This window comes from Actinomyces graevenitzii C83 (assembly GCF_000239695.1).
Lineage (GTDB): Bacteria > Actinomycetota > Actinomycetes > Actinomycetales > Actinomycetaceae > Actinomyces > Actinomyces graevenitzii.
The window spans coordinates 976,340-1,091,682 of sequence record NZ_JH470338.1; the positions used below are offsets into that span (position 1 = coordinate 976,340).

Here is a 115,343-nt window from a genome sequence, read left to right on the forward strand (position 1 = left end):
TCAGCAGCGTAAAAGTGTGCGGGTAGTAATCGTTAACTGGCGTACCCCGCTGTTAACTGAGCGTGCTGCCCGCTCCCTGTGGCCCCAGCTGCGAGCTGGTGATGAGCTGGTGGTGGTGGATAATGCCTCTGCCAGCGCCGATCCGCACGATAATTCCCTGGACCACCTGCGCCGTCTAGGGGCGCAGCTGGGTAGCGCCGGACCGGCCCGCTTTGGCCTGGTGCAAGCTAGACGCAACGGTGGTTTTGGCTATGGGGTTAACTTGGGGGCACGTAACCTGCGCCAGGACGCCTTGGTGCTGCTAAACAGTGACGCCTACGCACTGGAGGGTTTTGTTGACGCCCTGACCGCCCCGCTGGGTCACGATCTGGTGGAGGCCACTACTGCCCGCCTGCTTTTGGAGGGTAGGTGGCGTCTTGTTGACGACGGTGCCGAGCCAGCCAGCCCGCAGCCCCCTGGCGCCGTCGAGCCCGCCAGCCCACAATCTTCCAGCCCACAGTCCCCCGGCGCCGTCGGCCCTAACTCCCCCGGCGTCGAAGCGCAAACCGAGCCCACCACTGGCGCCACCCACAGCACCGGCTCAGCCCAGCTGCGGGGTCTAGATGGCGGCATCTGGGTTAGCGACCCAAGCGGCGTGGAGCTAATCAACTCCACCGGCAACGTAGTAGATGCCTGCGGTAACGGCCATGACCGCTCCTGGCTGGCCCCAGCCAAGCAGGAACATGACAGCCCTGAAGTGTTTGGTATCTGCGGCGGGGCCTGCGCGATTAGTGCCCGCGCCTGGCGTCAACTGGGTGGGATGCGTCAAGACCTGTTCATGTACTACGAGGACACCGATTTTTCCTACCGCCTACGCCGCGCCGGCTACCGCGTGCAATACGTACGCCAAGCCCAAGCCCGCCACGCCCACGCGGCTTCATCCGATTCGGCCTCAGCGGCTTTTACCACCTGGAACACCCGCAACCGTCTGCGCGTAGCCACCCGCTATGCCCCGGCCTCGGTGGCGGCTCGGGCCCTGGTTAATACCGGTGGGCGTATGCTTTTAGGCCCCCAGCGCCAGGCTCGCGCCCAGGGCTTAGTTCAGGCCCTAGCCCACGCCCCGCAAGATCTGTACGCACGTATCGGCTAGTTTTAGCTAGTTTTAGGAGAAAACCATGAGCGCGCTAGTTAGCGTGATTATGCGTACCCGCAATCGCCCCATTTTTCTCTCCCGCGCCCTGGCCAGTGTGCAGGCCCAGCAGCTGGGTGACTATGAGCTGATCATTGTTAATGACGGCGGCGAAACCCAAATTGTGCAGGCGGCCCTGGATAAAACCACCCCTGAGCTGCAAGAGCGCACCCAGGTGGTGACTAACCGGGTCTCTAACGGGCGCGAGGCTGCCCTGGAATCTGGTTTGGCCTGCGCCAGCGCCCCCTTCTTCGCCATTCACGACGACGACGACACTTGGGACCCGCAGTTTTTAAGCAAAACTGTGGCATTTTTGCAGGCTCATCCCCACCTGGGGGCGGTGGCTGCACGCACCCAGCTAGTTAGCGAAAAACTTGAATCTGACGGCACTATCACTATTCTTGAGCGGGCCGATTTGGCTTTAGAACGCCACAGTTTCAATCTGATCGATATGCTGGTGGGTAACTATATTCCCCCTATTTCCCAGCTAATTCGCCGCGCCAGCGCTGATCTGGTGGGGCATTGGGATGGGCGGCTGAGCACCCAGGCTGATTGGGACTTTAACCTGCGTCTATTGCAGGCTCAGCCGGCAGGTTTCCTAGAGGGGCCGGCGCTAGCTTTTTGGCATCAGCGCCCAGGTTTGGCTGGTGAAAGTGGCAACTCGGTGATCACTGCCGCTCTAGAGCATCAGCAAGACAACCTGGCTATTAGGGAAAGCTATCTGCGTACCGACTCCCCCAACCCGGCTTTAGGCCAGGCGCTGGTTAGCGCCGAATATTATCGCCGCTCCCAGGCCCAGCTTGAGCAGGTTTCCCAGGGTGTACATGAGGCTCTAAACCTGGTACACGCGGATTTAAACCAGCAGGTGGCCGCCTTAACTAAGCAGGTTCAGCAGTTAAGCGAGCAGGTAGCCCAATTGCAAGAACTGACCGGGCAGCTGCAAGAGAGCACTTTAAGTGCCCGTCTAAACAAGCTGCGTGGGTCAGCGAGCAGTGAGTAAAGCTGCGCTCTTTAGCGGCTCAGCCTTCTGCTCCGTCTTGGTTTTGCTCGGCTTCGCGCTCGGCTTCCTTCTGCTTGCGCAGTTCTTCAGCTAGCCGGATCTGCTCACGAGCTAGCTGATCAAACTCGGCTTTGCCACGTGGGGTGATTGAAAGCATTTCACGCTCAGGCTGCAGGTTGCCATAGCTGGCCCCCAAAATCACTATGCCGCCACTTTCCATACCCGGCCCAGGCAGCACATCAAAACGCCGCCCCCTTTGCAGGGCATCAATAATCGCGGTCATTTCCTTGTTCTGGATGGCTGCGGAGATAGTGAAAGAACCCGGTGACAGGTTCAAGGCCGGAATGTGCACCTGTAGGCTGCCACGACCGGGCTCAATATAGCGGGGCACAAATCCGGCGTCGCGCCCATGCAGGCCCCACACCCATACGCCGTCGCGACTGTCGATAGAAACCCCAAAAACAGGCTCCTCAATGCGCTCATGGGCTTCATAATCCAGTCGAATATTTACTGCCTGGCCCGGACGCACCATAGTTACCGGCGCACCGGACTCATCAAGCACTTCAATCTTGGTTATCTGTGCCTGGCCGGTACCAAAGCGAGTGCCGCCACCTTCAACCTTAATGGCCTGGTGGGCCACGTCAGAGTAAGTGTCTACCACCTGGGCGGCGTTACCCACCTCCACCAGCTTGCCGTGATCTAGCCAAGCTGCCTGGTCACAGAAGGAACGCATCTGCTCAAGGCCGTGGCTAACCACCACTACTGTGCGGCCATCTTGCTTAAGCTGGGCGAACTTCTCCATGCACTTGTTTTGGAACTCTAGGTCACCAACCGCAAGTACCTCATCAACCAGCAAAATATCGGGCTCTACATGGATAGAAACCGAAAAGCCCAGGCGCACATACATGCCTGAGGAATAGTTTTTAACCGGCTGGTCAATGAAGCGCTCCACGCCGGAAAAATCAATAATGGCGTCAAGTTTAGAGTCAATCTCTTTAGGGCTCATACCCAAAATGGCGCCGTTCAGGTAAATGTTTTCACGCCCCGACAGCTCCGGGTGGAAACCCGAACCAACCTCCAGCATGGCGGCCATACGACCGGTTGCATTAATAGAGCCAGTGTCGGGGGTAAGAATTTTGGCAATACATTTAAGCAGGGTAGATTTACCCGAACCGTTATGCCCCATCAAACCGAAAGTTTTACCGGCAGGAATATCGAAAGTAATATCCTGAAGCGCCCAAAAATCCTCATAATGGGCCCGGCGTCCCTTCAAAAATGTACCTTTAAGGGACTGGTTACGGTCTTTATAAACCCTAAAACGTTTAGAAACGTCGTTAATAGTAATTGCGTTAGTCATTACAGTTCCTCCACAATGCGTGCACTGTAGCGGCTAAAGACCCAGCGTCCTACTGCAAAAGACAGTACGGCCCAGCCTAGGCAGCCAAGCCACACACCCAGCGAAGGGTTAGCAAAATCGTATAGGCAGCTACGGTATGCCTCTAGGAACAGCTCAGCCGGGTTCATGCGGAAAGTGGTAGTCAGCGGCAGGGGGTGACCATTAATTTGCCAGCCCTGGTTAAACAGTCGGTTTTGCAGCTGATCAAGCATAGACAGCGGAAAAACCACACCCGAGGCATACATCCACACCTGGTTAAAAATCTGCCAGAGGTGAGAGATGTCGCGGAAATAGACACTAGCAATAGCCAGCATCATACCCAGACCAGTAGTAAATACGGCCGCTAAAACGGTAATAGCAATTAGCTGCGGAATAAACAGCAGCACTGTAGGACCACCGGCAATCAGCATAATTACCAGTAGCACCGTTAATTCAAAGGCAAAATCATAAACCAAAGCCAATACCGCTGAATAAACCAGGGTTTGGCGCGGGAAATACACCTTAGTTAATAGCCCAGCGTTACCCACTAGGGAATCCATGGACCGCATAACTGAGTTAGAGATAAAGTTCCAGGCAATAATGCCCACGCCGATCCACAGCGCGAAAGCATCAATTCCTGAGTTTTTACCAGGCTCTACCCCGCCACGGAAAACCAAACCGAAAATCACGGAGAAAACCGCGATAGTGGCTAGCGGGTTGATAAACGACCAGGCACGGCCCAGCGCAGTTCCCTTAAATTCTGAGGAAATAGAGCGCCGAGCCATCCTCCAGGTCAGATCAATGACCCGTTTACGCTCGTTCATTACCCTCCTTAGTGTCGATGTAGCTTACGTACAGTCGCGGCACCTTTACGAACTAAGCGATACGCGGGTTTAAGCGCATTGCCTACCTTGGGTTGGCGCAACATGATGTTGATTTTGATGCTTGCCAACACGTTGGGTATCGGACCGCCGTGAGCTTTAAGGTAGGGAACCTGATCAATAGTGAAGGGAGGTAGGAAGGATGAGACTGCGGCCAGCTTGTACTCCAAGTAGCCGTAGTAAACCTCAGCCCACTTGGGGGCTAGTACCGGGCGCACATAGAAACCTTCGCTCAGGGCAGCGTAGGCCATTAGGCGCTCTAGCACGTGGGCCAAAGAACCATCCTTATAGCCGCCCTCAACGGGGAAGTTTTCGGGCTTGAAACCGGCGTTAACCAGCTTGGCTAAGGCTTGGGGACGAGCAATGAACATGGAGCCATAAGTGGCCAGGGGCATGTCCTTATCGAAGGGGACGTTAATCCCCAGGCGCTTGGCCACAGCCTGAGCAGGCTCACGGTTAGTGAACCAGGCGTGACCCATAGTTGGGTAACCCATGTGCGGCAGCGGCGCCAGCACCATCCCCAGAGCAGGGTGAGCGGCAAATTCAGCCAAAATATTGGCCACATGCGCACGTGAATTTAGCAGGTTGTCGTACAGGTGAGTTTTAAACAGCTGGGCGGCGTTGTAGTCATCCTGCACGGATTTCTTGGAGTGAATCTTGACCACAATGTCCCACTTGCCACTGGACAGCACGTCATTGCAGTCAACCAGGAAAGCGCCAATGTCGCGGCCCCGGTTGGAGGCCACTACGCGCACTTCACCTTCAACCCCGTAGCGCTCCATGACGGCGCGAATCTGGGCCTGGTTTTCCTCATTAGAGGTGGTGGCCACCAAATAGTAGCCCTTGGGTAGCACCGATAGGCGCTGCAGGATTTCCTCAGCCATATCGGCATAGAAAATGTGGGCTACAGCCAAAACTTTCTGCTTGGCGGCAGCGGCGTAGGTTTCCTCACTGGCGCTTTGGGGCACCACCCAGGTCAGGCCAGCGTTAGTGACCAGGTCGCGGGGCTTAGAGGTGCGTGCCAGGTTAGACAGGATCAAATCCGTGTCATAGCCGGCCAAGCGGGCTTGCTCCAGCATGTCCGCGCCAATAATCGCAAAGCGGTCTAGGTGCAAAGGATTGTGGAACAGGTTGCGGCGCTTAAGGATGGGGCAACCGTCTTGCAGTAGCAAACTGGCGTTATCAAACACCGGGTTAGCTGAGGGGTAATCGTCTACGTTGTAGGCCACTTCATGGCGGTAGCCCAGGGCGTTGAAGTAGCCGGTGAAGCGGCTTTCGTGCCACTGGATAGAGTCGTTGTAGGACTCAATTGGGGGCATGTCTTCCCAGTAGGTGCGCCAGTCTTTAGTGGTGCTCAGGCTGGCACGCACCGCAATCCAGTGAGACTGGATGTGGCGGGGCATAACCAGTTTAGGTAGGAAGGGGTGGGGGCGTACTTCATCGTGTTCAGTGATGCCCCAAAAGTCGGTGTCCCACTTGTCTGTGCGCTCAAATAGGCCAGCCCAGGGGTGGATGGGGGCGAAGAAGGTGTAGTTAAACAGCACCAGCTCGTCATAGTCGCCCATATGGTCCCAGCCCAGGTGACGTAGACCGTCACGGTAGGCGCCGACGTCGTAACCGACGTTCTTGCGCTCCATAACTTCGCTAGAGACTGACTCTAGACGCTTACGGTTAGTCTCATCCAGGGGCGAGTTAGACACCACCAGCAGGTAGTCCATGTGCTGCTGGAGTGAACCCAAGCAGCCCAGGATGTAGTCGTCTACTTTGCCTTCAGGGTCATAGAACAGGAAAATACCAGCGCGTTTCACTCAGGCCTCCAGGCTCTCGCCACTTAGCGCCAGGATCTGCGCGATCTTGGTGGCGTCTCCCCACACTCCGGGAGAGTCGTAAGGACGGTCAGGGAAAGCTCCATACTGCAGGGTTAGACCCAGGTTGTTTTCGTGGATGTAGGCCTCTACCCGCTCGGCTAGGCTCATGGGCTTACCGGTGCAGACGTTGATGATGCCGTCGATCTGGTTTTGGGCTACCACTGCGGAGATCTGGCGGGCCAGCTCGGTGATGGAGATGAAGTCGTACAGGTTCTTGCCGGTAGTGAAGGGGAAGGTGGTTTTACCCTCATTAGCGGCAGCAAGCAGCTTGGAGAAAATTGAGGAGCCGTGGGCGTCGTCGCCAACAATGTAGTAAGCACGAATCCACTGCATCTGCGCACCATACTGGCTGGCTAGCAGGGAGGTGATCTGGCGTAGGGAGTTCTTGGAAATACCGTAGAGAGAAGCCGGTTTGCAGGGGGTGTCGGCGTCGATGGCGCCCTCCCAGTAGCCCACCTCGTGCATGGAACCCATAACTGCGATCTGCTTTAGACCACCCTTTAGTAGGTTTTCAATCAGGTGGTAGTGCTTGGGTAGATCATCAATATGGGCCGGGGAGTTGTGCACAAAACCGTCACGCCAAGCCAGGTGAATAACTGCGTCGGGGCGGCCAAGCTGGTCGTAAATATCCTCGCCAGCGTTGAATAGGTCTACATCCACGCGGCGAGCACGCGGATCTACTTCATCTAAGCGCAGGTCAACCACGCTTACGTCGAGCCCGCGCGCGAGTAGGGCTCGCACCACGTGGCGTCCGATATAGCCACCAGCACCAGTTACCAAGACAGTTTTCGCCATAGTTGGTAGTTTACCAATCAGCTTTAAGCACGTCAGCTTTAGTGATGTAGAGACGAGTCATGCGAGATATGGCATTATTGACATATTCCGCATGTTTTCCCAGGCATAGAAAGTGAAAGCCCATGCACGTTCTAATTACCGGCGGTGCTGGATTTATCGGCGCTAACTTTGTACACCAGACCCTGGTGCGTCACCCTGACGCCAAGATCACGGTCCTAGACAAGCTAACCTACGCCGGTAACCCGCTGTCGCTAGCGGATGTGACCGACAAGGTAACCCTAGTTAAGGGTGACATTGCTGACCGCGACACAGTTGACCCGCTAGTTGCAGACGCCGACGTGGTGGTGCACTTCGCCGCTGAGTCCCACAACGACAACTCTCTGCGTGACCCCTCCCCCTTCATCAAGACCAACCTGGTGGGTACTTTCACCCTGCTAGAGGCCGTACGCGCCCACGGCACCCGCTTCCACCACATCTCCACCGATGAGGTTTACGGTGACCTGGAGCTGGACGACCCGTCTAAGTTCACTCCTACCACTCCTTACAACCCCTCCTCCCCCTACTCCTCCTCCAAGGCCGGCTCTGACCTGCTGGTACGCGCTTGGGTGCGGTCTTTCGGGGTTGAGGCCACCATCTCTAACTGCTCCAACAACTACGGCCCCTACCAGCACATTGAGAAGTTCATTCCGCGTCAGATTACTAACCTGATCGACGGCGTGCGCCCCAAGCTCTACGGTGCCGGTCAGAACGTGCGTGACTGGATCCACGTACTAGACCACAACGACGCCGTATGGGACATCATTGAGAAGGGCCATATTGGTGAGACCTACCTCATTGGTGCTAACGGCGAGAAGAACAACAAGGAGGTTGTGGAGCTGATCTTGGAGCTCATGGGCCACGACCCCAGCGACTACGAGCACGTTGCTGACCGCCCCGGTCACGACCTGCGCTACGCCATCGACAACTCCAAGCTGGTTGAGGAGCTGGGCTGGCAGCCTAAGTTCACTGACTTCCGCTCCGGCTTGCAGGCCACCATTGACTGGTACCGCAACAACGAGGCCTGGTGGCGTCCGCTCAAGGCTGAGGTTGAGGCCAAGTACGCTGCTCAGGGCCAGTGAGCAAGGCCTAGTTAACTAGCAAAGTCCCCCGGGAGGCAGTTCATTCATGCAGAACTCTCGGGGGACTTTTTGGCGGCGCAGCCTTTAGCGGCGCAGCCCTTAGGAGCACGCCAGGCGAACCAATTCGGCGCAGCAGGGGTAAGCCGCCCCCTTACTAGCAGCGCAGCTTGTATAGGTAGGCCCCGCCTTGCTGATCTACTAGCTCCATCGTGTCGGTAGGCCAGCGCACCAGCGAGTTATCCCAGCGCAGTGGGGCGCGCCCATCTGCCAGGGGCCCGGCGCGATAGGGCCACAGGTTAGAGTGGGCGTCCTCAGTTAGGTAATGGGTTACCCCGTAGCTGCGTAGCAGCTGACACGAGCGTGAGTCTGGACCAAAGTAGAGGTAGGCCTTAAGGATTTTGGCTTCCGCTGAGGTTTGGCTGGGCTCGGCGCGGGTGGCGTACATGACGCGCACATTAGCTAGCGGCCAGGCATAGGTTTCCCCGCGCGAAGGAGCGCCAATTAGCTTATCTCCCGGCCCCATGTGAGTGGCGGAGCGTTGCAGCAGGATACGGGCGTCGTCGGACAAGATTGTGCCGTAGTCGATATGCCCGCTTAAATAGACTCCCTGCAGCTGGCGGATATGCCCGTTAGTCATGCCGACGACGCCGCCGGCCCCCAGCAGCACTAGGGCCAGCGTAGCCGCTAGGGGGCGGCGCAGAAACACTTTTTTACCCTTGGCTAGCAGCCACTCAATAGCACCGGCAATCAGTAGCAGACACAGCAGTAGCGCTAAGGGTTGTAGACGACTTTTTTGGGTGTACCAGGGGGCACCAACTAGGCGACCAATCCAGTTAGGCCCGTCGGTTAGCATAATCAGCGTCAACACTAGCGCCCAGGTGCCCAGCAGCAGTTTGCGTCGCTGCTTATAGGCCTGCCAGGCACCAATTAGCACGGCAGTTGCCACTAGCGGCGCAGCTAGCACATTGGCGTTGGCGGTAGGACCATACATGCCCCGGTCAGTTAGGCTTTGTAAAAGCCCCACAAGCCCTATGCCGCCGGGGCGCTCAAAGGCAGCCATAGCACTTAAAGTAGCGCGCATAACCCAGGCTCCCCCAGCCACCAGCGCAGCGGTTAAACCCAACAGGCTAAACACTAGTTTGCGCGGCAGTGCACGCAAAGCCAGCCAGATCCACACAGCTAAGGTGGGGGCCATTAGCACGGCCATATTGAATGCGGCCGTGCCGTGAGCCATCAGCGCCCCAAAAGTGCCTAGCAGGCAGCTAAACACTAAAGGCCACCAGGTTTTAGGCGCCTGCACTGTGCCAGCTAAAAGCCCAGGTAGTTGTAGGCGCTGGCCCAGGGCCGCTAAGGCCAACAAGGCACCGGGCAGCGTCAATAGCGATAGACCGTAGGGCCACACTGCCAGTGAGGTCATGGCTGTCCAGCCCAGACCTGTAGCCAGGCAGCCGGCTACCACCAAGGCGGCGCTAGCCCAGGGGCGTGGGCGAGTAAAGGCACTTTGCACTAACCCCAGCAGCACGCAAGGCCATAGCAGCCCTAGGCAGGCATAGACCGCAGCCAAGCTAGCCACTGAACCATTACCGGGAATCAGTGCCACTAAACAATGCCACAAGGTGGGATAATAAGCGCTTTTATCGGTGAAATAGAGAGAATTTAGGCCCCCAAATGGGGAGGTATTACCAGCGTTACGAATAGCCATTACCGCGCTTTGGTGAAACACCGAGTCAAAAGCTTGGGCGGGCGCCCCCCAATCAGGCAGGCCAAAAGCAAACAGAGCCAGCGTCGTCGTGGCTACCAGGGCCACAGCCACCAGAGCGCTTAACACTGAGGCATTAGCCACTGAAGCATTAGCCAAGCGGGTGCGGATCTTGCCCACACAAGCCCGCTTAGGGGCGAAAAGCCAGGTTCCACGTGAAACAATTGCCGCCGCCGCAGTAGCCAGGAAAATTAGCCAGTAGCCCGCTGGCAGCGCCCCCAGAACCGGCACCCTAGAGAGCCAACCCAGGCCGGTCAGCTGACTAAAGGGGCGATACCAGTGAATCCCTGCCGCCGCGCAACCCACCTGGGCCAGGCTCGCCACCCCCAGGCCCAGCGGCACAGACATAGACAGGGCGCTGGCCCCGCGCCAGCCCGTTAACCGAGCCAGCCCGAGGCCAGGGAGCATTATCAGCGCCGCGAAGCAGACCGCAGAGCCGATAACTGTCAGCATTTACTCGCCACCACCGATGGTGATGCGCGGCACGCCGACGAATAATGCCGGGTTAGTGACGCGGCGGCCGTCGAGCAGCAGGCGCACACCCGGCAGGTCAGCCGGGGTCAGCTTGCTGTACTCGGGGTGGTCAGCCTGCACAATGGCCACATCCACGTTCTCACCTAGGTGGTAGGGCTGCCAGCCGAAACCTTCCAGCTCCTCATCGGTGTACATCGGGTCCTGCACCAGCACCTGGGCGCCGGCAGCGCGCAGCGCGTCAACCGTGGGGAACACGCCAGAGAAAGCGGTTTCCTTAACCTTGCCACGGTAGGAGGCGCCCAGCACCACTACACGCAGGCCGGTCAGGTCACCTAGGATCTCCTTGGCGCGGTCTACCACGTACTGGGGCATGGTGGCGTTGAAGGAGCGGGCAGTGCGCACCACGGAAGCGTCGGGGTCAGTGGACAGGTACAGGCGCGGGTAAACCGGGATGCAGTGGCCACCTACCGCGATACCGGGGCGGTGAATGTGGGAGTAAGGCTGGGAGTTGCAAGCGTCAATTACGCGCTGCACGTCCACACCGATCTTGTCGGCGTAAACCGCGAACTGGTTAGCCAGGCCGATGTTTACATCACGGTAGGTGGTTTCAGCTAGCTTAGCCATTTCGGCGGCCTCGGCGCTGCCCATGTCCCACACGCCGTTAGGCTTGGGTAGGTCTTCACGCACGTCAAAGTCCAGCAGCTGCTGGTACAGGGCAATACCGCGACGGGTACCGTCTTCGCTTAGGCCACCGACCAGCTTGGGGTAGCGACGCAGGTCCGCAAAGACGCGGCCAGTGAGCACGCGCTCGGGAGAGAAGATCAAAGTGAAGTCGCGACCCTCTTCTAGGCCACTGATCTGCTCAATCATGGGCTTGAAGCGGCCCCGCAGGGTGCCCACAGGCAAGGTGGTCTCGTAGGAGACGATGGTGCCGGGGGTTAGGTGGGCGGCCAGGGACTTGGTGGCTTCATCCATCCAGCCAAAGTCAGGCTGCCAGGTCTCGTCGTTGACGAACAGCGGCACTACCACCACTACTGCGTCAACCCCGGGGATAGCCTCAGCGTAGTCCGTGGTGGCGCGTAGACGACCGGCGGGCACCAGCTCAGCTAGCTTCTCAGCCAGGTGCGCTTCACCTGGGAAGGGCTCTTTTCCTTCATTTACCAGCTCTACGGTGCGGGGGTTAACGTCAACCCCGATCACCTCATGACCCTTGCTAGCAAACTGTACGGCCAGGGGTAGGCCAATCTTTCCTAGAGCGACTACCGCAATGCGCATCCGGTTTTCCTCACTGTTTAGGGTTTTCAGGCTGTTATCTATTTTAAGCATGTGTGCTCGCAGCTGCGACGGCGTAAATCTCTTTGTACTTGGCAGCAAATGCGCCTAAAGCAAAACGACTCAGGCAGCTTTCGCGTCTGCGCTCGCGTCCAGCTTTATCGCGCGGCCAGGTAGAGACTTGCTTTATGGCAGCCCCCAGCTCGGTTGGGTCCGCGCTATCTACGACGACGCCGTCGCCGTCGCTAATGACCGTATTGGCACCCCAGGTGTCGGTAGCCACCAAAGCCGCCCCCGTAGCCAGAGCCTCAATTAGCACCATGCCGAAAGATTCGGTGATTGAGGGCAGTACAAATACGTCTAGCTGTTGGTTAAAGCCGGCCACATCCGTAATCATGCCCGGCAGTTCCAGTTGTTTTTCCACTCCCGCCTGGCGGGCGCATTGACGCAGACTGGCCTCAATTTCATCAGTTAGCGGGCCACCAATTATGAGCTGGGCATCTGCCCCCAGCTGGGCGGCAGCGAAGGACTTAATCACCAGCTCAGGGCGTTTAACCGGATCCAGCACCGACAAATGCCCCACCACCAGGGGCTTATGGCTGTGGTCTGATACCGTGACTGTCTCCAGCTCGGGCGGCAGTAAGTTGGGCACATAATCCCACTGACCCCCCAGGCGCTGGGCGATAAAATCGGCGTGACCGCGCGAAACCCCAATGCGTTTAGCGGCGCTGGCGGCCACCTGCTGCTCAGCGCGACGGCCTAGGCCGGTACGCACCGGCATGTGACCTAGTGAGCGGTGCTCGGTAAGCACCCAGGGCAGCCCATATTTGGCAGCCAATAGGTGGGTTAGGAAACCTGCCGGGTAAAGCGAGTGGGCGTGCAGCACATCGGGGCGCCCAAAGCGGCGTACATAGACCCTAAAAGCCTGCTCTAACTGGCTAAAGGCGGCGCGGGCATCAATCCAGCGGGCTTTAGGCAACCATGCCGGCAGATCCACGCGCACCACATTTAGGCCCTCTTCCTGACTGACACGTGGCCGCGAGCGCCGCGCGCTTAGGCCCCGGCGCCAGGCGGGCCCATAGACCGGGTGCATTTGCGGCGCCAACACGCCCATTTGCAATCCGGCGCCGGCCATGGCTTGGGCTTGTTGGCGGAAGAAAATTCCGTGTACGTCCTCTGGGCTGGCTGGATACCAGGAGGGAATTACCAGAACATGCATTACTCACCCATGATTTTGGTGATGTAACGCTCCCAGATCAGCAGCTGACTGTCGGCTGACAGCTCACGGGCGTGGGCCTGGGAGGCGGCCTTGAATTCCTGTACTTGGGTTTTGGTTAGACCTTTTAGTACCTGGGCTAGGTCGCTGGCGCTGTAGCCTGGCGCCACCACGCCTAAGCTGGCTTCTTCAACGATGCGGGCCATCTCGGGGCTGGGGCCTACCACTACGCCTAGGCGGGCCTGTACAAAGTCAAAGAGCTTATTGGGCAGGGCGTTGGCGAAGTTGAAGTTGATGGGCGGCAGTAGGTGTACCCCTAGGTCGTAGCCGTTTAGAGTTTCAATTAGCTGCGCATAGGGCACTGGCGGGTGCACGGTGATGGCACTGTTTTCCTGGGCTCGCTGTTTTAGGTGTTCTAGGTGCTCAGGGTCGTTGGGGGTTAGGTATAGGTCTAGGGTGCAGTTGCCGGCCTCGATGACGCCGTCCACGATGGCTTCAATGTTGCGTTCGCGGTGGGAGGTGCCTGAGTGCACTAGGCGGATGGGCTCAGCTACCGGGGTTGGGTTTAGCTGCCAGTAGGGGGTGGCGTTAGTGACTACCCCTACTTTGGCGCCGGTTTGTACCTCATATTCCTGCGCGATGCGCTTGGAAACGGTGGTGACTGACTGGCAGCGCGGCAGGTAGCGCTGGCATAGCCACAGGTACCAGGGGCCAATACGCTTAGCCCAGGGGGCCTGTTCTTCCTGTAGGCGCGGGAAGTATTCGTGGATGTCGGCGTGTACCCCTAGGCGTGGGCGTAGGGAGAGGGCTAGCGGCACGGTGTCGATGTCGTCAGCTAGGATGGCGTCGAATTTGAGGCCCTTGAGGGCTTTGGCGGCGTTGCGTACGTCTGGCATTAGCCAGTAGCCGGCTTTGTAGGCTTTTAGCTCTAGCAGCGCATCCCAGGTTTTGCCTGGCAAGGTGGCGTGGGTTAGCTCTAGGTGGCGTTTGACGCCTTCGGGGGCGGGGCCAAAGCCGCAGGTAGTGACCTCATATTTGGGGCTGAATAGGCGCACTTGTTTAAGTACTCGCGCGTCGCGAGCAATGGGGGAAAACGAGATAATCAGTAGTTTTTTGCTCATATCTGCTCCTTAGGCCAAGCCCGCTAGGTGTGCCTGTACGGCGAATTCGGGTTCTTTTTCTACCAGCTCATCGAAGGTGCCGCTGGCTTTGAGCTCACCGGCGCGCATGAAACAAATCATGTCGTTGTGGCGGATGGTTGATAGGCGGTGTGCCACTGAGATCACCGTGACTTGGCCGTGCAGCTGGGAGATGGCATTGGCGACGGCGTCCTCGGTTTTGGTGTCTAGCGCACTGGTGGCCTCGTCTAGCACTAGCACCAGCGGGTCGGAGTATAGGGCGCGGGCGATACCTAGACGCTGGCGTTCACCGCCGGAGAGGGCCAGGCCGCGTTCACCGATACGCTCATTGATGCCCTCTGGCCGCCCGGCGATCACCTGGGAGAGCTGGGCCATTTCAATGACTCGCTTTACGCGCTCTTCGTCATAGTCATCGCCCCAGGTCAGGGCGATGTTTTGGGCGATGGTGGCGTCAAAGAGGGTAACTTCCTGGGGGACGTAACCGACGCGTTTACGCCAGGCACCTAGCACGTCATCCATGTTTTGCTGGCCAATGAAAATCTGGCCCTGCTGGGGTACTAGTAGCCCCAAAATAATGTCTACTAGCGTGGATTTACCGCTGCCGGAGGTGCCCACAATACCTACGGAGGAGCCCATGGGGATGGTTAGGCTTAGGTCTTTAACGGCGCTGGTTTGGGCGCTGGGGTAGGTGAAGGTGATGTTTTTTAGGCGCAATGCGTCAGGTTCGCCCTGTAGCTGCTGGGTGCCTAGGTCTTCAGCGTTTTCCTGGTAGCGCTTGGCGTCGTTGATGTCGCGCAGCACCGCCTCTAGGTGGGGCAGGGAGTTGGCAGTGGTGGTCATAACTGACTGGAAGGTCACGATGGTGGGCATGATCCTGAACCCGGCCACACCAAATAGGGCGATTGCGCTAAGCGCCCCGGTGGTGCCTTGGCTCCACCATGCCACGGCCCCTACCAGCACGAATCCACCCACCATGGCGGCTTCAATTACACGCTGGGGCACGGCCCCGAGGAACTGGATGTTGGCGCGGGCCCGGGTGGAGTGTTCACGGTTTTCGTGTACTACACGTGAAACATCAGCGAATTTGTCGCGCAGGGTGATTTCTTTAAGGGAGGAGACCATTTCGGTCATGAGTTTGGTGATGCGCAGCGAGTAGCGCATGTTTACTCGTCCGGCCACCACGGCTGAGCGGGAAACCACCAGGTTCATGAACATGGCTACCAGTCCCAGGTACACCAGGGTGATGAGGGCGGTTGAGGGCTGTGCTACCAGCAACACCACCACTACCGCAATAAAGCTGACGATCTGCTGGGGTAAACTCACCGCCGGCAGCAGCACACCGGAGATAGTGTTGGCGATACCCACGTCGGCCATACGCACGATTTCCGCCGTCGAGCGCGCTAACCGCTCAGTCCAGGGGGCGCGGATGTAGGCGTTAAAAAGCTCGTCACCAACCACCATTTCGTAGCTGGCAAAGCGACGGGTGGCGAACCACTGAATCACCAAAGCCAAAATGGCTTTCAAAATCATCAGCGCACACACCACTAGCAGCAGCCAAGGATAGTTACTGGGGCCAAGCTTGCCGAGCAGTGGCATGGTCATGGCCTCACCCTTGATCATGGGGGTGAGCATCAGGGCCAGTAGACCTAAAGCAACCGTATCTAAAATCGCCAAAGCTGAGGTGGATACCATGTATATCCACAAGAACCTATTAGTACCCTCCGGCAGCAAGGGTACTAGCTGGCGAATTGCGTCTATCAGCCGTTTCATTTGTCTCCCCGGTTGAGGGTATCTAGCAATTGGTTTAGTTTACGCGCACCCCAATGGGCTACGCGGCTTTGACGGCTAAACCAGCCGCGCGCGCTAACCGGAGCCACGGTATTAGCCGGGCCGCCTTGGTTCAAGGTGGCGGCGGCTTGGCGCGCACCCAGTAGGCGAGTTTGGCGCTGATCATCGCTGACGCCCTCACCGCCAGCAATGATCAAGGCGTCAACCAGGCGCGCCTCGTTACGGCTAAGTACCTGATAGTAGCGCGGGGCTAGAATAAGCACCTTGGTTAGTAGCGTGTAGAGGTAGTCAACATCGTCCGGGCTTAGATCGTGGCTGTGTTTGGCCACTGCCGGCAGAATACTTTTACGCACCAGGCGCACGGCCAGGGCTTGGCGGGCAGCGGGTTTTAGCTGCTCAGCCCAGGTGGAGTTGGCTACGATAGCAACCCCTGCGCACTGTTGCTCAATGGTGAAGGGGGTGGAGGTGACCCGCACGCCGCCGTCGTCGGCCTCAATGTATTTAGGTTCGCTAGCTGGCAGCAGGTCGATACGCTGGGCCACCATAAATAGGCGACTGGAGTAGGCCAGGTCCTCCCCTGTGCGCAGACCTGAGCTCATGCGGATTTGGTAGCGCTTTAGTAGCTCGGTGCGTACCAGCATCAGTGGCCCGGTGCGGTAGGTGAGGCGGTCTTTAACGGGGTCTAGGCAACGACGGCGTCCCACGCGCACCGGGGGTAAGTCTAGGGTGCCGGTAGCAGCCTCTAGGGTGGGTAGGATCAAAATGTCGACGCTGGGGTTGGCTTTGAGGTATTTAGCCCAGGCTTTACCGGCACCGCTTTGGTAATAGTCGTCTGAGCCCATAGCGGTTACGTAGGGGGCACTAGCGGCCTCCAGGCCGGTATTCAGTGGGCCAGCCGGCGAAGGAATACCATCTGTGCAGGTCAGGATCTGTACGCGGGAGCCAAATTGTTCTAGGCGTTGGCGGATAGGCTGCGGATCAATATTGTGCACCACCACGATTGCGCCATTGGTGGTGTTGCCTTCAACCACACTGGCTACGGCACGTTCAATAGGACGCTCATAGCGGTGGATGGCGATCACTACCTGCACTAGGGGCTTTTTTGTCACTGCGACCCTCCTAGCACTACCTGGTCTAGCAGCGGCAAGGTCACCTGAGCGTCAAGGTTAGCTAGCGTCCACTGGCTGGCCTGCTCAGCTACCTCTGGCTTAGTTAAACCAGACTCGTTGGTGTTATCCAAGATGCGTTGCGCTGCGGCACGCGGGCTGTCCACTACCCAGTCAGCGGGGTAAATAGTTTCGGGTCCACCCAGGCTGGCCAGGCCCGGCCAGTTACGCACTACCGGCAGGCAGCCCGAAGCAGCGCCTTGCTGCACTGAAATATGTACGCCTTCAACCATAGAGGAGGACAAAATCACGGTAGCTTTACGCAAAACCTCGGGCATATCGCTGCGGTAACCCAAGCTTTGCACGCCCAGCTGCTGGCAGCGCTGGTTGAAGCTATCCCAATAGCTACCCCCAGCTGTGGGCGCCTCCCCCACTAAGGTAAGCTTCCAGGGTTTGTCAGAAAGCTGGCGCAGCTGCTCAAGCACATCTAGGGCCCAAGCGGGGTCTTTAACTAGGCGGTCATAGCCCACCAGCATGATGCTGTATGCAGCCGGCTGGAGTTTGGACAGCTTAAAAGAAGCCAAATCCATACAGTTGGGAACATAGTTAATGCGGGTGCGCTCAGCTACCCCCAATACGGTTGAGGTCAGTGCCCGCGTCACCGGCGGGGCAATGGTGATTAGGTCAGAGACGTTTTCCCAACGGGTAAGCAGCGGCATCATAGTAAATGCCTCAAATTTGTGAACCCGTACCAGTAGACGCGGGCTACCTACGCTAGTTAAATCCGTGCCGCTTAGACGCGCGGCCAGGGCACTGCCCCACTCCACATAGACTGTGTCAGCCCACTGTAGATCTTTACGTAAAAATTCTGGAACCTCAGTGTCACGGTTTTCTAGCCGGTCAGTGATGGTTTGCAGGACTGAGCAAAAATCTAGTTCTTCGTCTCCCAGCTGGCGGATACGCACCTGGGCTTTTTGCGGCCAGTAGCCAATGATTGGCTCCATAAAGTTGAAGTTTGTGTCGGTAAGCACCAGTAGATGCTCAGCGCGTGGACGCTGAGCCTGCACCACATGGGCGCTTACCACCTGGTTACCCTCTGCCTTGGCCCAAGGCAGATCCACGCCGGTGGTGGCCACCTGAGCGGGCTCCACTATGGCGCCGTCGCCGCGCAAACGCGCCACCACTGGGGAGGTAAATAGGTAATTACGCAGACGCGGGTCCATCTCAGCAATAGGCGAATGGTTAAGCCCCTGCTCAATGGTGGGGTGGAAAATCAGTTTCAGGGCCTCTAAAACCTGTGCGGCGTCGCCTTGGGCCCCGGCGCGTTCAAGCAGGACGCTAGCGTGCTCTAGCCAATTGGGGGCTAGCTCCTGGTAGGAGCCATCTGGGTCTGCCTCTAGGCGTGACAAATCCAGCAGTACCTGGGAACGCGCTTGGTCTCCCATACTTGCCCCCTTCCACAGCATCCGCGAAATGGCGCCGTGGCCCTGGTTGGCGGCCACATAACCAGCTTTAACTAGAGTGTCAGTTAATTTACTCATCGGTGTCCTATAGTTCTTGAGCACCGGGCCAGTGATCATATTTAACGCCCGGCTGGGGATCTGGGATACCGTTGGGCTCCCATTCGGGGTCTGCGGGGCTAAGAGTTTTAGCCACTACTGGGCGTTGGCCCAGGTTACATACATCAATGCGCCACAGCACGGCGGAGCCGTCAGAGGCGGCAGCTATCTTAGTGAAACCAGTCCAGGTGACCACGCCATATAGGCCGCTGCGGTACTGGGAGGTGTTGTAGCCGCTAAAACGCCGGTTTACATCCTGGTAGTAGTAGTCGATGCCGTGTTTACGCAGCAGCTGACATACCTTGGGGTCAGTGTGGATCTTGCGGAAGTTTTTAAGCAGGTAGGTGCCGTCCACGTCCTCAGCTTTAGTGCCGGCAAACACCCACACGCTACGCCGACCGGTCATAAAGGGCAGTAAGCCTGCCCCGCTTACCGGGTCACCAATTACTACCGCCTCACGTGGCAGTACGTCAGGTAGGCGGTGAATCATGGCCAGTTCAGATTCAGAAACCATGAAGTTAGAGTCTGAGGTGTTGGGGAAAAACACCTGGCGGGTATCGCCCAGCAGCAACGGTGCGCTTAGACCGGTAGCAGCCAAGAAAACCGCTCCGGCAGCAGCCAGTACTTCACGCCCATGCAGGCTAATGCGTTTAGCTACCTCCAAGAAACCCAAGGTGAGCAGCGGTATTAAAGCAATAGCTGACATGGCTTCAGTACGCAGCGGGTTGTTGTAAAACACCCCGGTCAGCTCAGTTAGCACCGGGATAGGCGCCATGGTGGCAAAAGTTAGCGGCAGGCAGCACAGCCACGCCACCACCAGGGAGCGGTACTTACAGTAGCGGAAAGCCGTGTAAATTCCCGCCAGCTGCAAGAAAGCCAGCACCCAGTGGATGGGAGTAAGTAGATTTTGACCTACCGTGCCGTAGGAAAGCAGCGGCAAAGATTGCAGTTTGGCACTTAAATAGTTCCAGTCACGCACCGTGCCCCGGTGGATGTAGTCATACCAAGGGCCGGGCACAAACACTGCCACCGCCACCGCGATAACCACACCAAAAGCTAGGGCCAACAGGGCCCCACCGCGCAGGTACTTGCCGCCAGCCACCATCCGGTAGCCTTCCAAACCGGTGCGGGCCCAGGCCAAAATCACCAGCGGCCAGCCCAAAACCACCAGGGCTGAGGGGTGAGCTACCGCCACCCCGTAAACCGCCGGCAGTGGGGTTAATAGGGCGCATAGCCCCAGCACCTTATGGCCACTGCGCCAGCTAAAACCGCAGCGGTGTACGCATTGCAGCATAAAGGCGGCCACCGCCGGGCATACCGCCACTGCTAGGCAGTAGGGCCACATGGCTTTATCAATAGTTAGCAGCCAGGGGAACGCCGGGATCAGGGCAGTTAGCCCTAAAGAAACATAGGGAGCCAGCGGATGGTCAGTGAACAGCTCACGGCTCAAATAAACAATCGAAATGCACCACAGCAGGGCCACCAAAGCAATCAGGGAGTTGGTGGTGGCCACATTAGTTTCCCAGGAAGGAGAGGCCAAAGACACAATTTGGTGCCACACCGTGGGATAGAAACTGTGGGCCTCAGTTAGCCCAAATAGACGCTGGTTAGCCGAAAACATAGAGGTGTTTTCGGTGTTAGTAATAGCCCACACCTGGTTGTAGTGGTAAAGCGCATCACCTAGCTGAATCGGCCGGTCACTGGCCCCACCATAGAAGAACGGAAAGGCGCTAAGCAGCCAGGTAACCACTGCTGCCCCAATTAGGGAGGCGTCAGCTCTAAGCTGCTCTTTCCAGCCGTCTAGCGCGCCATCTCCACGAGTAACTGAAGCTGGGTCAGTGCCAATCCAGCGCCGCAAAGCCCAGCGCAAAGACAGCATCAACAACGCACACAAAATGGTGGCGTTAATAACCGGGTTCCAGTCCCAGTGCAAATGCGCCCGGGCCGCCACCACCCCCAGCACAGAGTAGAGCGCAAAAGAGAAAGCCGGCGCCAAAGCCAGACGTCGCAAACTCCCGCGCAAACCAGCTGATACCGCCAACACCCAGCCCGTCCCAAACAAAGCCAATAGCAGGGACGGAAGGGTGGTTAAGGTAGGCAGCCAGTTAGCAATCAACGGATCACATCCACGATTACCCGTGCTACGGCATCAGCAGCCGCCCGCTGGGAGCGATTTTCCACCACCCACTTGCGTAGCTGCTGGCGCCACTTAGGAGTCTGAGGGCTTTGGGCACGTTTGAGTGCGGCCAGCATAGCCTGGGCCACGTCGTCCACACGGTAATCAACCGCCCAACCCAGATCTTGGCTACGCACCTCCTTAACTACCGGGCCTAGGCCCGCATAAATCACCGGGGTGGCGCAGGCCAAAGCCGAAAGCACCTTAGTGGGGTAAGCAAAGTCGTAACCCTGACCGGGCTTAATCGACACCAGCGCTGCCACCGCGTCACTTTGCCAAGCCGCAGCCGAGCGGGGATCTTGCGGGGGCAGCACCAAGGCGGCCGGGGTTTGGGCGGAGTAAGCGTCGTTTATCTGCTCAGCCAGCTCAGTTAGCACCGGCCAATGCGAACCTTTACCAATGAAAACCAGCTGCGCCTGGGGGACCTGGGCACGTACCTGTTTAAAAGCCTCAATGAAAATATCGGCCCCCTGCCACTCACTAGCCGTGCCAGCATAAATAAAGTAGGGGCCAGTAACGCCATGAGCCGCACCAATATGGCCAGAAACCGGGGTAAAACGGTCAGTGTCAATACCGTTATTAACCACCTCAACACGCCGGGCCCCCAGCTGACGGGCCCGGATAGCGACGCCGTCGTTAACCGCAATCACAGCCTTAGCCCCCCGCATTGCGAAAGACTCCATCAGCTGCACAGCCTTAGCCACCGCCGGGCTGACCCCGGTAGAAACCGTGGCGTCACTCCACACATCAGGGGCATACCACACGTAAGGGATACGTCGCAGCGTAGTTACCGCACGCACCACCACGCCGGTAGTAGGCGGGGGTTCTACCAGCAACACCGCCGGCTTTTTAGCCGCCAGCAAACGGCCAAACAAGGGCAGGTCAAAAGACATATAGGGCACATAGCCGCGCAGGTAGCCGGACTTATCGCGCAGCACCGGCCAGCGACTAACGCTTACGCCCTGGGGATCTTCAGGTTTAGGGCCATCAGCTGGGGGCTGGCTGGTAAGTACCCGCACCGGAATGTCTAGCCGCCGCAAAGCCCGTTCTACGCCGTCGAGCCTGAAAGAAGCCGCAGCCGCCTCCGGCAGATGAATACGGGTAGCCAGAGTTACCCCTTTAGCCTTAGCACGCGCTAACTTGTCGGCAAAAGGCTGGTGCGCCTGACTTGCCATGCCGGCTTGCTGATCACTCACGCTTTAGCCCCCTTTTGTCCTAGTTCAAAAGCTACCTGCTGGGCGCGCTGAGCCCAGGTGTTGGCCTTACCTGCAGCCTTAGCCTGCCGGTGCAGCTTGTTTACTTCCTGTGGATTAGCTTGGAGACGACTCAGTAAGGTAGGCAGCACCCCAGCCCCATAAGGAGCCACCCAGCCGGCCTCATTATCGGCTACCACCTGGGCTGCCAAGGTACCTGCAGAAGCAATCACCGGCTTACCGTGGCCTAAATATTCAAAAAGTTTAACCGGCGCCGCAAACTCACGATACGAGTCAGGCTGCACAAACAGCACGCAAGCATCAGCATTGTCATAAAGCTGTTCAAGCTCAGCCCCACTGCGGTGCACCACCTGCACCGAGCTATCCATGAGCGGCTCATACTCACCGCGCATCTGCTCCCACTGCTGCTGGTGAGTGCAAATAGTTAGATTCACGCCGGGCGTGGCCGCCACCGCTCGCACGCATTCGTGCAGCTGGTAGTGACCAGAAACCGAGCCAATATAAAGTAGGTTCAACTGCCCATTATTGGGGCTGGCGCTATCCACCAGTTCACAGCCTGGCGGCAAGGCCGCCATACGCTGGGCTGGGAAGATGGGCACATGCGCCCCCATAGCCATACTGGGCAGGTAAAGCACATCCACATAGCGCTTATACCAAGACAGGTCATAGTTGTAGACCGCGCTCATAATGGTGGCCATGGGCTCACCTACGCGCTCGCGGTAGTCACCAAATTTCCAGTAAATGTCGCGGTAAAACAGCCCCGAGGGGATCTGGTAGCGGCGCGCCAGGGCAAATAGCTCCACATCCAAAACCGGGTGCGGCGGCAGGTGGCGCGGCTCGGTGAGCATGGTGGGAATGGTGGCGGACTCAGAGTAAAGAAAATCGATTTTCTGCCCGGCTGCTAGGCGTGCTTTTAGGGCTTTAATGGCCCGACGACGTCGGCGGCCATCACCGGTAACGTCCAGCACCTCATAGCCAAGTGATTTAAACGCGTCATACATGCGCACAGGGCGAATCCCGGAGGCAGAGGTGGCCTGCCGATTTAGAGCGTAGGGGGCGTGATAAACCATAGTAGGCATAAGGCAATCTTACTGTTTAAGCACCTACACTTATATAGCCAGGTGAATAAACCCCACCGGTATCTCGGCTCAGGCGCATTATCCCCGCTAAACTGGAGTCATGCGCGTTATTTCCGTAGTCGGGGCTCGCCCCCAGTTCGTCAAGCTCGCCCCGGTCGCCCACGCTTTCGCTAAGGCTGGAATTGAGCATGTAATTGTCCACACCGGTCAGCACTATGACCCCATGCTTTCTGACGTGTTCTTTAAGGACCTAGGTATTCCTGCCCCGGATGTGCACCTAGGGGTAGGCTCAGGCTCTCACGGGGTGCAGACCGGCGCCATGCTAGCTGCTATGGATGAGGTATTTGAGCGTTACCAGCCTGACTGGGTGCTGGTTTACGGCGACACCAACTCCACCCTGGCCGGTGCGCTTAGCGCAGTTAAGCTGCACTTCCCGGTAGCCCACCTAGAGGCTGGGCTGCGTTCTTTCAACCGCTTGATGCCTGAAGAAATTAACCGCGTGCTCACTGACCACGCCGCTGACCTGCTGCTTACCCCCACCCAGGAGGGCGCTAAGCACTTGGCTGAAGAGGGCCTAGCTGACAAGACCGTGATCGTGGGCGACGTCATGACTGACGTGCTCTACCAGGTGCGTGACCAGGTTGCCGCTCAGCCCAGCCCGGTTATGAAGGAGCTGGATCTGGCTGAGGGGGCCTACTCGCTGGCTACTATTCACCGTGCGGAAAACACCGACGACGCCGCTCGCCTAACCTCCATTCTTGACTCGCTGGGGGCTGTGGACCACCCGGTGGTGCTGCTAGCTCACCCGCGCCTGGTAGCTAAGTGCTCCGAGCACGGCATTGACCTGTACGCCAAGCGTGGCAACCTGCTGGTACACCCCCCGCTGGCCTACCCTGACCTGGTAGCTTCGGCCCTGCACGCACGCGGCGTGGTTACCGACTCCGGTGGACTACAGAAGGAAGCTTTCCTGCTGCGCGTACCTTGCACCACTGTGCGTCCCCAAACTGAATGGGTGGAGACCGTGCAGCTGGGTTGGAACATCCTGGTTGAGCCCGGCAGTGCCCTAACTGAGGCCGCTAGCCGCCCGCGCCCGGCTGAGCCGGCCCCTGAGGTGGCTCACCCCTATGGCGACGGGCACGCCGCTGAGCGCGTCGCCGAGGTTTTGCTAGCTAAGTAACCCCTGCTAGCCAAGTAACTCTACTAGCCGAATAAAAGCCAGATTATGCGTATCGCCATGGTGGCCACCTGGCTACCCACCAAAGTAAATCCAGGTTCAGGTATTTTCGTGGCCAGAGATGCTGCCGCCCTGGCAGCTTTAGGCCACCAGGTGCAGCTAATCCATTTAGTGTCTCCCGCTTTAGATGATGGGCGTGAGCGCACCTATACTTTGGGTGTGCCCACGCTGCGGGTGCCCCTGAAGGTTTCTAGCCCGCTTTCACTGGCCCGCGCCCGCGCGCGCCTAGAGCAGCTAACTGCCGGCGCCGATGTGGTGCATACGCAGGCTATTTCGGCATTGTTTCCCTATATGCTGCGCCGCCCAGCCCAGCCTTGGGTGCATACCGAGCACTGGTCGGGCGCTACCTCCACTTACACCAACCCGTTTATACGTCGGGGCGTGCATACGCTACTAAATGCGCAGGCACTACCCGACACGGTGACGGCGGTTAGTAACTTTTTGGCTAACCATTTGCGCCCTTACCGCCACGGCAAACCCCTGGTGGTGGTGCCTAACCAGGTAGTGCGCCCGCAAACTTTGACCCCTCCCCCACGCTCGCTGCACCCCGACGCACCGCTAAAGCTAGTGGGCGTGGGCGGGTTAATTGAGCGTAAAGGCCCGCTGCTGGCTTTGCAGATTTTGCATCAGCTTTCTGGCCTTGGCTTAAAAGCTAAGCTGACCTGGGCTGGTAGTGGCCCACTACTGGAGCAGTGCCGTGAGCAGGCCGCCGCTTTAAGGGTGGATGCTACTTTCTTGGGCCAGGTGCCTGCCGCGCAGATCCCCCAGCTAATTAGTGACAGCGACATGTTCTTAGTACCCACCAGTGGGGAGACTTTCTTCCTGGGCGCCGCTGAAGCTATTGCCGCTGGCCGCCCGGTGGTTACCGGCAGCTATGGGGGTCACACAGATTTCCTTGATCCGGCGGTTTGTGCCCTGGTTAGTGGGCGTGACCCGCTAGCCTGGGCCCAGGCCCTGGAGCAGTTGGCTCAGCGCACAGCCGCCTGCTGCGCGCAGGAGGTGGCCGCTACCCTGCCTGATGCTTTCAGCGCCCCCCAGGTGGCTAAGCGTTATGTGCAGGTTTACCAAGACACTATTGCGGCGCGTTAATCCCTTAAATCAGGGTAAATATCGTATTTGGACACTGTCTACCCGGCTATTTTGGAGAGTAAATGAGCAAGGTAATTTTCGCTTCCCACTCGCGCTGGTGTCAGCCGGGCACTTTTAACGACGACGCCGCAGCCTCCCCCGCAGCCACCTGCGCTGCTGGCACTGGCGCGGCCCCCAGCGCGGCTGATGCCAAGTCCCCCGCCGACAGCCCTATACAGCAGTGGTGGGCTAGCGCACCCAACAGCAACCAGCCTCACGCGCCTCTGCCCACCTCCCCTGAGCAGGTGGGCCAGTGGGCCCATAAGCAGGCAGGCCAGTGGAGCGGCGTCGTCGTGACTAAGAGCGGGGCGCTACTAAGCAGCGACATGCCGCGCTCATTCCCCCTGCTATACCGCTACGTGGCGGGCACCTGGCTGGTAAGTGACGACCCCCAGATACTTATCGACGCCGCCCCCACCAGCTGGGACACCACCGGGCGTCTCCAGTTCCGCCATGGTGCCTACACCCTGGGCACACGCACCCTGCTAAAGGGGATTTACCAGCTGCCCGCCGCCTCCAGCGTGGAGCTAATCGACGGCGACCCCACCCCCCACGTACACCCCTGGAAGGCGCTGCGCTACCACCAGCGCATCACTGACGAACCCACTTTCCGCCAGCTTTTCACTCAGGCACTAGAGCAAGCGGTAGAGCGGGTAGTTAAACTCACCCAGGGTCGGCGCCTGGCGGTGCCGCTGTCGGGCGGGCTTGATTCACGCTTGATTTTGAGCCTGCTTAAGCTAGCCGGCGCCAGTGACGTAGTGGCTTTCACCTACGGCACCGCCGGTTCGCGCGAAGCCAAGATCTCCCAGCAGGTAGCGCAGTCACTGGATGTGCCCTGGTATTTCGTTGAGCTTAGCGAAGCCAAGGTGCGCCAAGCCTGGCAGGCCGAGGGCGGCGCCTTTATCCGCAACGCTTGGGCGGGGGCCTCCCTACCCCACTATCAGGACTGGTATGCGCTACGTGAGCTAACCAGCACCGGGGTGCTACCCGCCGGCACCGTGATTTTGCCGGGCCACACCATTGTGGGCAACCTGCACGGCCAGGAGCTGCTAGACCCCAAGACTCCAATGAGCCGCAAGGACTGGGTTGAGCTACTAGCCCACCAGCACCTAAACCTGCAAGGCCAGCAGGATCTGGTGGCGGCTCTAGCCCCTATCCGCAAGCCCCTGCTAGAGGCGGTTGATGAGCTGCTGACGGTAGACACCCTGGACGCGCGCCAGAGCCTCATTGAGTGGTTCAACGTCCGCGAGCGCCAAGCCAAATACATTAACCACTCTATGCGCGCCTATGAGCATTTTGGTTTAGATTGGGCTTTGCCGATGCTCGATCTTGAGGTGATTGAGGTTTGGGAGCGTGGGGGCCTGGCTTTCACTGATGAAGAGCGTATCTGGTACAAGAATTTGATTGCCCAGATTTATGCGCGGGTTAGCGGCACGCAGCCGCAGCTGTATGCGGCTGGGGTTAACGCGATTCCTGCTGCCCCTAGGCGCGCGGCAATTAAGGTTCTGTCTACCCTGCGCCTGGATAAGGCGGTTAGCTCGCTGCTTACTACCCGCGTGCAGCTGCGTCACCCTATGGCTTTCCAGGCGCTACTGCCGGCGGGTAGCGCGGCTACTTATGCCCCACAGCTACTCAAAGGCCGCAGTCTTAACGGTATTTTTGCCGACCTGTTTTTAGCTGATACTTGGGCGGCGGATTCTAATGTGTTTACGGAGGTTATTTAACCGTGCCTGCTTCCCTAGCGCGTTTTCGTTCCCTAGCGACTGCGCGCTTATACCTTTGCGTGCCCAGCGCCCTGTTTTATTTGCTGTTAGCGGTGTTTTGGGGGTGCCTATGGCGCCTGCCGCTGCTTAACGGCGATGATCGGCTTTTCGCTAACGCTTCTAATTTGCCCCATGGCCGCCAAACTTGGGCGGGTATTACCACTATGGTGGATAAGACCTGGAATACCTTTAATGGGCGCCTAGCTGATGGGCTAGGTGCGGCCTGGTTTGGTTTTGGTTTGGGCGGGGCCCGGGTGCTGATGGCGCTGGGGTACGTGCTGTTTGCGTTTTTGGTGTGGGTTTATGCCACTCGCCTGGGCCCTAAGGATGAGGGTGACTATGCGCAGCTAAGTCCCTGGCGTACCTGGGTGCGCCGTGATTTGTTGGCACAGCTTTTAGCTAGTGCGATCCCGTTTATGCTGATTGGGTTTCATTTCCATTTAAGCGGCAGCGCAGTGTTTTCGATGGCTGTGGTGTGGAATTACCTGTTTTCTTTGAACCTGGTGCTGGTGGCTTTCTATCCGCTGGCTAGGGCGGCGCGTGGGGGCTTTTCTTGGCGTTGGCAGTTGGCGGCTGCCCCGCTGATTGTGTTGGCCATGGTGATGCATGAGATGACTTCTGTGGCCGCGCTGGGTTTGGTGGCTGGTTTGTTGGCTTTTTGCCCGCGTCTGCTTACCCGAGCGATTACTTGGGTTTCGCTAGCGGCTACCAGCTACGGTTTTTATCTGAAAGTTACCGCCCCGGGGTTGTGGGAACGTATTGAGCGCAACTCTAAGCCCACCGGTTCGCCTAATGATTTGCTGCCTGAGGAGGTAAAGCTGCATTTGCGCCTGGCGGGCACGCTCGCCAATGTAGCGGTGGTGTATATCGCCTTGGTGGTGCTGGTGGCAGTGACTTTGATTTGGCTGCATGGGCGTGCTTTATTGGCGACGACGCCGTCTTGGTCGCGTTGGCAGCCCAGCCGGAGCCTGTGGGTGAGCTCGCTAGTGGCCCTGTATGCGGTTAGCGCCGCCTGTGTGGGGGCGTGGATTATGGCTGGGCGGCGTTATTTGTTAATTATCGACGACGCCTATGGGCGTGGCCGCTACCCGCTGATCACCCAAATGGATGACGCTAGTGGCGCGGTGATTGGCTGGGCTATAGCTAGTTTTGTGATGCTGGCGCTGCTGGCTTTAACCCTGCCTAGACAGTTGGTGGGGCCCCTACCCCTGGCCTTGTTTGGGGCGATTGCGGTTTCTTTGGCGGCTAATAGCTATATGGCCCGTTCGCTTTATGCCGGGGTGGGCCGTGACCACTACATTGCTTTGCTGCTGATGGGCACGCTGATCATAACTAACCTGGTGGCGCTGTCTCGCCTCAGCGGGTCAGGCCGGGCGGTTAGCGTGCTTAGCGGTGGGGTGCTGTTTGTGGCCGCCTCTACCCTGGTGCTGTGCGCTAACCAGCTGCTGGTTAACTATGGGGCTTGGCAGCAGGTGGAGGCCCAGTTTGCGGCGGCCGCTAACGGGCAAAGCACGCTGGTTGAGATCCCTAAAACCATGCCTTGTAATAACGTGATTTCGTATCAGTGGATTGATCCGCCCACTTCTAATGTGAAGCATTTGCGCATCTTCTATGGCCTAAGCTCTAAGGTGCAGATCAAGACTGTACCCCAGGAGCTAACCTGTGCCCCGGCCACAAACCGCTAGCCGCTACCGTCTGCCCACAGCCAATGCGCCGGGATGGGGCGCGGGGCGGGGCGCCGTCGAGCTTAGGGCAGACGCCGCATACGGCGACGAATTGCCACCAGCCCCCACGCCATATTCCACACGTCACGCACTTTAATGCGGGTGGCGTGGGCGCCCTGGTCGGCGGTGAGCACCACCGGCATTTCTGTGATCGGCATCTGGCCGTCGTGTTCAGCTAAAGCCACAATCTCGGTGGAGCTAAGGTAGCCGTTTTCTACCAGCAAGCTGCGGTGGGCGCGAATCCAGTCGCCGTCGATAAACAAAGTTCCCTGCGGGTCACCCACTTTAGAACCCAAAATTACCCGGCGCATCAGCCTAAACACTGCTGAAATAGCCGCACGTGCCATACCGCGATCCACCTGCGAATCAGGGTGGGCTTTAGAACCAATAGCTAGTCCAACAGTGGGGTGGGCCCACCAATAATCCAGGTCAGAGGTGCCAAAAGGCAGGTCGTCGGCGCTAAAGACCACTAGTGGCGCCGTCGAGACACTAATGCCCCGCCTATAGGCACGCCCCATCCCCTTAGCGCTAGCCACCGCCTCCACGGTGAAAATATCCACCCCGTCATAAAGGCTGGGCCCATAGGTAAGCGCTAAGCCCTCCAGCAGCTCAGCGGTGCCATCCTGGGAGGCGTTTTCAACCACAATGGCACGCATAGGCACCCGCCGCCCCCGCGACCAGGCGGCCAGACGCGCTAGAGTCCCTTCCAATACGGTCACCGAGTTGTGGGCAGGAATAATAACGTCAATAGCTCCCGGCAGCTCACGCGGCTGTGCCTGGGCTACCTGCAGGCGGCGTGGGAAGACCACATAGCGGTAAATCGGGTAGTTCCACACGGTAGTTACGGCGGTGCAAATAATCTTGCCCAGCGTAGCCGAAAGCCCCAAATGATCCACTAAAGCAATCATGGCCACAGTGGTAGCCAACCAGTTAAAGCCCACCAAAACGAAATACATGATGAGCGAATACAGGCGATTGGCGTAGCTTTTAAAAGCAAAGTTACGCTGGCCTAAATAATTAACTGCAAAGCCGCTCCAGTAGCCGGCAGCAACCGCTAAAGCCGTAGCCATCTGCGCAGCTAGCGGGGTGGTGGCCACCAACACCATGCGGGTAACTACGGTTACTAGCAGGTCCACCACGAAGGCGGTGCCACCAACACCTAGATAACGCAGTATCGATGATTTAAATAAACGCGCTAGCATCCCGTTTCCTAACTGAATCAGCGCTAATTATACAAACTGGGGCCGCACTATCGAGTGCGACCCCAATTTGATGAGATTAGTTTTAGAAGTGGACAGCCTGCCCGCTAGCAGCAGAAGCCAAGATGCCTTCCACTACCTTCAGCGCGTTTAGGCCTTCTTCCATGGAAACGTGCTCATTGCCCTTACCCAAGATGGCGTCACGGAAGTGCTCGTGCTCCACAGCCAGCGGCTCGCGCTTGGCTAGGGCGTAACGGGTTACCGTGCCTTCGCTTACGCCGCGGAAAGCAGCGATCTGATCCCACTGCAACGGCATGTCGCCGTTTTCGTAGAAGGTCAAATCACCCATAGCGGTGTCAGCTACTAGGGCACCGTGCTCACCGGTCACAATAGTGGTGCGGTCCTTGAAGGGGGTCAGCCAGTTAACCAGGTGGTTAACCAGCACACCGTTCTTGAAGGAACCAGAAGCTACCACCATGTCCTCGTGCTCGCGGCCCGAGCGGTGGGCGGTCTGGGCGTAGATTTCCTTGTATTCGCTTCCGGCAACCCAGGCGGCCAGGTCAACGTCGTGGGTGGCCAGGTCCTTGACCACGCCGACGTCGCTGATGCGGGCCGGGAAAGGCGACTGACGGCGGGTAACCACCTGGTAGACGTCACCTAGCTGGCCTTCAGCTAGACGCTTGCGCATCTCCAGCAGGGCCGGGTTGCAGCGCTCAACATAGCCCACCGCACCGATCAGGCCGGCAGACTTGAAGGCTTCAGCTACACGCTGGCCGGCCTCCACTGAGGCAGCCAGGGGCTTTTCAACCAGGGTGTGCACCCCAGCTTCAGCCAGAGCCAGGGCGGCCTCCTCATGGAAGACGGTAGGCACAGCCACAATGGCGGCGTCGATACCTACCTCAATCATGGCAGAAACGGAGTCCAGCACCGGCAAAGAACCGGCCACCCCGAAGCGGTCACCACCCGGGTCAGCTACAGCTACCAGCTCAAAGCCCTCAGTGTTGCGGGCGTTGCGCACATGGTGGCGCCCCATCGAGCCTAGGCCCAGGACACCAACGCGAAGCGAAGCACTCATCAGGCACCAGCCTTCACAACAGCAGCCACGGCCTCAACAATGCGCTCCAGGTCAGCCTGGCTCAGCGAGGGGTGTACCGGCAGCGACAGGCACTCGCGAGCAGCCTTCTCGGTGACCGGCAGTTCCAGGCCGGGAGCGTACTTGGTCAGCGAGTCCAGACGGTGGTTGGGGATCGGGTAGTACACGCCCGAGCCTACCTGCCACTGCTCACGCAGGGCCTTTTGTAGCTCGTCACGCTCGCTGGCGCTAGCACCCTCGAAACGGATGGTGTACTGGTGGTAGACGTGACGGTAGCCCTCGGGCACGAAGGGGGTGACTACACCCTCAACCCCGGCCAGGCCCTCGTTTAGGAAGGCGGCATTTTCCTGGCGCTGCTTGGTCCAGCCAGCCAGCTTGCTTAGCTGTACGCGGCCCACGGCGGCGCCGACGTCGGTCATACGGTTGTTTAGACCCACCAGCTCGTTGGCGTACTGGCGCTCCATACCCTGGTTACGCAGCAGGCGCGAGCGGTGGTATACACCCTCGTCACGGGTGGTGATCATGCCGCCCTCAAGGGAGGACATGTTCTTGGTGGGGTAGAAGGAGAAGGAACCCCAACGGCCGAAGGTACCCACCTTGGTGCCGTCGATGGAGGCGTCATGGGCCTGGGCGCAGTCTTCGTAGACGTCTAGGCCGTGGCGCTGAGCGATTTCTAGGATCGCGGGCATGTTGGCGGGCAGACCGTATAGGTGCACGACCTCAATGGCGCGAGTGTTGGGGGTGATAGCAGCTTCAACCGCAGCCGGGTCCAGGGTGAAGGTGTTTACGTCGATGTCGGCAAACACCGGGGTGGCGCCGGAGATGGCCACAGAGTTGGCGGTGGCGGCGAAGGTGAAGGAAGGCACGATTACCTCAGCGCCGGGCTCTAGCTCGCTAGCTAGGGTGGCTAGGTGCTGGGCGGAGGTACCGGAGTTTACGGCCACACAGTGGGCGCCGCTAACTACCTGCTCGGAGAATTCGTCCTCGAAGGCCTTTACCTGAGGACCCTGCACCACCATGCCGGAGGCGATAACCGCGTCCACGGCAGCGCGCTCCTCAGCACCGAAGACAGGCTTTGCCGGGGGAATGAATGCGAGTTCCATTTACTTTTCTACCTCTTTCAAAGTGGTGTTGGAGTTTGAGTCTGTGACTTCCTGATAGTGAGTCCCAGTGGCGGGGCAACGCCACACACCCGCCTGTTCGGTAGCTACCAGCGGTTCGCCGGCTTTACCAACCCAAGCAATGCGACGTGCGGGCACGCCCGCTACCAGCGCATAGTCGGGTACATCCTTGGTGACCACGGCGCCAGCTGCCACAGTAGCCCAGGCCCCGATGGTTACCGGAGCTACACATACACTGCGCGCACCAATCGCCGCGCCGGTCTTGATGGTTACCCCTACAGGCTCCCAGTCCGAAGCTGACTTAATGGTGCCGTCAGGATTAACCGCGCGCGGGAAGTGATCGTTAGTAAGGGTCACAGCCGGGCCGATGAAGACGCCGTCGTCAATCACGGCGGGCTCGTAGACCAGAGCGTAGTTTTGGACCTTACAGTTATCACCCATCTTTACGCCCTCACCGATGTAGGCACCACGGCCCACAATGCAGTTACGGCCAATCTGAGCGTGCTCTCGCACCTGTGCTAGATGCCAAATACTTGACCCGTCACCAATTTGAGCCTCGGGTGAGACATCCGCCGTATCAACGATGCGTACTGCCACGTTGGTTAGCTCCTTTACGCAAAAACTGCATGAGACAAGGTCAGTCTATCCCTAGTTTTTCTGCTAATCGAGCCCATAGGGCTACGTGAATAGGAGTTAGTTCATAGCGCAGATGTAATTTCCTGGCACAATTGCGTTTATGCAAACTTTTGACCCGGCCGAGCAGACCTGGCTCGTTGTCCCTCTTTACAATGAAGCCCAGGTAGTGGCTGAGGTTATCGCCAATGCGCGCAAAACCTTCCCTAATGTTGTTTGCGTTGACGACGGTTCACGCGACGATTCAGCTGCGCAAGCCCGCTCTGCGGGGGCGATTGTGGTCTCCCACCCGCTTAACCTAGGCCAAGGTGCTGCCCTACAAACCGGCATCACCTATGTGTTAACTCGCACTAATGCTCGCTATATAGCTACTTTTGACTCTGACGGCCAGCACTCCACTGATGATGTTATGGCCATGGTGCGCCGCGCCCATGATGAGGATCTGGCGATTGTGTTGGGATCGCGTTTCCTTGAGGGCACCGCCGATACTGGCACGCTTAAGCGCATTGTGCTGCGTACCGCCGCTTGGGTTGGTTCTAAGACTTCAGGTATGAAGCTCACTGACGCCCACAACGGCCTGCGCCTGTTGCGCCGTGACGCCGCCGAAAAGTTGGATCTGCACCAAAACCGGATGGCTCACGCTAGCGAAATTATTCGCCAGCTTGGCGCCAGTGGCCTGCCTTGGGCTGAGCAGCCGGTACACATTGAGTACACCGATTATTCGCGTTCTAAGGGCCAGTCCTTGTGGAACAGCGTTAATATCCTCGTCGATTTGATGTTCAGCTAAGGAGCTAGCTAAATGGATTCTCAGTTTTTAATTAAGAGCCTGCTAGCCCTGGGCGTGGTGCTTATGGGCGTGATGCTGCTGCGCAACTCTGGCGGAGCTAAGCACATGGCTGGGCGCCGTATTGTCACGCTGGCCTTTGTGGTTTTTGCCCTGGTCACGATTGCGGTGCCGTCCCTGACCACCTATCTGGCTCACTTTGTGGGCGTTGGCCGTGGTACTGACTTGCTGCTTTATGCGCTGGTGCTGGCCTTCTTGGCGTCTTTGCTTTCCAGCTTCCGCCGCGCCTCTATCCAGGAGCGGCGCCTGACTAAGTTGGCCCGCGCTTTTGCTTTGGCTCAGGCCCCCGACCCCAGTGCTTTGGGTCCGGTTCCCCCGGCAGATAAGGCCGACGACGCCGCCAAGTAAGTTTTTGCCCCCGACTTTGCTGCCCAGCCGGGCACCACTTAGCCAGGTGCCCCCTTGGCCGGACGCCACTTAGCCGGGCGCCGTCGGCAAAAACCCGGGGATAAAACCCAGGGACGTGAATAAGCCCCCCAAGCTCGGGGGGCTTAAGTGTGCTTAGCGCAGTGTTTAAGCACGCACAGTATCTAGGCGTACGCAGCGTTTAGGCGTGCTTGGTGCGCTGGTTGGGACGACGCACTTCCATTTCTTCACGCAGGCTCAAGCCGGCGTTAATGGCTCCACGCAGCGGGGCCTGCCACAGGTGCGGGTAGATACGCGACATGTATAGGCGCGCTGAGGCATGGTGGGCGCGGATCATGTTTTCAGGCCGGGCTTTCCAGCTGGCGCCTTGCTCATGTACTACTACCGCCCCGGGTACCTGCAGGTTTTCATAGCCTGCCTTCCCCACGCGGGCACCTAGGTCCACATCCTCAAAGAACATGAAGTAGGCGTCGTCAAAGCCACCTAGCTCCTGCCACACTTTACGCGGCAGCAGCAGGCAGGCCCCTGAGAGCCAACCCACCGGGTGGATGGTGTCTTCATTGGTGCCGTGGTAGGCCTTGGTTAGCGGGTTTGAAGGCCAAATGCGCCCTAGGAAGGCGTGGCCGGCGCCGCGTCCCAGGGTGGGCAGGGCGCGTCCGGAGGGGTAAACCGTGCCGTCGGTGTTAAGCAGGCGCGGGCCTAGCGAACCGGCGCGCTTATTGGCCAGGCCAGCGGCCACCAGCACATCTAGGGCACCGGGGCGGAACACTAGGTCAGGGTTGGCCACCACAATCCAGTCTTCACTTAGATCCTTGGCAGCAAAGTTCACTCCCCCGCCGTAACCCAAGTTGCCCGGGCCGTAGCCACGGTCAGTGTTGGGGTCGCGCACTACGGTTGCGTTGTATTTGGCGGCTAATTCATCTACTAGCTCGTGCTGGGCGCCGTTGTCGGCAATGTACACGTTCACCTTTGCGCTGGTTGCCGGCGCAATAGAAGCCAGGAAACGTTCCAGTTCACTACCGGGGTTGTAGGTAACCGTGATTAACCTAATGGTTTGCTCAGACACATCCGGCGTAGCTTGGCTCGGGCTTAGTAGCTCTTCTGCGCTAACTTCTGAGCCGCGCTCAGCGGCAGATTTATCAAGGTTTTCAGGCACGTTCTTCTACTCTTAGGCTCGATTATTCTGGCGGTAACTAGACCACACTTAGTAGTTTTATAACCTATCTGACTGAAAACATCCTCAACGTTACCTAAACTTGACCTCATGACTGCGTCTAAGCTCCCCCCGCGCCATAGTGCAAAGGAACTGGTAAACCACCGATTGCGCCGTTTTTTTTACAGTGCTCTAGCGGCGGTATTGTTTGTCACTTCCTTTGGCGCTATGGCCTGGCATGACCTGCAGTCTTCGGTTAACCAGATCGACCCTAATCAGTTCCTCATTGGTAATCGCTCCAATCGCCCTGTCACTGACTACGACGGACGTGCGGTAAACATTTTGGTAATGGGTACTGACTCGCGTCAGGGCGCCAACAACATCGACGGCGGCGCGGCCACTGAGTCTTCGGCTCGCTCTGACACCACCATGATCATGCACATTAGTGCCGACCGTAAACGTATTCAGGTGGTTTCTATCCCCCGTGACACTATGGTGGATATTCCTGAATGTAAGAGCGCTGATGGCACTATCACCGACTCGATGTATGCACAGTTCAACACGGCCTTTGCTAACGGCGCCGGGAGTGGAGATTTAAGTGCCCGCGCCTTGGCTGCCGGGGCGGCCTGCGCTATTTCCACCGTGGAGAAGCTAACCGACATCCACATTGATGACTACATGGTGGTGGACTTTGCTGGCCTTAAAAACATGGTGGATGCTCTAGACGGCGTCGGCGTGTATGTCAGTGAAGACATTGATGACCCCGAATACACCCAACTCAAGCTTGATAAGGGTTGCCACCACCTTGATGGTTCGGCAGCGGTTATGTATGCGCGTGTGCGTCACGGCGTCTCTGACGGCTCTGACCTGCACCGTATTGAGCGCCAGCAGAACCTGATGGGCGCCATGATGCGTACCGCTATGCGTAAGAACCTGCTCACTAGCGCCCCTGACCTGTACGCCTTCGCTAAGGCCGCGCTGGGCACACTAACCACTTCCCCGCATGTGGGGCAGCTAAACACTCTGGCTGGTTTAGCTATGAGTGTGCGTACTATTGGTTTTGCTGGCATTGAGTTCATCACCGCCCCTAATGAGGCTGACCCCGATGACCCCAACCGCGTGGTTTTGCGTGAAAAAGACGCCAAAGCCCTGTGGAAGTCCTTGAAGGACGACAAGCCGGCCCCCACTAACACCGTTTCTTCTACCGCTAACGGCACCCCGGCCCCGGCCGCCACTGCCACCGCCCCTGAAACTGAGGACCCGGCGCAAGAGACCGAGCCCAGTAGCGAAGAAACCACTCAGGCTCCCGCACCCAAGGCGTCGTCGCCCGCCCCGGCACCCAAGGCTTCCGCTACCCCCACTACCGACCCCGCATTACAGTGCAAGTAAGGGAGGGTAAATAGTTGACTCAGTTTCCCCCTAGTCAGCCGCCCAGGCGCCGGCGTTTAGTCACTAATGACTCCGGCGCTGACCAACCACCTACCGCAGCCGGTTCCCAGGGCGGTGCTGGCACCCCGGCGCGTCGTAATTCTGGCTCTAGCCGGGTTAACCCCAAGTCCACTAGGTCTGGCTCTGGGGCACCGGCGCAGCCAATTTCAACCCGTTCTACCTCTGATGAGGCTACCCGCGCCGCTGGTTCGGCGCAGGCACGTCCCTCTAGCCGGGTGGGTCGCTCTGGCGGCGCTGTGCCGCTTCCCGACGCCCGCCCCGGCCGCGCGCCCAGCCGCCCAGACTGCACGCCCAGCTACTCAGGCCGCCCCGGCGCCCGGGCACGCTAGTGGAGCGCAAACAGCCTTACCCCAGTCACTGTCTGGTCAAAGTGCCGCGCGCACCAGTGGGCCGCAGACGATTCCCCCACAGTCGATTCCTCCGCGCACTGGCTCAGCGCAGGCGCGTCCTTCTAGCCGGGTGGGTCGCTCTGGCGGCGCCGTACCTCTTTCCGACGACGTCGCCCCCGCACGCCCAGCCGCCCAGGCTACCCAGGTAGGACGCGGCGGGGCCCCTACGCGCACTGGCCTGCGCCCAGCCGCCCAGCCAGCAACTGTGCCCCCTAGGCGTAACTCTCGTGCATCCTCACGCCCAGTAATGCCCACACGTTTACCAATTGACGAACCACCGGCCAGCCCTAGTCGCGGCAAGCGCCGCTGGCTTAAATACACCAGCGCAGTGCTAGCCGTCATTTTGATTACCCTGTGTGGCTACACCTGGCACCTGTGGAATAAGGCCAGTGACCAGCTGCGCCGGATTGATGCACTGTCAAGCATGGCTGACACTCCCGGCGAGACCTGGCTGATTGTGGGTTCAGACTCGCGTTCCGACGGCGCCATTGCAGATACCACCACCGCCGGCCAGCGCGCCGACTCGGTGATGGTGCTGCATAAGGCTGAAAACGGCCAGACTTCACTAACCTCCCTGCCGCGTGACACCTACGTGAACATTCCCGGCTACGGTGAGGACAAGATCAACGCCTCCTACGCCTATGGCGGCGCCAAGCTGCTGGTAAAGACCGTAGAGGGCTTAACCAAGATGAAGGTCAACCACTATGTTGAAGTTGGTATGGGCGGCGTTAAAAACGTCGTCGATGCTGTAGGTGGGGTTGAAGCCTGCCTGGACTACGACGTAGATGATCACGATTCAGGTTTGATCTGGAATACCGCGCAGGGCAAATGCCAGCAGGTTAACGGCGAAAAGGCGCTAGCTTTCTCACGTATGCGTAAATCTGACCCCACTGGCGATATTGGCCGTGGCCTGCGTCAACGTGCCATTATTTCAGCGGCAGTGAAGAAGGCTATGTCTCCCTCTACCCTGCTTAACCCCTCGGCCACCAGCAAACTGGTTGACGCCGGCACTGGCTCACTGACTGTGGATAAGGATTCAGGCGTGTGGGATATTGGCCAAATGGTGCTGGCTTTCCGCTCAGCTTCAAACGATGGTCTAACCGGTGCTCCTCCCATTGAAGACCCCGACTATGAGCCGGGAGATGTGGGCTCCACCGTGTTGCTGGTAGACACCACCGCACCGATTTTCTTCGGCAAGGTACGCGACGGAAGGCTCACCGCCAGCGACTTCAACCAGGCTAAATAAGGCTCCAAATAAACAGTTAAGGCCCGTTGAGATTCACTCTCAACGGGCCTTAAGCTTTGCCAGCTCAGCGCCAGCTAGTAGTTAGAAATGTGGGCGCTTAGGGTCAGCCTGCCAAGCGGTGTAGCTGGAGGTGACAATGTCATCCAGGTTGTACTGGGCCTGCCAGCCAAGTACCTCGGTGATGCGCGTGGCGTTACCGATCAGCTTGGGCGGGTCGCCGGCGCGGCGCGGCAGCTCTTCAGGCTCCAGCTTGGAGCCAGTAGCTGCGATTACCTTGGCTACCACTTCACGCACTGAGGCACCCTGGCCCGTGCCCACGTTGAATACGTGAGCCTGCATTTGCTTGCCGTTACCCAGGTAATCCAGGGCGGCAATGTGAGCGGTGGCTAGGTCGCGCACGTGGATGTAGTCACGGATGCAGGTGCCGTCGGGGGTGTCATAGTCGGTCCCGAAGATCTTGGGGGTATCGCCCTTAACTAGGCGCTCCATAACCATCGGGATCAGGTTTAGTGTGGCCATGTCACCTAGGTCGTCCCAGCCGGCTCCGGCTACGTTGAAGTAGCGCAGACCCGCCCAGCGCAGGCCCCAGGCGCGCTCGCAGTCGGCCATCATCCATTCGCCGATTAGTTTGGTTTCGCCGTAAGGGTTGATGGGGTGGCAGGCTACTTCTTCGTCGACGACGGCGACGTCGGGCATCCCATAAACGGCTGCGGAAGAGGAGAAAATCATCTGATCCACCCCCGCCTGTTCCATGGCTGCCAGCATATTGGCTAGGCCACCAATGTTTTGCTGGTAGTACCAGGCCGGGCGAGCCACTGACTCACCTACCTGCTTGCGCGCAGCGAAGTGGATTACGCAGTCCACACCTTCTTCGCGCATTACCTGCTCTAGGCGCTCTTGGGCCTGGGCGCCAGCCACGTCAAGCTGCACTAGCTTGGCTTGACCGATGCGCTCGGGCGTGCCGTAAGACAGGTCATCTACGACAACTACTTTGTCGCCGCGCTCAAGTAGTAGACGCACAACGTGGGCGCCAATGTATCCGGCACCGCCCGCTACTAGGACGGTTCGAGGCTCGTGTTTTGTGTTCACCGCTCTATTCTAACCCTAAATTGTTCGTTTGTGTTCGATTTCGATAGTTTGTGTAGCTTCTGGGTGGTTACGCTAGAGCTTTGCAGCCTAGCTGCCGGCCAGCCCATATCAATCCAGCACCAGCTACGGTCTAGTTACCGGCCACGCGCTCAGCTAGCGCACGCCCCTTAGCCTTAGCCAGCTCACCTAGCTCCACTTGGAACTGGCGCATAGCTGCCCGCAGCTGCTGGGCCTGCTCACCCTCGCCGCTAGCCAAAATACGCACCGCTAGCAGGCCAGCGTTGCGCGCTCCGCCAATAGAAACCGTGGCCACAGGCACGCCGGCAGGCATCTGCACAATCGACAGCAGCGAATCCATGCCGTCCAGGTACTTCAGCGGCACGGGCACACCAATCACCGGCAGTTCACTAACCGCCGCCAGCATTCCCGGCAGGTGGGCGGCCCCGCCAGCGCCGGCAATGATTACACGCAAACCACGCTCGCTGGCCTGGCGGCCATACTCAATCATTTCCACCGGCATACGGTGAGCTGAAACCACCCGGGCCTCATAGCTAACACCGAACTCTTCCAGGGCCTTAGCGGCCGCTTCCATAGTGGGCCAGTCAGAATCCGACCCCATCACAATGCCTACTACAGGCTGCTTATCGCTCACGGTTTTCCTTTCAAGGTTTTTAAAGCACTAGCTAAACCACCGGGCAGCTTTACAGCTGCGGGCAGGTAAGTACATGGGCCACCTGGCGGCCAATCTCTACCGCCTGAGCGGGATCTTGCCCCTCAGCCAAACTCAAGTTCACATGCCCCAGCTTGCGTCCACGCCGAGCCTGCTTACCGTAAAGGTGAATCTTGGCTTGCGGAGCTAGCTGCAAAGCCTGGGCCAAGCGGCTAGAGGGGTCAGGTAGGAGCGCGTCAGTTTCTTGACGCCAACCAATCACGTTAACCATTACGGTGGGCGCCACCAGCTGCGCACTACCTAACGGCCAGTCCAACACGGCCCGCAGGTGCTGTTCAAACTGGCTAGTTAGAGCCCCATCCTGGCTCCAGTGACCACTGTTGTGGGGGCGCATAGCCAGCTCATTGATATACAGCTGATCGCCACCATCACCTTCAACCACAAACATTTCCACTGCCAGCACACCGGTAACCTCAAGCTCACTGGCTACGCGCTTAGCCACCTGCTGGGCTAGCGCGGCGGTAGCCGGTTTCAAACCTGGGGCTGGGGCCAGCACTGTGTCGCACATGCCCTCAACCTGCACGGTTTCCACCACCGGCCAAGCCTCCACCTGGCCACTGGGGTTACGGGCCACCAGGGCCGCAAGTTCACGGGTGAAGTTAACTGCCTGCTCTACCAGCAGGCAGCTGACCTGGGCGCCTCCTAGTGAGCCACCACCGCCCACACCGGCGCCGTCGGCCAAAGCTTTAAACCACTTTGCAGCCTCACCATTTTCAAGCTCAGCGGCGTCATTAACCAGCAGCACCCCGTGACCGTCATAGCCGCCCTGAGGGGTCTTTAACACCACCGGCCAGCCATGCTGCAAGGCAAACTCAAGCACCTCAGCGGGCTGGCTAACCGGGCTCCAAGCCGGCTGAGGCAGCTCCAAGCGCGTCATAGCGCGGCGCATTTCTAGCTTGTCGCGGGCGTAAAGCAAAGCCTGGGCGCTAGGCTGCACCGATACACCCTGGGCCGCTAACTGCTGCAACAAGGCGTGATCTTGGTGCTCGTGTTCAAAAGTTAAAACCGCTGCGTCAGCTAGATCTTGGAGCTGCTCCCCCTGTTTGGGCTGCAGCAAATCACGCACTGCCCCGGCGTCGTCGGCCCGCCCCACTGGGGCATCAGGCATTACCTGCGCCGCAGACCCGTCCGGGGCCTCCACTAAAGCACGCAGGTGCACACCTAGCGCACTCGCTTCTTCTTGCATCATGCGAGCTAACTGCCCGCCGCCAATAACTGCCACAGTTGGTGCACTCACGTTATTAGCCTACCCGCCTTAAGCGGGGCGTGCACAGAACGGCACACTTCGCAAAACCCACATAGGATATGGACGTGCAACATTCAAGTATCCCCCATCGCCTCCAGGTACTGGCAGTGTGGGCTATTGCCTCGCTGATTGGGCTGCTGATTTTTAATCTGGGCGGCCTAGACACCCCCCAGACTTATTGGAGCGCAGCTAAGCCCAGCTACCTGCAGCATGTGGCTTTTTGGGATTCTGAGTGGTACTACCGCGTGGCCACCCAGGGCTATCCCGACTCCACCAGCTTGCCGATTGGTCAAGATGGCCGCGTGGGTCAGAACACCTGGGCGTTTATGCCCATCTATGCCTATTTAAGTGGTGGCCTGGCTGGGCTACTCTCGGCTAACTATTACACCTGCGCTGTGGTGGTGGCCTGGTTGGGCTCAGCTTTGGCGGCTTTGGGTTTGGATGCCTGGATGCGTCCGCGCGTGGGTAAGGCGGCCAGTTTGCTGGGGGTGGCGATTTTCTTCACCTGCGGCCCGGCCATTATTTTGCAGCTTCCTTACGCCGAGTCTTTGGGATTGGCGCTGGTGGCGATTGGTTTCGCGGTTTTAGCTAAGCGTCGTTTTGCCTGGGCCATGGTGGTGTTTGTACTGGCTGCTTTTACCCGCCCGATCGGGGTGCCGCTGGGGGCTGCCCTGGGCCTGTGGTGGGTTTGGGAGGAGCTGCGGGCGCGCGGTCTGATTTCGACCTCCCGCTTTGATGCGTCTTTCTCTTCCGCCCGGGTTTATGCCGACGCCGACCCTTACGCCGCTAATTACGACGCCGCCACCGCTGTCCCTAATGAGGCCGCTATTGCCTCTTTTGAAACTGCACCTGACCTGACCGCGAGCGCTTCTTTTGAGGCCGCCCCGCCGGCTATTCCTGCGCCTCCTAGTGAGGCTGGCACCGTGTCCCCTAGTGAGGCTGGCGCCGTCGGCACTGAAACCACCGACTCTGCCCACGCTGGCCCGCAAGCTGGCGACTCTGAAACTAGCGGCCCTGAAGCTAGTGAGTCTGCCACTAGCGCCATTGCTTCTTTTGAGGCCACCCCCATTGCAGCAGGTGCCGAGTCCTCCCCAGGTTACGACGTCGTCGCTAATTACGAGGCCACAACCCCTAGCAACGCGCCGGCCCCTGCACCAGCCCCGCCAGCTTTACCTAGCTTTACGCCTATGGATTTAAGCCCCCTGCCGCTGAGCAGCAAAGACCGCCTGTGGCTGTTTGTTACTGCCGCAGTCACCTGCGCGGCTGCTTTGACCTGGCCGCTGCTGGCTTGGATCGCCACTGGACGCATGAGCGCATATGTGGACACGGAAACTGCTTGGCGTGGCGTGGACCTGGCCCCATTTGAGGCCTGGATTAACCGCTCTGCTAGCTTTGGTGGCGCCCACGCAGGTGTTATTGGCCTGTTTGGGGTGCTGGTGCTTAGTGCGTGCGTGCTGAGCTGGCCTCAGCTGCGTCAGTTGGGGCGGCTGACCTGGATGTGGTGCGTATGCTACTGGGTTTACCTGCTGATCTTCTTCGACCCTTCCTCCTCAGTTTTTCGCATGTTGCTGATGGTTGCCCCACTGGCCTGGGCTGTGGCAGCAAGGCTAAGTAAGCGCCCACGCGCCGCCTTGGCGGTTTTAACTGTAGGTTTGATTAGCCAGGTGTTGTGGGTAGCTTGGGTGTGGGATTACGGCTCAATTAGCATCCTGTGGGTTCCCTAAATTATTTACGGGTTTTTTCTTTAGAAACAGCTAATGGCCAAAACCTGCAGTTCAGGTCACATTTATAGACAATAGGACTATGTCAGGTTGCACAAGTTAATCGATTTGCTTTCAGTTTCAAGTTTTCATTAAGGTATTTCACTCATTTATCTACCAGTTACCTTTATTTAGGCAGTACCAAAACATCCTGACGCCCATTAGGATGCAAATATGCAGTTCCCAAACATATCCCCCAGCCGTTTCCCCCATCGGCTCCAAGTCCTGGCCGTCTGGCTACTTATAACCCTACTAAGTCTGTTGATCTTCAACCTTTCAGCCATTGACACCCCCGCAAGCCGTTGGGTGCCAGCTAACCCCAGTTACCTAGAACACGTATCCTTATGGGATTCCAAGTGGTATCACCGCATCATCACTGAGCGTTACTTCACTAAATTAACTTATGACGCTAATGGTCACGTACGCCAAAACACTTGGGCTTTCATGCCAGTTTTCCCCTTGCTGAGTGAAGCCCTGGCCACACTTACTTCTACCATCACCACAAAAAGCTATTTTGCCTGTGCAGTAGTAGTTTCCTGGATTAGCTCAGCAGCCGTAGCTCTAGGTCTTGACGCTTGGCTATGCCCGCGCGTAGGCAAGCGCGCCAGCCTGCTAGGCGTAGCTCTTTTCTTCAGCTTCGCCCCGGCTATTGTCATGCAGCTTCCCTATGCAGAGTCTTTAACCTTAGCGCTGCTGACTTTTGGTTTCATACTGCTAACTAAGCGGCGCTTTATTTGGGCTATTTTACTCTTTGGTATTGCCGAGCTCACTCGCCCTATTGGCGTCCCACTCGGGGCCGCAATCGGTTTATGGTGGTTCTGGGAAGAACTACGAGCGCGCGGCATAGTCTCCCCAACCTCGCGCTTTAATAGCTCATTCCTGCCATTTAAAAAATCAGCCGACCTCGCCGGCAACGTTAGTGACGACGTCGCCGCTACTACCCCGCAAACTGCCACCACTCCACTAGACATTAGCCCCACCCCACTCAGTAAAAAAGACCGTATCTGGCTATTTGTAACCGCCATCATTACTTGCGCTGGAGCACTTTTCTGGCCGGCATTCGCCTGGTTCATTACCGGGGTACCTAGCGCCTACACGGATACCGAAACTGCCTGGCGCGAAGATAATTTAGCCCCGTTTATGTCCTGGATTAAGCAGGCCACCATTTACGGGGGCCCTAACTCGGGTATCGTCGCCCTAATAGCAGTGCTAGTTCTAAGTATCTGCGCACTTAGCTCTAGTCAACTACGCAAGCTAGGGCGCCTAGCCTGGATGTGGTGTGTATGCTACTGGGTTTACCTACTGGTCTTCTTCGACCCCTCATCCTCGATTCTACGCATGCTACTTATGATGGCCCCGCTAGCTTGGGTGCTTGGCGCTAAACTGAGCAACCATCTACGCGCTGCGGTAGCGCTTATTGCACTAAGTGTTGTCTCCCAGGTGCTGTGGATAGCTTGGATTTGGGACGCTCACTCACTCTCACTCAGTAAGATCTACTGGATGCCTTAAGCCTTTTTAAGTATCTTTCAGAAACCAACGGAATAAATAATGCTAAGCTCATCCCTCGTCTCTCAGCGTCTGCGCGCCTGGATTGTAGAGTTCATGCAGTTCGGCGCAGTTGGCGCCTCCGCCTTCGTGATCGACGCCGGGCTATTTAACGTATTCCAGTACGCTCCCATGCCTCTAGGGTTCCTGTCTGGACACCCCAACAGCGCCAATGTTTTAGCGGCCACGATCGCCACCATCTACTCCTGGATAGCTAACCGACTGTGGACTTACCGCGGTCGCACCCAAGAAAACGTAGTACGCGAAGGCACTCTCTTCGTTATTGCAAACATTTTGGGGCTATGCGTAACCCAGGCCTGTTTGCTCTTCACCCACCACGTACTAAACATCAACACCCAGCTAGGCGACAATATTGCCGCCTATGTGGTTGGTTTCGCTCTGTCTACAGCCTGCCGGTTCCTCTTCTACCACTTTGTAGTGTTTACCGGCACCAGTCAGGGTGAAGAATCCAAGTCTTGACGACATTGGTGCCTTAGTACACACCCAACAATTAGGGCTGCTCACAGCCAGAGCCCAACCTAGGGATTTAAAGTTTGCCTTATGTTCAATCTCGCTGCTAGCGCCACGCTAGTTCAGACCTCTATCACGCCTGACTGGCTTGATGCCGGTACTTTGATCAATAAGTTTGTTGAATGGCTCGGCCCCTGGGCCATCATCGGCGTAATGCTGGTGATTTTCGCTGAAACCGGTCTGCTGGTGGGTTTCTTCCTACCTGGCGACTCACTGCTATTCACCCTAGGCATGTTTGTGGGCACCGGCGCCGTACCGGTACCGATCTGGGTGGCTGCCCCAGCGGTTTTCTTGGCTGCCATTGCCGGTAACGGCACCGGTTATCTAATCGGTAGCAAGGTTGGCCCCAAGATCTTTGACCGCCCCGATGGGCGCCTGTTTAAGCAGAAGTACGTAACCAACACCCAGGAGTTCTTTGAACGCCACGGTGGTAAGGCCGTGACCCTGGCCCAGTTTGTGCCGATTATCCGCACCTTCACCCCGGTTATGGCCGGTGTAGGCAAGATGCACTACCGCCACTTTGCCATCTTTAACATGATCGGGGCTTTCTTCTGGGCTTTTTGCATCACCCTGCTAGGTTTCTGGCTGGGTAACTTCACCTGGGTGCGCGAAAATATTGAGCACATGATCCTGGTGATCGTGTTCATCTCACTGCTACCCATGATTATCAAGGGCTTGCAGTCTTACCTGGCCTCTCGTAAGGCCCAGTCCTGATCCCATCTGGCCCAGTCAGGGCCCAGCTTTAGATCCGGCCGTTTACGCCCGGCTCGGCCATCTAAGCCGACGGCGCCGGCCACTGGCAGGTTCAGATTTTTCTGAACCTGCCTACTTTTTTTCGGTTCCGGCTTTTTCAGCCAGCACCCACTCGGTTCGCTTTAGCGACCAGGGAATAATCTCTCCCAATCCCTTGGCTTCTTGCTTGTTACAAGGGTGGATCACGTATTTACTGGCAACCTTTGAGGTTTTGATGAGCGCCGCCGTGTTTCCATCCATCCGGATTCCCCCGGGAGGGGCCATATTGACTAGGCGTGAAGCCAGGTTGACGGTAGGCCCAAATACGTCACCGGATAGGGAAACTACCTCCCCGCTTACTAGCGAGGCGCGTAGCCGAAGCTTGTGGCTGCCTCCCTGAATTTCTTCCATCAGGGCGGTAACCACATCGGCGGCGGTGGACAGATCATTGGCAATATACATAACCGCGTCACCAATGGTTTTTACGATTCGCCCACCGCGCGAAGTAACCACATCGCGGGCAGTGTCCTCAAAGTCGTGCAGCAGCCGGGTAAGTTCTTGCGGACTCAGGCGTGCAGCTAACGCCGTGAAACCCACAATGTCGATAAAACCCATTGAGCGTTTTAGGGGGAAATGGCCGTCACGACGCTGGGGCCCTTCAGCACTGATCTCACTGTTGGTGCGTTGAATTAGCGCCGCAAAATGGCGCCTCCAGGTGTACAGCAGCTGATCTTGCAGGTTTTCAGCCAGTTCATTGGCTTTCTCAATGGCCAATTCCCGAGCTTGCATGTCACTAATGTTTTTCTCAGCCGCAATCTGAGCTACCATCGCCTCAAACTGCCACAGCACCAGGCGGTCCATGGTGTATGACTGGGCGCGCAGTATGTTTTTTACCGCAGCCGGCTTCATGCCGTGTTCGTCTACCAGGGATTTGACACCGCGCGCAGCTTCAATATCGGCGTCTGTAATCACGTAGGCGTCGTCGTCGATATTTACAAAACCCAAGGCGCGCCAGTAACGACGGGCCTGCCCTATATCAACATTTAGCTCTTGCGCGGCTTGGCGCAGGGTTTTTACGGGCTGTGCGCCGAGCATCTGTACCGCTGGCGGATCGAGCGGCAATTGTGCATCGGTATCAATCACACAGGCAATGGTATCTCAGATCACATTTAGGACGCAAAGCGGGTTTTTAAAACGTCTCCGGCCTGCACTTCTACCTCTCCACTGGGGGTGGAAATAACCAATTGTGGACGAATATCTGTGGCGATGCCAGCGACGACGTCGTCCCCCTCCCCTACCTGCACCTGCTGCCCTAAGGTCAGACAACCCTGGCAAATTCGCCTGTGTAGCACCGGCGGCAGGGAAGTAACCTTGGCCGGGCCCTCACCGTTTACCCCCAGCTCACGTAGCGCAAAATCAATGGTGGTGCCTAGTTCTAGCACTAGCGCTGGGATTTTAACGTTAGCCCCAGCTAGCGCCAACGAACCGGCCCAATCAACCGGCAGTTGCTCGCGGCTTTGGGCTACATTAATGCCCACGCCAGCAATTACCGCATAGCTGCCATTAGGGTTGGCCACTAGCTCGCATAGCACCCCGCAGACTTTGCGGGCTTGACCCCAGCCGGGCACCTCCTCTAGCTCAATTCCTGAGTCTGGACGGGGCTGAATTAGCACGTCATTGGGCCATTTGGTGCCCACCTGCCACAGATTTGTGTCTAGATAGCTGGCTAGTAGTTTCGCTACCGCGTCGCCAATGATTAGCGGCAGCCAACCTAGTAGCTGCTCGTTTAGGCCGGGATAAAGCACGGTTGATACCAGTAGGGCGCCGCGTTCGGGGGTCACCCAGCTGCGTCCGCCGCGTCCGCGCCCGGCGGTTTGGCTAATGGCTCGCAGCGCCGATAGGTGAGGCCAGCGGCTGGGGGCGTCTAACCGCAGCAGCCCGCTTGGGGTGGTTAGTTGTGAGTAAAGATAGGTTTGAGTGGAATCAATTTTTTCTACGACGGTTAAACGGCTAAATCCCATGCGTCAAGCTTCCCACATCTGCGTCTTTGCGCGTTAACTAGGGATAATCTAGGCCCATGATTGTGCTTGCTTCTAAATCTTCAGGTCGTTTAGCTACCCTACGAGCTGCCGGCATTGAGCCGCAGGTGGCTGTGTCTGAGGTGGATGAGCGCGCCGTTGAGCAGCAGGTGCGTAGCGCCCAGCCTGATTGTGGGCCGCAGGTGGTGGTGCAGGCTTTGGCTTTAGCTAAGGCGCAGGCGGTGGCGCACCAGCTTGGCCGTAGTGGGCTTGCTGGCTGGCGTTATGTGGTGGGCTGCGATTCTATGCTGCTTATTGACGGCCAGTTGGTGGGTAAGCCTGCTAGTGCCGACGACGCCGTCGAGCGCTGGCGTTCTATGCGTGGCCGTAGTGCCACGCTATTTACTGGTCACGCGGTTATTGCGTTAAGCCCCACCAAGGGCTACAGCCCTGATAGCCCCCAGGCGCAGGGGGTTTCGCGTGCGGTAATTAATTTTGCCGAGGTGAGCGATAAGGAAATAGCGGCTTATGTGGCCAGCGGTGAGCCCATGTACTGTGCGGGCGCCTTCACGATTGATGGCCTGGGTGGGGCTTTTATCGAATCTATTGAAGGCGACCCGCACGGAGTAGTGGGTCTGTCACTGCCCTTGCTGCGCAGGCTATTGGCCCAGCTGGGCGTGACCTGGACTGACCTGTGGCAGAGCTAAGGGCTAGAGACCGCAGCTAAGTCCTTGACGTATGCGCCAGATCTTATCTTTGTAGATGAGATACTGTTCGTACGTTGCCGTTGACGAGGGATTTGGCGTAAATGGATGGCAAGCACTAGGTGTGGAGCCGTCTACAGCGAATGCCTCTAGTAGGTATTTACGCTGCTGAGATAAACCTGACCAGAAACTTATGCCGTTAGGGCCAGCACCACGTTCACAAATCCAGAAATTTCCCTTGACTGTGGCCATGTCACTGACCTTGAAGTCGGGTGCTTTATCAGCGTGCTCATTACACCATTTAGCCTTAGCTTCATGGTCTTCACGCGTGTCCCGATAGTACGGGTCTTGGTCACCCAGAGAGGGGTTAGCTGTTCGGGGAGCGGAAGTGCTAATATCACTGGATTTATTACCTGCTTGGGCGTTCTCTTTAGTGCTTGAACCGCACCCAGAGGTAATCACTAATACGCCAATAATCATCCAGATAATGGCTACTGGCCTGCTACCCATTTTCTAACCCTTCTAGAGAGTAATTACGCTAGATAATCGACAACTGCCAGTACGTTACCGGGATAGTACTAACGCAGCGGGGTGATTACTTCGCCAGACTTGAAAGTTAGCTTCACACCTAGCGTGGCGCTATCGAGAGGCATGGGCTCACCCTTAGCTAGGTAGCTTGGGTCTACATCCACCGTGACACTGTTGGTTTCCGCAGATAGACCTACACCTAGAACTGGGTTACCCCACAGATTATTCTCAGTGATGTAGTCACTGACCCTTTGAGCGTCAGCTTCAGTCACAGTGGTGGTCTTAACCCTGATGTGCTGGGGGTACTTTGAGGCCAGAGCTGATAGCTGCTCCATGCCCGGGCCGGCAACGTTACGCACATATACCTCTAGCACCTGCCTGTCAGAGGTTAGTGAGCTATCGATAATGTTATCGGAATGGTGTTCCCGCAATGGCGTGAAGTCCGCCAGAATTTTGTACATGACCTCGGGCTGTTCACCACGCCACACCCGGTCTCCGTTTTGGTCGGTTTCTACCACACCAACCTTCGGGCCAGCAAAATCTGGGTTCTCAATCGGCTTTGAACCGAATGTGCCCATGGCGCTAACGGTTAACACGGCTAGGCCTGCAGCTAAGCAAATGACAGCTTTACGCATGATCAGGGACTTTCAACTAGAGCAGTGAATAAGGAGGGTTAGGCTCTAACGAGCCATGTACGTGGAGAGGTTTACTAGCCACGGCTAGCCGGGTTTCGGTTTAATTATCTGCCTAATAGCGAGCGTACATAAAAAAACACGGCTAGAAGAACAAACGTTCTTCTAGCCGTTTAGCTAAGTGCACGCATTGGCAGTTGCTAGGTTTTAAACCTGACAAAGCCTTGCGTTAGTGCGCTAGTCCTGATTCTGCGGCGGCAGGGCGGCGATCATCGGGTCGTCATAGTCCTGCACCCCAGCAGCGCGGGCACCGCCGGGAGAGCCTAGGCCCTGTAGCTCAAAGAAGTCGATGTTAGCGCGGGTATAGTCGGCCCACTCTTCAGGCACATCGTCTTCATAGAAAATAGCTTCAGTCGGGCACACCGGCTCACAGGCACCGCAGTCAACGCACTCTTCAGCATTGATGTAAAGCGTGCGGGCGCCCTCATAAATGCAGTCCACGGGGCATTCGTCAACGCAGGCGCGGTCCTTAATATCCACGCAAGGTTGGGCGATGACGTATGTCATCTCTTCCTCATTTCCTTAACAGTTGTGTTACTTGTTGCGTCGCTGAGTACGGAAGCGCTCTTGGCCATTAAGAATCACCTTACGGATACGCACTGCCTCCGGGGTGACCTCTACGCATTCATCATCTGCAGCAAACTCTAGCGCCTCTTCCAAAGTTAGCTTACGCGGCGGAGTCAAGTTCTCGAAAGTCTCAGCGGTAGACGAGCGCATGTTGGTCTGCTGCTTTTCGCGCACCACGTTAACTTCCATGTCTTCGTTGCGAGGGTTCTCCCCCACTACCTGGCCCTCATAGGTTTCCTGAGTAGGCTCAACAAAGAAAGTTCCGCGATCTTGCAGGCGAATCAGGGCATAGGCAGTAACCGCACCGGAGCGGTCAGAGATCAGCGAGCCGGTGGTGCGGGTCTCAATCACGCCATGCCAAGGCTCATAGCCTTCAGCAATAGAAGAGGCGATACCGGTGCCACGAGTATCGGTTAGGAACTTAGAGCGGAAGCCAATTAGGCCACGCGCGGGTACCAAAAATTCCATACGCACCCAACCGGCACCGTGGTTGGCCATGGTTTCCATGCGTCCCTTACGGGCAGCCATCAGCTGGGTGACTACGCCTAGGTGCTCTTCGGGAACGTCAATGGTCATGCGTTCCATAGGCTCATAGGTCTTACCCTCCACCTGGCGGGTAACTACCTGGGGCTTACCCACGGTTAGTTCAAAGCCTTCGCGGCGCATCTGCTCCACCAAAATGGCTAGCGCCAGCTCACCACGACCCTGTACCTCCCAGGCGTCAGGACGCGAGGTGGGTAGTACGCGAATAGAAACGTTACCGATCAGCTCTTTATCCAGGCGGTCTTTAACCTGGCGGGCGGTAACCTTCGCGCCCTTAACGCGCCCGGCCATAGGTGAGGTGTTAATACCAACGGTCATGGAGATGGCCGGGTCGTCAACCTTAATCAGCGGCAGCGGGCGGGGATCTTCCAGATCAACCAGGGACTCACCAATTGTGATGTCTTCAATACCGGCCACGGCCACAATGTCACCGGCGTGAGCTTCCTCAGCAGGCTTACGTTCTAGACCTTCAGTAATCAGCAGCTCAGAGATACGGGCCTGCTTAATGTCACCCTCGTGGCGAGCCCAGCCCACGCTCTGACCCTTACGCAGGGTGCCGTTGTGGATACGCAGCAGGGCTAGACGGCCCAGGAAGGGCGAGGCGTCCAGGTTGGTTACGTGGGCCTGCAGTGGGGCATCCTCGTCATAGCTAGGACCAGGGATACGCTCAATAATGGTCTTAAACAGCGGCTCTAGGTTGTCGTTAGCCGGCAGCTGGCCGTCGGCGGGCTGCACAGTGTCAGCGCGGCGAGCCTTAGCGGAGGCGTAGATAACCGGCACGTCAAGCACGGCGTCGATGTCAATATCGGGGTTTTCCTCGGCCAAGTCACTGGCTAGTGACAGCAGCAGGTCGGTGCTTTCCTCCACAACCTCGTCTAGACGCGAGTCAGGGCGGTCCACCTTGTTAACCACCAAAATTACCGGCAGGTTAGCTGCTAGCGCCTTACGTAGCACGAAGCGGGTCTGGGGCAGGGGGCCTTCAGAGGCGTCCACCAGCAGTACGACGCCGTCGACCATAGACAGCCCGCGCTCGACCTCACCACCAAAGTCGGCGTGACCAGGGGTGTCAATCACGTTAATGGTGATGCCATCTTCCATGCCGGCTTCCTTAGCGGCCGGACCACGGTAGTGTACGGCAGTGTTTTTAGCCAGAATGGTGATGCCTTTTTCGCGCTCAAGCTCGCCTGAGTCCATTACGCGCTCACCGGTGGATTCTTCGGTAGCCCGCGCCCCGAAGGCACCGGCCTCCCACAACATGCCGTCAACCAGAGTGGTTTTACCGTGGTCAACGTGGGCTACGATTGCGACATTACGCAGATCCTGGCGTACCGTCATGTAAGGCTTCTTCTTTCTAGATACTTCTATATCCTCACTAGCCTAACTGCCTGGGCCGCCGGCTTACCGTAATGCAGTAGACATCACTTTTGTGCCACCGGCCACCTGCCCTCTATTGCGCTGCCTTAGTCCCCGACGGCGCCGGATATATTCCCCCGACGGCGCCGGCTATCGGCAGCCCTGACCTCGGCTATTAGCGCTCCCCTACGCGGCCACCAACTATTAACGGGCTATAGCGCGATAGCAATCACTAGGGCCAGCGCGGCCACCAGAGTGCCAATGATGGTGCCTTTACGCCACTGGTGGCTATAGGAAGGCTTGGGAGGATTGGTTTTTAGCCCTGAATGCTTTTTTTCTTCATGCAGCTGGGCTTGGTAGGCGTGCAGTAGCTCGATGGCGTTGGCGGCGTCGAGACTGGTGTACTGGGTGGCGCTGCCAGGCTCTATTAGGCGGGGGTCGACGCCGTGGTGAATGATGCGTTTGGCTTCTTTGGCGCGGTTTTCGGCGATTTGGCGGGCTCCGGCGGCGATTCCGCCTACACGCGGGGCAGCGCTGGCCTGCACGCTTGAGTTATCGCTCAGGATTAGTTCCACTCCCCAGCGCCCACTCAGGCGAGTGATTTGGCGCCAGTCGATTAGGTGGGTGCGCCAGGCGTTTCTAACTACGACGGCGTCCTGGTTAAGTTCCAGCTCCGGCAGCCACCACATCATGGTGATAGCCCAACCTAAAGCTCCCATCCAGCCAGCTGCCGCTAGTGCTGAAACGGTGGTGTCGCGCCAGGCCACAGCCCCAACAATTACGGCCACCGCGATCCAGGCGACGATAGTGGCTATACGGGCTCGACGCGAGCGAATAATGACCCTAGGCATAGCTACATTCTTGCACGTTCAAGCTGCCTTACCGGTGCTAGGCGCTAACAGCATATGCACCCGCTTGGAGCTTAAAGCCTTTAGACGGGGTTTTAAATTTGCTGACGATAAACGGAATCGGGGCTTGGCACCTCCCCAACAAAAGGTGCCAAGCCCCGACGTTTCAATTATCTGGATCAGGCGGTGAAGCCGATGTCCTCAGCGCGGTAGCTAGCCAGGCCTACTGCACCAAAGTTGGCCAGCTTCTTAGGCACAGCGGTCAGCTGCATACGCTCGTAGATCGGGAAGTTCAAGACGTTCTCCCAGATGATCTCGTCAGCCTGGTTGGTCATGGCAACACGCTTCTTGTGGTCAGCCTCAACGGCGATCTTGTCGATCAGCTCGTTGAGCTCCTTGATGCTCTGACCAGTGAAGTTGGAGTTACCCTTACCGTAGATCTGACCGATGTTCATCATCGGGTAGGGGGTGCCCTGCCAGGTGAAGGAGGTGATCTCGAAGTTCTTCTTGTTGATGTAGTCCTTGAAGTACTTGGCGGACTCGACGTCCTCCATGACAACCTCCATACCGATCTTCTTCAGCTGGCTCTGCAGCAGCTCAGACTCGGTCTTGGTGGTAGGTACGGCGGTGGGACGGGTGTACTTGATGCTCAGCTTCTTGCCGTCCTTGACGCGGATAGCACCGGGGCTGGGCTCCTTCCAACCAGCGCCATCGAGCAGCTTCTTGGCAGCCTCGACGTCGTGAGACCACTTGGTGGAGTTGTCTACGTAGCCTTCCTGACTGGGCATGAAGAAGTGGTTACCAAGCAGCACCTTGTTGGCGTCAACCGGCATACCGGCCAGCGAGGACTTGGTGATGGCAGCCCGGTCAGTGGCACGCATCAGGGCCTGACGTACGGCCTTGTCAGCCAGCACACCGGAGGAGGCGTTCAGGGTGAAGTGACGCCACTGCAGACCAAAGTTCTGACGTACCTCAGCGTCGGTACGCTGCTGGGCCTGCTTGTAGGTGTTGGCACTGATGATGTAGTCCAGGACGTCGATCTCCTTGTTAGCGAAGGAGGTCGCCTCAGCAGCACTGTCCAGCACACGGAAGGTCACCTTGTCCAGTAGCGGCTTGTCGCCCCACCACTTCTCATTGGGAACCAGGGTGACTACCTGCTGAGCCTCGTTGTAGGACTCAATCTTGAAGGGGCCGGCGTACCAGTCGTTGTTGTAGGTCTTGGCCATACCGTTGTTGAAGACCTCGGCGGTGGCCACCTGCTCCTTGGGCAGGGTACCGGAAATGACGGAGGTCCAGTCCGGGAAGGCAGACTTGAAGTAGAACTTCACCGTGGTGTCGTCAACCTTCTCTACCTTTTCGATCTGGTCGTAGCCGTCGGTAGAGGCCCACAGGTAGTTCTTATCCTGAGTGCACTTAATGGTGGCAATGAAGTCATCCGGGCTGATCTGGCGCCCGCTGTTCCACTTAGCCTTGGGGTTGAGCACCATGGTCACGGTGGTCTTGCCGTCCTTGGTTACATCCTCAACCTTGGTGACGAAGTTGGGGTTGGGCTTAGCCTCACCCTTGTCGTCATAGTCAAAGAAGCCAGGAGCAACGAAGTTGTAAATGTTCTTAAGGTCTACACCGTTACCGTCAACGGTGGAGTTGTTCCAGTTGGCAACGGGAGTGCCCATACCGAAACGCAGGGTACCACCCTGCTTTAGGCTGCCACGCTCAACCTTGTTAATAGCTTTGGCGGCAGTGGCGCCAGATTCGCTTGATCCCGAACACGCAGCCAGAGTAGCGAGCATTGCAGCAGATGCAGTGCCTGCTAAAAACATCCTCCGGTTAATCATCATTTGAACTTCTCCTTGTTGGGTTCCGGCGAGTCCCTAGGAGCGAGCGTACGAATCGCTCGCTGTGGACTCACACAGACATGGAAACATATGCACGGGAATTTATACAAGCATTTTCCAAATACTGATACATATTCGATATTTTGAATATTTTGATAGTTTCACGCATGTTTCGGATTGATTTCTAGAAGTTACACTCAAGAAAATGCTACGAAGTTTACCAGCTCAAAAGACTTCCGAGAGCGGCCTCACAACAAAGCAAAATGCCCGCTGCATGATTACTCATGCAGCGGGCATTTAAAGGTACTTAAGCCCTATCAGGCGACGAAACCTACGTCTTCACCGCGCACAGTGGCCAGACCAAAAGCACCGTAGTTGGCTAGCTTCTTGGGCACACCGCACAGGTCGGGACGCTGGTAGAGCGGGAAGTTCATGACGTTTTCCCAGATCAGAGCGTCAACCTTGTTGGTCATCTCAACACGCTTGGCGTTGTCAGTCTCAACCGCGATCTTCTTGATAGCCTCGTCGATGGCATCGACGCTGTAACCAGAGAAGTTGGACTGAGAGTCCTTGCCGTAGACCTGACCGATGTTGTTCATCGGGTACTGGGTCAGCTGCCAAGCGAAACCGGTAACCTCGAAGTTCTTCTGAGAGATGGTCTTGAAGTAGCTAGCAGACTCAACTTCCTTCATCTGCAGATCGATACCGATCTTCTTTAGCTGGTTCTGCAGTAGCTCAGACTCGTTCTTGGTGGTAACCACGCCGGTAGGACGGGTGTAGTAGATGGTCAGCTTCTTGCCGTTCTTTTCACGGATGGCACCAGCGCTGGGCTCCTTCCAGCCAGCCTCGTCAAGTAGCTTCTTAGCCTTCTCAACGTTGTAGGCCCACTGAGCACCATTATCCTTGTACTCGTTCTTCTGGGTGGGCATGAAGAAGTGGTTACCCAGCAGGAAGTCCTTAGGCTTGACCGGCAGGCCGGCTAGCAGAGCGCTAGCGATTTCCTGACGGTTGGTGCCCAGCAGGAAGGCCTGACGTACAGCTTTGTCACTGAGGATGCCGTGACTACCGTTAATGGTGACGTGGCGGTACTGCAGACCGAAGTTCTGACGCACCTCGGCGTCAGTACGAGTCTGGGCCTGCTTGAAGGTGTCGGCGGTAACGATGCTACGCAGTACGTCTACTTCCTTGTTAGCAAAGGCGCCAGCGGTAGCAGCACTGTCTAGGTAGCGGAAGGTGATCTTATCGAGCTTACCCTTATCACCCCACCACTTTTCGTTACGCTCTAGGGTAACCAGCTGCTGAGCAGCGTCGTAAGACTTGATCTTGTAGGGGCCGGCGAACCATTCGTTCTTGTACTTGGTAGCGTCCTTAACGCCATCGTTGAAGGCGGCAGGAGTGGCTACCTGAGCCTGCGGCATCACGGTGATAACAGCAGACCAGTCGGGGTAGGTGGACTTCCAAGTAATGGAGAACTTGGTGTCACTTTCCTTATCGAACTTCTCGATGTCGACTAGACCATCGGTGGAGGCCCACCCATAGTCTTTGTTGGTGGCGCTCTGCATCGTCTTGATGTAGTCATCAGCCACGATCTTCTTACCGTCGCCCCAAACGGCCTTGTCGTTCAGCTCGATGGAAACAACGGTCTTACCGTTCTTAACCTCGCCCTTGATGGACTTGAAGAACTCCGGACGCGGGGTAGCCTTACCAGCAGAGTCGTACAGGAACAGGGAAGGTGAGATGAAGGCAAAGATCTGACTCATCGCGGCGGTGTTGCCTTCAACGGTGGAGTTGTTCCAGTTGGCGATCGGGTCACTCAGAGCAAACTTAAGCTCGCCGCCGTCCTTCACCTTGTCACGTGCAACGACGTTAACAGCCTGCTTTAGGTTTTCACTGCCGCCGTCGGAGTTAGAAGATGAAGCGCAAGCCGCTAGGGCTGCCAGAACCGCAGTAGAGGCTGAACCAGCCAAGAACATACGACGGTTGATCATCATTTGATGACTCCAATTCTCATGAGATTTAGGAAAGCACGTTAGCCAAATAATGAGACAAACATGCAACGCTGAAAAGTAAATCGCACATAGGGCGCTGTGCGCAAACTATTGACCGCTATACGGACAAAATTGCCACCAAACGTAACAGTTTGGTGGCAATTTCGTTTAGTAACAGAGCCGTTTAGACCTAGAAGACGCTGGTGCGCTCCGGGTAGTGGCAGGCGGCCTCGTGGTCATCACCCATGTGCTTGAAGTCAGGCAGCTTGTCGATGCACTGCTTCTGATCAGCCTCATTAAGGGTGAGGAACTTGGGGCAGCGAGTGCGGAAGCGGCAGCCCGAAGGCGGGTTAGCCGGGCTCGGCAGGTCACCTTGCAAAATGATGCGGCTACGGGTGCGTTCCTTGGCCGGGTCCGGAATCGGAATGGCGCTTAGCAGGGCCTGGGTGTAGGGGTGAGCCGGAGCTTCGAAAATCTCATCGATGTCACCGATCTCAACGATCTTGCCCAGGTACATGACGGCCACACGGTCACCAATGTGACGCACCACAGATAGATCGTGAGCCACGAACAGGTAGCTCAGCGACAAGGTCGCGCGCAGCTCATCAAGCAGGTTAATCACACCAGCCTGAATGGATACGTCCAGGGCCGAAACCGGCTCATCCAGTACCAGCAGGCTGGGTTCTAGCGCTAGCGCACGGGCAATACCAATACGCTGACGCTGACCGCCAGAGAAGTTACGGGCGTAACGGTTGGCGTGGCTGGGCTCTAGGCCCACCAGGGTCATTAGCTCAGTAATGCGCTTATCAATGTGTTCCTTGCTGTAACCATTGTGGCGCATAGGCTCAGCGATCAGGTCATACACCGGCAGACGCGGATCCAGGGAGGCCATCGGGTCCTGGAACACGATCTGCAGGTCGCGACGAACTTCCTTACGGGCGCGGCGGTTTAGCTCAGCGGTGTCGCGGCCAAGTACCACGATCTTGCCCTGCTCGGGCTTGAGCAGGTTCAGCACCTGCATCAAGGTGGTGGTCTTACCACAACCGGACTCACCCACCAGGGCCAGAGTCTCACCACGACGCACGTCGAAGGAGATACCGTCCACGGCGTGTACCGTACCCACGCGACGCTTGAAGACGGCGCCCTTGGTTAGCGGGAAGGTCTTAACCAGGTCGTTAACTCGCAGAACCTCGGGACGATCAGCGTGGGGCAGGTTCAGGGTGTCCGGAGTCTTCAGCTCAGGAGCCGGGTAGATGTCCAGGTAGGTTAGTGATTCCTTGGCGATCTTATCGGCGTGATAGCAGGCAGACAGGTGTACTTCACCCGACTTGCCCGGCTCACCATGCTTCTTCAAGGTAGGTTCTTCGCCGTGACACTTGTCGGTTACCAGCGGGCAACGCGGTGCGAAGGGGCAGCCCTTAGGCAGGTTTAGCAGCGAAGGCGGGTTACCCTCCAGGGTTGCCAGAGCGGCATCCTTCTTAGCATCCAGACGCGGCAGGGAACCGAGCAGACCAATGGTGTAGGGCATGCGCGAGTTGTAGAAGATCTCGTCAACATCGCCAGTTTCCACAATGCGTCCGGCGTACATAACTGCTACGCGGTCGGCCATACCGGCCACCACACCCAGGTCGTGGGTAATCATGATGACGCCGGCGCCGGTTTCGCGCTGAGCCACCTTTAGGACCTCAAGGATCTGGGCCTGAATGGTTACGTCCAAAGCTGTGGTGGGCTCGTCCGCAATGATCAGGTCAGGGTTGTTAGCGATAGCAATAGCGATAACTGCACGCTGACGCATACCACCGGAGAACTCGTGAGGGTAAGCCTTGGCACGCACAGTGGGGTTAGGAATACCCACCATGTCCAGCAGCTCAACCGCACGCTTCCAGGCGGCGTCGTCGTCATACTTGTCGTTGTGGGTCTTAAGGGCCTCAACGATCTGGTCACCCACGGTGTAAACGGGGGTCAGGGCGCTTAGCGGATCCTGGAACACCATGGATAGCTGAATACCGCGCACCTTAGACATGTAGGCGTCGCTACGACCCAGCAGCTCAGTGCCGTGCAGCTTAACTGAACCAGAAATTTCCGCAGACTCATCCAGCAGCCCCATTACGGCAGTGGAGGTTACTGACTTACCAGAACCAGACTCACCTACCAGGGCTAGAGTCTCGCCACGGTTAACCTTCAGGTTCACTCCGCGTACAGCGTTTACGCGCCCATCCTCAGAGGGGAAAGATACGCACAGATCGCGCACCTCCAGCAAGGGAGCGCCAGACTTGGGATCAGGCAGATCTGCAGCGTTGAAAGACTCCTTGTGGGCCTTCTTAGCCTTTGCGTCCACTTTAGACTTCTTCACTTGAGTTTCCGGATCTTTTGTCTTGCTCATGCCTTACCTCCGGACTTGGAAGAGGGGTCGATAGCATCGCGCAAGCCGTCACCTACGAAGTTCACGCAGGTCAGCATCACGATCAGTACCACAGCAGGAGCCATGAAGATCCACTCTGCGGTGGTAGCAGAAGTCTGTCCTTCAGCGATGATGGTACCCAGTGAGGTGTTGGGCGCCTGCACACCAAAGCCGAAGTAGGACAGGGTGGTTTCACTAAGCACTGCGTAAGCCACGTTGATGGTGGCGTCAATAATCAGCAGCGAAGCGATGTTAGGAATGATGTGACGGAAAATGATGACCGGGCTGGGCACGTTCATAAATCGGGCCGCAGTCACATAGTCAAGGTTCTTAACGCTCAAGGTCATAGAGCGCACCACACGCGCGGTAAGCATCCACCCGAAACCGGCCAACAGCACGATAAACAGGGTGATGGAGCCCTTCGAGGCACCCGCCTTCTGCGACATGATAGCGATGATCAGGAAGGAGGGGACCACCAGCAGCAAGTCGGTGCACCACATGGCGATCTTTTCCCACCAGCCACCAAAGTAGGCAGCAGAGCTACCGATCAGGGCCGCAATGGAGGTCTGGATCAAGGCCACCGCGAAAGCGATCATGAGGGACTTACGCGTACCCTCCATGGTCAGGGCCAGTACGTCCTTACCGGATTGGGTTGTGCCCAGCGGGTGACTGCCGCCAGGAGGAGTTAGGAAGGCTTCGCCGTCGACGTCGAGGTAGCTCCAGCGATAAACGAAGGGACCAATGATAGCCACTGCAATCAGAATCAGCAGCCCAATTAGACCAATAACAGCAGAGCGGTTACGCAAGAAGCGACGCAGAATGAGCTGACCGTGGGTTAGGCGCTTTTCAGGCTTAACCTCTGCGGCTTCCTCTTCAATTTCAGTTTCAACGATTTCGCTCATGTTCAGCTTACCCTCACTCGCGGGTCGACAACTGCAACCAAAATGTCACTCAGGAGGGCACCGCTTAGAGTACACAGACCCGAGAAGGCAACCACCGCAGTAGTACCGTTAATGTCCATACCGCTAATGGCGTTAACCGAGTATTCACCCATACCGTGCCAGCCATAAACACGCTCAGTGATAGCAGCACCGGTGAACAAACCGGCCAGAGCAAAAGCAAAGTAAGTGGCCATAGGAATCAGCGCAGTACGCAGTGCGTGGCGGGTTACGGCACGGCGCTTGGTCAGGCCCTTAGCGCGGGCGGTACGCACATAGTCAGCACCAAGGGTGTCAAGCATCAAGTTACGCTGGTAACGCGAGTAGCTGGCGATACCGGCTAGCGACATTGACAAGGTTGGCAAAATCAAGTGGTTAAGCCGGTCTGCAAAACCTTCACCTTCACCAACGAAGGAAAGAATCTGCATACCGGTAGCGGTGTTCAGGTGTACCGCCCCCACCTGGAGTAGGGTTGCCAGAACCATGGCCGGAGTGGAGATAACCACCATAGCGATGAAAGAAATGGCGCGGTCGGACAGGCTGTACTGACGGGTAGCGGTCCAGGCACCCAGCGAAACACCGCCAACCATACCAATAAGTGCACCCAGCACCACCAGGCGCAGCGAAACGCCTACTTTAACAGCAACCAGAGCGTTAACAGATTCGCCCTTAGGGGTGAAACCCCAATCCCAGCTGCTCAGCACAGTTTGCAGCCAAGTGGTGTAACGATCCCATACCGGCAGCTCGTGGCTGATGTTGTATTTGATCAGGTTTGCGTTAATGGCGTTCCAGTTTAGGTTTGGGTTAGAACGGTCCCATAACGTAGAGGGGTCCATCGAGATGGATGCCAAGATATACGCTAGTGATGTTGCCAGGAACAGCAACACTACATAGTTGAATATCCTTCTCAGCAGGTATACAAACATTCGGTATCTCTCTCCGGTTCGATCGCGCCTGCGCGTAGCGGCTGCAATCTGCGGAACATGACCGCGCCCCGAAGTATTACTCTTGCAGGGCACCAATTAAGTAAAGAATACCCGACCGGGCGTCACAAAGTTGTAACTATGGCCGAATATTGAAACTTTCCCGCGCAAGCCCATGCGCTACCCAGCCCCTAAAAATACTTGCAAAAGTACGTCTGATCAGGGGTTTTATAAACTCTCTAGGATGCCAGTCACAGTGAGTAATTGAGTAAATTTTATTTTTGACCACTATCGCGAGACCTAGTAAATAGGCAACAAAAACGTATAGATAATCAGCTTAGGCTACGCTTACCCACAACTTGACTGCCCCTATTACCAGGCCTGAGCTAGCAGCTCATAGCTGCGCCGACGCGCGGCGGCGTCATGAATAAAAGACAGGCAGATAATGTCTTCCAGCTCCCAGCGCTGCGCCATTTCATGCAGCTGGGCGGCCACGCGCTGGGGCGTGCCCACAAAGAAGTAAGCCAGTGAGTCATCAACCATGCTAGCCCGCTCCCCGGCCAACGCACGCCAAGCCTCAGGATCGCTAGTAGGCTCATCAAGCGGCCCCGGGCGGCCAGCCACAATTCGGGCATTAGCCGCGCGCGCCGTCGTCGCCAAATACTGAGCCTCTTCATCAGTGGGCGCAACCACCACATTAAAAGCAGCAGCCGTACGCGGGTGCGAAGCCTGAGCGTAATCACTAGCCCCATTGAAAACCGAGCGGTAAGCCATAACCGCCGCCTCAGCCTGAGCCGGCGCAAAATGCGCGGCCACAGCAAAACCCAAGCCCAAACGACCAGCCACACGCGCCCCATTAACAGAAGAACCCAAAATCCACAGCGGCGGATTAGTCCCCTCCCCCGGCAAGGCGCGGGCCCTAGAGCTAGCCACCCAAGCCACATCGTGGGCGCTAGTTTGCGCGGCCACAGACCCCGGCAAAGTCTCAAAAAGCGAGTCATTAGCAGCCAGGTAATCGGCCAGCTCAGTTACTTCGTCAACAAAAGACGCCGGATCAGCCTCGCGCCGGCGCAACGCCCGGGCCGTTACCGGATCAGTGCCTGGAGCTCGCCCCAAACCCACCTCAACGCGGCCCGGATACATGGTGGCCAGGGTACCAACCGCCTCCGCCACCACTAAAGGCGCATGATTAGGGAGCATGACCCCACCAGAAGCCACCGTGATACTTTCCGTAGCCGCTAACACTTGCCCCATCAGCACTGTGGTGGCTGAAGAGAGGAAGGTAGTTGAGCCGTGGTGCTCAGCCAACCAGTAGCGGGCATAGCCAGCTCGCTCAGCGCTTTGGGCCAATAGGACCATTTCTTGCAAGGCTTGGCTGCGGCTACGACCTTGGCTTACGGGCACCAGGTCCAACACGGAAAGCGTGGGCTTAGCTTGGCTCATGCTCCCTAGTCTACTTTGCTATTTGTCAGTGACTACGACGTGCCACAGTTGCCAGGTAGGCAACTACCAGGGCGGCCTTGAGGGCGTCACCCACAATAAAGGGCGCAAGTCCTAGGCTCAGCGTGGCCAGCAGGCTCTTGCCACTGGCGATCCACAGCCAGGTAAGGCCAGGCAGGTAAATGACAGCACTAGCTGCCAAAACCCAGGTTAAAGCAGCTAGCAGGCTGCCGTTGCGGGCGGCGCGAGCAGCGTAACCACCCAGCAGCGCGGCCGGAATATAGCCCAGCACATACCCAAAGGTCAGGGTAAAGCCAGCGGTAAAACCAGCGAAAATAGGTGCACCCAGGCTACCTAGCAGCGCGAACGTAAGTGCACTGGCGCTACCGTAGCGGCGGCCCAGCAGCACGCCCACAGCAATAGCCGCGAAAGTACCTAAGCTAACGGGAACCGGGGTGAAGGGTAGGGGAATTCGTACCTGGCTAAGCACTGCTAGCGCTAGTACGCCGAAGGAAATTTTGGCAACGCCACTGGCCAGTTGGGTGGCGCTGAGCTTGCGGGCAACCGAGGGGTTTAGGGCAGTAACTGAGTTCGACATGTAACCCAGCCTAGGTCTCTTAACCCATAGTCTCCTAGCGCCTTAAGTGCCAGTTTGTCACCTGTGTTATTTGTGGAAAAGCTACAAGGTGGTGGTGGCGGGGATTTTATCGCCAGCAATTACACTCTGTGCCCAGGCCATCAGATCTGCGATTACCTCATCGCGGTTGAGCTCGTTGAGGATTTCGTGGCGGGCCTCGGGGTACAGGCGCATGGTTACCTCGCTTAAGCCGGCTTTTTGCAAGGTGCGGGCGACGGCGCGCACCCCCTTACCCTGCCCACCTACCGGATCATTGGCGCCGCTGATAAGCAGAATTGGCAGATCTTTGCGCATGCGGGCAATGCGGCGCGGCTTGGACACTGTCAGGGTCAGTCCCACCAGGGCCTTGAAGAAACCGGTGGTCATGGTGAAACCGCACAAGGGGTCACGCAGATAGGCATCCACCTGGGCGGGGTCGCGTGAAAGCCAGTCAAAGGCGGTGCGGGGGTTTTCAAAGGCCCGGTTAAAAGGCCCAAATGCCAGTTCTTGCAGGGCCCGCGAGTAGTAGTGGGTGCCGCGCCGGCTGCATTCGAGGCTGGCCACGCTATAACCCAGGCGATTAACCAGCCCAGCGCCGTCGCCGGTGCCCATGGCGATCAGGGCGTCAAGCTGATCCGGGTGGCTAATGGCAAATTCACGCGCCTCAAATGAACCCCAGGAGTGGCCCATAACGATTACCGGCAGCTGCGGGTAGGTTTCATGCAGGTAGCGGTTGACCACGAAAATGTCATCTAAAACCGTGTGCGGCTCACCAATATAGCCGCGCGGATAGATTTCACTGATGGCACTGCCGTGACCGCGCTGATCGTGTGCGGCCACAATAAACCCCTGGGACGCCGCCGCTTTAGCGAAGTAGTCGTAGCGGCGGGCGTGTTCAGCGGTGCCGTGGATGAGCTGGATGATTGCGTGTGGGGACGGGGGTTCCCATATATACAGCGGGATGTTATTGGCGTCTTGAGATTGCAGACTAAGTTGTTGCAACATGACCACCTTCGATTAAGTACAGTATTTGCCTTATTGTCATGAAAATATCAGGTTTTTGTCTGGTCCACTATTACAATTTGGTATATGTTCGCTGCTCACAACGCTTTGATACCAGCTGTTTACATCATGTTAGTGCGCCCGGGCCAGGCGGGAGCGGAAATTTTGCTGCAGCTACGCCAGGGCACGGGCTTTATGGATGAACACTGGGCTTGTGGCGTGGCCGGGCATCTTGAATATGGCGAGCAGCCCGCGCAAGGGGCGCTGCGCGAATGCCTGGAAGAGATTGGTTTGCAGCTGGAGCCCCAGGATTTGCAGCCCTTCCAGGCGGTGCATCGCATGCATTCTGACCAGCCTATTGATCAGCGTGCTGACTTCTTTTTCCTGTGCCGCCATTGGCAGGGCCAGCCGCGCCTGGCTGAGCCCGATAAGGCCGCCGCATTGGCTTGGTTCCCGCTAGCGGACCTACCCAGCCCGCTGGTGCCCCACGAGGGGGCGGTAATTGCGCGCCTGGCTGCTTTTATTAACGACGACGTCGCCCCAGCCCCCTTCGCAGTGTATCCCGCCAGCTAATGGCCTGTGCTGCACCCCAGCTAGCGGCTTGGGCTGGCGCCAGCCGACCCGGGCGCACCTTAAAACGGCCTAAGCGCTTAGGCGCCAGCCGCTCACAAGGGCCGCTGGTGCCAGCGTTAACTGACGCAAAGCAAACGCAGGGCGGGTGGGTGCCTGTTGGCACCCACCCGCCCGATTGTTTTTGCTCAGCCTAGCGTGCGCGCTTAACGCGCACGTTTAACAGCTCAGAACTGGTAGTCCGTGGAGAATCCAGTGTGGTAGTCATCGGAGAAGTCCGCGTGGAAATCGCCTAGACCGTAGTTGTTGGCTACCTGGGTGTCGCCAGTGCGGGAGAAAATCTCCGCCTTAGCGGCTTCGGTGGGCTCCACCTCAACATCGTGGTAGCGGGCCAGACCGGTACCGGCCGGGATCAGCTTACCGAGGATGACGTTCTCCTTCAGGCCCATCAGGGTGTCAGAGCGGCCGTTCATGGCGGCCTCAGTGAGCACACGAGTGGTTTCCTGGAAGGAGGCGGCAGACAGCCACGAGTCGGTAGCCAAGGAGGCCTTGGTGATACCCATCAGTTCGGTACGGCCCGAGGCGGGCTTGCCGCCCTCAGCCATAGCCTTGCGCGACTGCTCGCGGAAGGTCATCACATCCACAAAGTCACCCTGCAGCAGCTCGGTGTCACCAGGGTCAAGCACGGTTACGCGACGCAGCATCTGGCGCACAATAACCTCAATGTGCTTGGCGTGGATGTCCACACCCTGGTCGCGGTACACCTTCTGGACCTCATCCACCAGGTGACGCTGGGTGGCAGAAACCGAACGCAGACGCAGCACCTTCTTGGGGTCAATCGGACCCTCAGTCATGGGCTGACCCGGGTCAACGTGGTCGCCTTCCTTCACCAGCAGCTTGGCGCGGCGCGAAACCGGAACCACCAGGTCCTCTTCGGCGTCGTCACGCTTAATGACCAGGCGCTTACCGTCGACGTCGTCCTCAATAGCCAGGCGGCCAGCAGCCTCAGCCACCACGGCCTCACCCTTAGGCGTACGGGCTTCGAAAAGCTCCTGCACACGAGGTAGACCCTGGGTGATGTCGGCACTGGTAGCCGCACCACCGGTGTGGAAGGTACGCATGGTCAGCTGGGTACCGGGCTCACCAATGGACTGGGCGGCAATAATACCCACAGCCTCACCGATGTCCACGCGCTTACCGGTGGCCAGCGAACGGCCATAGCAGGCGGCACAGGTACCGACGGCAGAGTCACAGGTGAGCACGGAACGAATCACGATGGACTCGATGCCGGCAGCCACCAGCTTCTCAATGGCGACGTCGCCGACGTCCTCACCAGCAGCCAGTACCACGTTGCCCTCAGCGTCCACGGCGTCGCGGGCCAGGGTACGGGCGTAGGCGGTGGTCTCCACGATCTCGCCGGGAACCAGGTTGCCGGCAGCGTCGCGGTCAGCGATCTGGACGGTTAGACCCTTGCGGGTGCCACAGTCCTCTTCACGCACAATCACGTCCTGGGCCACGTCCACCAGACGACGGGTCAAGTAACCCGAGTCGGCGGTACGCAGAGCGGTGTCGGCCAGACCCTTACGGGCACCGTGGGTAGCGGTGAAGTACTCCAGAACGCTTAGACCCTCACGGTAGTTGGAGGTAATCGGGCGCTCAATCAGACGCTGCTTGGGGTCAGACACCAAACCACGCATACCCGCCAGCTGGCGGATCTGGTCCCAGTTACCACGCGAACCGGAGGAAACCATGCGGTAAACCGTGTTGCGCTCAGGGAAGTTGTCTCGCATAGCCTGGGCCACCTCGTTAGTGGCTTCAGTCCAGATCTTGATCAGCGCGTCGTAACGGTCATCCTCGGTGAGCATACCTTCAGCGAAGTCTTCTTCGATCTTGGCAGCCTGGGCTTCGTAGCCAGCCAGAATCTGGGGCTTAGAAGCGGGCGAAACCACGTCGGAGAAGGCTACGGTCACACCAGACCAGGTGGCCCAGCCGAAACCGGAGTTCTTCAAAGCATCCAGCGAGGCGGCTACCTCCACGCGGGGGTAACGCTCAGCCAGGGTGTTGATGATGTCGGAGAGCTTCTTCTTGTCAACAATCTCGTTGACGTAGGGGAAGGTACCCGGCAGGTTGATGTTGAAGATGGCGCGACCCAGGGTGGTACGCAGGGTGATGGGGTCACCCTCGGTGTAGTTCTCCGGAGCTACCCAGCCGATGGGCGGGGTGATGCCCTCTTCAAAACGAATGTCAGCTAGCGCGTTTAGGTGCAGCTTGCCGAAGTCGAAAGCCATCTTGGCCTCAGCGAAGGAGGATAAAGCGGGCACTACCGGCTCACCGTTAGCGTCTTTTTCAACCTCAACCGCCGGGTCGGGGTTGCTGGTCAGGTGGAACAGACCGGCAATCATTTCCTGGGCCGGCATGGTCACCGGGCGACCATCGGAAGGCTTAAGAATGTTGTTGGCACTGAGCATCAAAATGCGGGCCTCAGACTGGGCCTCTGCACCTAGCGGCAGGTGCACAGCCATCTGGTCGCCGTCGAAGTCAGCGTTAAAGGGGGCACATACCAGCGGGTGCAGCTGAATAGCCTTACCCTCAATCAGCTGGGGCTCGAAAGCCTGGATACCCAGACGGTGCAGGGTAGGTGCACGGTTAAGCAGCACCGGGTGCTCACGAATAACCTCAGCCAGTACGTCCCAAACCTCGGGGTTAGAACGCTCCACCATACGCTTGGCGGCCTTAACGTTCTGAGCCCGCTTCTGTTCAACCAGGCGCTTCATAACGAAGGGCTTGAACAGCTCCAGGGCCATCTGGCTGGGCAGACCACACTGGTGCAGCTTGAGCTGGGGGCCACCGACGATTACCGAACGGCCAGAGTAGTCCACACGCTTACCCAGCAGGTTCTGACGGAAACGACCCTGCTTACCCTTGAGCATGTCAGACAGGCTCTTGAGCGGGCGGTTACCGACGCCGGTAACCGGGCGGCCACGGCGACCATTGTCGAACAGCGCGTCCACAGCTTCCTGCAGCATACGCTTTTCGTGGTTAACCATGATCTCGGGGGCGTCTAGGTCCATTAGGCGCTTGAGACGGTTGTTACGGTTAATCACACGACGGTAGAGGTCGTTGAGGTCACTGGTGGCGAAGCGGCCACCATCGAGCTGCACCATGGGGCGCAGGTCCGGCGGGATTACCGGGATAACATCCAGCACCATAGCCTCGGGGCTGGTGTTGGTGGCGCGGAAAGCGTTGATCACCTTCAGGCGCTTGATGGCGCGGGTCTTGCGCTGGCCGGTGCCGTTAGCGACGATCTCGGTCAGTTCCTCAGCGGCCTTGTCTAGGTCGAAGGTACGCAGACGCTGCTGGATGGCCTCAGCACCCTTGGCACCCTTGAAGTAGATGCCGTAGTCAACCGCCATGTCACGGTAGAGAACGTCGTCGCCCTCCAGGTCACCGACCTTAAGGTTAACGAAACGATCCCAGATCTTGTCCATGTGCTCTAGGGTCTTGAGGTTACGACGACGCAGCGCACCAATGTCGCGCTCAGCGGTGCGGCGTAGCTTCTCAAGCTGATCAGCCTTGGCGCCCTCAGCGTCCAGCTGGGCCACTTCAGCTTCTAGGCGACGCTGACGCTCTTCCACGTCAGCTTCACCGCGCTCAGTGACCTGCTTCTTCTTGAGCTCAAACTCAGTGCGCAGCATGGGTAGATCATCGTGGCGAGACTTCTCGTCCACCTCGGTGATCATGTAAGCGGCGAAGTAAATGACCTTCTCTAGGTCCTTGGGGGCCAGGTTGAGCAGGTAGCCCAGGCGTGAAGGCACACCCTTGAAGTACCAGATGTGAGTTACCGGAGCGGCCAGCTTGATGTGACCCATGCGCTCACGGCGCACCTTGGAGCGAGTAACCTCAACCCCACAGCGCTCACAAATGATGCCCTTGTAACGTACACGCTTGTACTTACCGCAAGAGCACTCCCAGTCGCGGGTAGGACCGAAAATCTTCTCGCAGAAGAGACCGTCCTTCTCGGGCTTGAGGGTACGGTAGTTGATGGTTTCAGGCTTCTTAACCTCGCCGCGTGACCAGGTGCGGATGTCATCCGAGGAGGCTAGGCCCAGGTGAATGCGATCGAAGACGTTAGCGTCGAGCACAGTTCCTACTTCCGAAATGTCTGCAAAGTCTTTGTCTTATCAGTGCCTGTAACAGCTATGAAAGTGCTGCGCAGGGAAGAACGCGTGTGGGCTGCAGGCTGCTAGCAGCCCACACGCAGTTAGGATCAGATAACACTCAGGTCAGTGTTAGGGCGGCGACCCAGGTCAAAGCCCAGCTGGTCAGAGCTGCGGCGACGCGAGTCGTCATCGACGCCATCGAGGGAGATAACGTTTCCAGCCGCATCCAGAGCCTCTACGTTCAGGCACAGAGACTGCATTTCCTTCATAAGTACCTTGAAGGATTCGGGGATGCCGGGCTCAGGAATGTCCTCACCCTTAACAATGGCTTCATACACCTTTACACGACCGACAACGTCGTCAGACTTGACGGTCAGGAGTTCCTGCAGAGCATAGGCGGCGCCATAAGCCTCCAGTGCCCACACCTCCATCTCACCGAAGCGCTGACCACCGAACTGGGCCTTACCACCCAGCGGCTGCTGGGTAATCATGGAGTAAGGACCGGTGGAACGGGCGTGGATCTTGTCGTCCACCAGGTGGTGGAGCTTAAGGATGTACATGTAACCCACAGAGATGGGGTACGGGAAGGGCTCACCGGAGCGGCCATCGAACAGCTGGGCCTTACCGTCGGGACCAACTAGCTGGACGCCGTCGCGGTTAGGCAAAGTGGAGTCAAGCAGACCCATTAGCACGTCGTCGGCCACACCATCGAATACCGGGGTGGCGATCGGGCTGTGAGCCGGGGCCTTAACCGCGAACTCGGGCAGCTTGTTGGCCCACTCTTCACCGGCTTCACGCTTAGCAGTGGCATCCCAACCACGCGAAGCGATCCAACCCATGTGGATTTCCAGCACCTGACCAACATTCATACGGCTGGGCACACCCAGCGGGTTAAGAATGATGTCTACCGGAGTACCGTCAGCTAGGAAGGGCATGTCCTCGATCGGCAGGATCTTGGAGATAACACCCTTGTTGCCGTGACGGCCAGAGAGCTTGTCACCGACGGTGATCTTACGGCGCTGGGCAATGTGTACGCGCACCATGCGGTTCACGCCAGCGGGCAGCTCGTCGCTGTCGCCAGCCACGATTTCACGCACCGCAGTGACGATGCCGTATTCACCGTGGGGCACACGCAGCGAGGTGTCACGCACTTCGCGGGCCTTCTCACCGAAGATGGCGCGCAGCAGGCGCTCTTCACTGGTCAGCTCGGTTTCACCCTTCGGGGTGACCTTACCAACCAGGATGTCACCGCTGTTAACCTCAGCACCGATGCGGATAATGCCGCGCTCGTCTAGGTTAGCTAGTGCGTCTTCACCCACGTTGGGGATGTCGCGGGTGATTTCCTCGGCACCAAGCTTGGTGTCGCGAGCGTCAACCTCGTGCTCCTGAATGTGAATGGAGGTCAGCAGGTCGTCAGAGACCACGCGCTGAGACAGGATGATGGCGTCCTCATAGTTGAAACCTTCCCAGGTCATGAAGGCCACCAGCAGGTTCTGGCCCAGGGCCAGGTCGCCGCCGTCGGTAGCGGGGCCGTCAGCTAGGACGGTGCCTACCTCAACGCGCTCCCCCTCATCAGCAACCACGCGCTGGTTGTAGCAGTTGCCCTGGTTAGAACGCAGGAACTTAGCCACCTTGTATAGGGACTCGGAACCGTCGTCGTTGGCTACACGCACGAAGTCTGCGCAAACCTCAGTGACCACACCGGCCTTAGCGGCTACTACCACGTCACCAGCGTCGACGGCGGTGCGGCGCTCCATACCGGTACCCACCAGCGGGGCGTCGGGACGGATTAGCGGCACAGCCTGGCGCTGCATGTTGGCACCCATCAGAGCGCGGTTAGCGTCGTCGTGCTCCAAGAACGGAATCAGGGAGGTACCCACAGACACCATCTGGCGGGCAGACACGTCCATGAAGTCAACCGAGTCAACCGGCATCAGGGCCGGCTCACCGTCACCCAGACGGCACAGCACAGCCTCGTCAACGAAGCGACCCTCGTCGTCGAGCTTAACCGAAGCCTGAGCGATAACGTGACGCTTCTCGTCGTCGGCGGTTAGGTAGTGCACCTCGTCAGTAACCTGACCGTCACGCACCACACGGTAGGGGGTTTCGATGAAACCGAAGGGGTTGATGCGGGCGAAGGTAGCCAGCGAACCGATCAGACCAATGTTTGGGCCTTCAGGAGATTCGATGGGGCACATACGTCCGTAGTGCGAGGTGTGAACGTCACGCACCTCCATACCGGCGCGCTCACGGCTCAAACCACCGGGGCCAAGGGCCGACAGGCGGCGCTTGTGGGTCAAACCAGCCAGCGGGTTGTTCTGGTCCATGAACTGACTGAGCTGAGAAGTACCGAAGAACTCCTTGATAGCGGCAGTCACCGGACGGATGTTGATCAGGGTGTTGGGGGTGATGGCCTCAGCGTCCTGGGTGGTCATGCGCTCACGCACCTGACGCTCCATACGGCTCATACCAGTGCGCACCTGAGACTGGATGAGCTCACCGACGGCGCGGATGCGGCGGTTACCGAGGTGGTCGATGTCGTCGTACTCAACCGGGATGTCAACTTCTTCGCCGTCACGGAAGCCCTTGACTGCGTCCTGGTGCTGGTGCAGAGCCAGCAGGTACTTGATGGTGGCGTTGATGTCCTCGATGCGCAGCACAGACTCGGTCAGGTCTGCGGCGATACCCAGCTTCTTGTTGATCTTGTAGCGACCAACCTTGGCTAGGTCGTAGCGCTTGGGGTTGAAGTAGAAGTTCTCCAGCAGGGCGCGACCGGCCTCAACGCTCGGCGGCTCACCGGGGCGGATCTTGCGGTAGATGTCCAGCAGCGCCTCGTCCTGGGTGGTTACCTTGCGGTCGCCGTCCAGGGCGGAGGTTAGGGCCGGGTAGTCGGCGAATTCCTTGCGGATTTCAGACTCGTCCATACCCAAAGCCAGCAGGAACACGGTGATGTCCTGCTTGCGCTTACGGTCGATACGTACGAATACGTGGTCGTTCTTGTCTACCTCGAACTCAAGCCAGGCGCCGCGTGAGGGGATCACCTTGGCGTTGTAGATCAGCTTGTCGGTGCCCTTTTCGACGCCGCGCTCGAAGTACACGCCGGGGCTACGCACCAGCTGGGAGACAACCACACGCTCGGTACCGTTGATAATGAAGGTACCGCGCTCAGTCATGAGCGGGAAGTCACCCATGAACACGGTCTGGGACTTAATCTCACCGGTGTCGAAGTTGTCAAAGTCGGCCACCACATACAGCGGTGCGGAGTAGGTCTGACCCTTCTCTTTGCACTCGTCAGCCGTGTACTTGGGCTCTTCGAAGCGGTGGTCGTGGAAAGACAGGGACATGGTTTGTCCAAAGTCTTCAATCGGGGAAATCTCTTCGAAGATTTCCTCCAGACCGGACACCTCAGGCAGTGAACCCGGGCGAACGGCGTTGGCGGCTTCAACACGCTCGCGCCAACGCTCGTTACCGACGAGCCAGTCGAAACTCTCGGTCTGTAGGGCTAGTAGATTCGGAACCTGCATCGGCTCCGCAATGGTGGCGAAGTTAATGCGACGCGACGCAATACGCGCCGCGATGGCTTCAGCAGTAGGTGCAACAGGGGTGCGCGAAGCAGCCAAAAGGAGACCCTTCCTTAACGATCGCGGTTACACGCGCGCGGTCTAGTATTTTTTCCCGCATGTCACGCCTTGCGGCGGGGCAAAAACGACAAGCATACACAATGCACGCAAAGCGCTAGCGTACACGGATACCACAAATGTGTCTATACTAGTGCGCGCTCTCTACGCTGCGATACGCGCCACATGCGGCACATAATACAACATTTTCTAAGCCCATAGCCAGTGCCGGCCATTAGCTGGCCGGCACCAAAGCTATGCGCTAACCATTTCGGTGGGTGTTGATATATGTCTTGTATTCGTTAGTGGCTTGACGTACCAGTTTGAGGCGGGCTTGCCAGTAGTTTGGGTCACGCGCCAGGATTTGCTCTTGCCCAACCCATTGCAAGTCGTAGACCAGCTGTTCATAGCCACTTTGTTCACGGCATTTTGCATCTGCTACGGCAAGCTTAATTTCTTCTGCACTGACGTTAGTGTCAGTGGCAGTATCGTCAGCGTCAGGCTGGCCTAGCCCAAATTTTGTGGCCACCGACTGAGCCATTTGCGGCTCTTCTGGCAGATCCGCAATCCCTTGAGGGGCCATGCATTTACGCCAGCGTTGCGCGGCAGCACGCACCTTTGGAAGTTTCGAGACGTCATTGACATAGGGGGCCACATCGCCTTCTAGCTTGTCTGAAGCCTTAAAAACTCCGCTAGAGCGCAGCTTTTCGCTGCAGGCCATAAATGTTTTATCGGCAGCAGGATCTTTAAGTAATTGGTTTTTCTGCTCAACTACCTTCAGCCACTCTTCACGATGCTTACTGGGCGCACGGTGGTAGCCATAGGCTTGTGCTTTGGCCACAGTAAAGCGCCCGTTATAACCGGAAGGGCTTTCCAGCGGCGTGGCAGGATCGTTCCAATCGTAGGTTTGTACTGGATACTCATAGCCGCTTTGTTTCATGCAGTTAGCGATATATAGGTTCTCGGCGTAAGTCTGCAGCCTATCGTCTGGTAACCGATAGGGGTCTGCTGGCAAAGCTCCCTTAGTTGAGTCTTTTTTGACTAGACCGTCTTTAGACATTGTCCCATCTGCTGGGGCGCTGATTTGTGAAACTTCTTGAGCGCTTACTTCTTTGTTATTAGGAGCATCATCCGCGCATCCTGATACGCATAAAAGCAATGCGATCGCAGCCGGAAGAAAACCCCTCATCCTTGAGTGTAGGTACATGACTCCCCCTAGGTGACCATCCGTTGGTTGATTACATTTTTAGCACATAAAACAAAAAAATCTTTCTTACACACCAAAGTAGTTAAATGTTAGCCTCGTAGAGCTTGGGCCGGTTGCACAGCGGCCACGCGCCGCAAAGCAGCCAATGAACCTAGTAAGCCTGTAAGCAACCCTGCCAGCATTCCAATTGGTAAAGCCCACGGATCCATTACCGGCTGCCACCGTTGCACCACGGTTACCACCAAAATCGCTAACACAGCCACTAATGCGCCAAACAGGCCACCGATAAAGCCAATAAACATTGATTCAAGCGCAAGCAAAACTCGCAAATGGCGTTTACGGCCACCAATTGCGCGTCGCAAAGCCAGCTCTCCCTGCCTTTCATGCACCGCCCCGCTCATCGCACTAGACAAAGACAACACTGCCACCAGCACAGACACGCCGGTCAAAGTTAGTAAGACAGCCTGTAGTGAGCCCTCGATCTGGTCTCTTAAACCACGCGGGTCAGGTGGTGCATCAACACTCATAGCATCAACTTGTGTTGGATCCCAGGTTAAAGGCACTGCTTTAGCTACTTGTTGGGCAGCTCCAGGAGCTACTTTAATTTCTAAACCCAGCGATACTGGCTCACCCAACTGGCGAGCAACTCTATAGTTAAGTCCTATCCCGGCGAGCATTTCTGCACGTATACCGGCATCTTTAATAATCCCTACAACCTCATAGGGCACGCCGTTAATCCATACAGTTGGATCAGCGCTTAACGGACCTAATTCAAGTTTTTCAGCAGCGTTTTGTCCAATCAAAATCTGGTTATCTGCCAGATGCGTGAGTTTAGCGCCCACCCATTGCACAGTGAATAGGGAGCTATCAACGCCTATATCATCAAAGCCGTAGATGCGGGCTCGTTGCCCTTTTTCTCCCAGCCGCGTAGCAACCTCAATATCATCACCTTCGGTGAAGAATAGGCTAGAGTCCACTCCCGGCACGGAGTTAATTTTTTTCCAGGTTGACTGCCTCCAGCTGTTAAGCATGGGAGTAACTACCTGGGCAGAATCTTCATTATGCACAGCCACCGCCACGCGCGTATTACGGGTGGCATCAAAGGTGGAAGACACTTGCGCCCCAATCGTTTGCCCCAGCCCTAAAGTGCTAAGGGCTAGCGCCACCCCTAGTAAAACCACCCCAACCAAACGAGCTGTTCTACGCGGAGTTGAGGCAAGGTTGGCCGCTACATCCTGCAAAGCCGAACGCCACTTAACTTTAGAGGCAACCCCTAGTGCTTGCGGGATCTGCACTGGAGGTATCACCTCAGTCGCCTCGGCTACATGCACCCCCTTGTTAGGCGTTATTTCACTAACTACACCGTCTATAACGTGCAGTTGACGTGGGCATGAAGCAGCAATTGCAGGATCGTGAGTAACGATTACAACCGTGGTGCCACGCTCATGTAAGCCGCGCAGTAAAGCCACAATTTCAGCTGAAGATTTACTGTCAAGGTTACCTGTAGGCTCATCAGCAACCAGCACAGGGGCATTAGCCACAATAGCGCGCGCAATTGCTACACGCTGACGTTCACCGCCTGAAAGTTGGTCAGCAGCAAAATCTCTACGTTTACTTAAACCTACATATTCCAGTGCCTCGCGCGCTAACTGTAAAGCTTGCGCACGTACCACTCCCCTATACTGCAGGCCTAAAGCAACATTATCTAATACTGATCGTTTTTTAAGCAGGTGAAATGACTGGAAAATAAATCCAAAAGTGTTACTACGTAATTTAGCACGCGCATCCTCGTTTAGCCCAGATACATCTGTATCATCTAGTAGATAGGCTCCTGAAGTTGGGGTATCGAGAAGCGCTAAAACATTTAGTAGCGTTGATTTGCCAGCACCTGATGGCCCGGTAATAGCAACCAACTCACCTTGGTTAATTTTCAGGTTTACCCCACGCAAAGCATGTACCTGCACGGTACCTGGATATACTTTATCTACATCAACCAGTTCAATTACGGTCATTGGTCTACTCTTACCTGATCACCTGCACGTAACTGAGTAGATTTGACAGAGCATTGTCCTGCCACACAGCCCAGCTCTTCAACAGAGATTTTTTTCCAGGTTTTACCTTCAAGTTTAAGCACACTGGTGGTTCCATCAGCTGCTGCCGCAACTGCACGTTTAGGCACTATAAAGCCGCCGCGAATAGTTGGGGTGCGTTCAATGGTAATAAGTATGGTAGAGCCAATCTTTTGACTACTTAACAAGGTAGCGTCAGAGGCAGTGAAGATACCTTTTTGTACTTTAGGAGCGGCTGGGCCGGCCTGATTTGCAGAATCTTTACTGCCCTGTTTGTTGTCGCTTTCTTCTTCAATTTTACTAAGAGTTAACTGTACCTTTTTGCCACCTATGGTGGCCCAGGCGGTAGCGCCAACCTTTATTTGCGTGCTTACCTGTGCGGGAAGTTCAGTGCTAAGTTGACTGCCTTGACCGGCAACCGTTAGCTTTGCGTTTTCACTAAGCGTTGCCCCTGCCGCCGGGATATCTGTTAATACCCTGCCCTGTTCCAGTGAGGGCACAAACAAGTATTCAGACTGGTTAAGCAGCACCTGTTTTTTAGCTTTTTTATCGCTCTCGCCCTGGTTACGGTCCGTTTGCCCGGCGGCTGAGTCACTCTTATCGGCTTTATCTGCCCCAGTTTTACCCGTTCCGGTTTTATCTGTCTTTTCTGCCTGGTCAGTGTCTTTTCCGCCCTGCTCGCTATTTTCTGCGGTGGTGGTGTTAACTTCTGATCCGTTATCTTGGTACAGATTAGTTAATGCCCGCGCTGTGGCATCATCAAATTTACTGTTTGCTTCAACTTGATAGCCAATAGAAGCCAAGGCTTGCTGTAGCTGCAATACATCTGTGCCGCTATCTCCTTGGCGCAGATCACGATAGGCCGGGACTGCGCCAGAAAAAGCAAATACTGGGCGGTCATTTATCCAAAGCAGCACGCTACCTGAGGTAATTTGCTTTCCAGAAGCTAACCCGGCTTTAGTTACTACCGCATGTTTTGTGCCATCAGGCAAGGTAAGTTGATAGTCAGTGCTTGCAAGTGCACTTATAGTTGCGTTAGCAGTTACCGTATCTGTCAGCTCTCCAGTTGCAACTGTTGCACTAACTGGACGCTGTTGTGGTGGTTGAGCTGCCGCCTGACGCTGCGCAGGAGACTGCATAGTGCGCGCCAGCCACCATGTGCCCCCAATGGCCAGCGCGAAAACCGCCAGAATCACTACAGATACGAGTATTTTATGCTTACGCATACTAATCACAACACTAAATTTTTTATATTTAAAAACCTTGACTTGGAAGTGCTCACCATATAGGTGAGCACTTCCAAGTTTGGATTCAAGTCACTGAGTGTAGTTTCCGCGACTCTTCAGGAAGGCGATAGATTCAGCTTTCACCTTCGCAGACTTCTGACGTAAAACTGTCAGTTGGTTAAGATGCTTCTTTACATAATTGTAAGAGGCAGACCATTGGGCATTGTACAAAATGGTGTCATACCCACTGCTGGTTCTGCATTTAGCATCCTGAACCGCTACCTTGAGCTCGTAGTCAGTAACCGGGTGCTGGGATGGATCCTTATAATCTTCTTCATTAACAGTAGCCCCGATTTGCTGAGCAAATGAGCTTGAGGGATAACCACCTGGAGCCTTTTCAAGGTCAGCTAAGCCAAGCGGCGCCATACAGCTACGCCACTTAGCTGCCGCAGTATCTAACCCTGGCGGATTAACGTTAGAAACTACGCTTGTGGACAGGCCACCTTGGGTGTCTAACTTCTTGATAATGTCTGCCTTGTCTGCTTCGGCAAAGCAGGCATCACGCTCTTGCTTCCAGGAGGAAGGGTTCTGGTCTTGCTTACGCTCAATATCGAGGCGTGGCTGGATACTGTCCTCAGGAGGGGCTGAATAACCGTATTTTGCGGCTATCTCTTCGTTAAACAGCATATGCCCGCTACCAGTGCCTACCTGTGATTTTTCAGATGCAGCAGAGTAGGGGTAGACCTCATAGCTGAGTCCCTTTTTCGCCATGCAATCTTGAACCACTGTCTCTTTAACAGCCACATAAAGACCATTGGTGGTACCTGCATAAGCATCAGTGGGAAGCGCCCAGTGTTTTTGGTCTTTTTTAATCAAATTATCTGGAGACACTGTGGCCTCTACTGCTGAAACATCAGCTCCAGCAGTTCCAGCAGTGGATTGCGAATTAGCACTACCGCCACTCGAACACCCAGATAACACCATTGCAGCTACCGCTATGGGCGCGGCCAATAGCGTATAGCTAAATTTTTGAGTCACCAATTGACTCATCTCCTCGCACTAAATTCTCGGTTAAGGCTTAGAGTGCGATAAAGCCCCCCCGACCAACCAGCCTTGGTTGATGCAGTTCAGAGTACACCCAGGTCAGGTCACGTGCAACCAAGTTAGTAGACTTTTTTCAGATTCTATGTTTCGCATTAGAGGCAGCGAGCCCATACATCCAGTTACGAAACAGTTGTAAAAGTCTTGGTATATGTAAAAGAACTGCCCGACGTATAACGTCGGGCAGTTCTTTTAAGCAGTTTTCGCTAGCGAATTAGTTAAGCTAACGAAACAGCGATCACTTGAGGACGACGGTAGCGCCAGCGCCCTCGAGCTGAGCCTTAGCCTTCTCGGCGGTCTCCTTGTTGACGCCCTCAAGAACGGCCTTGGGAGCAGACTCAACGAGGTCCTTGGCCTCCTTCAGACCGAGGGAGGTCAGGGCGCGCACCTCCTTGATGACACCAATCTTCTTGTCGCCGATAGCCTCGAGAACGACGTCGAACTCGTCCTTCTCTTCAGCCTCTTCAGCGGCAGCGCCGGGGGCAGCAGCAACGGCAACGGCGGCCGGGGCAGCAGCGGTAACGTCGAAGGTCTCTTCGAAAGCCTTGACGAATTCGGATAGCTCGATGAGGGTTAGCTCCTTGAAAGCCTCGATGAGCTCTTCAGTGGTCAGCTTCGCCATGATGGGCGTTCCTTCCTAGGTTTTTGGGCTCCGCCTGGGTGGCGGAAAATTTGTCTGTGATGCCAGCTGCACTCAGGCAGCCTGCTCCTGCTTCTCACGCAGGGCATCAACGGTGCGGACGGCCTTAGAGGCCGGGGCCGCGAAGAGGTATGCAGCCTTAGACAGCGAAGCCTTAACGGCACCAGCGGTCTTGGCGAGCAGAACCTCGCGGGATTCGAGAGATGCAAGCTTGTCTACATCGGCGGCGGACAGCAACTTGCCATCCATGATTCCGCCCTTGATTACCAGCTGCTTGTTGTCCTTGGCGAAGTCACGCAGAGCCTTAGCAGCGTCAACTGCCTCGCCCTCAACGAAGGCGATAGCGGTGGGGCCGTGCAGCTCCTCGGCGAAAGCCTCGAAACCAGCCTCACGCGCCGCGATAGCGGCCAGGGTGTTCTTCACCACGGCGTAACGAGCGTTGCCGGCAAGCGAACGGCGCAGCGTCTTTAGCTGAGCCACACTCAACCCGCGGTACTCGGTTAGCAGCACAGCGCCCAAGCTACGGAATTGCTCCGTTAGGGCGGCAATTGCCGCTTCCTTGTCAGGCCTTGCCATGGGCCCTCCTTCCGTGGTCTTTACACAGGCCCCACAACAAAAAACCCTGCGCCGGCGGCACAGGGTGATACATCAATAATAATGTAACTACTAGGCACGCCTACGCGGGTATCCATTGAAGGATTTACTCTCCACCTGAAATAGGTTTAGAACCTGCGGTCTTTGGCAGGCTCCAGAGTATCGGAATGCCACCTACACATCAATAGCGTCAACCCTGAAAGCTGGGTGGGTCTACTCACATGTGCTCTCATCCGCAGGTAGGGGGTCAGCTCTAGCTACACACGCTAGGCTGAAACAAGTAAAGCTCGCAAGTAAAAGGCCCAGTATGACTCAAATTTCTACCGCACCCACCACAGCTAACCAAGCGGAGATACCGGCGCCTGCTGATACTGTCCCTATGCGCCGCGCTCCACGGGTGTTTTTACAGCTAATAACCACCCTGCACCGGCTAATCCCAAAGCCCCTAGGCAAGCGCGTACCGGTAACCTTCATCGGCTACGCCATCATTAACGGCTCCGGTTTCCTGCTGGATATTAGCCTGCTGTGGTTATTTAACTCATTACTTGGCTGGTACTACCCGCTATCCATCACCCTGGGCTACGCCCTGGCTGGGCTGTACTCACTAATCTTGAACCGCTGGCTTAACTTCCAGGCCCATGGACACGCCGCCGCACAAGGGGCCCGCTACGTATTTGGGCTAATCTCCCAGTACGTCATCTTCATTTTGGGTCTCTCTAGCCTGCTGCACTACGGCTTGCACATCAACCCTGAAGTGGCCCGCGTGATCTCTGCCTGCTGTGAAGGCATCTACCTGTACGTGCTAATGAAAATCTGGGTTTTCAAAGGCGTGGCAGAGCCCAAGCTCTAAGCCCAAGCTCTAAGCCCAAGCTCTAAAAGAAAACTCAACCGCATACAGCAAAAATCCCCCGGCGCAGTTCAAAATCGCACCGGGGGACTTTGTTTAGCTCAAGCTCAGGCCAGCTTGGTGGGGTCCAGCGGAATGCCCGGACCCATGGTGGTAGCCATGGTGGCCTTAAGGACGTAACGGCCCTTAGAGGTGGAGGGCTTTAGACGCAGGATCTCTTCAACTGCGGCAGCCAGGTTCTCGGCTAGAGCTTCCTCAGAGAAGGAAACCTTACCAATGATGAAGTTAAGGTTAGCGGCGCGGTCAACGCGGAACTCGATACGACCGCCCTTAATGTCCTTAACAGCCTTGGCGACATCCATGGTAACGGTGCCGGTCTTGGGGTTGGGCATGAGGCCACGGGGACCGAGCACGCGCCCTAGACGACCAACCTTACCCATCAGGTCGGGGGTGGCCACGGCGGCGTCGAAGTCGGTGTAGCCAGCGGCAACCTTAGCGATCAGGTCGTCGCCGCCAACCTCGTCAGCGCCGGCGTCGATAGCCTGCTGAGCACGCTCACCCTGGGCGAAGACCAGGACCCGGGCGGTCTTGCCGGTGCCGTGCGGGAGGCTAACGGTGCCACGCACCATCTGGTCGGCCTTACGGGGGTCAACACCCAGACGTAGGGCCACGTCCACCGTGGAGTCAAACTTGGTTACGGAAGTTTCCTTAGCCAGGCGGACAGCCTCGGCCGGCGTGTAGAGGATCCCAGACTGGATCTTCTCAGCGGCGGCGCGGTAGGCCTTGCTGCGCTTAGTCATCTGCTTTCTCCTTATGCAGTCGTGGTGTGCGAGCCGCGCATGGCTCTACCACGGTTATTTGGTCTTAAATCACTCAGCGACGGTGATGCCCATGGAGCGGGCAGTGCCGGCGATGATCTTCGCGGCGGCGTCGATGTCGTTGGCGTTCAGGTCAGGCATCTTGGTTTCGGCAATGGTGCGCACCTGGTCCTGGGTTAGCGAAGCAACCTTGACGCTGTGCGGGGTGGCCGAACCCTTGGGGACACCAGCAGCCTTCTTGATCAGCTCAGCGGCCGGCGGGGTCTTCAGGATGAAGGTGAAGGAGCGGTCTTCGTAAACCGTAATCTCCACCGGCACGACATTACCGCGCTGCGACTCGGTGGCAGCGTTGTAAGCCTTGCAGAACTCCATAATGTTCACACCGTGCTGACCGAGCGCGGGGCCGATCGGCGGTGCAGGGTTGGCAGCGCCAGCCTGGATCTGGAGCTTGATCAGGCCAGCAACCTTCTTCTTGGGGGCCATAAAATTGGGTCCTTTGATAGTGGTTGTGACACGCGTGCGAATGCACACGCACAAACGCCCATCATAGCCGGTTTAAGACTACGGCGGGCGCGTGGGTGGGAGGTTTCACAGCCGCAAACGCGGTTGCCCAGCAGCCGCTTACCCTCCCCGACGCGCCATCAGCGCGCCGCTACCGGGTCAGATTTTGGAGACCTGGGAGAAAGAGAGCTCAGCCGGAGTGTCACGGCCGAACAGGGAGATGAGCACCTGCAGCTTCTGAGTTTCGGGGGAAATCTCAGAGATAGTGGCAGGCAGAGACTCGAAGGGGCCATCGGTGACGATTACCGACTCGCCCACCTCGAAACCAACCTCGTAGACACGGCCGTTCTCCACCATGGTGGAGCCCTCGCCAGACTCGGGTTTAGCCTGGGCGGCAGACACCTGGGCGGCAATTTCGGCCTCGGTGGGGCCAAGCTGCTTAACCGCTTCTTCGAAAGTCAGCGGCACCGGGTTGTAGCGGTTACCTACGAAACCGGTAACTGCCGGAGTGTCCTTAATGGTGCGCCAGACGCGGTCCGAGGTGTCAGGGTCGTCCAGATCCAGGCGCACAAACACGTATCCGGGCAGGCGTACGCGCGTAACTTCCTTCTTCTTGTTGTTCGCCTTTACCTCGATGACAGTTTCCATGGGCACGACGGCGTCGAAAACGTAGTCCTCGATCTCAAAGTTTTCAGCGCGCGCCAAAACATCAGCGGCCACGCGGCGCTCATAGCCAGAGTAAGTGTGCAGCACGTACCACAGGCCCGGCAGGGAGGACATCTTCTTACGGAATTCCTGTACCGGATCCACCACTGCTGGCGGCTCTGCGCTTTGTGCGTCTGCCGGGGTGGCCTCCTGTACGTCTTCGGCTACCTCGACAACGTCGTTGGCGCTTTCCTCAGCCGCGAAGTCGTCGGCTTCCTGCTCGATAGACATGTTGCTCCCTAGTAGATTCTGGTTCGTAAGGTATTAGGCAAATACCCACATGACAAGCTGTTCAAACACGGCGTCAATCAAAGCCACAAACAACATGATGGCGGTAATGAACACCAGCACCACCAAGAAGTAAGTCCACAGACTGTTGCGAGTAGGCCAAACTACCTTACGTAGCTCGTCAATAACTTGCTTGATAAATAGCGTGATACGCGCAAACAGGTTACGGCGCTGTGCCTGATCACGGTCCGCTTTAGCGACTTGGCTCATGAAATCCTCGGGTTCGAATCGGCTCTTAAGCCCGTTAGGGACGAGATGGTGAACCGACGGGATCTCCCGAGCGATCCTCCGTTCTCAGCAGGGCAGGCGGGACTCGAACCCACAACCGCCGGTTTTGGAGACCGGTGCGCTACCAATTGCGCCACTGCCCTTCAGCGAGACTCAATACTGCCATACTTCTGGCGCTAATACCAATTCAATAAGTATGTGCTGCCTCACGGTAACAAATTACGGGGTAAAATCGGGGCGTGACTACCGCATCAAAGCGCCGCGTTTCGGCGCGTCTAGCTGCCATTGCCCCTTCTGCCACACTAGCCGTTGACGCTAAAGCTAAGGCCCTAAAAGCCGCCGGTGAGCCCATTATTGGTTTCGGCCCTGGTGAGCCCAACTTCCCCACCCCTGAAAATGTGGTGGAAGCCGCCGTCGCCGCCTGTAAAGACCCGCGCAACCACAAGTACACCCCTGCCGCCGGTCTGCCTGAGCTAAAGCAGGCTATTGCCGCTAAGACTCTGCGTGACAGTGGCTATGCCGTCGACCCTGCCAACATTGTGGTCACCAACGGTGGCAAGCAGGCAGTGTATGAGGGTTTCGCAGCCGTTATCAGTGAGGGCGATGAGGTTCTGCTGCCCACCCCCTATTGGACCACCTACCCTGAGGCCATCGCTTTGGCTGGCGGTATTCCGGTACGCGTTTTTGCCGACGCCGACGCCGACTATAAGGTCACCCCTGCCCAGCTGGAGGAGGCCTACACCCCGGCCACCAAGGCGCTGGTGTTCTGCTCGCCCTCTAACCCCACCGGCTCGGTTTACACCCCGGAAGAGACTGAGGCTATTGGTCGTTGGTGCCTTGAGCACGGGGTTTGGGTACTTACCGATGAAATCTATGAGCACTTGGTTTACGACGACGCCAAGTTCACCCCCATCGTTAAGGCTGTGCCCGAGCTGGCTGATACCACCGTGGTGCTTAACGGCGTGGCTAAGTCCTACGCCATGACCGGTTGGCGTCTGGGCTGGCTGATTGGCCCCACCGACATCGTCAAGGCCGTAATCACCTTGCAAAGCCACCTGACCAGCAACGTCAACAACATTGCTCAGCGCGCTGCGATTGCGGCCCTTAACGGTGACCAGAGCTCGGTTGAGCAGATGCGTCAGGCCTTTGACCGTCGCCGTCACCTAATGGTTTCCATGTTGCGCGAGGTGCCCGGCTTCGTCACCCCCGAACCCAAGGGTGCTTTCTACTGCTACTCCTCGGTTAAGGAACTGATTGGTAAGTCGCTGCGCGGCACGGTTATCGACTCCTCGGCCACGCTAGCTGACCTGGTGCTAGAGCACGCCAAGGTAGCTATCGTGCCCGGCGAGGCTTTTGGCCCCTCCGGCTTTGTGCGCCTGTCCTACTCACTGTCTGATGAGGACCTAGTTGAGGGCCTTGAGCGCCTACAGAAGCTGATGGCTGAGGTTGCCTAAGCGCTACTTTTCCTAATAAGCAGGGTTGCGCAGCTCAAGTTTGGGCTGCGCAACCCTGACTTAGCGGCAGGGCAGGCTTAAAGGCCAGGCCCCAATTAAAAGGCAACCGGCGTCTTAGACGTCGGCTGCCTTAGTTTTAGGTGATTAAAGGTTGATGTGGGTGCCGCGCCGGGCATACATCTGGCGCGCCCCCGCCAGCCAGCTCTCGGCAGCAGCCAGGCGCCCCTCGGCGTCGGCCCGCCAAGGCGCATTACCCTCACGGCGAGCCCCCGAAACTAGCGACAGCACCACGCCCGCCGCCCGCGCCCACAGCGACACTGGATCCACCTGGCGCCCAGCCTGGCGAGTCCACTCATCCAAAATCGGACGCAAACGCTTATAGGTGCCCGGCGCTAAATGGTCTAGCACGCTCATATGCCCAAGCAGGCAGGCGTAATCATCCACGCGGTGACCGGGCCCCAGCGAGTCCACATCCAGCAGCGAAGAAATCTCGGTACCCTCAGTGAAAACGTTAGCCTCATAGAAGTCGCCGTGGACCGGAACCACCGGGCCCGGATCCGAATCAGCCATAAGCTCAGCTACGCCGTCGGCAATTGCGTTAATACGCCCCGCGTAAGCCGGCAAAACCGTCGAAGCCGCATGCGCATAGTGGTGCACGCGCTCAGACCAGGCCGGATGCGTGGGCAAAGTCAGGGCCTCGCTGGGCAGCGCATCAAGCAACTCCGTGATGCGCATAAACATGTCAGAAGCGTCATTGCTACTCATGCCGCCAGCTAGAAGATTAGACAGGGGCCTACCCGGACCAACCGTCAACAGCACCAGGCCGTCAGGGTCATCGCGCAGCACCCTAGGTGAGGGCACGCCCGCCGCCGTCAACATGCGGTGACGCTCAGCTAAAGAATGAGAATGGCCGGGCCGCAAAACCTTAGCGAAAGCCCCCGAGCCGTCAGCGTAGCTGACCTTAACCACCGCGCGGCGGGTGGGGCGGTAGGCCACCATGCGGGTAGAAACCTGCTCGCCTAGTCGCGCCGACAATAGCGAAGGGGTGCAGGCCACCGCCAGCGCCGGCAGCTCCGGGTCACCAGGGTGACGCCACACATACACCGGGGTCACGCCGGTGTCCACACGCACCAGGCCAGGCGCGTCAGGGCGCTTGAGGCGGGCGGTGGTGGCACAGAGGTACTCAGTGCCGCGAATACCGGCCAGGCCGCGCACCACTGCCGTGTAGCCAACCGTGACCCCTGCGCCGGGGCGGTGATGCACAGAATGTACACGTGAGGTAACTAGCTCCAGGCCTAAAGGCGCCAATGCTGCGCCCAGGATTGAATTCACACCCGGGCCGGTCAGAAGCGCAACCTGATCGCGCTCGTTGCCTCCAAACATGTATACAAGTTTGCCATTATTAGCCCTGCTTTAGCTATTTAGCAGGGCCCAAAGCGCGATTATGCGCCATTTTTTAGGTGCCCTCAGGCTGTGGGGCGATTTCTACCGGCGCTTTGACTTTTTTGGTGGCTTTAAGCGACGGCGGCCTCTTTAGTGGCGACGGCGTGCGTGGTCTCGACGGCGCCCAGGCTGGCGACGGCGCCTGCGGTCTCGGCGGCGTCAGTGGGCTCGGTGGGGCCACCAGCTTCCCCAGCGGGGCCGGAAGTTTTTGTAGCGGGGCGAGCGGCGACGTCGTCGTTCTTGGCGGCATTAGCCTTACGCAACCGGGCCGCAGCCAGCTTAGAAGGACCCACCTCAGCCAGGAGCATACCGGTGATCATCAGTGCGCCACCTAGCAGCAGGCGGGTAGTTACCTGCTCGTCGCCAAAACCAACGGCCACGGCCGAAGCAAACACTGGCTCCAGAGCCATAATCACGGCGGCACGGGCGGCAGGCAGGCGCGACTGGGCCCAAGTCTGAGCCAGCAGCGCCAACACGCCCGAACCAATCACCAAGAACACCAAAGAAACCCAGCCCTTAGTGGTGTGCGGAACCCCAATACCACCCGGAGCGGCCACCAAAGCCAGCCAAATACCGGTAACCATCAGCTGAATAGCCGCGAGCGCCAAGGCGTCTTTAGCGGTGGCGTAACGCCCGGTGAGCACCACGTGCAGGGAGAAAACAATGGCGCAACCGATAAGCATGGCTTCGCCATAGCCCAAAGCCAGCCCGCGCAGGCCCAGCACGGCGGCGCCGGCCAGCGACAGGGCCACCGCTACCTTGGTAATGTGTGCCACTCGGGTGCGAAACATTAGCCACCCCACCAGCGGGGTTCCGGCCACGTACAGGCTCACCATAAAGCCAGAGACGGAGGCTGAAGCGTAGTTCATACCCTCAGTTTGTAGCACCTGACCAAAGGCATAGATGGAACCGATGGTGAATCCGTGAATCCACACAGTTTTGCTGGCGCGACGGTAGAAGGGGTACATGGCTACAGCCGTCACTAGTGTGCCCAAGCCGTAACGCAAACCAAGGAAGTCGATAACCGACACTTCGGCTAGTACTTCCTTGGTTAGGTAGAAGCTAGCGCCCCACACTAGCGACACGAAGATTAGTGCGAGGGTGGCTAGTAGGGACGTATCACGATTATGAAAAAACTGGCGTAGGGTCACTAGCCCATGCTAACGGCTTAGTGAGGGTAAAACAGCCCGCTGGAGGGTGACTTTAGTCCCCTCCAGCGGGCTTGTATTTTGGCTGGTTGCACGCCAGCGTCCAGTTTTCGGCCAGGGGCGGCCGGTAAGTTGGCGGGCCGCAGAGCGGTCGGCGGGCCGGCGCGCTGACGGGCTAGCATGCCTCCACGGCCAGGCGGGTGGCGGGCCAGCTGGGGGCGGGCCGGCGCGCTAACGGGCCAGCCCTGGGCTGGTTAGAAGTCCAGGCCTACACGCACCGGCTCGGGCACCAAGGTCAGTCCGTATTTGTCGCGCACGCCAGCGATGACGGTTTTGGCCAGGGCCTCAATGTCGGCGGCGCTAGCATTGCCACGGTTGGTGATGGCCAGGACGTGCACGGTTGAAAGCGAGGCGGGGGCGGCGTCGTCGAGAGCAAAACCCGGACCAAAGCCGGCGTGCTGGATCAGCCAAGCTGCCGAGGTCTTAACCAGCCCGGGCACAACCGGCGCGGGGCGGGTGCCCACAATCATGGAGTGGTCGGTGACCTCAAAGCGAGGGGCCTCGCTGGGGAGCTTGTCAGCCTGCTCCTGGGTTAGCACCGGGTTGGTGAAGAAAGAGCCTGAAGACCAGGTGTTGTGGTCGGCCGGGTCAAGCACCATGCCCTTGGAGCGGCGCAGCTCCAGCACCGCCTGGCGCAGGTCGGTGGCCTCCACCCGGTCGCCCAGCTCCACGCCCAGGTGGCCAGCTAGCTGCTTGTAGGCGATGGGGTGGCTCATGTAGGCCTGGCGCACCTGGAAGGTAACCGAGAGCACCACCCAGCGCCCGGTGGGGCCCCACAGTCGTCCGCCACCGGCCTCTACGCTACGCAGGGACTGCTTGAGTAGCGAGTCGCGGTAAGCCAGTTTCAGGTCGGTTAGGGCCAGGTAAGCCACACGGCCCTTGAGGCGGTCCCAGGCACGCACGGCAGTGACCAGCTCAGCTATTTCTGTGCCGTAGGCGCCCACGTTTTGCACCGGGGCGGCGCCGACCGTGCCCGGGATGCCTGAAAGCGGGGCGAAACCGGCCCACTCATTGGCGATAGCTTCACAAACCAGTTCATCTAGGCTCATACCAGCGGTGACGGTGAACTCCACTCCCCCGCATTGGGTATCTGAGTTGATGGAGATTTCACTGCGGGCGTCGCGTAGCACCAGGCCGTCAAAGCCGGCGTCGGAGGCGAGTAGGTTGGAGCCGCCACCTACCACCAGCAACGGGGTGCCGGCAGCGTCGGCCTGTTTGATGGCCTCAATCATTTCCTGCTCGCTGTGGGCCTCCAGGTAGCTGGCGATGGGGCCACCGATGCGGGTGGTGGTCAGCTGCGCCAGGGTGGTGGGGGCCTGCGCACCCAGCGGGTAAGCCAGGGCGGGAACGGGAGTGGGCTTGGCGATGTCGCGGTGCGGCAGGGGCAGGGAACAATCGGTAGCTTCTGTCATGGCACCAGAGTAGTCATTTGTGTGTGGGTGATGAGGAGGGTTTCATGCTGACGGCGCAGCCATGCCCCCGTCAAATACACCCAAAACCTGCATCTACACCCAAAATCATCCCTTCCCTATGAAAATACGCGTTTAAATCATAGGGAAGGGATGAAATTGCATGTGTTTGTGAGAAGGGACTTTTGGGGGTCTGTCCTGGCCCCCTGGTTGCGCCACCCTGCCTTGCCCCCTTGGCCTGTCTTGCCCCTGCCCTGGCCTGCCGCCAGTGTCTCAATTGGCGGCATCTCAGTTGGCAGCGACTACCAGCTTGTCTGCGCTGTAAATGTCACCTTGGGGGGTGATTACGACGTCGACGGCGCCCAGCTCCGGTAGCGTCACCATCTCCTTAAAGTGCCACTTCCACTTTTGCTCACGGAACAAGCCCTGCGGGATCACCAGCTCATCGACGCTTTGCACGCACAGCGACAAGGCCGCCAGCAAACTGCCGTGCACTACCAAGCTCCCATCTGGCGCCCCCACAGCCTGGGCCGCGCGAGCTGAAGAATGAATTGAGTTGGGATCCCCAATTACCCGTGACCAGCTACGCAAATGCTTAAAAGTAATCGTCACCGGGGTACTTTGGGCAGGTACCTCCAGCTCCTCATACAGCAGCGGCTCCGCCTTGGCGACGTCGGAAGTAAGCGTTCCCGGCGCCCCCACCTTGCGAGCAAAAAAGTCAGTCAGCCGCACCTGCATGTCCGGGCGGTCTAGGTGGATGCGTGAATCCCAAAACTCCCAGTTCCTAGCCCGGCGTGAACGCAGCATCAGCAGCTCCACCTGGGCCTGATCATGCACCCAAGGCAAGGGCTGGCGTATCTCTAGGGCCATGCGCCGGTGCAGCATCCCCTCCCAAGTGGGGCCAATGCCGCTGCGCACCAGCGGCCAGCCCACATTGGCGGCCACAACCAGCTCAGCTGCACGCACCGCAGCAGCATAAGGCTTGTGGGGCAGGATGAAGTTAATCAGGTTGGCTAGGGTCGTCGTCTTCGACTCAAGCCGCTCTAGCGAAACTATTTGGGCTGGTGCGGACATAAACCAATACTATAAAAACAAAACGCCCCACGCTGCTAAAAGCGTGGGGCAAAGCTGAGAAACTCTCAGACTATCTGTTTCAGCGAGTCTCGCGGTGCTCGGTGTGCTTACCGCAGCGGGCGCAGAACTTCTTCAGGGACAGACGGTCCGGGGTGTTACGACGGTTCTTCTTGGTGATGTAGTTGCGCTCCTTGCACTCCGAGCAAGCCAGAGTGATCTTGGGGCGAACGTCGGCGGACTTGCTAGCCACGTTGTACTCCTCTTGTTTGATCCTCGAGCAGCCCTTGAGTGGCGCTGCAACGAACCTTGCGTAGCGGGGGAGGGACTCGAACCCTCGACCTCACGATTATGAGTCGTGCGCTCTAACCAGCTGAGCTACCTCGCCAGGAACACTAAAGGCGGCCGGTGGGCCGCCATAGCGAGAGCCCCGAAAGGGAATCGAACCCTTGACCTTCTCCTTACCATGGAGACGCTCTGCCTACTGAGCTATCGGGGCAACGACCGAAATCTTATAAGGAACTTTTTTGCTTTCGCAAGTCCGTTCCGTGTGATCTCAATCACTACAGCGTTCTTTCGAACTTGGCTTGACACCGAAGTGCCTTACCGTGGCAGGTGAGGGATTCGAACCCCCGAAGCATACTGCGACTGATTTACAGTCAGTTCCCTTTGGCCGCTCGGGAAACCTGCCAATTGCATTCCGCCGGGCAAGCATGCCTGCCGTTTGGGTGCCGTGAAAGATTAGCAAGATTGCACCCCCAAATGCCAACTTATCTTAGTGGGAGCCTGGTCACACTGGCTATAATGGCTGTAATCATGCGGCTAAACCCGCTTTCACATAGACTTATATGCCCAGCTCAAACCTAAGAAAGGCACACCATGGCAGCAGATTCCTCGTTCGACGTCGTCTCCAAATATGACCGCCAGGAGGTTGACAACGCCGTCAACCAAGCCAGCAAAGAGATCAGCCAGCGCTATGACTTCCGTGGGGTTGACGCCTCCATCGAGCTAGCCGGCGAGACCATCACCGTCACCGCCAACTCTGCCGAGCGCGTGCTGGCCGCCCTAGATGTACTTGAATCCAAGCTGTTCAGGCGCGGGGTTTCACTAAAGGTCCTGGACCTGGGTGACAAGGAGCCCAAGGCCTCAGGCAAGCTCTACAAGCTGGTTTGCCCACTGCGTGAGGGCCTGAGCCAGGAAAACGCCAAGAAGATCACTAAGGCCATCCGCGAGTCCTTCCCCAAGGGCGTCAAGGCCCTGATCCAGGGCGATGAGGTGCGCGTGTCCTCCAAGTCCCGCGATGACCTACAGGCGGTAATCGCCATGCTTAAGGAACTGGACATCGACGCCGCCCTACAGTTCACCAACTACCGCTAAGTCCCAGCGCTAAGGCCCTAACGTTAGGGGCGACGGCGACGGCGACGGCGCGGCCATGGTCGTAAGGGTACGCAGTAAGGCCCAGCGCTAAGGCCCCGGCGTGGTTGCACCGGCAGCCGGCGCACCATAGTCGTAAGGACCATAAGGACCCACGCAGTAAGGCCCTGGCACTCTCTTAAGGAGAAGCCAGGGCCTACTTTTGGGCTGTTTACGCGGCCCAAGCACAAACGTCAGTAACCGGCCATGTGCTCTAGGCGCGCAATGCGCTTATCCATGGGCGGGTGGGTGCTCATAGCCTGCCCCAGGTTCCCAAAGGGGTTAGCGATCATCATGGCCGACAGGTTCTCCACCTGCGGCTCACGCGGCATGGGGTAGTTGGGCACGCCGCCCGAAAGCTTCTTAAGCGCGCTAGCCAAAGCCAGCGGGTCACCGGTGAGTGAGGCGCCGTCCTCGTCGGCGTCGTACTCACGTGTACGCGAAACCGCCAAGCGCACTAAACCAGCTGCCAGCGGCGCCAAAATAGCCATTACCAAGCCCATTGCGGCCGCCCCATTGTCGCGCTCATTACGGTTGCGCGAGCTAGTGCCAAAGTACATGAACATGGTGCCCACCGAGGAAATAATCCCCGCCATACCGGCGGCAATTGAGCCGGTGAGAATGTCACGGTTGTACACGTGGCTGAGCTCATGCCCCAGTACTCCACGCAGCTCACGGCGGTCAAGCAGGTTCAAAATACCCTCAGTGCAGCACACCGCCGCGTGCTGGGGGTTGCGCCCGGTAGCAAAAGCGTTAGGGCTCATGGTGGGGGCAATGTAGATGCGCGGCATGGGCTGGCCTGCAATTGAGGACAGCTCCTGCACAATCTCATACAGCTCCGGGGCCTGCTGGGGCGTCACCTCGTAGGCATCCATAGAGCGGATGGCCAGCTTGTCGCTGTTCCAGTAGCTGTAGGCAGTCTGGCCCACGGCGATCAGCGCGAACAGCGGCATAAAGATGAAATATCCCGATGCTCGCGCCAATACGTAACCGAAGGCGATCAAAATCGCCCACATCAGGCACAGCAGCCAAAAAGTTTTAATGCCGTTGTGATAGTGACGCTTCATGAAGGTAAGTCTAGGGGTTTAAGGGCCCCTAAAGTTACGCTAACAGGTGTGGTCAGGGGCCGGTTCGCGGCGGGCGTGAAGGGGGCGCGGCTCACCCTCGCCGTCAGCCTCAGCAGCTTTTAGATCCGCACGCAGGTTCTTGGGCAGCGAGAAAGCAATGTTCTCTGTGGCCGTGCGTAACTCTTCGACGTCGGTGAAGCCGTATTCTGCTAGCTTTTGCACCACTTCGCGCACCAAAATTTCGGGCACGGACGCCCCTGAGGTTAGCCCCACGCTCTGGGCCTGCTCTAGCCAGCTGGGATCGATTTCGCTGGCGTAATCCACCCGGTAGGCGGCCTTAGCGCCGGCTTCTAGGGCCACTTCCTTTAGGCGCACCGAGTTGGAGGAGTTACCTGAACCCACCACAATCACCACGTCAGCGCGCGGAGCCATCTGCTTGACGGCGGCCTGGCGGTTTTGGGTGGCGTAGCAAATGTCGTCGCTGGGCGGGTCAATCATGGCCGGGAAACGTTCACGCAGGCGGCGCACGGTTTCCATGGTTTCATCGACGCTTAGGGTGGTTTGCGAAATCCACACTACCTTTTCAGGGTTACGCACCTGCACCTGGTCTACTTCTTCAGGGCCGTTAACTACCTGAATGTGCTCGGGGGCCTCACCTTGGGTGCCTTCAACTTCTTCGTGTCCGCTGTGGCCCACCAAGATGATGTCGTAGTCGCCCTTGGCGAAACGCACCGCCTGCTTGTGCACTTTGGTTACCAGCGGGCAGGTGGCGTCAATGGTGGCCAGGTGGCGGGCGGCGGCCTGCTCATGCACTGCCGGGGACACACCGTGGGCTGAGAACACTACGCGAGCGCCCGGGGGCACCTCATCAGTTTCGTTGACAAAAATGGCTCCGCGACGACTGAGCGCCTCCACCACGTACTTGTTGTGCACAATCTCTTTGCGCACGTATATGGGGGCTCCGTAGTGGGCTAGGGCTTTCTCGACGGCGTCCACGGCGCGGTCAACGCCAGCGCAGTATCCGCGTGGGGCTGCCAGCAGAAGTTTTTTGGGCGAGGCTGTGGTCATAGGTACAGGGTACCTGGCCTGTATTCGTGGCACAGTGGTAGCCGTGACAAGTAGTAACCCGCCCCACGCCGTCGGCGTAAATTCGGGCGCCCCCAACGCAACTAGCCCGGCCATAGCTAACCAGGCCGTAACTAGCCAGGCCTCCCCCAATGGCGGCGGACGCCAACTGGCCGCCCTGGCCCGCGACACCACTGCCGAAAACCCTTGGCCGCTGCGGTTGCTGGCGCAAAAAGTGGAGTCCTACATGTCCAAGATGACGCCGGTGTGGGTCAGCGGCCAGGTGGTGCAGTTCAACCCGCGTCGGGGTGCCTCTATGGCGTTTATGACCTTGCGCGACAGTGAAACTGAGGCCTCCATGACGGTAGCTACCTACGCCAAGGTGCTGGCCGCCATGGATTCGCCGTTGGAGGAAGGCAGCCAGGTGGTGCTGCACGCTAAACCCACCTACTGGCTCAAGCGCGGCTCCTTCCAGCTGGTGGCTGACCAGATCAGGCCGGTTGGTTTAGGTCAGTTACTAGCCCAAATTGAGCGCCTGCGCCGCGCCTTGGCTGCTGAGGGTCTATTTGACCCCTCCCGTAAGCGTCCGCTGCCCTTCTTGCCGCGTGTGGTGGGGCTGGTTTGTGGGCGGCAAGCTAAAGCTAAGGACGACGTCATTAACAACGCCCGCCTGCGTTGGCCCGCCACCCGCTTTGAGATCCGTGAGGTGGCTGTGCAGGGGGCCTACGCCGTCGCAGAAGTGTCCCGAGCCATTGCTGAGCTGGACCAAATCGAGCAAGTAGATGTGATTGTTGTGGCCCGAGGCGGCGGGGCGGTCGAGGACCTGCTGCCTTTTAGCGATGAGGCCCTGGTGCGCGCCGCTGCCGCCTGCCACACCCCGCTAGTCAGCGCTATTGGTCACGAAACCGACTGCCCGCTGCTGGATCTAGTGGCTGATTTTCGCGCTTCCACCCCCACCGACGCCGCCCGGCGGATCGTGCCCGACCTGCTTGAGGAGCTAGCCAGCCTGGAGACCACCGTGGCTGCGGCGCGCACCGCCTGGCAAGCCCGCCTGGAGCGTGAGCAGCAGGGCCTAGAGCAGCTGCGTTCACGCCCGGTGCTGAGCCAGCCCGACGCCGTCATTAATTTGCGTCAAGCAGAAGACCGCGAACTGACCCAGCGTATGCGCCGGGCGGTAGACCACCAACTGGCCCTTAGCCAAGCCCAGCTACACACTGATCTAGCTAAACTGCGCGCGCTTAGCCCCCAGTCAGTGCTTGACCGTGGATACGCGGTTTTACGCCAATCTAATGGCGATGTGGTCACTGAAGTAGACCAGCTCAAACGCGGCACCCTGCTGGAAGCCATCGTGGCTCACGGCTCGCTAATCGCACAGGTGATGGGAACTAACCCCAAGCGGCTCGACTAGCCCAAAATGAGACCAGACCCACCCAAAAGCGCAACTTCATGACACAATCAGACTATGACCACACCCACATCTGCCCAACCGACCGAAGTTGACCAGCTCAGTTATGAGCAAGCCCGCGCTGAGTTAGCTCAGGTAGTACGCCAACTTGAGGCCGGCGACGCCCCTCTGGAGCAATCTTTGGCCATGTGGGAACGTGGTGAGGCTCTGGCCACGCACTGCCAAAACTGGTTAGACCAGGCCCGAGCCCGCCTAGAAGCAGCCACCCAAAGCGATCAGAGCTGATTTCAAGCACTGCAGCCACAAATTGAAGGAACCCTAATGAGCGAACCGCGCGTATTAGTCATTGGTGAGGCCCTTGTCGACGTCGTCGTCGGCTTGGACGCTACCACTAAGGAAATCCCGGGTGGGTCCCCGGCGAACGTGGCCCTAGGGCTAGCACGCCTAGGCCGCCAAGCCGAGCTGGTGTGCTGGATCGGCAAGGACGAACGCGGCGAGCTAGTCCGCAAGCACCTTGAATCTAACGGTGTTGCCCTAGTTGAGGGCTCTGACGGGGCTGAGGCCACCTCCACCGCTGTTGCCGTTATTGGCGAAGACGGCGCCGCCACCTACCGCTTTGACCTGGACTGGAACCCGCCCACGCCGGCGCCTTCTAAGAACATCCCGCTAGCGGTACACACCGGTTCTATCGGCGCCATTATGGAGCCGGGGCGCCTAACCGTGCAGGCCGTTCTGGCAGCTTACCGCCAGACCTCCACCATCACTTACGACCCCAATGTACGCCCCCAGCTGATGGGCACCCCCGGTGACGCCCGCCCGCTGGTAGAGCGTCTAATCGCCGCCTCAGACGTAGTTAAGTGCTCCGACGAAGACCTGGAGTGGCTAACTAGCGGCGCTGACCAGGAAGAAACCCTGCGTTCCTGGCTGGAGCTAGGCCCGGCCATTGCGGTGGTTACCCGTGGCCCCGAGGGCGCCCTAGCAGTAACCTCCTCAGGCCTGCGCCTGGAAGTACCCTCCCAGCCGGCTATAGTAGCAGACACGGTAGGTGCCGGCGACTCCTTCATGGGCGGCATCATCGACGGGCTGTGGACTGAAGGCCTGCTGGGCGCCGAAAACCGCGAGGCGCTACACAACATCAGCGAAGAAGCCCTGCGCCGCGTAATCGCCCACGCCATTGCAATTGCCGCCATCACCGTTTCGCGCCCGGGCGCTAACCCGCCTACCCGCGCTGAGCTAGAGGTCATTGCTAGGGCGTGCGCTTTGATCGAAGCACAACCCGCCTACCGCGCTGAGCTAGAGGCCGCCGCTGCCGCAGTGCAGGAAGAGGAAGTTGTCACTCACGAAGAGGCAGTTACCTCAGACGCGCCTAAGAGCGCAGCTGAAGAAACCGCACCTAAGAACGCAGTCGCCCCCGCCGCGCCCGAAGGCGCAGCTGAAGAGACTAAGCACGAGTGCTGCGGAAACTGCTAAGTTTCAGGCATAAACGCGATTAGGGACGTTTAGGGACCTAATCGGATTGGGGGTGGCCCACCAGCCACCCCCGCCTTATGCCCCTGGCCTGCTAAAGGCCCTGGAACTACCCACAAATTTAAGGCCAAAATTGTTTGCCCAAATCGTAATGACGCTGCTGGCCCTAGTTGACTGCGCGGCAGTGGTCTATGTCTTGTTTGCCGGTAAGCGCAGTTTTTATGACCGCATGATTTACACGCTGATCATCTTTATAGTTCCCTTTGCGGGCGCAGCTTTTGCCGCCTATAAGCACTATTACTGGCTTAAAGAGCACTAAAACTGGCTCCTGCCAGGCCCTCTAGCTACCCGGCCGGGACAGCTTTAAGCGCACCAGCTACCCGGCCATGTAAGGCGAGCTACTTACCCATGCGGCGCTCGCGGTGGGCATAGTCGCGTAGCGCGCGCAGGAAATCGATGTGCCTAAAGGCCGGCCAGTTAACCTCGCAGAAGTAGTATTCCGAGTGTACTGACTGCCACAGCAGGAAGCCCGAAAGGCGCTGCTCACCCGAGGTGCGGATAAGCAGATCCGGGTCGGGCTGGCCCTTGGTGTACAGGTGCTCAGCAATGTCGCGCACAGACAGACTGCGGGCCACTTCTTCTAGGGTGCGCCCCTGGGCGGCAGCCTCAGCTAAAGCGTCACGCACCGCCTGGGCAATTTCTTCACGCCCGCCGTAGCCCACGGCCACATTAACCTCCATGCCTTCAAAGGCACTGGTGGACTCTACTGCCGCCAGTAGCCGCTGGGCCACCGGTTGGGGTAGTAATTCCACGCTGCCCACAATGCGCAGTCGCCAACGCCTGGCACTGGCCAGGTTTTCGACGGCGCTAGCAATAATGTCCAGCAGCGGCGCTAGTTCCTGCGGGTCACGCGAGAGGTTATCGGTACTAAGCAGCCAGAGGGTAACAATTTCAACCCCGGCATTTTCGGCCCAACCTAAAAATTCAGCGATTTTATCTGCCCCGCGCCGGTGTCCGTGGGCGGCGCCTACCCCTAGGGATTTAGCCCAGCGGCGGTTGCCGTCGAGGATCACACCTACGTGTGCGGGAACTTTAGAGCGGTCAAGCTGCGCCAACAACCGGCGTTCGTAAACGTCATAGAGCAGGTTGTCGCCAGCCATTTTCAGCTCCTTGCATACAGGTACAGGCCGATCTGCTTTTACGGCCATGCTATATACGGTAGCGCCTAATCACGCCTTGTGGTGTTCGCTTTATCAAATAGCTACCTACGCGAGCGTAACTTACGGTAGCGTAGCTTTTGTTCCTAACAAGCTACTGGGAGGTTCATATGGCAGTCGCCAAAGCACTCTCGCTTTCTAGTGACTCACTCGCCTCGGCCGGTGAGGCCCTTAAATTAATCAAACCCAAGCTGCGCGGCTGGATTCACGCCATTACTGCGCCGCTGGCTTTGGCTGCCTGCATTGTGCTGACGGTTTTAGCCCCCACGACCACTTTAAAAATCGGCAGCGGAGTGTATTTGGCCTGTTCGCTGCTGCTTTTTGCCAACTCTGGGGTGTACCACATCTCTAACGGGCATTTCCCGGCTAAGGTTTCCCAGCTGCTGCGCCGCATTGACCACGCCAATATTTACCTACTAATTGCCGGCACCTACACTCCCCTGGCTTTGGCGTTAATGACCCCGGATCACCAGCGCCTAGTGCTGGGCATTATCTGGACGGGGGCCGTGATTGGCATGGTGGCTAACGTGTGTTGGATTACCGCGCCGCGTTGGCTGTTCACGATTTTGTATGTGGTGCTGGGCTGGGTGGCTGTGTGGTTCATTCCTGAGCTTTACCGCGCCGGCGGGGCGGCGATTGTCATTTTGATTGCATCTGGCGGCGTAATTTATACGCTTGGCGCAGTGGTTTATGCGCTTAAAAAACCCGATCCTTTGCCGCGCTGGTTTGGGTTTCACGAGATTTTCCACGCCTGCACTGTGGCCGCCTGGGTGTGTCAGTGTATCGCCTGCTATATGGCTGTATTGGGCTAAACTGGGCTTTTAAGGTGGCAAGTTAGGAGAAAACATGAGTGAAGACAACCGTACTTGGCTGACCCAGGAAGCTTTTGACCGTCTAAGTGAGGAGCTTGAGCGCCGTCGTACCACTGAGCGCAAGGAGATCGCTCGCCGCATTGAGCTGGCCCGCCAGGAGGGTGACCTGCGCGAGAATGCTGGCTACCACGCCGCCCGTGAGGAAGCCGCCCTTAACGAGACCCGCATTAAGGTGCTTGAGGGGATGCTGGAAAACGCTGAGGTGGGTCAGGCTAGCTCTGACGGCACTGTCACTAAGGGCGCCCTGATTACCGCCATTATTGCCGGTAAAGAGCAGGTTTTCGTGCTGGGTAACCAGGAGATTGCGGCTGATGTTCCCGACGGCGCCCGCGTCTTCTCCCCCGAGGCTCCGCTAGGTAAGGCGCTGATGGGCCACAAGGCTGGCGAAACTGTCAGCTACAAGGCCCCTAACGGCCGCGTTTTGCAGGCCGAGATCAAGTCTGTACAGCAGCTATGAGCTACGCCGCTGCAACGCGGGCAGCTGGGCCTGAGCAAAATTGGTTGCCGCTCTGCGACGGTACTTATCTCGACGACGCCAGCGCCGGTGCCTTGCCGGCCACTATCGCCGGTCACAGCCAACCATTGCTGGAGCGTCTAGAGCTTCACCCGGTTTTAGCTAGCCGCGCTGACGACCCGCTGCCTGCTGGCGCTGAGGTTATTTACCTGGCTGCCGGCTGTTTTTGGGGTGTGGAGCGTATTTTCTGGAATCAGCCCGGGGTGTTAGCCACCGCCGTGGGCTATATGGGTGGGGGCAACCACAACCCCACTTACCGTGAAGTGTGTACTGGCCAGACTGGCCACGCGGAGACTGTGGCCGTGGTTTACGACCCGGCTGTAGCGGGCGTGGGTGGGCAGAATCTACTGCGGGTTTTCTTTGAAAACCACGACTCCACCCAGGCTAACCGCCATGGTAATGATGTGGGCACCCAGTATCGCAGTGCGGTTTGGGTTACCACCCCCCAGCAGGCGCAGGCCGCAGCCGCGCTACGCGAGGCTTTCCAGGCTGAGCTAGACAAGCTTAGTGACGGGCGCGTTTGCCAAACCACTATTGGCGACGCCGCCGCGCTGGAAGCTGGCCAGGGCGGGCCGTTTTACGTGGCCGAGGAGTACCACCAGGCTTATCTACACAAGAACCCTGGCGGCTACTGCAATCACGGGCCTAATGGCATTGTCTGCCCCGTGGGCATCGCTAACCTGCCGGCCCAAACTGATGTTTTGCCGCCCGAGCTAACCTAAACGCCTGGCCCAAACCAAAAGCCGCCAAAGCCTAAAAGCAACCAAAGCCGCAAAGCAGTAAAGCTGTTGGGTTTAGCAGCCAAAACTGGGCCGAACTGGCCTAAACCAAACTAGAGGGGGGCGCCCGCCGCATGGCGGGCGCCCCCTTTTCTAAGCTGCCAGGCCACCTTGCCCAGAGCAGGCGTCATCATAGCACGAGAGCGCAAAGCAGACTATCAACCGTTAAGACGGTATTAGCCAAAGGCGTATTTGGGGAGAAATCACGATGGCCACAATCTCTAACGCAACACTAGCCTTTTATATAAGCGATGCTTTATTTGGGAGGCAATAGTATGTGGCAAGATATCGCAGTAATAATTATGGGCCCTCTCATCATTTATTCATGGTGGGTGCAGACCTACACTGATTCGTGGGTGGCAGAATTCGGGAGAAGTATTTCACGCGAGCGTCTGACCAAAAACATGGCGGCAGTAACCTATCCCTGCATGGGCATTGCGTCTACCTTAGCTGGAATCAACATGCTCTCCGACAGGTTTGGAGCCCCCGAATTCATTATGGTTTCCATCTCGTTCATTGCACTGTTCTTTCTTTTTATTGGCGTCGTATATATTCTGCCGTTTCCGTTACCTCGTCTCATTGATTCACGTTACCAGTTCATGAAACGTAACGGTCTGCTTGACGACAATGGTGATCCGCTGCCTGATGAAGAGGCGGAACGTATCCTCGCCCAACGTGAAGAAAACGAATAACTTTTGTTGCCAGGCTCCCAGGATTGGAATCTGTTACCTAGTCACAACATTGTGATTTCTTAACCTAAGCCACAGGTCGGGGTAATATCTGCCTTAGTATCTGACCCCGACGACAGCTGTAAGCCAATGATTGACCACCAGCGCCCCAGCTCCCAGCACAACGCCACCCAGGCCACTTCTCTGCGCGAAAGCAAGCTAAACACGCTTGGTAATACCCACGCTAGCTTGTATACGCCCTGGGGCTCAGCCTGGCGCGTGTCGCTGGTGACTTTCGCGGTGCTGGGTATCTTTGCCATGGTTGGGGGCATTCTTTTTTACGCCCACCGAGCCTCTGAGCAAAACCAGACGGGCGCCGTCGTCGTTACCACCACCCAAACCCAGAGCCCTGAAAGCACCCCCAGCCCTACTCCCAGCAGCACGCCACTACCTAGCACTGCGCCGCTACCCACCAGCAAGCCGCTAGGGACCGCCACACCCACACCACTGTCCTCAAGCCCAGAGCCCTCCACGGGCTTGAACCTGCCCAACTTGACCACAATCTCCCCCACTGAGGCACCCCCCACCCCTGCCGCAGACAACTCAAGTGCAAACAACTCCAGTTCAGATGTGGTTTTAACGGCCTGGCAATGCACTAGCTCGCGCAAGCTGGTATTCCGCGCCAGCAATGGCTGGGACCGCAATAGCGCTATCGAAGTTGCCCGCAGTGAAAGCTGCGCCCGCTGGGAGTAGTCCCTGGACCACGAGCGCCGGCCCAAGCGCAGACCGTGAACGCAGGCGCAGGACGCGAACATGAAGGCCCAAGCGCCGCCCGGGGCGCCAAAAAACACGAGTGCCTGGCTGCATAGAATCGCAACCAGGCACTCGCTACGCCGTCGGACTAAACCGCAGGCGGGAAAAAGCTAGCAGAAGCTATCAAGCCACCTCAACCTCAACGCCACTAACGTCAGCGGTAGCCAACTCAACCTTAGGCTCCTTGGTAACCAGCTTGTGGATACCCCAAATCGCCAAGAACACCGGCAAACCAATGTAGCTAGAAGCAATCTGGAACAGCTGGCCCCTAAACAGAGCCTCATAGTTTTGACCCACCAGCACAATCAGGCACATAGCAAAAGCCAGCATCGGGCCAAACGGGAACAGCGGAGCCTTATAAGGCAGTTTCGCCAAGTCATTGCCCTGCAGCACATAGGCCCTGCGGAAACGCAGGTGGCACCAGGAAATACCCAGCCACACAATGAAGCCTGAAAGACCAGATACGTTAAGCAGCCAAGTGTAGGCAGCGCCCTCACCCACAATAGCGGTCACGAAACCAACCGCGCCCACAGCAGCCGTAACCGCCATAGCGTAGATCGGCACGCCGCGCCGGTTAACCCGGGAGAACAGCTTGGGGGCGTGACCATCAAGGGCCATCGAGTGCAGCATACGGGTAGAGGCATACAGGCCAGAGTTACCGGCAGACAAAATCGCAGTCAAAATAACCGCATTCATCACCGCAGCCGCGCCGGCCACACCAGCCCGCTCAAACACCAAGGTGAAAGGCGAGTAAGCCACATCAGTCTCACCGTTACGCAGCAAGTTGGGGTCGGTGTAAGGAATCAGGAAACCAATCACCGCAATAGCGCCCACATAGAACAGCATGATCCGCCAGAACACGCTCTTGATAGCCCGGGGCACATCCCTGCGAGGGTTACGCGACTCGCCCGCAGCCACACCAACCAGCTCAGTACCCTGGAAAGAGAAACCAGCGATCATAAACACTGACACAATCGAGAGCCAGCCGCCGTGGAAGGGGGCCTCACCCTTAGTCCAGTTACTAAAACCAGGCGAGTTACCGCCCATAATCCCCAGGATCATGGCCACGCCGGCCACCAAAAACACCAGCACGGTAATCACCTTGATGGTGGCAAACCAGAATTCACCCTCACCATAGGCGCGTGCAGAGAGTGCATTAAGACCAGTTAGCAGCGCCAAGAACACTGCCGCCCACACCCAGTGGGGCACATCGGGCAGCCAGTAGCTCATCACAATACCGGCTGCTACCAGCTCAGCGGCCACCGTAATGGCCCAGTTAAACCAGTAGTTCCAGCCCATGGCAAAACCAAAGGAAGGGCTAACAAAACGCGTGGCGTAAGTCTGGAAAGAACCAGAAACGGGCATGTGCGCAGTCATTTCGCCCAGTGACTGCATCAGCAACAGCACCATTAAACCAATTACCGAATAGGCCACCAGGGCGCCGCCCGGGCCTGCGGTAGAAACGGTTGCACCGGAGGCCACAAACAGGCCGGTTCCAATTGCGCCACCGATAGCAATCATCTGCATGTGGCGGGCGGACAGGCCACGCTTAAGGTCAGTTCCTGGATTGTCGTGTTCAGACACCTTAGCGTCACCACCTAGTGATGCGCTCGCGGCAGTTTCAGGCTCCTCCCCTGCTGCAGATAGCTCGGGAGTAGTTAAAGCGGACATGTTCACCTCCGTTAAAGTTACTTAAATTGCCAAAGCGGCAATGGAGGTAAACATAGCAGAGTGACTGCAACTTTATAAACGCTGTCTCATATTTTAATGGTGTGATTACGACGACGGGACGCCTCCATTTATCTGGAAGCGCCCCGCTTTGGCTTTATTGCTGGGACTTAATAAGACTTAAGCCCCAACCCACTTAGCCGATGTGGAAATAAGTTTCCACCAAATCTTCAACTAGCACCCGCGCTGTGGCGATATCTTCACGCAAGTTCTCGTCTCCTAGACCTTCGAGGTAAGCCACCCAGGCGTCGATGAGCTTAGGCGGAAAGACCCCTTCAGCCTCGTAAAGGGCGCGCTGAGCCTGTAGACGCTGGGCGGATTCGTAGCAGGAGGCGGGCAGTTGCTCTAGGTTTTCGAGCTTAGAAGCGTCCCCTGAGACATATCGCTCATTGGCATATTCAAGCATTCCCGGCTCAGTCAGACCCACTCGCGCAGCCACAACAATTGCCGCTAGCAGCAGGTGGATGGCGGCTGAGCCGTCAGGTGAGCGCATTTCCACGGTTTGCAGGTCATTGGGAACCTGGCCAACTGCGGGCTCATTGGGGTTGGCGTCGCGGAACATACGGTCATCAAGGTTGTTCCAGCCCAGCGGCACACGCACCAGCACTGAACGGTTGCGGTCACCCCAGCAGATGGCGGTGGGGGCTTCCTGGTGGGGCACTAGGCGCAGGAAGGAGGTGGGCACGGTATTCCCAAAGGCGGTGATGGAGGCGGCCAGGGTGAGGTAGCCACCGATCACCTTGCGGGCTAGCTCAGTTAGGCCGGCGCCCTGGCTAAATAGGTTGTTGCCTTGCGGGTCTACCAGGCGGGTGTGGAAGTGCATGCCTGAGCCGGCTTGGCCGACGGCGATCTTGGGCGAGTATGACACCTCAATGCCGTGGCGGTGGGCTACTTCACGCACTACCCACTTGGCTAGGGTCATTTGGTCGGCGGCGTCGCAGGCATCTACCGGCAGGAATTCGATTTCCTGCTGGATCATTTGGCGTCCGTCGGCAACAAAGTTACCCACCTCGGCGTGGGCGTATTTAACTGCGCAACCCATTTGGGTCAGGTATTTGAGGGCTTCGGTGCGCACGTCGGCGAACTTAGAGAAGGGGGCAGCTTCGTGGTAACCGCGCTGCTCTTCTACCGGGAATAGGGTCTCGACGTCGGAGAACAGGTAGTACTCCAGCTCACCTAGGGCCTGCAGGCGGTTGCCGGTGGCTGCTTCGAGGGCGGTTTGGGCGCGGCGCAGCACATGCTGAGGTGAGCTGACCAGGGGGTTACCGGCGACGTCGTAGAAGTAGCACAAAAAGTCGATGGTGGGCTCAGCGGCGAAGGGGTTCATGAAGGCACTACGTAGCTGGGGCACCACATATAGGTCTGATGAGGTGGCGTCAACAAAGTTAAACAGGGAGGAGCCGTCCACGCGCTCCCCCATGGTTAGGATCCTGTCTAGGTGGGCCACGGACTGGATGGCGAAGTTTAGGACCTTTAGGCGCCCGTCGCCGCCAATGTAGCGCAGTTCTAGGGCGTGAATATCGTTGTCGACGATGTAGCTGATGATGTCCGCTTTGGTGAACTCGACGGGTAGCTTCCCCAAGGCGCGTACCAGCGGGTTGGGGCTCAGGGTGATTTGGTCGTTTGAAAGCATTACAACTCCTCTTCGAGCGCTTAGGCGTTTAGTCCTATTTTTGCAGAAAGTTGGCTACACCGGTAGTCGTTTTTTTCAGGGAGACTTATCCCCATAGCTACCGTTAAGTCACAGGTCATAGCCTAGTCCAAAGGCTTAGTTTTCAGACATCTCTAACGATTAGCGTTTAGACTGGTTGAAAACTCATACCTGGAGGCGATTATGTGGCGCAAGGCTATACACATTCTGGCGGTAACAGCTTTAGTGGTTACCGGCCTAGGTCTGCCCACAGCCGCTTGGCCCACCGCAAGCGCAGCAGACGAACCGTATATAGCTGAAGTGTTTGTGGTCCTAAACAACAACAAGATGCAGGACTACATCATGGTGGTTGACCCCAGCAATAACATGACTAAAGCTCAGTGTGAGAGCTTCAAGGGCACCACCAAGGACAAGACGCTTATCACCCAGTTTGAACAAAAAGATAAGGGTGCCACCTGCTCTATTTTGCAGACTTTCACCAGCTATAAGGCATCTTCGCAGTTCTCACGGCAAAACGGTAAAACCACTGTCACCGTTGACCCGCAGGCCACCATCAACGTTTCCGCTAAGCCGCTGGGGATCTCCTCAGCTACTTTCAGGGCTCTGATTGTGGGCGTTGAAGGCAAGGTGATTAGCGCCCCGGGCAACGTCAAGCTTCAGTACGAGGTTTTTAACAAGCGTAATTTGCACATGGCTTACTGGCGTAACCCCTCTGCTGCAGTGACCATGGAATTCACTTTGACCTCGGATGATGGCACCCAAAAGCAAGATCCTTTCTCGCTGCTGCCTGACAATAAAACTGCTAACCCCTCAGACAGTCCATCAGATAGCCCTTCTGCTAGCGCCTCGCCCACTTCTAATGCGAATCCTTTAGATACTGCTGCCCCTACACAAAGCGCGGCGGCGGCCAGCTCTGAGGACGAGGACGGCTCTAACACCACTGCCCTGTATGCCGCTTTAGGGGTAGGCATTGTGGTGCTGTTGGCGCTGCTGGCGCTGATCGTGATGGTTTTGCGTAAGCCCCGTAAGGGCGCTAAGTCTTCGGGGTCTTATCCCAATAACACCAGTGGGTATGTGCCCACGATGGCTAGCGGGCAGATTAATACTTCCGGCCCGCTTCAGGGCACTCAGGGGATCCAGGGCACTCAGGGCACTAGTGCCGCTTCGGCTGCTTATGCCAGCTCGACGGCGTCGGCGGCTTATCCGCAGTCTGCGGCTTCTGCAGCCCCGGCCCCCACGCAGTCTGCGCCCAGCTCCGGTTATCCCCAAAGCGCGGCCTCTTCTAACTATCCGCAGTCTGCAGCCTCAGGGTATGCACAGTCAGCGGCGTCGGGCTATGCCCCCTCGGCGGCGTCGGCCCCTTACGCCCCCAGCGCACCCCAAGGCTACGGACAGAGCACCGCTCCCCAAGGCTACGGCCAGCAGCCCCCGCAAGGCTATGGCCAGCCTCAGGGCTACGGCCAGGCACCTCAAAACTATGGCCAGCAGGCCGGGCAGGGCTACAGCCAGAGCGCCCCTCAATACTCGGCCCCAAGTGCCGCTCAGGCCCCAAAGGGCTATGCCCAGTCGGCAGCCTCTGGCTACGCGCAGTCTGCGGCGTCGGGCTATGCCCCTTCGGCGGCGTCGGCCCCTTACGCCCCCAGCACCACGCAAGGCTACGGCCAGGGCGCTGCCCAAACCTATGGGCAAAGCGCTGAGCAGTCGGTGTTCCCGGGCTATGCGCAGGAAACCACCATGGCGCCCACCTCGCGCTACGCACAAGACACCGCTGCGGCCTCAACCCAGGCCCTCTCGCAGGAAACGGTGCAAGCCCCCACATCGCAGGCTTCACAAGAAACCGTGCAGGCACCCACCTCGCCAGCCTCACAGGAGACGGTGCAGGCACCCACCCAAGACTATGACCCTGCCGCTACCCAAATTTATGACGCGGATAGCGAGCCCAACCAACAGCCTTCCACCGGCTGGAATAACCAGCCTTATGGCGGCTAATTAGGAGATAAGTTATGAATACTGCCGTATGTAAACGCTTTTTCACTCGTTTTGTAGCTGCTGCGCTACTGGTCACGGGGGCCACAGGGGCCGGCACTCTGGCGCCGTCGGCACTAGCTGCACCTAGCGAGGCGAAAGTGCAAGAGTCGGTAGTATTTACCAAAGCTGGGCAGATTATGTACACGGTTAGCATCGCCGATTACACCCAGACGCTAACCAGCCAAATCTGCACTGACACGCTAGAAAGCGCCATGCCGAAAACTGAGGCAGAAATTAACCCAGTTTTTAAAGAAAACGAGGGCTATAACTACTGCTCAGGCACAGCCACCTACGGCGCGCAGGCGGGGCACGAGTTTTATTCACTCAACGGCGATAAGTTAACCGGTCACAACCGTGTTGACGCGCTACTAACTGCTCTGAAACCACTTAAGGTCAGCTCCATTAACAGCAATGTCAGCGTGCATGATGCCACAGTTACTTCCGCTAGTGACGGCGTCAAAGTGAACCAGTCCGGTGGCGATGGCAAGGGCTACTTCATGCAGTGGCGCAATTCCACCCACCAAAACACCTTTACCGCGACCGTAAGCAGCCCAAGCTCTACTAGCACTTCAGGTGGTTCAAGCTGGCTCGCTGGCGGTTCGCAGGGAGGTTCTGGTAGCGCTGACGGTTCTGGCTCACAAAGTAAAGCTCCCGACGGCGCCCAGCCCACTGCCGGCGCCACTAGCGCAGCACCTACGCCGGGGGCCAGTGGCTCAGCCACCGGTTCTGCTAGTGCTAGCAGCTCTGCCAAGGCTACTGACTACCGCGCGACTATAGCTGGCGCTGAAAAATCGCAGGTGGCCGCTGCCAAGCAGGGTGACAGTGGGATAGTTACTGCCCTGTGGGTGGTTGGCGCCCTGGTGGTGGCCAGCGCCGCAGGCTTGGGCTTTTTGCTGCTAAAGCGCCGTAAGCAGGAAGCTGCGGGCACTGAGGCCAGCGAGGCCTAAAACACCGACGCCGCCCACTAAGTTGACCGGCACTGCCCGCTAAGTTTCAAGGAGGAAAAATGCACAGCATCGCTGCACGCTTTAAGCATGCTGGCGTGTTTATGGCATTAACCGTGCCATTTTTGACTCTTAGCGTGGCCTCGCCGGCTATGGCGGCTACTCCTTTAGCTACCAGTCCTCTGACGGCTACCTCTGGGACTGCTCCCCTGAGCGCTGTCCCTTTAGCCGCCGATTCCGCCAGCGACGACAATATTTGGCTCACCATCGCTATTGTCGCGGTTGGTATAGCCCTGATGTCTTGCATCGCATTAGCGCTGACAGTTGCCAAAACGCGCCGTAATCGCACTAAGTTAGCCCAGCCTTTGGGGGCGCCAGGTTTCCCGCAGATGCCCTCAGCGCCGTCGGCCCCTGTGCTCGGCGCGCCAGGTTTCCCGCAGCCAATACCCTCTGCACAGTCGGCTCCTGTGCTTGGAGCACCAGGCTTTCCGCAAGCAATGGCTTCAGCGTCGTCGGCCCCCGCACTTAGTTACCGCCCCTACATTGCCCCGACGCCGTCGCTGGCACCCACAGCCCCAGCTGGCCTGCCGCTCACTGCTCAGCCGGTTAACGAGGTTTATCCGCAGCGTTATGGGGTGCCCAGCCAGCCAGATTCGGGAGATTTAGCCACGCTTTCGCACCCGAATCAGAATGTCCAGCTAGCCCATGAACTAGCCACCCCGGAAGGTAACCAGACTCGCCTAGTTTCTACCGACGGCGTCGCCCACGCTTACCCCGCAGAAGAGCCAGCCTGGCAAATGCCGCCTGCGGGCTCTAGCGATTAAAGGAGCAAGCATTGAAACGCGCACTGACAATCTTATTGACCTTTATTACCTTGGCGGCTGGAGCCCTCTTTGCTCCTGCCGCTACGGCTGACGAAGGTTTTAAAACTGAACTCTGGTTCACACTTAACTCTGACGGTAGCATTAAAGAATTAATTAATGTCTCCAGCAACGATAACACCATTAACGCCGATAACTGCAAAGGCACTGAAACAGATATCGTAAGGTTTGCTCGCATAGGCAAAGAAAATAGATGCATCTTCATTAAATATTACAAAAAAGGTGAATCTGCCCCTAACTGGTCAGTATCCCGAGAAGGCAACAGTATCAACTTTAGGTTTTTCAACGAGTTCTATTATTCACTAGACAGAATTGTAAATACGTTAAATATTAATCAATCTGATTTAAACGTCAGGTTTACCATAGTGCAGCTTCCTACAGATGCAACCATTACCTCTCAAAGCTTGTCGCCATCTAAGGAAGTTGGTAAGTATAGCTACTACATCTGGTATGACACTACAGCTACTAGCGCGGATATAGAACTGACAGGCAGCTTTTCATACTCACCTTACGACCCTACTGGCAGGCCCACTACCTCCACTCCCAGCCAGACCAACAAACCCAGCCACACGCCTACACCTTTCAGCACAGCTAGTTCTCAAACCAGCCGTGGCACTACCAGTAGCGCAGCCACTACCAGCCCCACTGCGGACAGGCCTACCACTGGCAGACCCACCATTAAATCTGCACCAGGCACCAATAAGTCTGCAGCTACATCAATATCCAACTCTGGCGATTTTAATGGCGTACTTAATGAATTTTTAATAGTCGCCGCTATAGTCTCTATTGTTATAATCGTAGGAACCTTCTTATTGGCTCGGATAAGCAAAAACTCTACTTCTGCATATACGCCACTTTCTGCTGCTACACTCTATGATGATCGAAGTAGCTCTAGCACGCAGCCACAGACCTACCAGACCAATTCAAACCAACCACGAAGCTTTACAGACAATCAGACTTCTACACAGCCGAACCCTTCAAAGGCGCAAGCCCGAGCCAATCAGCCACCCTGGCAAGGACAGCCAGACTGACTTGAATTCCACCCACAAGCTTTAGCAATTACTTGTTTAAGGAGAGAGCAATGAAACGTCTACTTGCCATAGCACTAGCTTTTCTCACGCTAGTGGCAGGGGCACTGTTAGCCCCGGCAGCCACCGCCACCGAAAAAGTTGATGTTAAACTACTATTTGCGCTCAACGCTGACGGCAGCAACGATGAATTAGCCGCAGTTTACGGAAGTGAGAACACTGTCAATTCCTCAAATTGCAAAGACACTAAAGATTATATCTCAAAATTTACCCAAAAGGACGGTAAAAATCAGTGCATTTTCGCTAAACATCACGAAAAAGATAGCTACGGCAGCAATTGGCTAGCTTACCAAAGTGGAGACACCCTTAAGTTTAGCTTCTTAAACCTTACCGCTTTTATTCGCAGCGATATTTCAGAAGCTTTCGGTATCTACTATAGCGACCTAAACGTTATTTCTAGCGGGGCGGCAGTACCCCTGAACGCAACCGTTACCGATCAGAGCCTGTCGCCAACTGTAGATAAGAGTGACAAATTTGTTTACTACACTTGGGAAGGCTCTGATGCCACTAACTCAAGCGCAAGCTTAAAAGGTACTTTGCCGCTTTCTGGCGCCACCAGCAGCCCGACTAGCGATCCTACTAGCAGCCCGACTAGCAGTTCCACCAATACACCTGCCCCGGTTTTCACTGCTACTCCTTCAGATACCCCCAGCGCTACCGCTACCGCATTAGCCGCAAAACACAACTCTAACGACTCCAATACCACGCTATATGTAGTGCTAGGCATTGCAGCTGCAGCTGCTTTAATTGGTGTTGTAGTTACTGTTGTACTGGTAAAGAAGCGTAAGAGCTCTGCCCCTGCCCCCGGGTTCTACCCACCAGTTTCTCCGACTATGCCTTATAACGGTCCTTACCCCGGTCCACAGGCTCAGCAAGGCTATCGGGGACCACAGCAGCCACAGGGTTACCCAGGCGCCCAACAACAGGGCTATCCCGGCCCACAGCAGCCTCAAGCGAATCAGCCGCGACCGGGACAGCCACCTTATGGCGCTAACCCAAACTACCCGCAAAACCGTAACTGACCCTTGCCAGGGCTAAAGTGTTGGCCAGCCATTTTAATGGCTGGCCAACACCCCTAGTATTTGCAACACATTCAAGGAGGAAGTCGTGAAACACGCATTAGCAACCGCGCTAGCTTTTATCACATTGGCTGCCACAGCTCTTGTCACTCCCACCGCCACGGCTTCCGGAAATATTGAAACCACATTATTGTTCATACTCAACTACGATGGCAGTAGCGAGGAAGTAACTGCCGTCTACAGTAAAGATAACACCATAAACTCTTCCAACTGCAAAAACACCAAAACGTACACTGCGGAATTTAATCAGTCAGATGGTAAAAACGAATGCGTTTTCCGTAAACACTATGATAGAGATGAGAATGGCCCCGCCTGGTCTACACACCGTGTAGATGACAAGCTTGAATTTAACTTCATGAGCCTTTCAGTTTCTATGCGAATCGAAGTTGCAGATGCTCTGGGGCTGAAGAAAACTAATGATCTGAATGTGGTTTATACGATAGCCGCACTGCCATTAAATGCCACTGTAACCAGGGAAACACTATCCCCAAAGGTAGCCAAGGGTAGCAAAAACATCTACTACACCTGGAACGGTAATACAGCCGTTGATTCAACTGCAGAGTTGAAGGGAACCATACCGTTTTCTAGCACTACCGTCAGTCCATCTATCGCCCCTGCCCCGGAAGGCAACGGACTCAACAGCGATAATCCATCTGGCAATAACACTACTGTGCTAGCTGTAAGCCACAAGTCCAGCGACTCCAATACTGCGCTTTACGTGGTACTAGGTGTGGTTTCAGTAGTGGCCCTGACGAGTGTAGTAACCACCGTTCTGCTAGTGCAAAAGCGTAGAGAGCCAAGTCCCACTGTCTACTTTGCAGCCTCCACCAGGGTGGACACTAGCCAACACAATGGCAATATTCAATGAGAAAACCATGAAACGTGCACTAGCAATCTCACTAGCTATTCCCATACTAATGGCCATTACACTATTTGCCCCCATCACTGCAGCTGCCACAAGCATTGAAACCTCACTGATGTTTGTACTTCAAAGCAATGGTGACACTTATGAAGGCCTGATTGTTTCTAGCAGCGATAACACCATAAATCAGTCAAACTGCAAAGACACCGATGAGTACAAAACTAACTTTCGCCAAAAAGATGGTAACAATCAGTGTCTTTTTACCCAAAAGTACAGCAAAGACCAAAATGGTAAATCCTGGATAAAGAAAACTTCTGGCAATAACCTTGAGTTTGACTTTACTCCTGTTACTTATTCTATGAGAGACACTATCGCAAAATCACTAAGCATCGCTAATGCAACAGATTTAAACGTAGTCAGAATTATCGTTGCACTTCCATTAACCGCAACCGTCACCAATACGCAGACAGTATCTCCTACCATAACTAAAGGTGACAAGCATGTTTACTACACTTGGAACACGGATAAAGATCGCACAGATATCCGCCTAATAGGAACTATGCCTCTGTCTAACTCCACTGACACCCCTAGCGGCAGTTCTAGCCCTGCCACTTCCCAGAGCGCTGGAGTCGCTATCACCCCCACCCCATTGGCCGTAAAACACAAGGATTCCAATACCACGCTTTATATTGCACTAGGTATCACTGCCGCAGTGGCTACAGCAGGTATTGTAATTACGATTTTATTGACGCAAAAACGCAGGCAACCCACAGCTAAGTACCCCTCTTCAGTACCTTCCAGTCCTTATAACAGTCAGGGCTACACAGGCAACCAACCCCAACAAGGCTACCCAACTCCTCAGAATTGGCACCCCTAAGGAACCTGGTCACCAAGCCTGATACGGTTAAGACAGCTCCCCCTAAGCGACACACTCAAGGAGAAGCAGTGAAACGTACGCTCGCAACCACGCTAGCTTTTATCACATTAATGGCTGGAGCCATATGTGCACCTAGTGCTGTCGCCGCAGGTAGCATTACCGCCAAACTTATCTACATTCTCGAAAAAGACGGCACTGCCTACGAGGCAATATCTCTTAGCAGCACTGACGGCGCTATTAATGACTCCAATTGCGACGATATTGATGATTACACTGCCGACTTCAGCCAATCAGGCAGCAAAAACGAATGCATGTTTTACCAATACTACGATGAGAACGAATACCTTGCAGCCCTGTTAAGAACTCCCAATGGTTCAAAAAATAATATCAATTTCATGTTTATACCAAACTCGGTTTCCATGCGCGTTAAAATCGCAGCCGGGCTTGAGATAAATGTAAACGACCTTAACGTTACTAGTACCGTGCTCGCCATCCCACTAAGGGCAAAAGTCACCACTAAGACACTTTCCCCTGTGGAAAGCAAAGACAATAAATATGCTTACTACACTTGGAATGGGAGCACTACTGAAACCGGTGCAGCTAGCGTAACAGGAACCATGGAACTGGCCGCCTCTGCAGATGGCGCCCCTACGATCAACTCTGGCGCAAGTCCACAAAGCACCCCGTCTGCTACCGCCGATACCACCACTGACCTGACCAAGCGCTCTGGTAAGGCTTCGTCAGCTCCCCCAGTTTCAGCTGCCCCTACCGCACTGAGTGTCAAGAAAACCTCTAAGCAAACCGACAACAGTCTCTTACTTGCCATAATTGTTGGCGGCCTAGTTGCCACGATTGGGATCATGGCAACTGTTCTGCTTTCCAAGAGGCGCAAAAAGCCCGCCACACCTCGATACCCCTCCTCTGGTGGACCCAATAATCCACACTCCTATCCAGGCTCATCCCATAACGGACAAGCTTTCGTAGGCAGAGAGCAGCCACCTTACGGCAGCGGACCCAATTATCCACGCAGCTAAGTATCGGCAACCAGGCAACAAAATAGTCACTACCAGGGAAGGAAATGACATGCGTCGTAAATTGACAGCTTTAATGGCGCTTTTAATGCTGGCAGGCGCCGGTATGATCGCACCTACCGCCACCGCACAGGAATACGAGGGATCATATGTAACCCAGCTTTCTAGCGACGGCACAATCACGGAATTCATTGCCGTTATGGGAGTAACTGAAGAAAGCTGCCAATCAACGACATACAAGCCCGTTTATGACGCTAAACGTAACGCTTGTTTGCTTGGACTGTCTTTTAAAGGCGAGCGGATCACCAAAGCTTTTACACTTAAGCTGACCTCAAATGGTGGTACTAGCTATTCATTTGAGTTCAGCACTCTTTCTGTCAGCGACTATGAAGCGGCTGCTCGCCAGGTATATCTGGGCCATAACATCAATATCACCAAGATCACTTTATCTCTACCTGTAGGTAGTGTTATCACCAATGGCAAAGGCAATGCTACAAAATTAGATGCTACAGACACTGACTCCTATCGCTGGACCGAATACAGTCCGTTAATGTCAGTGAAGGGCACCACCACCCTCGATGCTTCTGTGGCAGGCTACTTAGCGGCTGGCACTTCCTCACCCACGCCTACTCCCAGCACAACAACAGAATCTTCAACCCCCACCACTGCCACTTCAGCCATGCCCACTCAGAGCACTAGCGCCACAGCTCCGGCTAATGATTCAGGTTCCAACACTGGCTTGTATGCAGGTATCACCATTGCGGCAGTAGTAATTGCAGCGATCGCAATTGCCGCCGTCGTAATTATTAAGAAGAAGCAGAGCGCAACCCCCAGCTACACCCCCTATCCTGCCGCAAGTAGGCCTAGCATGAGAGCACCACTGACTCCTGGAGCACCTCAGCAACCGTATCAGCCCGGCCAGGGCCAGCCGCCTTATGGATCAGGGCCAAACTATCCACAGGCCTAAAAAGCTAGCTGCATTGTGCGCTATGCTCTAAATAATCAATCATCCGAGGAGGGAACATTATGCGTCGCAAACTGACAGCATTAATGGCACTCTTAACACTGGCCGTCGCAGGCGCGATTGCACCCACTGCCGCCGCAGAAGAGCTGGAGGCAGAGTATATAGCCGGCATGAAATCAGACGGCACATTCCTAGAGGGAATCTCTGTTTCAGGCGCCACCGCTGAGGATTGTAAGTCCTCAACATATCAGCCACTTTATGATGAAAGCGACGGTACTTGCACGGTTGGTTATCAATATAAGCCAGAAAAACTTTATGGGGCGCTATCGATTCAATTAACTCCGCTGGGAGATAACAAGTATTCCTTTAGGTTCACTGCCCTGTCTTTTTCCTCACTCAAGTCAGAAGCTGAAAGTCTGTTTTCTGGCCGCACACTAAACTTCACAAGCATCAGCCTTGGTATGCCTAAAGGCACCACCTTCTCATCCGGAGTAGAAAAGGCAACAAACGATAGTAATGATAAATACGATATTTATAGGTGGGATGATGTAAGCACCTCTATTTATGTCAAGGGGACCACTACCTTAGATGCTTCTGCAGCACAATACATCACGGGGAATAGTGATCCTTCTGAAAGCGAATCGCCCACTCCCACACCCACCACTGAGTCAGCCACCCCCAGCCCCACCAGCGAATCGGCTACTCCTAGTGCCACCGCCACCGCGTTGGCTAGCAACAAATCATCAGATTCCAACACTGCTTTGTACATTGGAATCGGCGTTGCTGTAGTGGTACTCGCAGCCGGCGCAATCACTGCAATTGTGCTTGTAAACAAGAAGAAGCAGCCTACTGGCCCCACTTATCCCGGCCCTTACCCAGGAGCTTACCCAGGTGGCCCGGGTGGTCCTGGCGCAGGCTTTGGCCCAACTGGCCCGGGTGCTCCCGGCACTGGCCCAGGCGCTCAGGGCGCAGGTTTTGGCGCACCTCAGGGCGGTTATCCAGGCGGTTACAGGCCCCAGCCTTCCTCAGGCCAGCAGCAGCCTTACCAGCCGCCGTCGGCACCCTCAGCGCCAAGCAACCACGCCCCTTACAACCCCGGAAACCAGCCGCCGTCGGCACCTTACGGGCCTGGTAACGGGACCGGGGCAAACCACTAAGGGGAGTTATCCCCCAAGAAAACTCAAGATATTTTTAGCCCTACGACACTAGGATAGAGCTGGGCCCGATCTATATAGAGATCTATAAGACCGAGCCCAGCTTTACTAGCCGCACCTGCGGCATACAGAAGAGGACACACAGATGCGCGCAAGATTGTCAGCATTAACAGGAGTATTGGCACTCATACTTACCTGCTTACTTGCCCCTGCAGCAACTGCGGCAGACAGTTATGATGGCATTGCCATCACCATAATGGAC

The 115,343-nt window shown here is 57.2% G+C and carries 97 protein-coding genes, 4 tRNA genes and 1 pseudogene (1 of these 102 cut by a window edge); 40 read left to right on the forward strand and 62 right to left on the reverse strand.

Translation table 11 applies throughout. The features are described from left to right. Positions 1 to 1,129, forward strand: partial view of a glycosyltransferase family 2 protein gene (locus tag HMPREF0045_RS04190; protein ID WP_005985832.1) — the 3' portion only. 5 nt of this gene lie to the left of the window's left edge; 1,129 of the gene's 1,134 nt are visible here — the last part of the coding sequence; the start codon falls outside the window, past its left edge; the stop codon is at positions 1,127 to 1,129. A 25-nt stretch (positions 1,130 to 1,154) separates the two neighbouring features. Continuing rightward, positions 1,155 to 2,168 carry a glycosyltransferase family 2 protein gene (locus HMPREF0045_RS04195; protein ID WP_005985834.1) on the forward strand — a complete coding sequence of 338 codons (1,014 nt, stop codon included), beginning with the start codon at positions 1,155 to 1,157 and terminating at the stop codon, positions 2,166 to 2,168. Between the two features lie 19 nt (positions 2,169 to 2,187). Here HMPREF0045_RS04195 and HMPREF0045_RS04200 read toward each other — a convergent pair whose 3' ends face one another. Genes HMPREF0045_RS04200 through HMPREF0045_RS04215 form a run of 4 tightly spaced genes read right to left on the reverse strand, consistent with a single transcriptional unit; the run spans position 2,188 to position 7,087 of the window. Next, on the reverse strand, positions 2,188 to 3,525 hold the full coding sequence (locus HMPREF0045_RS04200) for an ABC transporter ATP-binding protein (protein ID WP_005985836.1): 1,338 nt from the start codon (positions 3,523 to 3,525) through the stop codon (positions 2,188 to 2,190). Beyond that, positions 3,525 to 4,367 (reverse strand): ABC transporter permease, encoded by an 843-nt coding sequence (locus HMPREF0045_RS04205; RefSeq protein ID WP_005985839.1) that lies wholly within the window; start codon positions 4,365 to 4,367, stop codon positions 3,525 to 3,527. The genes HMPREF0045_RS04200 and HMPREF0045_RS04205 overlap by 1 nt, the downstream gene beginning before the upstream one ends. Positions 4,368 to 4,375: 8 nt before the next feature. After that, positions 4,376 to 6,232 (reverse strand): rhamnan synthesis F family protein, encoded by a 1,857-nt coding sequence (locus HMPREF0045_RS04210; RefSeq protein WP_005985841.1) that lies wholly within the window; start codon positions 6,230 to 6,232, stop codon positions 4,376 to 4,378. Beyond that, positions 6,233 to 7,087, reverse strand: coding sequence for an NAD-dependent epimerase/dehydratase family protein (locus HMPREF0045_RS04215; RefSeq protein WP_005985842.1), 855 nt, complete (start codon positions 7,085 to 7,087; stop codon positions 6,233 to 6,235). A gap of 122 nt (positions 7,088 to 7,209) precedes the next feature. On the opposite strand from HMPREF0045_RS04215, the gene rfbB reads away from it, so the two are divergent. After that, positions 7,210 to 8,205 carry a dTDP-glucose 4,6-dehydratase gene (gene rfbB, locus HMPREF0045_RS04220; protein ID WP_005985844.1) on the forward strand — a complete coding sequence of 332 codons (996 nt, stop codon included), beginning with the start codon at positions 7,210 to 7,212 and terminating at the stop codon, positions 8,203 to 8,205. Positions 8,206 to 8,359: 154 nt separating this feature from the next. Here the strand turns inward: rfbB and HMPREF0045_RS04225 are convergent, their stop codons facing one another. Genes HMPREF0045_RS04225 through HMPREF0045_RS04270 form a run of 10 tightly spaced genes read right to left on the reverse strand, consistent with a single transcriptional unit; the run spans position 8,360 to position 22,987 of the window. After that, positions 8,360 to 10,417, reverse strand: coding sequence for a DUF6541 family protein (locus tag HMPREF0045_RS04225; RefSeq protein ID WP_005985846.1), 2,058 nt, complete (start codon positions 10,415 to 10,417; stop codon positions 8,360 to 8,362). Further along, positions 10,418 to 11,713: a nucleotide sugar dehydrogenase gene (locus tag HMPREF0045_RS04230; protein WP_040316026.1), complete on the reverse strand. Its 1,296-nt coding sequence runs from the start codon at positions 11,711 to 11,713 to the stop codon at positions 10,418 to 10,420. 43 nt (positions 11,714 to 11,756) lie between these two features. Beyond that, a complete protein-coding gene (locus HMPREF0045_RS04235; protein WP_005985849.1) occupies positions 11,757 to 12,929 on the reverse strand; it encodes a glycosyltransferase in 1,173 nt (390 codons plus the stop codon). After that, on the reverse strand, positions 12,929 to 14,047 hold the full coding sequence (locus HMPREF0045_RS04240; protein ID WP_005985851.1) for a glycosyltransferase family protein: 1,119 nt from the start codon (positions 14,045 to 14,047) through the stop codon (positions 12,929 to 12,931). Before HMPREF0045_RS04240 ends, HMPREF0045_RS04235 begins: the two co-directional genes overlap by 1 nt. Positions 14,048 to 14,056: 9 nt before the next feature. After that, positions 14,057 to 15,835 carry an ABC transporter ATP-binding protein gene (locus HMPREF0045_RS04245; protein ID WP_005985853.1) on the reverse strand — a complete coding sequence of 593 codons (1,779 nt, stop codon included), beginning with the start codon at positions 15,833 to 15,835 and terminating at the stop codon, positions 14,057 to 14,059. Beyond that, complete coding sequence (locus tag HMPREF0045_RS04250; RefSeq protein ID WP_005985855.1) at positions 15,832 to 16,962, reverse strand: glycosyltransferase family 2 protein; 1,131 nt, start codon at positions 16,960 to 16,962, stop codon at positions 15,832 to 15,834. Before HMPREF0045_RS04250 ends, HMPREF0045_RS04245 begins: the two co-directional genes overlap by 4 nt. Next, positions 16,959 to 18,500 carry a glycosyltransferase gene (locus HMPREF0045_RS04255; RefSeq protein ID WP_005985857.1) on the reverse strand — a complete coding sequence of 514 codons (1,542 nt, stop codon included), beginning with the start codon at positions 18,498 to 18,500 and terminating at the stop codon, positions 16,959 to 16,961. Before HMPREF0045_RS04255 ends, HMPREF0045_RS04250 begins: the two co-directional genes overlap by 4 nt. 7 nt (positions 18,501 to 18,507) lie before the next feature. Then, a complete protein-coding gene (locus HMPREF0045_RS04260) occupies positions 18,508 to 20,634 on the reverse strand; it encodes a DUF6541 family protein (RefSeq protein ID WP_005985859.1) in 2,127 nt (708 codons plus the stop codon). Next, positions 20,631 to 21,890 (reverse strand): glycosyltransferase family 4 protein, encoded by a 1,260-nt coding sequence (locus HMPREF0045_RS04265; RefSeq protein ID WP_005985861.1) that lies wholly within the window; start codon positions 21,888 to 21,890, stop codon positions 20,631 to 20,633. The genes HMPREF0045_RS04260 and HMPREF0045_RS04265 overlap by 4 nt, the downstream gene beginning before the upstream one ends. Next, entirely contained in the window at positions 21,887 to 22,987 is a 1,101-nt protein-coding gene (locus HMPREF0045_RS04270) for a glycosyltransferase (protein WP_040315704.1), read from the reverse strand. The genes HMPREF0045_RS04265 and HMPREF0045_RS04270 overlap by 4 nt, the downstream gene beginning before the upstream one ends. A gap of 100 nt (positions 22,988 to 23,087) precedes the next feature. Here HMPREF0045_RS04270 and wecB point away from each other — a divergent pair, with 100 nt between their 5' ends. The 4 genes from wecB to HMPREF0045_RS04290 all read left to right on the forward strand — a co-directional run bounded on the left by wecB (position 23,088) and on the right by HMPREF0045_RS04290 (position 28,797). Beyond that, complete coding sequence (gene wecB, locus HMPREF0045_RS04275) at positions 23,088 to 24,164, forward strand: non-hydrolyzing UDP-N-acetylglucosamine 2-epimerase (protein ID WP_005985864.1); 1,077 nt, start codon at positions 23,088 to 23,090, stop codon at positions 24,162 to 24,164. A gap of 45 nt (positions 24,165 to 24,209) precedes the next feature. Beyond that, complete coding sequence (locus tag HMPREF0045_RS04280) at positions 24,210 to 25,310, forward strand: glycosyltransferase family 4 protein (protein ID WP_005985866.1); 1,101 nt, start codon at positions 24,210 to 24,212, stop codon at positions 25,308 to 25,310. Positions 25,311 to 25,372: 62 nt separating this feature from the next. Then, positions 25,373 to 27,073, forward strand: coding sequence for an asparagine synthase-related protein (locus HMPREF0045_RS04285; protein ID WP_005985868.1), 1,701 nt, complete (start codon positions 25,373 to 25,375; stop codon positions 27,071 to 27,073). Between the two features lie 92 nt (positions 27,074 to 27,165). Then, positions 27,166 to 28,797 (forward strand): hypothetical protein, encoded by a 1,632-nt coding sequence (locus tag HMPREF0045_RS04290; RefSeq protein ID WP_231196674.1) that lies wholly within the window; start codon positions 27,166 to 27,168, stop codon positions 28,795 to 28,797. 62 nt (positions 28,798 to 28,859) lie between these two features. Here HMPREF0045_RS04290 and HMPREF0045_RS04295 read toward each other — a convergent pair whose 3' ends face one another. The 4 genes from HMPREF0045_RS04295 to HMPREF0045_RS04310 all read right to left on the reverse strand — a co-directional run bounded on the left by HMPREF0045_RS04295 (position 28,860) and on the right by HMPREF0045_RS04310 (position 32,846). Beyond that, the gene (locus HMPREF0045_RS04295; protein ID WP_005985871.1) at positions 28,860 to 30,038 is read right to left on the reverse strand and encodes a GtrA family protein; all 1,179 of its coding nucleotides are present in this window, start codon (positions 30,036 to 30,038) and stop codon (positions 28,860 to 28,862) included. 82 nt (positions 30,039 to 30,120) lie between these two features. Beyond that, entirely contained in the window at positions 30,121 to 31,110 is a 990-nt protein-coding gene (locus tag HMPREF0045_RS04300) for a Gfo/Idh/MocA family protein (RefSeq protein WP_005985873.1), read from the reverse strand. Beyond that, a complete protein-coding gene (locus HMPREF0045_RS04305; protein WP_005985875.1) occupies positions 31,110 to 32,231 on the reverse strand; it encodes a DegT/DnrJ/EryC1/StrS family aminotransferase in 1,122 nt (373 codons plus the stop codon). The genes HMPREF0045_RS04300 and HMPREF0045_RS04305 overlap by 1 nt, the downstream gene beginning before the upstream one ends. Further along, on the reverse strand, positions 32,232 to 32,846 hold the full coding sequence (locus tag HMPREF0045_RS04310; RefSeq protein WP_005985877.1) for an acyltransferase: 615 nt from the start codon (positions 32,844 to 32,846) through the stop codon (positions 32,232 to 32,234). 139 nt (positions 32,847 to 32,985) lie between these two features. Between HMPREF0045_RS04310 and HMPREF0045_RS04315 the strand changes: the two genes are divergently transcribed. Together HMPREF0045_RS04315 and HMPREF0045_RS04320 are read left to right on the forward strand one after the other, a co-directional pair. After that, entirely contained in the window at positions 32,986 to 33,669 is a 684-nt protein-coding gene (locus HMPREF0045_RS04315; RefSeq protein WP_005985879.1) for a glycosyltransferase family 2 protein, read from the forward strand. Between the two features lie 12 nt (positions 33,670 to 33,681). Next, positions 33,682 to 34,074: a DUF2304 domain-containing protein gene (locus HMPREF0045_RS04320; RefSeq protein WP_005985881.1), complete on the forward strand. Its 393-nt coding sequence runs from the start codon at positions 33,682 to 33,684 to the stop codon at positions 34,072 to 34,074. 199 nt (positions 34,075 to 34,273) lie between these two features. Here HMPREF0045_RS04320 and HMPREF0045_RS04325 read toward each other — a convergent pair whose 3' ends face one another. Further along, positions 34,274 to 35,248: a glycosyltransferase gene (locus HMPREF0045_RS04325; protein WP_005985884.1), complete on the reverse strand. Its 975-nt coding sequence runs from the start codon at positions 35,246 to 35,248 to the stop codon at positions 34,274 to 34,276. A gap of 201 nt (positions 35,249 to 35,449) precedes the next feature. On the opposite strand from HMPREF0045_RS04325, the gene HMPREF0045_RS04330 reads away from it, so the two are divergent. From HMPREF0045_RS04330 to HMPREF0045_RS10050, 3 genes are all read left to right on the forward strand, one after another. Beyond that, entirely contained in the window at positions 35,450 to 36,634 is a 1,185-nt protein-coding gene (locus HMPREF0045_RS04330; protein ID WP_231196675.1) for an LCP family protein, read from the forward strand. 14 nt (positions 36,635 to 36,648) lie between these two features. Then, positions 36,649 to 37,023 carry a hypothetical protein gene (locus HMPREF0045_RS10965; protein WP_040315705.1) on the forward strand — a complete coding sequence of 125 codons (375 nt, stop codon included), beginning with the start codon at positions 36,649 to 36,651 and terminating at the stop codon, positions 37,021 to 37,023. A gap of 130 nt (positions 37,024 to 37,153) precedes the next feature. Continuing rightward, entirely contained in the window at positions 37,154 to 38,329 is a 1,176-nt protein-coding gene (locus HMPREF0045_RS10050) for an LCP family protein (RefSeq protein ID WP_231196676.1), read from the forward strand. Between the two features lie 81 nt (positions 38,330 to 38,410). On the opposite strand, the gene galE is transcribed toward HMPREF0045_RS10050, so the two are convergent. The 3 genes from galE to HMPREF0045_RS04355 all read right to left on the reverse strand — a co-directional run bounded on the left by galE (position 38,411) and on the right by HMPREF0045_RS04355 (position 41,385). Then, positions 38,411 to 39,418, reverse strand: coding sequence for a UDP-glucose 4-epimerase GalE (galE, locus tag HMPREF0045_RS04345; RefSeq protein ID WP_005985891.1), 1,008 nt, complete (start codon positions 39,416 to 39,418; stop codon positions 38,411 to 38,413). A 130-nt stretch (positions 39,419 to 39,548) separates the two neighbouring features. Continuing rightward, positions 39,549 to 40,037: a 5-(carboxyamino)imidazole ribonucleotide mutase gene (gene purE, locus HMPREF0045_RS04350; protein ID WP_050807467.1), complete on the reverse strand. Its 489-nt coding sequence runs from the start codon at positions 40,035 to 40,037 to the stop codon at positions 39,549 to 39,551. An 82-nt stretch (positions 40,038 to 40,119) separates the two neighbouring features. After that, complete coding sequence (locus HMPREF0045_RS04355; RefSeq protein WP_040315706.1) at positions 40,120 to 41,385, reverse strand: 5-(carboxyamino)imidazole ribonucleotide synthase; 1,266 nt, start codon at positions 41,383 to 41,385, stop codon at positions 40,120 to 40,122. A gap of 68 nt (positions 41,386 to 41,453) precedes the next feature. Here HMPREF0045_RS04355 and HMPREF0045_RS09570 point away from each other — a divergent pair, with 68 nt between their 5' ends. From HMPREF0045_RS09570 to HMPREF0045_RS04380, 4 genes are all read left to right on the forward strand, one after another. Next, positions 41,454 to 43,118, forward strand: coding sequence for a hypothetical protein (locus HMPREF0045_RS09570; protein WP_414105151.1), 1,665 nt, complete (start codon positions 41,454 to 41,456; stop codon positions 43,116 to 43,118). A gap of 297 nt (positions 43,119 to 43,415) precedes the next feature. After that, entirely contained in the window at positions 43,416 to 44,663 is a 1,248-nt protein-coding gene (locus HMPREF0045_RS04370; protein WP_231196677.1) for a hypothetical protein, read from the forward strand. 39 nt (positions 44,664 to 44,702) lie between these two features. Further along, on the forward strand, positions 44,703 to 45,179 hold the full coding sequence (locus tag HMPREF0045_RS04375) for a GtrA family protein (RefSeq protein WP_005985900.1): 477 nt from the start codon (positions 44,703 to 44,705) through the stop codon (positions 45,177 to 45,179). Between the two features lie 81 nt (positions 45,180 to 45,260). After that, the gene (locus tag HMPREF0045_RS04380) at positions 45,261 to 45,944 is read left to right on the forward strand and encodes a VTT domain-containing protein (RefSeq protein WP_005985902.1); all 684 of its coding nucleotides are present in this window, start codon (positions 45,261 to 45,263) and stop codon (positions 45,942 to 45,944) included. Positions 45,945 to 46,055: 111 nt separating this feature from the next. Here the strand turns inward: HMPREF0045_RS04380 and HMPREF0045_RS04385 are convergent, their stop codons facing one another. Both HMPREF0045_RS04385 and HMPREF0045_RS04390 read right to left on the reverse strand, forming a co-directional pair. Further along, positions 46,056 to 47,057, reverse strand: a complete 1,002-nt coding sequence (locus HMPREF0045_RS04385; protein ID WP_005985904.1) for an adenylate/guanylate cyclase domain-containing protein — start codon at positions 47,055 to 47,057, stop codon at positions 46,056 to 46,058. Between the two features lie 74 nt (positions 47,058 to 47,131). After that, on the reverse strand, positions 47,132 to 47,983 hold the full coding sequence (locus HMPREF0045_RS04390) for a biotin--[acetyl-CoA-carboxylase] ligase (RefSeq protein WP_005985906.1): 852 nt from the start codon (positions 47,981 to 47,983) through the stop codon (positions 47,132 to 47,134). 56 nt (positions 47,984 to 48,039) lie between these two features. Between HMPREF0045_RS04390 and HMPREF0045_RS04395 the strand changes: the two genes are divergently transcribed. Then, on the forward strand, positions 48,040 to 48,687 hold the full coding sequence (locus tag HMPREF0045_RS04395; protein ID WP_005985908.1) for a Maf family protein: 648 nt from the start codon (positions 48,040 to 48,042) through the stop codon (positions 48,685 to 48,687). Positions 48,688 to 49,262: 575 nt separating this feature from the next. Here the strand turns inward: HMPREF0045_RS04395 and HMPREF0045_RS04405 are convergent. The 12 genes from HMPREF0045_RS04405 to HMPREF0045_RS04460 all read right to left on the reverse strand — a co-directional run bounded on the left by HMPREF0045_RS04405 (position 49,263) and on the right by HMPREF0045_RS04460 (position 64,361). Next, positions 49,263 to 49,847 (reverse strand): hypothetical protein, encoded by a 585-nt coding sequence (locus HMPREF0045_RS04405; RefSeq protein WP_005985912.1) that lies wholly within the window; start codon positions 49,845 to 49,847, stop codon positions 49,263 to 49,265. Positions 49,848 to 50,081: 234 nt separating this feature from the next. Then, positions 50,082 to 50,411, reverse strand: a complete 330-nt coding sequence (gene fdxA, locus HMPREF0045_RS04410; RefSeq protein WP_005985914.1) for a ferredoxin — start codon at positions 50,409 to 50,411, stop codon at positions 50,082 to 50,084. Between the two features lie 27 nt (positions 50,412 to 50,438). After that, on the reverse strand, positions 50,439 to 52,349 hold the full coding sequence (typA, locus tag HMPREF0045_RS04415; RefSeq protein ID WP_005985917.1) for a translational GTPase TypA: 1,911 nt from the start codon (positions 52,347 to 52,349) through the stop codon (positions 50,439 to 50,441). A 230-nt stretch (positions 52,350 to 52,579) separates the two neighbouring features. Continuing rightward, positions 52,580 to 53,218: a PH domain-containing protein gene (locus HMPREF0045_RS04420; protein ID WP_005985921.1), complete on the reverse strand. Its 639-nt coding sequence runs from the start codon at positions 53,216 to 53,218 to the stop codon at positions 52,580 to 52,582. Positions 53,219 to 53,394: 176 nt separating this feature from the next. After that, positions 53,395 to 55,053 carry an ABC transporter family substrate-binding protein gene (locus HMPREF0045_RS04425; RefSeq protein WP_005985923.1) on the reverse strand — a complete coding sequence of 553 codons (1,659 nt, stop codon included), beginning with the start codon at positions 55,051 to 55,053 and terminating at the stop codon, positions 53,395 to 53,397. A gap of 314 nt (positions 55,054 to 55,367) precedes the next feature. Continuing rightward, positions 55,368 to 57,041 carry an ABC transporter family substrate-binding protein gene (locus tag HMPREF0045_RS04430; protein WP_005985925.1) on the reverse strand — a complete coding sequence of 558 codons (1,674 nt, stop codon included), beginning with the start codon at positions 57,039 to 57,041 and terminating at the stop codon, positions 55,368 to 55,370. Between the two features lie 187 nt (positions 57,042 to 57,228). Next, positions 57,229 to 59,421, reverse strand: a complete 2,193-nt coding sequence (locus HMPREF0045_RS04435; RefSeq protein WP_005985927.1) for an ABC transporter ATP-binding protein — start codon at positions 59,419 to 59,421, stop codon at positions 57,229 to 57,231. Beyond that, positions 59,418 to 60,341 (reverse strand): ABC transporter permease, encoded by a 924-nt coding sequence (locus tag HMPREF0045_RS04440; protein ID WP_005985929.1) that lies wholly within the window; start codon positions 60,339 to 60,341, stop codon positions 59,418 to 59,420. Before HMPREF0045_RS04440 ends, HMPREF0045_RS04435 begins: the two co-directional genes overlap by 4 nt. A gap of 2 nt (positions 60,342 to 60,343) precedes the next feature. Further along, a complete protein-coding gene (locus tag HMPREF0045_RS04445) occupies positions 60,344 to 61,303 on the reverse strand; it encodes an ABC transporter permease (protein ID WP_005985930.1) in 960 nt (319 codons plus the stop codon). 369 nt (positions 61,304 to 61,672) lie between these two features. After that, positions 61,673 to 62,743, reverse strand: a complete 1,071-nt coding sequence (locus tag HMPREF0045_RS04450; protein WP_005985932.1) for an LLM class flavin-dependent oxidoreductase — start codon at positions 62,741 to 62,743, stop codon at positions 61,673 to 61,675. 25 nt (positions 62,744 to 62,768) lie between these two features. Beyond that, positions 62,769 to 63,338 carry a biotin transporter BioY gene (locus tag HMPREF0045_RS04455; RefSeq protein ID WP_005985934.1) on the reverse strand — a complete coding sequence of 190 codons (570 nt, stop codon included), beginning with the start codon at positions 63,336 to 63,338 and terminating at the stop codon, positions 62,769 to 62,771. Between the two features lie 81 nt (positions 63,339 to 63,419). Further along, complete coding sequence (locus HMPREF0045_RS04460) at positions 63,420 to 64,361, reverse strand: alpha/beta fold hydrolase (protein WP_005985936.1); 942 nt, start codon at positions 64,359 to 64,361, stop codon at positions 63,420 to 63,422. Positions 64,362 to 64,445: 84 nt separating this feature from the next. Between HMPREF0045_RS04460 and HMPREF0045_RS04465 the strand changes: the two genes are divergently transcribed. After that, positions 64,446 to 64,931, forward strand: a complete 486-nt coding sequence (locus HMPREF0045_RS04465) for an NUDIX hydrolase (RefSeq protein ID WP_005985937.1) — start codon at positions 64,446 to 64,448, stop codon at positions 64,929 to 64,931. A 224-nt stretch (positions 64,932 to 65,155) separates the two neighbouring features. Here HMPREF0045_RS04465 and HMPREF0045_RS04470 read toward each other — a convergent pair whose 3' ends face one another. The 8 genes from HMPREF0045_RS04470 to rplJ all read right to left on the reverse strand — a co-directional run bounded on the left by HMPREF0045_RS04470 (position 65,156) and on the right by rplJ (position 79,524). After that, positions 65,156 to 69,070 (reverse strand): DNA-directed RNA polymerase subunit beta', encoded by a 3,915-nt coding sequence (locus tag HMPREF0045_RS04470; protein ID WP_005985939.1) that lies wholly within the window; start codon positions 69,068 to 69,070, stop codon positions 65,156 to 65,158. A gap of 125 nt (positions 69,071 to 69,195) precedes the next feature. Continuing rightward, positions 69,196 to 72,708 carry a DNA-directed RNA polymerase subunit beta gene (gene rpoB, locus HMPREF0045_RS04475; protein WP_005985940.1) on the reverse strand — a complete coding sequence of 1,171 codons (3,513 nt, stop codon included), beginning with the start codon at positions 72,706 to 72,708 and terminating at the stop codon, positions 69,196 to 69,198. 259 nt (positions 72,709 to 72,967) lie between these two features. Continuing rightward, positions 72,968 to 73,765, reverse strand: coding sequence for a hypothetical protein (locus HMPREF0045_RS04480; RefSeq protein ID WP_040315707.1), 798 nt, complete (start codon positions 73,763 to 73,765; stop codon positions 72,968 to 72,970). A gap of 236 nt (positions 73,766 to 74,001) precedes the next feature. Beyond that, the gene (locus HMPREF0045_RS11225) at positions 74,002 to 75,924 is read right to left on the reverse strand and encodes an ABC transporter ATP-binding protein/permease (protein WP_005985944.1); all 1,923 of its coding nucleotides are present in this window, start codon (positions 75,922 to 75,924) and stop codon (positions 74,002 to 74,004) included. Beyond that, positions 75,921 to 77,207 (reverse strand): peptidoglycan-binding domain-containing protein, encoded by a 1,287-nt coding sequence (locus tag HMPREF0045_RS04490; RefSeq protein ID WP_005985946.1) that lies wholly within the window; start codon positions 77,205 to 77,207, stop codon positions 75,921 to 75,923. Before HMPREF0045_RS04490 ends, HMPREF0045_RS11225 begins: the two co-directional genes overlap by 4 nt. Positions 77,208 to 77,297: 90 nt before the next feature. Then, positions 77,298 to 78,257: a hypothetical protein gene (locus HMPREF0045_RS04495; protein WP_155813092.1), complete on the reverse strand. Its 960-nt coding sequence runs from the start codon at positions 78,255 to 78,257 to the stop codon at positions 77,298 to 77,300. Positions 78,258 to 78,546: 289 nt separating this feature from the next. Further along, on the reverse strand, positions 78,547 to 78,930 hold the full coding sequence (gene rplL / locus HMPREF0045_RS04500) for a 50S ribosomal protein L7/L12 (protein ID WP_005985950.1): 384 nt from the start codon (positions 78,928 to 78,930) through the stop codon (positions 78,547 to 78,549). A 72-nt stretch (positions 78,931 to 79,002) separates the two neighbouring features. Then, the gene (rplJ, locus tag HMPREF0045_RS04505; RefSeq protein WP_005985951.1) at positions 79,003 to 79,524 is read right to left on the reverse strand and encodes a 50S ribosomal protein L10; all 522 of its coding nucleotides are present in this window, start codon (positions 79,522 to 79,524) and stop codon (positions 79,003 to 79,005) included. Between the two features lie 325 nt (positions 79,525 to 79,849). Here rplJ and HMPREF0045_RS04510 point away from each other — a divergent pair, with 325 nt between their 5' ends. Then, a complete protein-coding gene (locus HMPREF0045_RS04510) occupies positions 79,850 to 80,392 on the forward strand; it encodes a GtrA family protein (RefSeq protein WP_005985953.1) in 543 nt (180 codons plus the stop codon). 104 nt (positions 80,393 to 80,496) lie between these two features. Here the strand turns inward: HMPREF0045_RS04510 and rplA are convergent, their stop codons facing one another. From rplA to HMPREF0045_RS04535, 5 genes are all read right to left on the reverse strand, one after another. Further along, positions 80,497 to 81,189, reverse strand: coding sequence for a 50S ribosomal protein L1 (rplA, locus tag HMPREF0045_RS04515; protein ID WP_005985955.1), 693 nt, complete (start codon positions 81,187 to 81,189; stop codon positions 80,497 to 80,499). 69 nt (positions 81,190 to 81,258) lie between these two features. Continuing rightward, positions 81,259 to 81,690 carry a 50S ribosomal protein L11 gene (gene rplK / locus HMPREF0045_RS04520; protein WP_005985957.1) on the reverse strand — a complete coding sequence of 144 codons (432 nt, stop codon included), beginning with the start codon at positions 81,688 to 81,690 and terminating at the stop codon, positions 81,259 to 81,261. A 177-nt stretch (positions 81,691 to 81,867) separates the two neighbouring features. Next, a complete protein-coding gene (nusG, locus tag HMPREF0045_RS04525; protein ID WP_005985959.1) occupies positions 81,868 to 82,644 on the reverse strand; it encodes a transcription termination/antitermination protein NusG in 777 nt (258 codons plus the stop codon). Positions 82,645 to 82,677: 33 nt separating this feature from the next. After that, entirely contained in the window at positions 82,678 to 82,911 is a 234-nt protein-coding gene (secE, locus tag HMPREF0045_RS04530; protein ID WP_005985962.1) for a preprotein translocase subunit SecE, read from the reverse strand. An 88-nt stretch (positions 82,912 to 82,999) separates the two neighbouring features. Further along, positions 83,000 to 83,072 (reverse strand) — tRNA-Trp (locus HMPREF0045_RS04535). A 96-nt stretch (positions 83,073 to 83,168) separates the two neighbouring features. On the opposite strand from HMPREF0045_RS04535, the gene HMPREF0045_RS04540 reads away from it, so the two are divergent. Next, positions 83,169 to 84,383: a pyridoxal phosphate-dependent aminotransferase gene (locus HMPREF0045_RS04540; RefSeq protein WP_005985964.1), complete on the forward strand. Its 1,215-nt coding sequence runs from the start codon at positions 83,169 to 83,171 to the stop codon at positions 84,381 to 84,383. A gap of 144 nt (positions 84,384 to 84,527) precedes the next feature. Here the strand turns inward: HMPREF0045_RS04540 and HMPREF0045_RS04545 are convergent, their stop codons facing one another. From HMPREF0045_RS04545 to HMPREF0045_RS04580, 8 genes are all read right to left on the reverse strand, one after another. Then, complete coding sequence (locus tag HMPREF0045_RS04545; RefSeq protein WP_005985966.1) at positions 84,528 to 85,766, reverse strand: phosphotransferase; 1,239 nt, start codon at positions 85,764 to 85,766, stop codon at positions 84,528 to 84,530. Between the two features lie 131 nt (positions 85,767 to 85,897). After that, complete coding sequence (locus HMPREF0045_RS04550) at positions 85,898 to 86,977, reverse strand: DMT family transporter (protein WP_005985967.1); 1,080 nt, start codon at positions 86,975 to 86,977, stop codon at positions 85,898 to 85,900. Positions 86,978 to 87,228: 251 nt separating this feature from the next. Continuing rightward, positions 87,229 to 88,446: a UDP-N-acetylmuramate dehydrogenase gene (locus HMPREF0045_RS04555; protein ID WP_005985970.1), complete on the reverse strand. Its 1,218-nt coding sequence runs from the start codon at positions 88,444 to 88,446 to the stop codon at positions 87,229 to 87,231. A gap of 285 nt (positions 88,447 to 88,731) precedes the next feature. Then, entirely contained in the window at positions 88,732 to 89,517 is a 786-nt protein-coding gene (locus HMPREF0045_RS04560; RefSeq protein WP_005985972.1) for a MaoC family dehydratase, read from the reverse strand. Between the two features lie 79 nt (positions 89,518 to 89,596). Continuing rightward, complete coding sequence (gene rpmG / locus HMPREF0045_RS04565; RefSeq protein WP_005985973.1) at positions 89,597 to 89,767, reverse strand: 50S ribosomal protein L33; 171 nt, start codon at positions 89,765 to 89,767, stop codon at positions 89,597 to 89,599. Positions 89,768 to 89,828: 61 nt separating this feature from the next. Beyond that, positions 89,829 to 89,902, reverse strand: a tRNA-Met gene (locus HMPREF0045_RS04570). A gap of 38 nt (positions 89,903 to 89,940) precedes the next feature. Then, positions 89,941 to 90,013, reverse strand: a tRNA-Thr gene (locus HMPREF0045_RS04575). Between the two features lie 110 nt (positions 90,014 to 90,123). Then, a tRNA-Tyr gene (locus HMPREF0045_RS04580) sits at positions 90,124 to 90,205 on the reverse strand. A 188-nt stretch (positions 90,206 to 90,393) separates the two neighbouring features. On the opposite strand from HMPREF0045_RS04580, the gene HMPREF0045_RS04585 reads away from it, so the two are divergent. Further along, positions 90,394 to 90,891 carry a YajQ family cyclic di-GMP-binding protein gene (locus tag HMPREF0045_RS04585; RefSeq protein WP_005985974.1) on the forward strand — a complete coding sequence of 166 codons (498 nt, stop codon included), beginning with the start codon at positions 90,394 to 90,396 and terminating at the stop codon, positions 90,889 to 90,891. Positions 90,892 to 91,121: 230 nt separating this feature from the next. On the opposite strand, the gene htpX is transcribed toward HMPREF0045_RS04585, so the two are convergent. Together htpX and HMPREF0045_RS04595 are read right to left on the reverse strand one after the other, a co-directional pair. Continuing rightward, positions 91,122 to 91,994, reverse strand: a complete 873-nt coding sequence (gene htpX, locus HMPREF0045_RS04590) for a zinc metalloprotease HtpX (RefSeq protein ID WP_005985975.1) — start codon at positions 91,992 to 91,994, stop codon at positions 91,122 to 91,124. A gap of 39 nt (positions 91,995 to 92,033) precedes the next feature. Continuing rightward, complete coding sequence (locus tag HMPREF0045_RS04595) at positions 92,034 to 93,062, reverse strand: 4-hydroxy-3-methylbut-2-enyl diphosphate reductase (RefSeq protein ID WP_005985976.1); 1,029 nt, start codon at positions 93,060 to 93,062, stop codon at positions 92,034 to 92,036. Between the two features lie 34 nt (positions 93,063 to 93,096). Here HMPREF0045_RS04595 and xseA point away from each other — a divergent pair, with 34 nt between their 5' ends. The 4 genes and pseudogenes from xseA (at position 93,097) to HMPREF0045_RS04615 (ending at position 96,250) form a co-directional block, all read left to right on the forward strand. Further along, on the forward strand, positions 93,097 to 94,467 hold the full coding sequence (xseA, locus tag HMPREF0045_RS04600; protein ID WP_005985977.1) for an exodeoxyribonuclease VII large subunit: 1,371 nt from the start codon (positions 93,097 to 93,099) through the stop codon (positions 94,465 to 94,467). A gap of 54 nt (positions 94,468 to 94,521) precedes the next feature. Then, positions 94,522 to 94,749 carry an exodeoxyribonuclease VII small subunit gene (locus HMPREF0045_RS04605; RefSeq protein ID WP_005985978.1) on the forward strand — a complete coding sequence of 76 codons (228 nt, stop codon included), beginning with the start codon at positions 94,522 to 94,524 and terminating at the stop codon, positions 94,747 to 94,749. Between the two features lie 36 nt (positions 94,750 to 94,785). Continuing rightward, positions 94,786 to 95,700: pseudogene (locus HMPREF0045_RS04610) on the forward strand (carbohydrate kinase family protein); the annotation flags it as partial. 364 nt (positions 95,701 to 96,064) lie between these two features. Beyond that, positions 96,065 to 96,250 carry a hypothetical protein gene (locus tag HMPREF0045_RS04615; protein ID WP_146002411.1) on the forward strand — a complete coding sequence of 62 codons (186 nt, stop codon included), beginning with the start codon at positions 96,065 to 96,067 and terminating at the stop codon, positions 96,248 to 96,250. Positions 96,251 to 96,329: 79 nt separating this feature from the next. On the opposite strand, the gene HMPREF0045_RS04620 is transcribed toward HMPREF0045_RS04615, so the two are convergent. Beyond that, positions 96,330 to 97,091 carry an isoprenyl transferase gene (locus HMPREF0045_RS04620; protein ID WP_005985981.1) on the reverse strand — a complete coding sequence of 254 codons (762 nt, stop codon included), beginning with the start codon at positions 97,089 to 97,091 and terminating at the stop codon, positions 96,330 to 96,332. 167 nt (positions 97,092 to 97,258) lie between these two features. On the opposite strand from HMPREF0045_RS04620, the gene trhA reads away from it, so the two are divergent. From trhA to HMPREF0045_RS04645, 5 genes are all read left to right on the forward strand, one after another. After that, complete coding sequence (trhA, locus tag HMPREF0045_RS04625; protein WP_005985982.1) at positions 97,259 to 97,960, forward strand: PAQR family membrane homeostasis protein TrhA; 702 nt, start codon at positions 97,259 to 97,261, stop codon at positions 97,958 to 97,960. Positions 97,961 to 97,994: 34 nt separating this feature from the next. Further along, positions 97,995 to 98,477 carry a GreA/GreB family elongation factor gene (locus HMPREF0045_RS04630; protein WP_005985983.1) on the forward strand — a complete coding sequence of 161 codons (483 nt, stop codon included), beginning with the start codon at positions 97,995 to 97,997 and terminating at the stop codon, positions 98,475 to 98,477. Continuing rightward, positions 98,474 to 99,256 carry a peptide-methionine (S)-S-oxide reductase MsrA gene (gene msrA, locus HMPREF0045_RS04635; protein ID WP_005985984.1) on the forward strand — a complete coding sequence of 261 codons (783 nt, stop codon included), beginning with the start codon at positions 98,474 to 98,476 and terminating at the stop codon, positions 99,254 to 99,256. Before HMPREF0045_RS04630 ends, msrA begins: the two co-directional genes overlap by 4 nt. Before the next feature lie 332 nt (positions 99,257 to 99,588). Beyond that, entirely contained in the window at positions 99,589 to 100,005 is a 417-nt protein-coding gene (locus HMPREF0045_RS04640) for a hypothetical protein (protein WP_005985985.1), read from the forward strand. A gap of 126 nt (positions 100,006 to 100,131) precedes the next feature. Beyond that, the gene (locus tag HMPREF0045_RS04645; protein WP_005985986.1) at positions 100,132 to 100,734 is read left to right on the forward strand and encodes a hypothetical protein; all 603 of its coding nucleotides are present in this window, start codon (positions 100,132 to 100,134) and stop codon (positions 100,732 to 100,734) included. Between the two features lie 183 nt (positions 100,735 to 100,917). Here HMPREF0045_RS04645 and HMPREF0045_RS04650 read toward each other — a convergent pair whose 3' ends face one another. Together HMPREF0045_RS04650 and HMPREF0045_RS04655 are read right to left on the reverse strand one after the other, a co-directional pair. Beyond that, entirely contained in the window at positions 100,918 to 102,465 is a 1,548-nt protein-coding gene (locus HMPREF0045_RS04650) for an amino acid permease (RefSeq protein ID WP_005985987.1), read from the reverse strand. Between the two features lie 193 nt (positions 102,466 to 102,658). Next, positions 102,659 to 104,155: a glutamine synthetase family protein gene (locus tag HMPREF0045_RS04655; RefSeq protein WP_005985988.1), complete on the reverse strand. Its 1,497-nt coding sequence runs from the start codon at positions 104,153 to 104,155 to the stop codon at positions 102,659 to 102,661. Positions 104,156 to 104,356: 201 nt separating this feature from the next. On the opposite strand from HMPREF0045_RS04655, the gene HMPREF0045_RS09575 reads away from it, so the two are divergent. From HMPREF0045_RS09575 to HMPREF0045_RS10060, 10 genes are all read left to right on the forward strand, one after another. Continuing rightward, positions 104,357 to 106,162, forward strand: a complete 1,806-nt coding sequence (locus tag HMPREF0045_RS09575; protein ID WP_005985989.1) for a hypothetical protein — start codon at positions 104,357 to 104,359, stop codon at positions 106,160 to 106,162. A 14-nt stretch (positions 106,163 to 106,176) separates the two neighbouring features. Then, complete coding sequence (locus HMPREF0045_RS09580; protein ID WP_005985991.1) at positions 106,177 to 107,148, forward strand: hypothetical protein; 972 nt, start codon at positions 106,177 to 106,179, stop codon at positions 107,146 to 107,148. A gap of 494 nt (positions 107,149 to 107,642) precedes the next feature. Further along, a complete protein-coding gene (locus HMPREF0045_RS10685; RefSeq protein ID WP_196793392.1) occupies positions 107,643 to 107,969 on the forward strand; it encodes a hypothetical protein in 327 nt (108 codons plus the stop codon). Positions 107,970 to 107,980: 11 nt separating this feature from the next. Beyond that, positions 107,981 to 109,057 (forward strand): hypothetical protein, encoded by a 1,077-nt coding sequence (locus tag HMPREF0045_RS10430; protein ID WP_005985994.1) that lies wholly within the window; start codon positions 107,981 to 107,983, stop codon positions 109,055 to 109,057. 50 nt (positions 109,058 to 109,107) lie between these two features. Continuing rightward, on the forward strand, positions 109,108 to 110,136 hold the full coding sequence (locus HMPREF0045_RS04675) for a hypothetical protein (protein ID WP_005985996.1): 1,029 nt from the start codon (positions 109,108 to 109,110) through the stop codon (positions 110,134 to 110,136). An 85-nt stretch (positions 110,137 to 110,221) separates the two neighbouring features. After that, positions 110,222 to 111,061, forward strand: coding sequence for a hypothetical protein (locus HMPREF0045_RS04680; RefSeq protein WP_005985998.1), 840 nt, complete (start codon positions 110,222 to 110,224; stop codon positions 111,059 to 111,061). A 7-nt stretch (positions 111,062 to 111,068) separates the two neighbouring features. Beyond that, positions 111,069 to 111,932 carry a hypothetical protein gene (locus HMPREF0045_RS04685; RefSeq protein WP_005986000.1) on the forward strand — a complete coding sequence of 288 codons (864 nt, stop codon included), beginning with the start codon at positions 111,069 to 111,071 and terminating at the stop codon, positions 111,930 to 111,932. Positions 111,933 to 112,000: 68 nt separating this feature from the next. Further along, positions 112,001 to 112,966 (forward strand): hypothetical protein, encoded by a 966-nt coding sequence (locus tag HMPREF0045_RS04690; RefSeq protein WP_005986003.1) that lies wholly within the window; start codon positions 112,001 to 112,003, stop codon positions 112,964 to 112,966. Between the two features lie 49 nt (positions 112,967 to 113,015). Further along, a complete protein-coding gene (locus HMPREF0045_RS04695; protein WP_005986005.1) occupies positions 113,016 to 113,930 on the forward strand; it encodes a hypothetical protein in 915 nt (304 codons plus the stop codon). Positions 113,931 to 114,013: 83 nt separating this feature from the next. Beyond that, positions 114,014 to 115,084 (forward strand): single stranded DNA-binding domain-containing protein, encoded by a 1,071-nt coding sequence (locus tag HMPREF0045_RS10060; RefSeq protein WP_081466785.1) that lies wholly within the window; start codon positions 114,014 to 114,016, stop codon positions 115,082 to 115,084. The last annotated feature ends 259 nt before the right edge of the window (positions 115,085 to 115,343 follow it).

What these genes read in the sequence shown, in the direction of transcription:
- HMPREF0045_RS04300 (WP_005985873.1), bottom strand. Translation starts at nt 31,110, where the DNA reads ATGAGTGCTTCGCTTCGCGTTGGTGTCCTGGGCCTAGGCTCGATGGGG.
- HMPREF0045_RS04375 (WP_005985900.1), top strand. Translation starts at nt 44,703, where the DNA reads ATGCTAAGCTCATCCCTCGTCTCTCAGCGTCTGCGCGCCTGGATTGTA.
- trhA (WP_005985982.1), top strand. Translation starts at nt 97,259, where the DNA reads ATGGCAGTCGCCAAAGCACTCTCGCTTTCTAGTGACTCACTCGCCTCG.
- rplK (WP_005985957.1), bottom strand. Translation starts at nt 81,690, where the DNA reads ATGGCCCCCAAGAAGAAGGTTGCTGGCCTGATCAAGCTCCAGATCCAG.
- msrA (WP_005985984.1), top strand. Translation starts at nt 98,474, where the DNA reads ATGAGCTACGCCGCTGCAACGCGGGCAGCTGGGCCTGAGCAAAATTGG.
- HMPREF0045_RS04460 (WP_005985936.1), bottom strand. Translation starts at nt 64,361, where the DNA reads ATGTTGCAACAACTTAGTCTGCAATCTCAAGACGCCAATAACATCCCG.
- HMPREF0045_RS04465 (WP_005985937.1), top strand. Translation starts at nt 64,446, where the DNA reads ATGTTCGCTGCTCACAACGCTTTGATACCAGCTGTTTACATCATGTTA.
- HMPREF0045_RS04605 (WP_005985978.1), top strand. Translation starts at nt 94,522, where the DNA reads ATGACCACACCCACATCTGCCCAACCGACCGAAGTTGACCAGCTCAGT.
- HMPREF0045_RS04280 (WP_005985866.1), top strand. Translation starts at nt 24,210, where the DNA reads ATGCGTATCGCCATGGTGGCCACCTGGCTACCCACCAAAGTAAATCCA.
- HMPREF0045_RS04430 (WP_005985925.1), bottom strand. Translation starts at nt 57,041, where the DNA reads ATGATGATCAACCGTCGTATGTTCTTGGCTGGTTCAGCCTCTACTGCG.
- HMPREF0045_RS04595 (WP_005985976.1), bottom strand. Translation starts at nt 93,062, where the DNA reads ATGACCACAGCCTCGCCCAAAAAACTTCTGCTGGCAGCCCCACGCGGA.
- HMPREF0045_RS04425 (WP_005985923.1), bottom strand. Translation starts at nt 55,053, where the DNA reads ATGATGATTAACCGGAGGATGTTTTTAGCAGGCACTGCATCTGCTGCA.
- HMPREF0045_RS10685 (WP_196793392.1), top strand. Translation starts at nt 107,643, where the DNA reads ATGGCTTCAGCGTCGTCGGCCCCCGCACTTAGTTACCGCCCCTACATT.
- HMPREF0045_RS04435 (WP_005985927.1), bottom strand. Translation starts at nt 59,421, where the DNA reads ATGAGCAAGACAAAAGATCCGGAAACTCAAGTGAAGAAGTCTAAAGTG.
- HMPREF0045_RS04240 (WP_005985851.1), bottom strand. Translation starts at nt 14,047, where the DNA reads ATGAGCAAAAAACTACTGATTATCTCGTTTTCCCCCATTGCTCGCGAC.
- HMPREF0045_RS10060 (WP_081466785.1), top strand. Translation starts at nt 114,014, where the DNA reads ATGGCACTCTTAACACTGGCCGTCGCAGGCGCGATTGCACCCACTGCC.
- HMPREF0045_RS04445 (WP_005985930.1), bottom strand. Translation starts at nt 61,303, where the DNA reads ATGTTTGTATACCTGCTGAGAAGGATATTCAACTATGTAGTGTTGCTG.
- HMPREF0045_RS04455 (WP_005985934.1), bottom strand. Translation starts at nt 63,338, where the DNA reads ATGTCGAACTCAGTTACTGCCCTAAACCCCTCGGTTGCCCGCAAGCTC.
- HMPREF0045_RS04630 (WP_005985983.1), top strand. Translation starts at nt 97,995, where the DNA reads ATGAGTGAAGACAACCGTACTTGGCTGACCCAGGAAGCTTTTGACCGT.
- HMPREF0045_RS04235 (WP_005985849.1), bottom strand. Translation starts at nt 12,929, where the DNA reads ATGCATGTTCTGGTAATTCCCTCCTGGTATCCAGCCAGCCCAGAGGAC.
- HMPREF0045_RS04490 (WP_005985946.1), bottom strand. Translation starts at nt 77,207, where the DNA reads ATGCGTAAGCATAAAATACTCGTATCTGTAGTGATTCTGGCGGTTTTC.
- HMPREF0045_RS04495 (WP_155813092.1), bottom strand. Translation starts at nt 78,257, where the DNA reads ATGAGTCAATTGGTGACTCAAAAATTTAGCTATACGCTATTGGCCGCG.
- HMPREF0045_RS04640 (WP_005985985.1), top strand. Translation starts at nt 99,589, where the DNA reads ATGTGGCAAGATATCGCAGTAATAATTATGGGCCCTCTCATCATTTAT.
- HMPREF0045_RS04510 (WP_005985953.1), top strand. Translation starts at nt 79,850, where the DNA reads ATGACTCAAATTTCTACCGCACCCACCACAGCTAACCAAGCGGAGATA.
- htpX (WP_005985975.1), bottom strand. Translation starts at nt 91,994, where the DNA reads ATGAAGCGTCACTATCACAACGGCATTAAAACTTTTTGGCTGCTGTGC.
- rplL (WP_005985950.1), bottom strand. Translation starts at nt 78,930, where the DNA reads ATGGCGAAGCTGACCACTGAAGAGCTCATCGAGGCTTTCAAGGAGCTA.
- HMPREF0045_RS04295 (WP_005985871.1), bottom strand. Translation starts at nt 30,038, where the DNA reads ATGCTAGCGCGTTTATTTAAATCATCGATACTGCGTTATCTAGGTGTT.
- HMPREF0045_RS04215 (WP_005985842.1), bottom strand. Translation starts at nt 7,087, where the DNA reads ATGGCGAAAACTGTCTTGGTAACTGGTGCTGGTGGCTATATCGGACGC.
- HMPREF0045_RS04650 (WP_005985987.1), bottom strand. Translation starts at nt 102,465, where the DNA reads ATGTCCGCTTTAACTACTCCCGAGCTATCTGCAGCAGGGGAGGAGCCT.
- HMPREF0045_RS04195 (WP_005985834.1), top strand. Translation starts at nt 1,155, where the DNA reads ATGAGCGCGCTAGTTAGCGTGATTATGCGTACCCGCAATCGCCCCATT.
- HMPREF0045_RS04440 (WP_005985929.1), bottom strand. Translation starts at nt 60,341, where the DNA reads ATGAGCGAAATCGTTGAAACTGAAATTGAAGAGGAAGCCGCAGAGGTT.
- HMPREF0045_RS04420 (WP_005985921.1), bottom strand. Translation starts at nt 53,218, where the DNA reads ATGCCTAGGGTCATTATTCGCTCGCGTCGAGCCCGTATAGCCACTATC.
- secE (WP_005985962.1), bottom strand. Translation starts at nt 82,911, where the DNA reads ATGAGCCAAGTCGCTAAAGCGGACCGTGATCAGGCACAGCGCCGTAAC.
- HMPREF0045_RS04655 (WP_005985988.1), bottom strand. Translation starts at nt 104,155, where the DNA reads ATGCTTTCAAACGACCAAATCACCCTGAGCCCCAACCCGCTGGTACGC.
- HMPREF0045_RS04675 (WP_005985996.1), top strand. Translation starts at nt 109,108, where the DNA reads ATGAAACGTCTACTTGCCATAGCACTAGCTTTTCTCACGCTAGTGGCA.
- HMPREF0045_RS04405 (WP_005985912.1), bottom strand. Translation starts at nt 49,847, where the DNA reads ATGCGTAAAGCTGTCATTTGCTTAGCTGCAGGCCTAGCCGTGTTAACC.
- HMPREF0045_RS04320 (WP_005985881.1), top strand. Translation starts at nt 33,682, where the DNA reads ATGGATTCTCAGTTTTTAATTAAGAGCCTGCTAGCCCTGGGCGTGGTG.
- HMPREF0045_RS04205 (WP_005985839.1), bottom strand. Translation starts at nt 4,367, where the DNA reads ATGAACGAGCGTAAACGGGTCATTGATCTGACCTGGAGGATGGCTCGG.
- HMPREF0045_RS04380 (WP_005985902.1), top strand. Translation starts at nt 45,261, where the DNA reads ATGTTCAATCTCGCTGCTAGCGCCACGCTAGTTCAGACCTCTATCACG.
- HMPREF0045_RS09570 (WP_414105151.1), top strand. Translation starts at nt 41,454, where the DNA reads ATGGACGTGCAACATTCAAGTATCCCCCATCGCCTCCAGGTACTGGCA.
- HMPREF0045_RS04285 (WP_005985868.1), top strand. Translation starts at nt 25,373, where the DNA reads ATGAGCAAGGTAATTTTCGCTTCCCACTCGCGCTGGTGTCAGCCGGGC.
- fdxA (WP_005985914.1), bottom strand. Translation starts at nt 50,411, where the DNA reads ATGACATACGTCATCGCCCAACCTTGCGTGGATATTAAGGACCGCGCC.
- HMPREF0045_RS04620 (WP_005985981.1), bottom strand. Translation starts at nt 97,091, where the DNA reads ATGGCTGGCGACAACCTGCTCTATGACGTTTACGAACGCCGGTTGTTG.
- rplA (WP_005985955.1), bottom strand. Translation starts at nt 81,189, where the DNA reads ATGACTAAGCGCAGCAAGGCCTACCGCGCCGCCGCTGAGAAGATCCAG.
- HMPREF0045_RS04245 (WP_005985853.1), bottom strand. Translation starts at nt 15,835, where the DNA reads ATGAAACGGCTGATAGACGCAATTCGCCAGCTAGTACCCTTGCTGCCG.
- HMPREF0045_RS04450 (WP_005985932.1), bottom strand. Translation starts at nt 62,743, where the DNA reads ATGAGCCAAGCTAAGCCCACGCTTTCCGTGTTGGACCTGGTGCCCGTA.
- typA (WP_005985917.1), bottom strand. Translation starts at nt 52,349, where the DNA reads ATGACGGTACGCCAGGATCTGCGTAATGTCGCAATCGTAGCCCACGTT.
- HMPREF0045_RS09580 (WP_005985991.1), top strand. Translation starts at nt 106,177, where the DNA reads ATGAATACTGCCGTATGTAAACGCTTTTTCACTCGTTTTGTAGCTGCT.
- HMPREF0045_RS04685 (WP_005986000.1), top strand. Translation starts at nt 111,069, where the DNA reads ATGAAACGTGCACTAGCAATCTCACTAGCTATTCCCATACTAATGGCC.
- HMPREF0045_RS04305 (WP_005985875.1), bottom strand. Translation starts at nt 32,231, where the DNA reads ATGGAACTCGCATTCATTCCCCCGGCAAAGCCTGTCTTCGGTGCTGAG.
- HMPREF0045_RS04545 (WP_005985966.1), bottom strand. Translation starts at nt 85,766, where the DNA reads ATGTTTGGAGGCAACGAGCGCGATCAGGTTGCGCTTCTGACCGGCCCG.
- HMPREF0045_RS04555 (WP_005985970.1), bottom strand. Translation starts at nt 88,446, where the DNA reads ATGACAGAAGCTACCGATTGTTCCCTGCCCCTGCCGCACCGCGACATC.
- purE (WP_050807467.1), bottom strand. Translation starts at nt 40,037, where the DNA reads ATGGGGTCGGATTCTGACTGGCCCACTATGGAAGCGGCCGCTAAGGCC.
- HMPREF0045_RS04585 (WP_005985974.1), top strand. Translation starts at nt 90,394, where the DNA reads ATGGCAGCAGATTCCTCGTTCGACGTCGTCTCCAAATATGACCGCCAG.
- rfbB (WP_005985844.1), top strand. Translation starts at nt 7,210, where the DNA reads ATGCACGTTCTAATTACCGGCGGTGCTGGATTTATCGGCGCTAACTTT.
- HMPREF0045_RS04560 (WP_005985972.1), bottom strand. Translation starts at nt 89,517, where the DNA reads ATGTCCGCACCAGCCCAAATAGTTTCGCTAGAGCGGCTTGAGTCGAAG.
- HMPREF0045_RS04480 (WP_040315707.1), bottom strand. Translation starts at nt 73,765, where the DNA reads ATGTCTAAAGACGGTCTAGTCAAAAAAGACTCAACTAAGGGAGCTTTG.
- HMPREF0045_RS04255 (WP_005985857.1), bottom strand. Translation starts at nt 18,500, where the DNA reads ATGAGTAAATTAACTGACACTCTAGTTAAAGCTGGTTATGTGGCCGCC.
- HMPREF0045_RS04385 (WP_005985904.1), bottom strand. Translation starts at nt 47,057, where the DNA reads ATGCTCGGCGCACAGCCCGTAAAAACCCTGCGCCAAGCCGCGCAAGAG.
- HMPREF0045_RS04695 (WP_005986005.1), top strand. Translation starts at nt 113,016, where the DNA reads ATGCGTCGTAAATTGACAGCTTTAATGGCGCTTTTAATGCTGGCAGGC.
- HMPREF0045_RS04230 (WP_040316026.1), bottom strand. Translation starts at nt 11,713, where the DNA reads ATGCGCATTGCGGTAGTCGCTCTAGGAAAGATTGGCCTACCCCTGGCC.
- HMPREF0045_RS04270 (WP_040315704.1), bottom strand. Translation starts at nt 22,987, where the DNA reads ATGCCTACTATGGTTTATCACGCCCCCTACGCTCTAAATCGGCAGGCC.
- HMPREF0045_RS09575 (WP_005985989.1), top strand. Translation starts at nt 104,357, where the DNA reads ATGTGGCGCAAGGCTATACACATTCTGGCGGTAACAGCTTTAGTGGTT.
- HMPREF0045_RS04645 (WP_005985986.1), top strand. Translation starts at nt 100,132, where the DNA reads ATGATTGACCACCAGCGCCCCAGCTCCCAGCACAACGCCACCCAGGCC.
- wecB (WP_005985864.1), top strand. Translation starts at nt 23,088, where the DNA reads ATGCGCGTTATTTCCGTAGTCGGGGCTCGCCCCCAGTTCGTCAAGCTC.
- HMPREF0045_RS11225 (WP_005985944.1), bottom strand. Translation starts at nt 75,924, where the DNA reads ATGACCGTAATTGAACTGGTTGATGTAGATAAAGTATATCCAGGTACC.
- nusG (WP_005985959.1), bottom strand. Translation starts at nt 82,644, where the DNA reads ATGTCTATCGAGCAGGAAGCCGACGACTTCGCGGCTGAGGAAAGCGCC.
- HMPREF0045_RS04200 (WP_005985836.1), bottom strand. Translation starts at nt 3,525, where the DNA reads ATGACTAACGCAATTACTATTAACGACGTTTCTAAACGTTTTAGGGTT.
- HMPREF0045_RS04315 (WP_005985879.1), top strand. Translation starts at nt 32,986, where the DNA reads ATGCAAACTTTTGACCCGGCCGAGCAGACCTGGCTCGTTGTCCCTCTT.
- HMPREF0045_RS04225 (WP_005985846.1), bottom strand. Translation starts at nt 10,417, where the DNA reads ATGCTGACAGTTATCGGCTCTGCGGTCTGCTTCGCGGCGCTGATAATG.
- HMPREF0045_RS04395 (WP_005985908.1), top strand. Translation starts at nt 48,040, where the DNA reads ATGATTGTGCTTGCTTCTAAATCTTCAGGTCGTTTAGCTACCCTACGA.
- rplJ (WP_005985951.1), bottom strand. Translation starts at nt 79,524, where the DNA reads ATGGCAAGGCCTGACAAGGAAGCGGCAATTGCCGCCCTAACGGAGCAA.
- HMPREF0045_RS04390 (WP_005985906.1), bottom strand. Translation starts at nt 47,983, where the DNA reads ATGGGATTTAGCCGTTTAACCGTCGTAGAAAAAATTGATTCCACTCAA.